Origin of the sequence: Blautia sp. SF-50, from assembly GCF_900101315.1 — a bacterium.
GTDB lineage: Bacteria > Bacillota > Clostridia > Lachnospirales > Lachnospiraceae > Blautia_A > Blautia_A fusiformis.
The window spans coordinates 1-115,343 of record NZ_FMUW01000008.1 but is presented as its reverse complement, the minus strand read 5'-3'; the positions used below and the strand labels follow the sequence as shown (position 1 = coordinate 115,343).

At 43.4% G+C, this 115,343-nt stretch carries 114 protein-coding genes, 1 other RNA gene and 1 pseudogene; 102 read left to right on the top strand and 14 right to left on the bottom strand.

Features of this window, described 5'->3' with window-relative positions:
• The first annotated feature begins 104 nt into the window (after positions 1-104).
• Positions 105-1,286, top strand: coding sequence for an ATP-binding protein (locus BLP57_RS07275; RefSeq protein WP_092070442.1), 1,182 nt, complete (start codon positions 105-107; stop codon positions 1,284-1,286).
• A 20-nt stretch (positions 1,287-1,306) separates the two neighbouring features.
• Here BLP57_RS07275 and BLP57_RS07270 read toward each other — a convergent pair whose 3' ends face one another.
• Entirely contained in the window at positions 1,307-1,675 is a 369-nt protein-coding gene (locus BLP57_RS07270) for a hypothetical protein (protein ID WP_015524421.1), read from the bottom strand.
• A gap of 269 nt (positions 1,676-1,944) precedes the next feature.
• Between BLP57_RS07270 and pap the strand changes: the two genes are divergently transcribed.
• On the top strand, positions 1,945-3,417 hold the full coding sequence (gene pap / locus BLP57_RS07265; RefSeq protein ID WP_092070474.1) for a polyphosphate:AMP phosphotransferase: 1,473 nt from the start codon (positions 1,945-1,947) through the stop codon (positions 3,415-3,417).
• A gap of 64 nt (positions 3,418-3,481) precedes the next feature.
• On the opposite strand, the gene sigG is transcribed toward pap, so the two are convergent.
• A complete protein-coding gene (sigG, locus tag BLP57_RS07260; protein ID WP_015524423.1) occupies positions 3,482-4,261 on the bottom strand; it encodes an RNA polymerase sporulation sigma factor SigG in 780 nt (259 codons plus the stop codon).
• A 113-nt stretch (positions 4,262-4,374) separates the two neighbouring features.
• Entirely contained in the window at positions 4,375-4,629 is a 255-nt protein-coding gene (locus BLP57_RS07255; RefSeq protein ID WP_015524424.1) for a YlmC/YmxH family sporulation protein, read from the bottom strand.
• A 138-nt stretch (positions 4,630-4,767) separates the two neighbouring features.
• Here BLP57_RS07255 and nrdR point away from each other — a divergent pair, with 138 nt between their 5' ends.
• On the top strand, positions 4,768-5,217 hold the full coding sequence (nrdR, locus tag BLP57_RS07250; RefSeq protein WP_021976805.1) for a transcriptional regulator NrdR: 450 nt from the start codon (positions 4,768-4,770) through the stop codon (positions 5,215-5,217).
• A 191-nt stretch (positions 5,218-5,408) separates the two neighbouring features.
• Here the strand turns inward: nrdR and gdhA are convergent, their stop codons facing one another.
• Positions 5,409-6,743 (bottom strand): NADP-specific glutamate dehydrogenase, encoded by a 1,335-nt coding sequence (gene gdhA / locus BLP57_RS07245; RefSeq protein ID WP_021650707.1) that lies wholly within the window; start codon positions 6,741-6,743, stop codon positions 5,409-5,411.
• Positions 6,744-6,963: 220 nt separating this feature from the next.
• Between gdhA and BLP57_RS07240 the strand changes: the two genes are divergently transcribed.
• The 35 genes from BLP57_RS07240 (at position 6,964) to feoB (ending at position 41,535) form a co-directional block, all read left to right on the top strand.
• Entirely contained in the window at positions 6,964-8,181 is a 1,218-nt protein-coding gene (locus BLP57_RS07240) for an aminotransferase class I/II-fold pyridoxal phosphate-dependent enzyme (RefSeq protein WP_015524426.1), read from the top strand.
• 247 nt (positions 8,182-8,428) lie between these two features.
• Positions 8,429-9,790, top strand: a complete 1,362-nt coding sequence (locus tag BLP57_RS07235) for a citrate/2-methylcitrate synthase (protein WP_015524427.1) — start codon at positions 8,429-8,431, stop codon at positions 9,788-9,790.
• 21 nt (positions 9,791-9,811) lie between these two features.
• The gene (locus BLP57_RS07230; RefSeq protein WP_015524428.1) at positions 9,812-10,318 is read left to right on the top strand and encodes a YqeG family HAD IIIA-type phosphatase; all 507 of its coding nucleotides are present in this window, start codon (positions 9,812-9,814) and stop codon (positions 10,316-10,318) included.
• Positions 10,315-10,824: a shikimate kinase gene (locus BLP57_RS07225; protein ID WP_015524429.1), complete on the top strand. Its 510-nt coding sequence runs from the start codon at positions 10,315-10,317 to the stop codon at positions 10,822-10,824. Before BLP57_RS07230 ends, BLP57_RS07225 begins: the two co-directional genes overlap by 4 nt.
• An 86-nt stretch (positions 10,825-10,910) precedes the next feature.
• Positions 10,911-11,468, top strand: coding sequence for an elongation factor P (gene efp, locus BLP57_RS07220; protein WP_015524430.1), 558 nt, complete (start codon positions 10,911-10,913; stop codon positions 11,466-11,468).
• A 260-nt stretch (positions 11,469-11,728) separates the two neighbouring features.
• Positions 11,729-12,074, top strand: a transfer-messenger RNA (tmRNA) gene (ssrA, locus tag BLP57_RS07215).
• Between the two features lie 116 nt (positions 12,075-12,190).
• Entirely contained in the window at positions 12,191-13,351 is a 1,161-nt protein-coding gene (locus tag BLP57_RS07210) for an FtsW/RodA/SpoVE family cell cycle protein (RefSeq protein ID WP_092070471.1), read from the top strand.
• A gap of 141 nt (positions 13,352-13,492) precedes the next feature.
• A complete protein-coding gene (gene acpP, locus BLP57_RS07205) occupies positions 13,493-13,726 on the top strand; it encodes an acyl carrier protein (RefSeq protein ID WP_015524431.1) in 234 nt (77 codons plus the stop codon).
• 173 nt (positions 13,727-13,899) lie between these two features.
• Positions 13,900-15,354 (top strand): glutamate--tRNA ligase, encoded by a 1,455-nt coding sequence (gene gltX, locus BLP57_RS07200; protein WP_015524432.1) that lies wholly within the window; start codon positions 13,900-13,902, stop codon positions 15,352-15,354.
• Between the two features lie 22 nt (positions 15,355-15,376).
• Positions 15,377-17,203 (top strand): ATP-dependent helicase, encoded by a 1,827-nt coding sequence (locus BLP57_RS07195; protein ID WP_044960996.1) that lies wholly within the window; start codon positions 15,377-15,379, stop codon positions 17,201-17,203.
• Positions 17,200-17,748: a 4'-phosphopantetheinyl transferase family protein gene (locus BLP57_RS07190; protein WP_092070440.1), complete on the top strand. Its 549-nt coding sequence runs from the start codon at positions 17,200-17,202 to the stop codon at positions 17,746-17,748. The genes BLP57_RS07195 and BLP57_RS07190 overlap by 4 nt, the downstream gene beginning before the upstream one ends.
• Before the next feature lie 17 nt (positions 17,749-17,765).
• On the top strand, positions 17,766-18,914 hold the full coding sequence (locus BLP57_RS07185) for a YncE family protein (RefSeq protein WP_092070438.1): 1,149 nt from the start codon (positions 17,766-17,768) through the stop codon (positions 18,912-18,914).
• An 84-nt stretch (positions 18,915-18,998) separates the two neighbouring features.
• Positions 18,999-19,931: a stage III sporulation protein AA gene (gene spoIIIAA, locus BLP57_RS07180; protein WP_015524435.1), complete on the top strand. Its 933-nt coding sequence runs from the start codon at positions 18,999-19,001 to the stop codon at positions 19,929-19,931.
• The gene (locus BLP57_RS07175; protein ID WP_021650701.1) at positions 19,916-20,434 is read left to right on the top strand and encodes a stage III sporulation protein AB; all 519 of its coding nucleotides are present in this window, start codon (positions 19,916-19,918) and stop codon (positions 20,432-20,434) included. Before spoIIIAA ends, BLP57_RS07175 begins: the two co-directional genes overlap by 16 nt.
• Positions 20,435-20,492: 58 nt before the next feature.
• Positions 20,493-20,687 carry a stage III sporulation protein AC gene (gene spoIIIAC, locus BLP57_RS07170; RefSeq protein ID WP_021650700.1) on the top strand — a complete coding sequence of 65 codons (195 nt, stop codon included), beginning with the start codon at positions 20,493-20,495 and terminating at the stop codon, positions 20,685-20,687.
• A 15-nt stretch (positions 20,688-20,702) separates the two neighbouring features.
• The gene (locus tag BLP57_RS07165) at positions 20,703-21,089 is read left to right on the top strand and encodes a SpoIIIAC/SpoIIIAD family protein (RefSeq protein ID WP_021650699.1); all 387 of its coding nucleotides are present in this window, start codon (positions 20,703-20,705) and stop codon (positions 21,087-21,089) included.
• Positions 21,086-22,228 carry a stage III sporulation protein AE gene (locus BLP57_RS07160; RefSeq protein ID WP_092070435.1) on the top strand — a complete coding sequence of 381 codons (1,143 nt, stop codon included), beginning with the start codon at positions 21,086-21,088 and terminating at the stop codon, positions 22,226-22,228. The genes BLP57_RS07165 and BLP57_RS07160 overlap by 4 nt, the downstream gene beginning before the upstream one ends.
• The gene (locus tag BLP57_RS07155; RefSeq protein ID WP_175442957.1) at positions 22,225-22,794 is read left to right on the top strand and encodes a stage III sporulation protein AF; all 570 of its coding nucleotides are present in this window, start codon (positions 22,225-22,227) and stop codon (positions 22,792-22,794) included. Before BLP57_RS07160 ends, BLP57_RS07155 begins: the two co-directional genes overlap by 4 nt.
• Positions 22,712-23,077, top strand: a complete 366-nt coding sequence (locus BLP57_RS07150; protein WP_242872566.1) for a hypothetical protein — start codon at positions 22,712-22,714, stop codon at positions 23,075-23,077. Before BLP57_RS07155 ends, BLP57_RS07150 begins: the two co-directional genes overlap by 83 nt.
• An 11-nt stretch (positions 23,078-23,088) precedes the next feature.
• Positions 23,089-23,913, top strand: a complete 825-nt coding sequence (locus BLP57_RS07145) for a SpoIIIAH-like family protein (protein ID WP_092070427.1) — start codon at positions 23,089-23,091, stop codon at positions 23,911-23,913.
• A gap of 87 nt (positions 23,914-24,000) precedes the next feature.
• Positions 24,001-25,590 (top strand): peptide chain release factor 3, encoded by a 1,590-nt coding sequence (locus BLP57_RS07140; RefSeq protein WP_092070424.1) that lies wholly within the window; start codon positions 24,001-24,003, stop codon positions 25,588-25,590.
• An 80-nt stretch (positions 25,591-25,670) separates the two neighbouring features.
• Entirely contained in the window at positions 25,671-26,057 is a 387-nt protein-coding gene (locus BLP57_RS07135) for an Asp23/Gls24 family envelope stress response protein (RefSeq protein ID WP_015524453.1), read from the top strand.
• 32 nt (positions 26,058-26,089) lie between these two features.
• Positions 26,090-26,566 (top strand): transcription antitermination factor NusB, encoded by a 477-nt coding sequence (nusB, locus tag BLP57_RS07130; protein WP_015524454.1) that lies wholly within the window; start codon positions 26,090-26,092, stop codon positions 26,564-26,566.
• Positions 26,563-27,768, top strand: coding sequence for an exodeoxyribonuclease VII large subunit (xseA, locus tag BLP57_RS07125; protein ID WP_092070421.1), 1,206 nt, complete (start codon positions 26,563-26,565; stop codon positions 27,766-27,768). The genes nusB and xseA overlap by 4 nt, the downstream gene beginning before the upstream one ends.
• Complete coding sequence (gene xseB / locus BLP57_RS07120; protein ID WP_092070418.1) at positions 27,768-27,986, top strand: exodeoxyribonuclease VII small subunit; 219 nt, start codon at positions 27,768-27,770, stop codon at positions 27,984-27,986. Before xseA ends, xseB begins: the two co-directional genes overlap by 1 nt.
• A complete protein-coding gene (locus tag BLP57_RS07115; protein ID WP_044960972.1) occupies positions 27,976-28,863 on the top strand; it encodes a polyprenyl synthetase family protein in 888 nt (295 codons plus the stop codon). The genes xseB and BLP57_RS07115 overlap by 11 nt, the downstream gene beginning before the upstream one ends.
• 22 nt (positions 28,864-28,885) lie before the next feature.
• A complete protein-coding gene (gene dxs, locus BLP57_RS07110; protein WP_175442956.1) occupies positions 28,886-30,772 on the top strand; it encodes a 1-deoxy-D-xylulose-5-phosphate synthase in 1,887 nt (628 codons plus the stop codon).
• Positions 30,773-30,856: 84 nt separating this feature from the next.
• On the top strand, positions 30,857-31,666 hold the full coding sequence (locus tag BLP57_RS07105) for a TlyA family RNA methyltransferase (protein WP_021650688.1): 810 nt from the start codon (positions 30,857-30,859) through the stop codon (positions 31,664-31,666).
• A 23-nt stretch (positions 31,667-31,689) separates the two neighbouring features.
• Positions 31,690-32,550 carry an NAD(+)/NADH kinase gene (locus tag BLP57_RS07100; RefSeq protein ID WP_015524460.1) on the top strand — a complete coding sequence of 287 codons (861 nt, stop codon included), beginning with the start codon at positions 31,690-31,692 and terminating at the stop codon, positions 32,548-32,550.
• Between the two features lie 16 nt (positions 32,551-32,566).
• The gene (gene argR / locus BLP57_RS07095; RefSeq protein ID WP_021650687.1) at positions 32,567-33,028 is read left to right on the top strand and encodes an arginine repressor; all 462 of its coding nucleotides are present in this window, start codon (positions 32,567-32,569) and stop codon (positions 33,026-33,028) included.
• Between the two features lie 42 nt (positions 33,029-33,070).
• Positions 33,071-34,756, top strand: coding sequence for a DNA repair protein RecN (gene recN, locus BLP57_RS07090; protein WP_092070415.1), 1,686 nt, complete (start codon positions 33,071-33,073; stop codon positions 34,754-34,756).
• 150 nt (positions 34,757-34,906) lie between these two features.
• The gene (gene spoIVB, locus BLP57_RS07085; RefSeq protein WP_092070412.1) at positions 34,907-36,112 is read left to right on the top strand and encodes a SpoIVB peptidase; all 1,206 of its coding nucleotides are present in this window, start codon (positions 34,907-34,909) and stop codon (positions 36,110-36,112) included.
• 324 nt (positions 36,113-36,436) lie between these two features.
• Positions 36,437-37,243, top strand: a complete 807-nt coding sequence (gene spo0A / locus BLP57_RS07080; protein WP_015524464.1) for a sporulation transcription factor Spo0A — start codon at positions 36,437-36,439, stop codon at positions 37,241-37,243.
• A gap of 58 nt (positions 37,244-37,301) precedes the next feature.
• Complete coding sequence (gene glgA / locus BLP57_RS07075; RefSeq protein ID WP_015524465.1) at positions 37,302-38,747, top strand: glycogen synthase GlgA; 1,446 nt, start codon at positions 37,302-37,304, stop codon at positions 38,745-38,747.
• Between the two features lie 409 nt (positions 38,748-39,156).
• Positions 39,157-41,535 (top strand): ferrous iron transport protein B, encoded by a 2,379-nt coding sequence (gene feoB / locus BLP57_RS07070; RefSeq protein WP_092070408.1) that lies wholly within the window; start codon positions 39,157-39,159, stop codon positions 41,533-41,535.
• A 10-nt stretch (positions 41,536-41,545) separates the two neighbouring features.
• Here feoB and BLP57_RS07065 read toward each other — a convergent pair whose 3' ends face one another.
• Entirely contained in the window at positions 41,546-42,421 is an 876-nt protein-coding gene (locus BLP57_RS07065) for a LysR family transcriptional regulator (protein ID WP_092070405.1), read from the bottom strand.
• Positions 42,422-42,592: 171 nt separating this feature from the next.
• Between BLP57_RS07065 and BLP57_RS07060 the strand changes: the two genes are divergently transcribed.
• The 3 genes from BLP57_RS07060 to BLP57_RS07050 are packed head-to-tail and all read left to right on the top strand — an operon-like array spanning position 42,593 to position 44,990.
• Positions 42,593-44,059, top strand: a complete 1,467-nt coding sequence (locus BLP57_RS07060; protein ID WP_092070402.1) for a UbiD family decarboxylase — start codon at positions 42,593-42,595, stop codon at positions 44,057-44,059.
• On the top strand, positions 44,056-44,625 hold the full coding sequence (locus BLP57_RS07055) for a UbiX family flavin prenyltransferase (protein WP_044960990.1): 570 nt from the start codon (positions 44,056-44,058) through the stop codon (positions 44,623-44,625). The genes BLP57_RS07060 and BLP57_RS07055 overlap by 4 nt, the downstream gene beginning before the upstream one ends.
• Positions 44,610-44,990, top strand: a complete 381-nt coding sequence (locus tag BLP57_RS07050) for a prenylated flavin chaperone LpdD (RefSeq protein WP_021650678.1) — start codon at positions 44,610-44,612, stop codon at positions 44,988-44,990. The genes BLP57_RS07055 and BLP57_RS07050 overlap by 16 nt, the downstream gene beginning before the upstream one ends.
• A gap of 122 nt (positions 44,991-45,112) precedes the next feature.
• On the opposite strand, the gene BLP57_RS07045 is transcribed toward BLP57_RS07050, so the two are convergent.
• Positions 45,113-46,486 (bottom strand): MATE family efflux transporter, encoded by a 1,374-nt coding sequence (locus BLP57_RS07045; protein ID WP_092070399.1) that lies wholly within the window; start codon positions 46,484-46,486, stop codon positions 45,113-45,115.
• Between the two features lie 277 nt (positions 46,487-46,763).
• On the opposite strand from BLP57_RS07045, the gene BLP57_RS07040 reads away from it, so the two are divergent.
• The 3 genes from BLP57_RS07040 (at position 46,764) to BLP57_RS07030 (ending at position 50,115) form a co-directional block, all read left to right on the top strand.
• Positions 46,764-48,254: an AAA family ATPase gene (locus BLP57_RS07040; RefSeq protein WP_015524474.1), complete on the top strand. Its 1,491-nt coding sequence runs from the start codon at positions 46,764-46,766 to the stop codon at positions 48,252-48,254.
• A gap of 225 nt (positions 48,255-48,479) precedes the next feature.
• Entirely contained in the window at positions 48,480-49,511 is a 1,032-nt protein-coding gene (locus BLP57_RS07035; protein ID WP_021650674.1) for a LacI family DNA-binding transcriptional regulator, read from the top strand.
• Positions 49,512-49,611: 100 nt separating this feature from the next.
• Positions 49,612-50,115: a gamma carbonic anhydrase family protein gene (locus BLP57_RS07030; protein ID WP_021650673.1), complete on the top strand. Its 504-nt coding sequence runs from the start codon at positions 49,612-49,614 to the stop codon at positions 50,113-50,115.
• A 107-nt stretch (positions 50,116-50,222) separates the two neighbouring features.
• Here the strand turns inward: BLP57_RS07030 and BLP57_RS07025 are convergent, their stop codons facing one another.
• Together BLP57_RS07025 and BLP57_RS07020 are read right to left on the bottom strand one after the other, a co-directional pair.
• Positions 50,223-51,605 carry an alanine/glycine:cation symporter family protein gene (locus BLP57_RS07025; RefSeq protein WP_092070396.1) on the bottom strand — a complete coding sequence of 461 codons (1,383 nt, stop codon included), beginning with the start codon at positions 51,603-51,605 and terminating at the stop codon, positions 50,223-50,225.
• 215 nt (positions 51,606-51,820) lie between these two features.
• Positions 51,821-52,729, bottom strand: a complete 909-nt coding sequence (locus BLP57_RS07020; RefSeq protein ID WP_092070393.1) for a LysR family transcriptional regulator — start codon at positions 52,727-52,729, stop codon at positions 51,821-51,823.
• A gap of 114 nt (positions 52,730-52,843) precedes the next feature.
• On the opposite strand from BLP57_RS07020, the gene BLP57_RS07015 reads away from it, so the two are divergent.
• The 3 genes from BLP57_RS07015 (at position 52,844) to BLP57_RS07005 (ending at position 57,570) form a co-directional block, all read left to right on the top strand.
• Positions 52,844-54,148 carry an NCS2 family permease gene (locus BLP57_RS07015; protein ID WP_092070391.1) on the top strand — a complete coding sequence of 435 codons (1,305 nt, stop codon included), beginning with the start codon at positions 52,844-52,846 and terminating at the stop codon, positions 54,146-54,148.
• A 15-nt stretch (positions 54,149-54,163) separates the two neighbouring features.
• Positions 54,164-55,900, top strand: coding sequence for an adenine deaminase C-terminal domain-containing protein (locus BLP57_RS07010; protein WP_092070388.1), 1,737 nt, complete (start codon positions 54,164-54,166; stop codon positions 55,898-55,900).
• A 203-nt stretch (positions 55,901-56,103) separates the two neighbouring features.
• Positions 56,104-57,570: a sensor domain-containing diguanylate cyclase gene (locus tag BLP57_RS07005; RefSeq protein WP_015524482.1), complete on the top strand. Its 1,467-nt coding sequence runs from the start codon at positions 56,104-56,106 to the stop codon at positions 57,568-57,570.
• A gap of 90 nt (positions 57,571-57,660) precedes the next feature.
• On the opposite strand, the gene BLP57_RS07000 is transcribed toward BLP57_RS07005, so the two are convergent.
• The gene (locus BLP57_RS07000; protein ID WP_092070385.1) at positions 57,661-59,046 is read right to left on the bottom strand and encodes an MATE family efflux transporter; all 1,386 of its coding nucleotides are present in this window, start codon (positions 59,044-59,046) and stop codon (positions 57,661-57,663) included.
• A 572-nt stretch (positions 59,047-59,618) separates the two neighbouring features.
• Between BLP57_RS07000 and BLP57_RS06995 the strand changes: the two genes are divergently transcribed.
• From BLP57_RS06995 to BLP57_RS06945, 11 genes are all read left to right on the top strand, one after another.
• Positions 59,619-61,085 carry an aminotransferase class I/II-fold pyridoxal phosphate-dependent enzyme gene (locus BLP57_RS06995; protein WP_015524484.1) on the top strand — a complete coding sequence of 489 codons (1,467 nt, stop codon included), beginning with the start codon at positions 59,619-59,621 and terminating at the stop codon, positions 61,083-61,085.
• A 5-nt stretch (positions 61,086-61,090) separates the two neighbouring features.
• Positions 61,091-61,945 (top strand): polyamine aminopropyltransferase, encoded by an 855-nt coding sequence (speE, locus tag BLP57_RS06990; protein WP_015524485.1) that lies wholly within the window; start codon positions 61,091-61,093, stop codon positions 61,943-61,945.
• Between the two features lie 3 nt (positions 61,946-61,948).
• Positions 61,949-62,806: an agmatinase gene (speB, locus tag BLP57_RS06985; protein ID WP_015524486.1), complete on the top strand. Its 858-nt coding sequence runs from the start codon at positions 61,949-61,951 to the stop codon at positions 62,804-62,806.
• 42 nt (positions 62,807-62,848) lie between these two features.
• Entirely contained in the window at positions 62,849-64,108 is a 1,260-nt protein-coding gene (locus BLP57_RS06980; protein WP_022426348.1) for a saccharopine dehydrogenase family protein, read from the top strand.
• Positions 64,108-65,325 carry a carboxynorspermidine decarboxylase gene (locus tag BLP57_RS06975; protein WP_092070382.1) on the top strand — a complete coding sequence of 406 codons (1,218 nt, stop codon included), beginning with the start codon at positions 64,108-64,110 and terminating at the stop codon, positions 65,323-65,325. The genes BLP57_RS06980 and BLP57_RS06975 overlap by 1 nt, the downstream gene beginning before the upstream one ends.
• 61 nt (positions 65,326-65,386) lie before the next feature.
• Entirely contained in the window at positions 65,387-66,907 is a 1,521-nt protein-coding gene (gene yfcC / locus BLP57_RS06970; protein ID WP_021650661.1) for a putative basic amino acid antiporter YfcC, read from the top strand.
• Positions 66,908-66,939: 32 nt separating this feature from the next.
• Positions 66,940-68,088 (top strand): beta-aspartyl-peptidase, encoded by a 1,149-nt coding sequence (gene iadA, locus BLP57_RS06965; RefSeq protein WP_092070379.1) that lies wholly within the window; start codon positions 66,940-66,942, stop codon positions 68,086-68,088.
• An 84-nt stretch (positions 68,089-68,172) separates the two neighbouring features.
• On the top strand, positions 68,173-69,207 hold the full coding sequence (locus BLP57_RS06960; protein WP_044960967.1) for an alcohol dehydrogenase: 1,035 nt from the start codon (positions 68,173-68,175) through the stop codon (positions 69,205-69,207).
• A 27-nt stretch (positions 69,208-69,234) separates the two neighbouring features.
• Complete coding sequence (locus BLP57_RS06955) at positions 69,235-69,597, top strand: hypothetical protein (RefSeq protein ID WP_139148830.1); 363 nt, start codon at positions 69,235-69,237, stop codon at positions 69,595-69,597.
• A gap of 608 nt (positions 69,598-70,205) precedes the next feature.
• Complete coding sequence (locus tag BLP57_RS06950; RefSeq protein WP_092070373.1) at positions 70,206-70,628, top strand: MarR family winged helix-turn-helix transcriptional regulator; 423 nt, start codon at positions 70,206-70,208, stop codon at positions 70,626-70,628.
• 14 nt (positions 70,629-70,642) lie between these two features.
• Positions 70,643-71,926, top strand: coding sequence for a cytidylate kinase family protein (locus BLP57_RS06945; RefSeq protein ID WP_092070369.1), 1,284 nt, complete (start codon positions 70,643-70,645; stop codon positions 71,924-71,926).
• A 151-nt stretch (positions 71,927-72,077) separates the two neighbouring features.
• Here BLP57_RS06945 and BLP57_RS18860 read toward each other — a convergent pair whose 3' ends face one another.
• Positions 72,078-72,308, bottom strand: coding sequence for a helix-turn-helix transcriptional regulator (locus BLP57_RS18860; protein WP_092070366.1), 231 nt, complete (start codon positions 72,306-72,308; stop codon positions 72,078-72,080).
• 27 nt (positions 72,309-72,335) lie between these two features.
• On the opposite strand from BLP57_RS18860, the gene BLP57_RS17590 reads away from it, so the two are divergent.
• On the top strand, positions 72,336-72,512 hold the full coding sequence (locus BLP57_RS17590; protein ID WP_114002895.1) for a sporulation initiation factor Spo0A C-terminal domain-containing protein: 177 nt from the start codon (positions 72,336-72,338) through the stop codon (positions 72,510-72,512).
• Positions 72,513-72,544: 32 nt separating this feature from the next.
• Here the strand turns inward: BLP57_RS17590 and BLP57_RS06935 are convergent, their stop codons facing one another.
• On the bottom strand, positions 72,545-73,000 hold the full coding sequence (locus BLP57_RS06935; protein ID WP_092070363.1) for an Rrf2 family transcriptional regulator: 456 nt from the start codon (positions 72,998-73,000) through the stop codon (positions 72,545-72,547).
• A gap of 391 nt (positions 73,001-73,391) precedes the next feature.
• On the opposite strand from BLP57_RS06935, the gene BLP57_RS06925 reads away from it, so the two are divergent.
• The gene (locus tag BLP57_RS06925; RefSeq protein WP_092070360.1) at positions 73,392-74,018 is read left to right on the top strand and encodes a DUF3786 domain-containing protein; all 627 of its coding nucleotides are present in this window, start codon (positions 73,392-73,394) and stop codon (positions 74,016-74,018) included.
• Here BLP57_RS06925 and BLP57_RS06920 read toward each other — a convergent pair.
• Positions 73,940-74,587 (bottom strand): TetR/AcrR family transcriptional regulator, encoded by a 648-nt coding sequence (locus tag BLP57_RS06920; protein WP_092070357.1) that lies wholly within the window; start codon positions 74,585-74,587, stop codon positions 73,940-73,942. The genes BLP57_RS06925 and BLP57_RS06920 overlap by 79 nt on opposite strands.
• Positions 74,588-74,755: 168 nt before the next feature.
• Here BLP57_RS06920 and BLP57_RS06915 point away from each other — a divergent pair, with 168 nt between their 5' ends.
• The 13 genes from BLP57_RS06915 (at position 74,756) to BLP57_RS06860 (ending at position 89,356) form a co-directional block, all read left to right on the top strand.
• Positions 74,756-75,526 (top strand): ATP-binding protein, encoded by a 771-nt coding sequence (locus BLP57_RS06915; protein ID WP_092070354.1) that lies wholly within the window; start codon positions 74,756-74,758, stop codon positions 75,524-75,526.
• 85 nt (positions 75,527-75,611) lie between these two features.
• Positions 75,612-76,544, top strand: a complete 933-nt coding sequence (locus tag BLP57_RS06910; RefSeq protein ID WP_092070351.1) for an AAA family ATPase — start codon at positions 75,612-75,614, stop codon at positions 76,542-76,544.
• 6 nt (positions 76,545-76,550) lie between these two features.
• A complete protein-coding gene (locus BLP57_RS06905) occupies positions 76,551-78,368 on the top strand; it encodes a cobaltochelatase CobT-related protein (protein ID WP_092070348.1) in 1,818 nt (605 codons plus the stop codon).
• Between the two features lie 16 nt (positions 78,369-78,384).
• Positions 78,385-78,579, top strand: coding sequence for a hypothetical protein (locus tag BLP57_RS06900; protein ID WP_059085501.1), 195 nt, complete (start codon positions 78,385-78,387; stop codon positions 78,577-78,579).
• Positions 78,580-78,601: 22 nt separating this feature from the next.
• Entirely contained in the window at positions 78,602-78,784 is a 183-nt protein-coding gene (locus BLP57_RS18855) for a nucleotide-binding protein (RefSeq protein WP_192926454.1), read from the top strand.
• Position 78,785: 1 nt separating this feature from the next.
• The gene (locus BLP57_RS06895; protein WP_207646693.1) at positions 78,786-79,373 is read left to right on the top strand and encodes an ATP-binding protein; all 588 of its coding nucleotides are present in this window, start codon (positions 78,786-78,788) and stop codon (positions 79,371-79,373) included.
• 96 nt (positions 79,374-79,469) lie between these two features.
• Positions 79,470-80,219 carry an ATP-binding protein gene (locus BLP57_RS06890; RefSeq protein WP_092070345.1) on the top strand — a complete coding sequence of 250 codons (750 nt, stop codon included), beginning with the start codon at positions 79,470-79,472 and terminating at the stop codon, positions 80,217-80,219.
• 203 nt (positions 80,220-80,422) lie between these two features.
• On the top strand, positions 80,423-81,127 hold the full coding sequence (locus BLP57_RS06885; protein ID WP_092070343.1) for a LytR/AlgR family response regulator transcription factor: 705 nt from the start codon (positions 80,423-80,425) through the stop codon (positions 81,125-81,127).
• 113 nt (positions 81,128-81,240) lie between these two features.
• Complete coding sequence (locus BLP57_RS06880; protein ID WP_242872565.1) at positions 81,241-82,458, top strand: ATP-binding protein; 1,218 nt, start codon at positions 81,241-81,243, stop codon at positions 82,456-82,458.
• 141 nt (positions 82,459-82,599) lie between these two features.
• Complete coding sequence (locus BLP57_RS06875; protein ID WP_092070336.1) at positions 82,600-85,461, top strand: glycoside hydrolase family 3 C-terminal domain-containing protein; 2,862 nt, start codon at positions 82,600-82,602, stop codon at positions 85,459-85,461.
• A 26-nt stretch (positions 85,462-85,487) separates the two neighbouring features.
• Positions 85,488-87,926: a glycoside hydrolase family 3 C-terminal domain-containing protein gene (locus BLP57_RS06870; RefSeq protein WP_175442955.1), complete on the top strand. Its 2,439-nt coding sequence runs from the start codon at positions 85,488-85,490 to the stop codon at positions 87,924-87,926.
• Positions 87,923-88,513, top strand: coding sequence for a hypothetical protein (locus tag BLP57_RS06865; RefSeq protein WP_092070329.1), 591 nt, complete (start codon positions 87,923-87,925; stop codon positions 88,511-88,513). The genes BLP57_RS06870 and BLP57_RS06865 overlap by 4 nt, the downstream gene beginning before the upstream one ends.
• Before the next feature lie 87 nt (positions 88,514-88,600).
• Positions 88,601-89,356: a recombinase family protein gene (locus BLP57_RS06860; RefSeq protein ID WP_242872564.1), complete on the top strand. Its 756-nt coding sequence runs from the start codon at positions 88,601-88,603 to the stop codon at positions 89,354-89,356.
• A 134-nt stretch (positions 89,357-89,490) separates the two neighbouring features.
• Here the strand turns inward: BLP57_RS06860 and BLP57_RS06855 are convergent, their stop codons facing one another.
• Positions 89,491-90,639 carry an SLC13 family permease gene (locus tag BLP57_RS06855; protein WP_092070326.1) on the bottom strand — a complete coding sequence of 383 codons (1,149 nt, stop codon included), beginning with the start codon at positions 90,637-90,639 and terminating at the stop codon, positions 89,491-89,493.
• Between the two features lie 228 nt (positions 90,640-90,867).
• Between BLP57_RS06855 and BLP57_RS17805 the strand changes: the two genes are divergently transcribed.
• The 24 genes from BLP57_RS17805 (at position 90,868) to BLP57_RS06725 (ending at position 109,350) form a co-directional block, all read left to right on the top strand.
• Positions 90,868-91,044 carry a hypothetical protein gene (locus BLP57_RS17805; RefSeq protein WP_161215702.1) on the top strand — a complete coding sequence of 59 codons (177 nt, stop codon included), beginning with the start codon at positions 90,868-90,870 and terminating at the stop codon, positions 91,042-91,044.
• Positions 91,045-92,028: 984 nt separating this feature from the next.
• Complete coding sequence (locus BLP57_RS06840; RefSeq protein WP_005426619.1) at positions 92,029-92,487, top strand: DUF6075 family protein; 459 nt, start codon at positions 92,029-92,031, stop codon at positions 92,485-92,487.
• Complete coding sequence (locus tag BLP57_RS17800; RefSeq protein ID WP_005426617.1) at positions 92,487-92,663, top strand: hypothetical protein; 177 nt, start codon at positions 92,487-92,489, stop codon at positions 92,661-92,663. The genes BLP57_RS06840 and BLP57_RS17800 overlap by 1 nt, the downstream gene beginning before the upstream one ends.
• 23 nt (positions 92,664-92,686) lie before the next feature.
• Positions 92,687-93,463 carry a ParA family protein gene (locus tag BLP57_RS06835; protein ID WP_005426615.1) on the top strand — a complete coding sequence of 259 codons (777 nt, stop codon included), beginning with the start codon at positions 92,687-92,689 and terminating at the stop codon, positions 93,461-93,463.
• On the top strand, positions 93,456-94,343 hold the full coding sequence (locus tag BLP57_RS06830) for a ParB/RepB/Spo0J family partition protein (protein WP_059085507.1): 888 nt from the start codon (positions 93,456-93,458) through the stop codon (positions 94,341-94,343). Before BLP57_RS06835 ends, BLP57_RS06830 begins: the two co-directional genes overlap by 8 nt.
• A 22-nt stretch (positions 94,344-94,365) precedes the next feature.
• On the top strand, positions 94,366-95,445 hold the full coding sequence (locus BLP57_RS06825) for a DUF6017 domain-containing protein (protein WP_242872563.1): 1,080 nt from the start codon (positions 94,366-94,368) through the stop codon (positions 95,443-95,445).
• Positions 95,442-95,828, top strand: a complete 387-nt coding sequence (locus tag BLP57_RS06820) for a DUF6050 family protein (RefSeq protein WP_005426609.1) — start codon at positions 95,442-95,444, stop codon at positions 95,826-95,828. Before BLP57_RS06825 ends, BLP57_RS06820 begins: the two co-directional genes overlap by 4 nt.
• On the top strand, positions 95,794-96,081 hold the full coding sequence (locus tag BLP57_RS06815; RefSeq protein WP_015541255.1) for a DUF6809 family protein: 288 nt from the start codon (positions 95,794-95,796) through the stop codon (positions 96,079-96,081). Before BLP57_RS06820 ends, BLP57_RS06815 begins: the two co-directional genes overlap by 35 nt.
• 59 nt (positions 96,082-96,140) lie before the next feature.
• Positions 96,141-96,335: a hypothetical protein gene (locus tag BLP57_RS17795; RefSeq protein WP_005426607.1), complete on the top strand. Its 195-nt coding sequence runs from the start codon at positions 96,141-96,143 to the stop codon at positions 96,333-96,335.
• Positions 96,322-96,618 (top strand): helix-turn-helix domain-containing protein, encoded by a 297-nt coding sequence (locus BLP57_RS06810; protein ID WP_242650178.1) that lies wholly within the window; start codon positions 96,322-96,324, stop codon positions 96,616-96,618. The genes BLP57_RS17795 and BLP57_RS06810 overlap by 14 nt, the downstream gene beginning before the upstream one ends.
• Entirely contained in the window at positions 96,573-97,421 is an 849-nt protein-coding gene (locus tag BLP57_RS06805; protein WP_242872562.1) for a hypothetical protein, read from the top strand. The genes BLP57_RS06810 and BLP57_RS06805 overlap by 46 nt, the downstream gene beginning before the upstream one ends.
• Positions 97,422-97,545: 124 nt before the next feature.
• Entirely contained in the window at positions 97,546-98,028 is a 483-nt protein-coding gene (locus BLP57_RS06800; protein WP_059085509.1) for a PcfB family protein, read from the top strand.
• 119 nt (positions 98,029-98,147) lie between these two features.
• On the top strand, positions 98,148-100,007 hold the full coding sequence (locus tag BLP57_RS06795; RefSeq protein ID WP_242872568.1) for a VirD4-like conjugal transfer protein, CD1115 family: 1,860 nt from the start codon (positions 98,148-98,150) through the stop codon (positions 100,005-100,007).
• Positions 100,008-100,248: 241 nt separating this feature from the next.
• The gene (locus BLP57_RS06790; RefSeq protein WP_092070311.1) at positions 100,249-100,389 is read left to right on the top strand and encodes a Maff2 family mobile element protein; all 141 of its coding nucleotides are present in this window, start codon (positions 100,249-100,251) and stop codon (positions 100,387-100,389) included.
• A gap of 640 nt (positions 100,390-101,029) precedes the next feature.
• Positions 101,030-102,949: a tetracycline resistance ribosomal protection protein Tet(W) gene (gene tet(W), locus BLP57_RS06780; RefSeq protein WP_002586627.1), complete on the top strand. Its 1,920-nt coding sequence runs from the start codon at positions 101,030-101,032 to the stop codon at positions 102,947-102,949.
• A 50-nt stretch (positions 102,950-102,999) separates the two neighbouring features.
• Positions 103,000-103,767 carry a class I SAM-dependent methyltransferase gene (locus tag BLP57_RS06775; protein WP_002586626.1) on the top strand — a complete coding sequence of 256 codons (768 nt, stop codon included), beginning with the start codon at positions 103,000-103,002 and terminating at the stop codon, positions 103,765-103,767.
• Positions 103,768-103,938: 171 nt separating this feature from the next.
• The gene (locus BLP57_RS06765) at positions 103,939-104,361 is read left to right on the top strand and encodes a sigma-70 family RNA polymerase sigma factor (protein WP_002586616.1); all 423 of its coding nucleotides are present in this window, start codon (positions 103,939-103,941) and stop codon (positions 104,359-104,361) included.
• Positions 104,354-104,566, top strand: a complete 213-nt coding sequence (locus tag BLP57_RS06760) for a helix-turn-helix domain-containing protein (RefSeq protein ID WP_002586615.1) — start codon at positions 104,354-104,356, stop codon at positions 104,564-104,566. Before BLP57_RS06765 ends, BLP57_RS06760 begins: the two co-directional genes overlap by 8 nt.
• A gap of 497 nt (positions 104,567-105,063) precedes the next feature.
• Positions 105,064-105,462 carry a plasmid mobilization protein gene (locus BLP57_RS06750; protein WP_002596229.1) on the top strand — a complete coding sequence of 133 codons (399 nt, stop codon included), beginning with the start codon at positions 105,064-105,066 and terminating at the stop codon, positions 105,460-105,462.
• Entirely contained in the window at positions 105,434-107,059 is a 1,626-nt protein-coding gene (locus BLP57_RS06745) for a relaxase/mobilization nuclease domain-containing protein (protein WP_002596230.1), read from the top strand. Before BLP57_RS06750 ends, BLP57_RS06745 begins: the two co-directional genes overlap by 29 nt.
• Complete coding sequence (locus BLP57_RS06740) at positions 107,049-107,435, top strand: cysteine-rich VLP domain-containing protein (RefSeq protein WP_002596231.1); 387 nt, start codon at positions 107,049-107,051, stop codon at positions 107,433-107,435. The genes BLP57_RS06745 and BLP57_RS06740 overlap by 11 nt, the downstream gene beginning before the upstream one ends.
• Positions 107,436-107,567: 132 nt before the next feature.
• Entirely contained in the window at positions 107,568-108,302 is a 735-nt protein-coding gene (locus BLP57_RS06735; RefSeq protein ID WP_087325174.1) for a replication initiator protein A, read from the top strand.
• Complete coding sequence (locus tag BLP57_RS06730) at positions 108,299-109,141, top strand: ATP-binding protein (RefSeq protein ID WP_002596233.1); 843 nt, start codon at positions 108,299-108,301, stop codon at positions 109,139-109,141. Before BLP57_RS06735 ends, BLP57_RS06730 begins: the two co-directional genes overlap by 4 nt.
• A gap of 14 nt (positions 109,142-109,155) precedes the next feature.
• A complete protein-coding gene (locus BLP57_RS06725; protein ID WP_002596234.1) occupies positions 109,156-109,350 on the top strand; it encodes a transposon-encoded TnpW family protein in 195 nt (64 codons plus the stop codon).
• A 64-nt stretch (positions 109,351-109,414) separates the two neighbouring features.
• Here the strand turns inward: BLP57_RS06725 and BLP57_RS06720 are convergent, their stop codons facing one another.
• A complete protein-coding gene (locus tag BLP57_RS06720) occupies positions 109,415-109,615 on the bottom strand; it encodes a hypothetical protein (protein ID WP_002596235.1) in 201 nt (66 codons plus the stop codon).
• 225 nt (positions 109,616-109,840) lie between these two features.
• On the opposite strand from BLP57_RS06720, the gene BLP57_RS06715 reads away from it, so the two are divergent.
• The 5 genes and pseudogenes from BLP57_RS06715 (at position 109,841) to BLP57_RS06695 (ending at position 115,055) form a co-directional block, all read left to right on the top strand.
• A complete protein-coding gene (locus BLP57_RS06715; RefSeq protein ID WP_002596236.1) occupies positions 109,841-111,457 on the top strand; it encodes a recombinase family protein in 1,617 nt (538 codons plus the stop codon).
• Between the two features lie 87 nt (positions 111,458-111,544).
• Positions 111,545-111,640 (top strand): annotated as a pseudogene (locus BLP57_RS18540) (Maff2 family mobile element protein); the annotation flags it as partial.
• Positions 111,641-111,644: 4 nt separating this feature from the next.
• Positions 111,645-112,517, top strand: coding sequence for a VirB6/TrbL-like conjugal transfer protein, CD1112 family (locus tag BLP57_RS06705; RefSeq protein ID WP_015541262.1), 873 nt, complete (start codon positions 111,645-111,647; stop codon positions 112,515-112,517).
• Positions 112,518-112,531: 14 nt separating this feature from the next.
• Positions 112,532-112,960, top strand: coding sequence for a PrgI family protein (locus BLP57_RS06700; RefSeq protein ID WP_005426563.1), 429 nt, complete (start codon positions 112,532-112,534; stop codon positions 112,958-112,960).
• Between the two features lie 55 nt (positions 112,961-113,015).
• Complete coding sequence (locus BLP57_RS06695; RefSeq protein WP_442855616.1) at positions 113,016-115,055, top strand: VirB4-like conjugal transfer ATPase, CD1110 family; 2,040 nt, start codon at positions 113,016-113,018, stop codon at positions 115,053-115,055.
• The last annotated feature ends 288 nt before the right edge of the window (positions 115,056-115,343 follow it).

The window sequence follows — 115,343 nt, the reverse complement described above, 5'->3', positions numbered from 1 at the left end:
AATAACGCAGGAACCTTCAGGAAAATCTTCTTGAGGTTTTTGACGGGAAGGCTTACAATATGAACCAGAAACTTTGAAAATGTAAGGAAAGGAATAATAGCAGTATGAATGAAGAAACACTGGAGATTTCTTTTGACCAGATAGAGAAAGAACGGGGGAAATATCTTCTGATAGATACCCGTGATAAAGTAACTGTAGAATATGGAATGATCCCTGGAGCAATCTCTGTTCCGGAACAGGAACTGGAAGAGCGGGCAGAAGAACTGAGGGGGGATAAGATACCGGTCCTTTACTGTACAAGAGGGCTTTTCAGCCAGGAGGGTGCAGAGATGCTCCGGGAAAAAGGAATTCCCGCACTGAGCCTGAAAGGTGGATATACAGGATGGCTTTTTCAGCAGATGCAGAAAGAATCCGGTAAAGAGAACAGTGAAGAAGAGGAAAATGATGCAATGGAACAGCGGCGGAAGGATATCGAGCTGAGTATCCGCAAAAAGTTCCATAAGCAGCTGTTTTCCAGATTTGCCAGGGGAATCAACGATTATGAGCTGGTGAAGCCGGGAGATAAGATAGCAGTCTGTATTTCCGGTGGTAAGGATTCTATGCTGATGGCCAAACTGTTCCAGGAACTGAAGCGTCATAATAAGTTTCCCTTTGAACTGGTGTTTCTTGTGATGGATCCGGGATATAATGAGGCAAACCGTGCGGTGATCGAGCACAATGCCAGGCTTCTCGGGATTCCGATCACAGTGTTTGAGACTGAGATCTTCGATGCGGTTTATAATATAGAAAAATCCCCATGCTATCTCTGTGCCCGTATGAGAAGGGGCTATCTTTACAGCAAGGCAAAGGAGCTTGGCTGCAACAAGATCGCTCTTGGACATCACTATGATGATGTGATCGAGACGATCCTGATGGGAATGCTTTACGGAGCGCAGGTACAGACTATGATGCCGAAGCTCCATAGTACAAATTTTGAGGGAATGCAGCTGATCCGTCCTATGTATCTGATCCGGGAGGCAGATATCAAACACTGGAGAGATTATAATGACCTTCATTTTATCCAGTGTGCATGTAAATTTACCGATACCTGTACTACCTGCCGTACAGATGGTACCAGTGTTTCCAAGAGAATGGAGATCAAGAATCTGATTGCAGAACTTAAGAAGGTAAATCCACATGTAGAAAGTAATATTTTCCGAAGTGTGGAAAATGTTAATCTTCATACAGTTATCGCATACAAAAAAGATGGAGTGAAACATTCTTTTCTGGAAGGGTATGAGGACTGACAGATATAAATAAAAGCTGCTCAGGCGTTAGCCCGGGCAGCTTTTACTTTTTCCCGCTGTTTGGTAAGATCATAATATTCATCAGAGATGATCCCGCGACTGGAAAGTGCTTCGTAGGTTTTCTGCTGTGCGGGGGTCATCTTCATTCCGATCGTGGAATTGACATCGGTCAGTACGCAGCTTGTTTTTTCTACCAGCCAGAAAAGTGCGGAATCATCATCGGGGATCATTTTCCAGATTTCGTTTTCTGTATATGGAAGAAGGGACATGAGAGTTTTTAAGTGTCCATCCTGGATCAGACGGTAATCCCCGTCCGGCATGATGATGCCATCGCCATAGAGTTCTTTTTTCTGTTCCATTTTCTGCAGAAGTTTTTCTGTGAGTTTCATGATCGGCTCCTTGATCTTTATTATTTCAACAGTTTTCAGGCACTGCTTTTTTATGAAGTTAAAAAAATAACAATCAGCGTCTATTGTATGAAGCGGCGACAAAAATGTCAAGAGGTTAAAAAGATTTTCGATGCTTATGAATGAATTTTGTTGTGCAATTTGTTTGCTTTTGTGAGGCTAAAGGTTAAAATTATGTAAAAATTATCGTAAAATAAGATCTTCTGTGGTATAATATGAATATTCAAAAAATTCAAGGAAGGACGATGCAGATGTTGAAAAACTGGAGCCCGGAACAAATTCCGGAAAAAGAGGATATCAAAGTGCGTTTAAGCGCTGCAAGAACCAGATTATATGAATTGCAGATGGCTCTGAAAGAGCATAAGATTCCGGTGATCGTGCTGTTTGAAGGCTGGGGAGCTTCCGGAAAAGGAAGTACCATAAGTAAGGTGATCAAGAATATCGATCCTCGTTTCTTCAAAGTTGCGACTATGTCAGCACCTACAGAGGAAGACCTTCGGAAACCATTTCTTTACCGATATTTCAGGGAAATCCCGGAAGCGGGCAAGTTTACATTCCTGGATTCAGGATGGATGGATCAGACCTGTCGTGAACGTATGGATAAAAAGCTGAAGGGTGACAATTATTCAAAACGGATTGACAGTATCCGGAGATTTGAACGTCAGCTGACGGATAATGGATATGTACTCCTGAAATTTTTTATGCAGATCGACCGGAAAGAACAGGAAAAACGTATGGGCATCCTTCTGGAAAGCAAGGATACCAGATGGAGAGTCAATGAATATGATCTCTGGCAGAATGATCATTATAAGAAGTGCAGAAAGATTTTCGACCAGTATATGCAGGATACCAATACATCTGCGGCTCCATGGTATATTGTCGATGCCGGTGACCGGAAGTGGGCAGAACTGCAGGTACTGGAAACCATGATCAGCAATATAGAGGTTGCCATGGAAAACAGCAAACATGCAGTGCCGATCCTGCAGAATGTTTTTCCTCTGGTGGAGATGCCCAGATTAAGCGAGATTCCTCTGGATGGAAAAGAAGTGGGGGATGAAGAGTACAAGGCTGAGCTTAAGGAACTGCAGGCAAAGCTTGGAAGCCTGCATAACCGTCTTTACCGAAAAAGAGTGCCTGTGATCATCACCTATGAAGGCTGGGATGCTGCCGGAAAGGGAGGAAATATCAAGAGGATCACGGAGGCTCTTGATCCCCGTGGATTTGAGGTACATCCTATCGCAAGTCCGGAGCCTCATGAAAAAGCCCGTCATTATCTGTGGCGTTTCTGGACAAGGCTTCCCAAGGATGGTCACATTGCCATCTTTGACCGGACGTGGTACGGAAGAGTGATGGTAGAACGTCTGGAGGGCTTCTGCAGCGAGAATGACTGGAGACGTGCCTACAATGAGATCAATGAATTTGAGAAGGAGCTTTCTGACTGGGGCGCTGTGATCGTGAAATTCTGGGTCCACATTGATAAGGACACCCAGCTTGCCAGGTTCAACGACCGCCAGAGCAATCCGGAAAAACAGTGGAAGATCACGGATGAGGACTGGAGAAACCGTGAAAAATGGGATCAGTATGAAACAGCAGTAGATGAGATGCTTCAGAAAACCAGCACTGCTTATGCACCATGGCACATTCTGGAATCCGTAGATAAGAAATATGCAAGGCTGAAGGCGCTTCGGATCGTGATCGAAGAAATTGAGAAAGCGCTGAAATAAGAGATAAAAGCTGCGGCAGGATAACAGATATTCTGCTGCAGCTTTTTGTCTGAAGAGAGATGAATCAATTCCGGAGATAGTTTCGCATACTGCGAAGAGCATGTTTTTCCAGTCGGCTGACCTGAGCCTGGGAGATACCAATCTCATCAGCTACCTCCATTTGGGTTTTTCCCTCGTAGAAGCGGAGATCGATAATGTGACGTTCACGCTCTCCAAGCCGGTTCATGGCATCTCGAAGAGAAATATCCTCCACCCAGTTTTCTTCCAGGTTCTTTTTATCACTGATCTGATCCATAACATATAGGGTATCTCCGCCTTCGGAATACACGGGCTCAAAAAGGCTTACCGGGCTCTGGATCGCATCCATGGCATAGACGATCATTTCCTTGTCGATACCGATCTCATCAGCGATTTCTGCAATGGTAGGCTCTTTGAGATGCTGCCGCATATAGTTTTCCCGGGTATAGATGGTTTTGTAAGCGATATCCCGCAGAGAACGGCTGACCCGTATGCTGTTGTTATCACGGAGATATCTTCGGATCTCTCCGATGATCATGGGAACTGCATAGGTGGAAAATTTTACCTGAAGAGTGGTGTCGAAATTATCGATCGCTTTGATCAGGCCGATGCAGCCGATCTGAAAAAGGTCATCCGGATTTTCACTGCTGTTCTGAAAACGCCGGATCACGCTTAAAACAAGCCGCAGATTGCCTTTGATGTACAATTCCCTGGCTTCTTCATCGCCAGCTTTGATTCTTTTAAAGAGCTCCGCCTTTTCTTCCTGATCGAGAACGGGAAGGGTTGAGGTATTTACTCCGCAGATTTCAACTTTATTCAGTGCCATCTTAGAATCCTCCTTGTCTTGTCAGTACATTAAGATGATTCTCAGAGGGCGGTTGAAATATACTTTTTCAGGGAAAATATAAAAAATAAAGGGCCTTGACAATAAGGAGGTATTTATTCTCCGGACAGCAGTTTTTCATTACGGAAATCAACAAGGATGATATCTTCGCCGATCTGGCGGATGCAGTCCCATGGAATGGAATATTCATTTTCTTTGGAAAAACACCAGCAAAATTTTCCCGGTTCCGGCATGATCAGGGCTTTCAGACGTGCGGTTTCACAGCAGAATTCCACATCAAGAGGGCAGCCAAGACTGCGGCAGGTATGGATATTGATCACTTCTTTTTGTTTCAGCTCACAGATGCGCATAAATTCATCACCTGGTATGATTTTATGGAAAATCTGTAAAATTTATGCAAGTCCGATTATTGACACATTATGTGCATTTATTTTATAATAAAAACAAATTTAGTAATGATTTACTGATCCGGAAAGGGGGAGAGTTCTGTGAGATGTCCGTTCTGTAACCAGGATAATACAAGAGTTGTAGATTCCAGACCTGTAGAGGATACCAATTCCATCCGCCGCCGCCGTCTCTGTGATGCCTGCGGAAAGCGTTTTACAACTTATGAGAAGGTGGAAACGATTCCGCTGACTGTGATCAAGAAGGATCAGAACCGGGAAAGCTATAAACGTTCCAAGATCCAGGATGGTGTTCTTCGTGCTTGCTATAAGCGCCCCATTCCCATTGAGAGAGTGGAAGAGATGATCGATTCCATAGAAGGAGATATTTTCCGGTCAGAAGACCGTGAGATCAGCAGTACCAAGATCGGAGAGATCGTTATGGAGCATCTGAAGGATCTGGATGCGGTGGCGTATGTACGATTTGCGTCTGTATACAGAGAGTTTAAAGATGTCAGTACCTTTATGGATGAGCTGAAGAAGCTGATCAATTAAGAGATTAAATGAATAGACTGCAAATGCAGGAGATTTCAGGCCGATTGTCAAAAGACAACCGGCCTTTTTTGAAACATGAATGTTCGATTTTTCAGAGATCGTAAAAGTGGATACAAAAAAACAGGAACCGCCTGGGAAAAATCCTCTGCGGTCCCTGCTATAAATATATATTAATGATTCAGGAAACTTAATTAAACAATACCCTGAGCTTTCATAGCGTCAACAACTTTTTCGAAGCCGGCGATGTTTGCACCTACAACATAGTTGTCTTCCATACCGTAACGTTTAGCAGCGTCATCAGCTTTGTGGAAGATATCGATCATGATGTGGTGGAGTTTCTCATCAACCTCTTCTCTTGTCCAGGAAAGTCTCATGGAGTTCTGGCTCATCTCAAGTGCAGATGTGGCAACACCGCCAGCGTTTGCGGCTTTACCAGGCATGAAGAGAACACCGTTCTCCTGAAGGTATGTTGTTGCATCAAGAGTAGTAGGCATGTTTGCACCTTCAACGACGTATTTGCAGCCATTTGCAACCAGTGTTTTAGCTCCGTCAAGACCAAGCTCGTTCTGAGTAGCACATGGAAGGTAGATATCACATTTGATATTCCAGATGCCAAGTCCCTCAGTGTAGGTAGCACCCTCAACACGGTCTGCATATTCTTTGATACGTCCACGTTTTACTTCTTTGATATCCTTTACGACGTCAAGGTTGATTCCGTTCGGATCGTAGACATATCCGTTGGAGTCGTTCATTGCAACAACCTTGGCACCAAGCTGAGTAGCTTTCTCAACAGCGTAAATAGCTACATTACCGGAACCTGTTACAACGATTGTTTTTCCTTCTACGGAATCATTGTGAGCTTTGGCGATCTCGTTGAGCATGTATACAACACCGTAACCGGTAGCCTCTGTACGGATCAGGGAACCTCCGAAGGAAAGACCCTTTCCTGTAAGGACACCCTCATAAAGGCCACGGATTCTCTTATACTGTCCGAAGAGATAACCGATCTCACGTCCGCCGACACCGATGTCACCAGCCGGAACATCTGTATCTGCGCCGATATATTTGCAAAGCTCTGTCATAAAGCTCTGGCAGAATGCCATAACCTCTCTGTCAGATTTACCCTTAGGATCGAAGTTGGAGCCACCTTTTCCACCGCCGATCGGAAGACCTGTAAGAGAGTTTTTAAAGGTCTGCTCAAAACCAAGGAATTTCAGGATACCCTGATTTACAGAAGGATGGAATCTTAAGCCGCCTTTGTATGGTCCGATGGCGCTGTTGAACTGAACACGATATCCCTTGTTAACCTGTACAGTTCCGTTATCATCGATCCACGGTACTTTGAAGGAGATGATCCTCTCTGGCTCTACAAGACGCTCAAGGATGGAAAGTTTACGATACTCTTCCTCATTTTTGTCAATTACGACTTTAAGGGAATCGAGAACTTCCTTAACTGCCTGATGGAATTCTGGCTCGCCAGGATTCTGTGCTACAACTCTTTCATAAACTTCTTCTGTGTAAGACATTGTTGTTTCCTCCTCATCACATATTAAATTGCGTTGAAAACTAAATTCGAGTGCTATTATACATTAACATGCTAAAAAAGGGAAGTGCTAAATTTGATTTTTTTAAATTTTTATTTCTTGCGTTGAAAGCCTAAATGTGAGATGATATAGAATAAATATTTTTTGACTATGAAATTAAAATGGTTAAATAATAGTGAAAATTAGAAGAGGAGTGGTTTTTATGAGAACATTCGGGAAATCATCAAAGCTTGACAACGTGCTGTACGATGTGCGCGGACCGGTTGTGGATGAGGCTGCCAGAATGGAAGAAGATGGAATGGAGATTCTGAAGCTGAATATTGGTAATCCGTATCCATTTGGGTTTTCAGCACCTCAGGAAGTGATCTTGGATATGCTGAGTAATGTTCGTACTTCCCAGGGATATTCCGATTCCAAGGGCATTTTTTCTGCAAGAAAAGCGATCATGCAGTATGCACAGCTTCGCGGGATCCCGGGAGTTACCATTAATGATATTTATACGGGAAATGGTGTCAGTGAACTGATCAACCTCTGTATGCAGGCGCTGCTTGATAACGGGGATGAGATCCTGATCCCGGCTCCGGATTATCCGCTGTGGACAGCTACTGCAACACTGGCAGGCGGAAATGTAGTTCATTATATCTGTGACGAACAGTCTGACTGGTATCCGGATATTGAGGATATCAAGAGCAAGATCACACCAAGGACCAAGGCGATCGTTATCATCAATCCCAATAACCCTACAGGTGCAGTATATCCGAAGGAGATCCTGGAACAGATTGCAGACATTGCAAGAGAAAATGAGCTGATCATCTTTTCTGATGAGATCTATGACCGTCTTGTTATGGATGGATATAAACATACATCGATTGCATCCCTTGCACCCGATGTGTTCTGTGTAACATTTTCAGGATTGTCCAAGTCTCATATGATCGCAGGTTTCCGCATCGGATGGATGATTTTAAGTGGTGCAAAAAGTAAGGCGAAGGGTTATATAGAGGGAATCAATATGCTCTCTTCCATGCGTCTCTGTTCAAATGTTCCGGCACAGTCCATTGTACAGACTGCACTTGGCGGATATCAGAGTGTCAATGAATATACGCAGCCGGGCGGACGTGTTTATGAGCAGAGAGACTTTATTTACAAGGCACTGAATGATATTCCGGGAATTTCCGTTGTAAAACCACATGCGGCATTTTATATATTCCCGAAGATCGATACTGAGAAATTCAATATTTTCAATGATGAACAGTTTGCTTTGGATTTTCTTCATGAGAAACAGGTGCTTGTTGTTCCGGGCAAGGGATTCAACTGGAACCAGCCGGATCACTTCCGTATTGTTTATCTGCCGGATATCCGCCAGCTTGACAAGGCAATGAAGAAGATGAAAGAGTTCTTTGCTACATATAAGCAGGGCTGATCGCAGATAGACAAGAAGAGATTTGCGATCCGCATTCGCTGCCTGCTCATAACCGATAAACTGTAAAGCAGGTATTCGGTTATATTTTCGGCATAGACCGGAACCGAAAAAAATGTTATAATATATCTGAAATATCCCGGCCAGCTACGCCGGGATATACAAATAAGACCAGAATTGCTTGAGAGGGGAATGAGGAGGGACCGTTATCGAACAGCAATAAAACAGAAATCGAAAGGGGAAATAACTGATGAGCAAATTCAACATGAAAGTGACACCTGAGATTGAGAAACTTACCCAGATCTGTCGTGAGAATGACAAACTGGATCTGTCTTTATATGGTAAATACGATGTCAAGCGAGGCTTGCGTGACCTGAATGGAAAGGGTGTCCTTGCAGGACTGACCCAGATCTCCAATGTCCAGGCAACGAAGATCGTGGACGGAAAAGAGGTTCCCTGCGCAGGTAAGCTTTCTTATCGCGGGTATGACATTAAGGATCTGACAAATGGTTTTATCAATGACCGGCGCTTCGGCTTTGAGGAAGTAACCTATCTGCTTCTTTTCGGAAAGCTTCCGGATCAGGAAGAACTGAATGGATTTTCCGGGATTCTTGCGAACCAGCGTATGCTTCCGCGGAATTTTGTAAGGGATGTCATTATGAAGGCACCATCCAGAGATATTATGAACGCTCTGTCAAGAAGCGTGCTGACACTTTATTCCTACGACAAAGACCCGGATAATATTGAACTGGAGAATGTGCTCCGTCAGTGTATCAACCTGATCAGTGTTTTCCCGCTGTTATCTGTTTATGCATATCAGGCCTATAACCACTATGAGAGAGGCGAGAGTCTTTATATCCATCAGCCTAAAAAGGAGCTTTCCACAGCTGAGAATATCCTGCGTCTGTTAAGACCGGATAAGAAGTATACGGCACTGGAGGCAGAGATCCTTGATATTGCTCTGATCCTTCATATGGAGCATGGCGGTGGTAATAACTCTACTTTTACTACACATGTGGTTTCCTCTTCCGGGACAGATACGTATTCTGCGATCGCGGCAGCACTAGGTTCTCTGAAAGGCCCGAAACACGGCGGTGCCAACATCAAAGTCGTAAAAATGTTTAACGATATGCGTAAACACGTACATGACTACAGTGATGAAGAGGAGATCAGTGCATACCTTAAGAAGCTTCTTCATAAAGAGGCCTTTGATAAACGTGGACTGATCTATGGTATGGGACATGCGATCTATTCTGTTTCAGATCCACGTGCAGAAGTCTTTAAAGGCTATGTGGAACAGCTTGCAAGAGAAAAGGGCAGAATGAAGGATTATCAGCTGTATGCTGCAGTAGAGCGTCTTGCACCAAAGGTTATCGCAGAGGAGCGTAAGATCTATAAGGGTGTCAGTGCCAATGTGGATTTTTACAGCGGATTTGTTTACAGCATGCTGGATCTGCCGCTGGAGCTTTACACACCGATGTTTGCTATTGCACGTATCGTAGGCTGGAGCGCACATCGTATGGAAGAGCTTATCAATGTGGATAAGATCATCCGTCCCGCATATAAGAATGTCCTTCCGGAAGCAGAGTATATTCCTCTTTGCGAGCGATAGGAAAGGACTGAGGTGGAATAGATGTTCAGATGCTTTTTTCCGGATGAATATCTGGATTCTGCGTATGGGATCGATTATGAGAAGCTTTACAGAGAAGGATACAGAGGGCTGCTCTTTGATATCGATAATACCATTGTTCCCCACGGGGCACCGGCAGATGACCGGGCAAAGAAACTGTTTGAAAAGCTGAGGACTCTCGGGTTTCGATACTGTTTTGTATCCAATAACCAGAAACCTCGTGTGGAGCCCTTTGCCAAAGCAGTAGAGGGGGATTTTATAGAAAATGCCCATAAACCGGCTGTGAAAAATTATAAAAAAGCCTGCCAGGTGATCGGAATCGATCTTGACAGGACGATCTTTATAGGAGATCAGTTGTTTACGGATATTTATGGAGCAAAGAGAGCAGGGATCCGGACGATCCTTGTGAAACCGATTCATCCAAAAGAGGAGATCCAGATCGTACTGAAGCGATATCTGGAAAAAATAGTATTACATTTTTACCAAAAAGAGGAGGGAAAGAATTCATGAACCATATTGTAATCATCGGCTTTATGGGTTCAGGAAAGACACGAGTTGGAAAGAGACTGGCGAAGGACCTGGGGCTTCCGTTTATTGACGTGGACAGACTGATCGTGAAAAAAATGAACATGTCAGTAAAGGAGGTATTTGAACGCTTTGGAGAAGCATTTTACCGTGCGCTGGAGACTATGGCAGTCAAGGAACTGTCCACAGACAGCGAACGGAAGGTAATCTCTGTAAGTGCGGGATTGCCTCTTCAGGAGCAGAACCAGAAATATCTCCAGAGTATGGGAACGATCATCTATCTGAAGGGATCTGCTGCAACGTTGATCAAACGTCTGGAAGGAAGTAACAATCCCACATTGGAAGGAACTGAGAATAAAGAAGAGAAGATCAAGAAACTTCTGAAACAGAGAGATCCGGTTTATGAGAAGTTTGCGGACATTAAAGTTGTCACAGGAGTGAAGCCTTTTGATGAGCTGATCGCAGAAATTGAAGAAAAATTGAAGGCTTAAACAAAAAAACAGTTGAAAAATGGCAAAAGGTATTATAGAATAATCCATAGCGAAAAAGAACCGCATATATTAAGGAGGAAATATTTATGATTTCAGCAGGTGATTTCAAAAATGGTATCACACTTGAAATTGATGGAAACGTATGTCAGATCGTTGAATTCCAGCATGTAAAACCAGGAAAAGGCGCAGCCTTTGTAAGAACAAAATACAAGAACATTATCACAGGCTCTGTAGTAGAGAAATCCTTCCGTCCTACAGAGAAATTCCCGGCAGCACGTATTGAGCGTGTAGATATGCAGTATCTGTATCAGGATGGTGGTTTATACTACTTCATGAATACAGAGACATATGATCAGGTTGGTCTTACAGAGGAGCAGGTTGGCGATTCTCTAAAATTTGTTAAGGATAATGAGATGGTTAAGGTTTGCTCTCATAACGGAGAGGTATTCGCAATCGAGCCACCTCTTTTTGTAGAGCTTGAGGTTATTGAGACAGAGCCAGGATTCGCAGGAAATACAGCACAGGGTGCTACCAAACCGGCAACTGTTGAGACAGGTGCACAGGTTCAGGTTCCTCTGTTCGTAAACCAGGGCGACAAACTGAAGATCGATACAAGAACAGGTGAGTATCTCTCACGTGTATAATGCAGCAAAAAACCCGCGTAAGCGGGTTTTTTTGTGCCATAAAATTAAAAGATCATTTTGATAGTATTTAAAATACCAAAGTTTGAATGCATATTCCAGACTGTACAGGTAAGAAAAACTGTACAGTCTGGACTTTTTTTGAAATATCCTTGACACGAAAAATCATTCTGGTATAATTAAACCCAGTCAAAAAACTGACTAAGAAGTTCGTCTGTCCACCAGAGATGACCGGAAATGATCCTGTCACAGAAGTCTTTTAAGGGCTTGTACTGGTTTCGACGGGGGCTTTGAAGTTAGGGAAGCCATCCGCAGACTCCTGGACTGCGTACCAACCGGGAACTAAATATAAACGCAGACGAAAAGTTAGCGTTAGCAGCCTAAGCTGCTCGTCAGCCCCGTTGCACTCACACATCGGGAATCTGGCGTCGACCATGTGAGAAACCTTGCCGGGTAAGCTTTGCCCCGGTAGATGTATCATGAAGCTACTGAAGCAGTAAGCCTGTCGGTGGGCGTACTGCTGAGGGAATGTTAAATCAGCGACTGTGATGGGAGATGCCTTAAGGGATAGGCTTTCGGACAGGGGTTCGATTCCCCTCAGGTCCATTTATGGAACGTCCCGGAAAGACAGCATTTATGCGGCTTTCCGGGAATTTTTTTTACTTTCTTTATTACTCGTGGATATCAGGAAATTCTTCGCAGATACAGAAAGCGATGGTGATAGAATGAAAAAAACTCTGCTTAACAGAAAAAAGCAGAATAAGAAATCTGATTATTATGATTATAATCTGGTAGCTGTTATTGTACTGCTGGTGTGCTTTGGACTGGTCATGCTTTACAGCACCAGTTCATATATGGCAGAAGTGAATTATGGCAACGATATGTTTTATTTTAAGAAACAGGCACTGATCAGTGCAGCATGTCTGATCGGAGCGTTATTTATTTCAAAAATACTGGATTATCATATCCTTCTTCCTTTTACAACTGCGTTGTATGTGGCTTCGCTGATCCTTATGGGACTTGTGCGGACTCCGCTGGGACATTCCTCTCATGGTGCTACCAGATGGCTGTATATCGGACCGATCAACTTTCAGCCTGCCGAGCTGGCAAAGATCGCGGTTATTATCATGATGGCTTACATGATCGGAAAAATGGGACGAAAGGTGAAAACTTTAAAGAGCTGTATGATCCTGGGACTTCCGGGGGCAGGACTTGCGCTTGCGGCTTATATACTTACAGATAACCTGAGTACAGCCATGATCATTTTGGGAATAACAGTTGGAATGGTGTTTGTGGCACATCCGGATATGCGTCCGTTTATTGCTGTGGCAGCGGCAGGAGTGATCCTTATTGTGATCGGAGTACTTTTTCTGGTTGCGACGACCAAGAATAGTGACAGCTTCCGTGTTATGCGAGTACTTGTATGGCTTCAGCCTGAGAAATATTCCGATGAAGGCGGTTATCAGACGCTGCAGGCATTGTATGCCATTGGCTCCGGAGGGCTTTTTGGCCGCGGGCTTGGAAATAGTATCCAGAAGCTTGGAAGTGTTCCGGAAGCACAAAATGATATGATCTTTTCCATTATCTGTGAGGAGCTTGGAATTTTCGGAGGGATTTTTGTACTGATCCTGTTCGGATATCTTTTGTACAGGTTGTTTTTTATTGCGCAGAATGCACCGGATCTGTTTGGCTCACTGATCGTTACCGGGATTTTTATACATATTGCGCTGCAGGTGATCCTTAACATTGCTGTTGTATTGAATCTGATGCCCAATACAGGTGTTACCTTGCCCTTTATCAGTTACGGAGGAACGTCCATTGTGTTCCTGATGCTGGAGATGGCAATAGCTCTCAGCGTGGCCCGTCAGATAAAATTTCAAGAGTAAAATAGTTTTAAAATCAAAATATTTTTTGCTCTGGAGCCATTTTTTGGGAAAATCCTCTTGACAACTGTTTTTGCAGACTATATACTTTGCTCAAAAAGAGGAAACAGATTCGATCTGTAATGATTAAAGGAGAAAAAAGACATGTTAGAAAAAATGAAAGAAATGCTTGCAGAGCAGTTAAATTGTGAGGCATCAACAATTACACCGGAGACATCTTTCAAGGATGATCTTGGAGCAGATTCTCTTGACCTGTTTGAGCTGGTTATGGCTCTTGAGGATGAGTACAATGTTGAGATCCCGGCAGAGGAGCTTACAGATCTGAACACAGTTGGAGATGTGATCGATTATCTTAAGAACAAAGGCGTAGAAGCATAAACAGGAATCAAGGATCCTCTGGGACGACGGTGTCTCAGAGGATTTTTCTGTATATGCGAAGATACGGGAGAGGGATGGCAGGGCATTCCGCCGGAAAACCTATGGACATTTTGAAGGATTTGGGTATATAATAGCACCTATAAAGAGAAACAACAAAAACGAGGAGAAAAGAAATGACAAAGATCAGAACAAGATTTGCACCGAGCCCTACAGGAAGAATGCATGTGGGTAATTTAAGAACAGCTCTTTATGCTTATTTGATCACAAAACATGAAGGCGGAGATTTTATCCTCCGTATTGAAGATACAGACCAGGAACGTTATGTGGAGGGAGCTGTAGATATCATCTACCGTACTCTTGAGAAAACAGGACTTCTCCATGATGAGGGACCGGACAAAGATGGTGGATTTGGCCCGTATGTACAGAGTGAGCGTCAGGCAACAGGCATGTATCTGAAATATGCCAAACAGCTTATTGAGCAGGGTGATGCATATTACTGCTTCTGCGGCAAGGAAGAGCTGGAAAGCATGAAACGTACGGTTGCAGGTAAGGAGATCTCTATTTATGACAAGAGATGTCTCCATCTTTCCAAGGAAGAGGTTCAGCGCCGTCTGGATGCAGGCGAGCCGCATGTTATCCGCTTTAATATGCCAACAGAGGGAACCACTACATTTCATGATGTTATTTACGGAGATATCACCGTTAACAATGAGGAGATGGAGGATCTGATCCTGATCAAATCTGACGGTTATCCGACCTACAACTTCGCAAATGTAATTGATGATCACCTTATGGGAATCACACATGTTGTAAGAGGTAACGAATACCTTTCCTCTTCACCGAAGTATAATCGTATTTATGAGGCATTCGGATGGGAAATCCCGACCTATGTTCACTGTCCGCTGATCACAGACGAGACACATCAGAAGCTTTCCAAGAGATGTGGACATTCTTCCTATGAAGATCTGATCGATCAGGGATTTGTGACAGAGGCAGTGATCAACTATGTTGCACTCCTTGGATGGAGCCCGGCAGACAACCGTGAGATCTTTTCTCTTCCGGAGCTTGTGGAGGCATTTGATTATCATCATATCAACAAATCACCGGCAGTTTTTGACATTGCCAAGCTGAAATGGATGAATGGTGAGTATATCAAGAAGATGGATCCGGAGGCATTCTATGAGAGAGCACTTCCGTATCTGAAAGAAGTTCTGAAAAAAGACTTTGATCTTAAGAAGATCGCAGGAATGGTTCAGACCAGAATTGAAGTATTCCCGGATATTCCGGAGCTTGTAGATTTCTTTGAGGCAGTTCCGGAGTATGACAGTGCGATGTACCGCCACAAAAAGATGAAAACAACAGAGGAGACTTCTCTTGCAGTTCTCAAGGAAGTGCTTCCGGTACTGGAAGCACAGGAGGATTATACCAATGATCCGCTGTATGCATCTTTAAGCGCTTTTGTAAAGGAGCACGGATATAAGAATGGTTATGTTATGTGGCCGCTTCGTACAGCAGTATCCGGCAAGCAGATGACACCGGCCGGTGCAACAGAGATCATGGAGATCATTGGCAAGGAAGAGACACTGAAACGTGTACATGCAGCAATCGAAAAGCTTGAAAATAAATAAGAGTGTGATCGATAATCCAGTTATGAAACGAAATCCATCTCAGAAAAGGGCGATCGCCCACCTGTCAGGACCTATGATGGTTCTGGCAGGCCCCGGTTCGGGGAAAACTTCCGTCATAGTAGAAAGAACAGCACATATGATCCAGGAAGGGAAGATACCGGCTTCCTCTGTTCTTGTTGTGACTTTTTCCAGGGCAGCAGCAGTGGAAATGAAAGAACGGTTTCTGAAATTTACCGGTGTTCAGCGAACCGGCGTTACTTTCGGGACTTTTCACGGAGTGTTTTACGGGATCCTCAAACAGGCTTATGGTCTGAATGGAGGAAATATCCTGTCCGAAGAAGAAAAATATGCGATCTTAAGAGAACTGGTGGTAAACTGTGCTGCAGAACAGTCCCAGGAAGGGGATTTTGTGGAAGATATTGCCAAGGAGATCAGTGTTGTAAAGGGTGGAAGAATCGCTCTGGAGCATTATTATTCTTCCTGCTGCCCGGATGAAGTGTTCCGACAGATCTTTCAGGGATATCGAAAAGTCCTGAATGAAAGAAGAAAACTTGACTTTGATGATATGCTGTTGAGCTGTTATGAACTTCTGAAAAAACGAAAAGATATCCTGTCTGCATGGCAGAAAAAGTTTCACTATATTCTGGTGGATGAGTTTCAGGATATCAATCATCTTCAGTATGATATCGTGAAGATGCTGGCAGCACCGGAGAACAATCTGTTTGTGGTGGGAGATGATGATCAGTCTATCTATCATTTCCGTGGCGCTCGCCCGGAGATCATGCTGAATTTCCCGGAAGATTTTAAAAATGCGGAGACGGTGATCCTGAATATCAATTACCGGTGCAGTGGAAATATCCTGGATACAGCCATGAAGGTAATCGATCATAACGAAAACCGTTATGCAAAAAAACTTTCCACACCAAATGAACCGGGAGAGCCGGTGCAGATAAAAGAATTTCGAAATCCCAGAGACGAATATATGGCAGTTGCAAGCCTGCTGCGGAACCGGATGGAAGAAGGGGATAATATTGAAGATACAGCGCTGCTTTTCAGGACTAATCAGGAAACCGAAGGACTGGTCGCTGCGTTGATGGAGTATGGGGTTCCTTTTACTATGAAGGAAAAACTGCCCAACCTGTTTCGACACTGGATTTGCCGGAATATGATCGCTTATTTGAAAATGGCAGAAGGAGACCGGAGCCGCAGTACATTTCTGGAGATCATGAACCGGCCAAACCGATACATAGCCAGAGACGCTCTGACAGAAAAAAAAGTTGATTTTAAAGCATTGGGAGAGTTTTACAAAGACAAAGACTGGATGTGTGACAGGATCACAACGATGGAGACACATCTTCGGATCTTAAAGACTATGGCCCCTTATGCAGCCATTAATTTTATCCGGAATGGCATGGGATACGAAGAATACTTGCAGGAATATGCAAGGTATCGTAAAATAAAACCGGAAGAGCTTATGGAAACCCTGAACCGGATCCATGAAAGTGCCAGAGGAATGAAAACATTGGAAGAATGGATGGCCTATATGGACGAGTATACCAGAAAGCTTGAAGAACAGGCGAAGAAACAGGATGTGAAACGGGAAGGAGTGGTGATATCCACTCTTCATGCGGTCAAAGGTCTGGAATATGACAATGTATATATCATGAATGTAAATGAAGGCAGCATGCCTTATCGGAAGGCAGTCCTGGAGGCACATCTGGAGGAAGAACGGAGGCTTTTCTACGTTGGTATGACACGGGCAAAGAAGAAACTCTGCCTGTATTATGTAAGACAGCAGTATGAGAAGGAACGGGAACCGTCCCGTTTTCTTGAGGAGGCCGGATTATGAATGGGATTATTTATTATACGAAGATCAGAGATGAATATAACGGCAAGAACATGGAGCATATGATCGGGGAAAAGCTTCTGGAAATCGGACTTGAGCGGGAATTTGGACGGAAGCTTGCTTTTGAGCCTCGGTCAAAGGGGGAACATGGGAAACCGTTTTTTACCCTGCTTCCAAGAATTCATTATAATATCACACATTCCGGAAAATATGTGATGTGTCTGTTTGCCGGAGAAGAGGTGGGCATTGATGTGCAGATCCACAAGAAGGTAAATTACGAACGGCTCCTTGAAAGAATGGTGCCGGCAGATATGATACGGGAAATCCTGGATGCAGATGATATGGAGAAAGCCTTTTTTGCCCAGTGGGTTTTGAGAGAGGCATATATCAAATGGACCGGAGAGGGACTGTCCAGGGATCTGCGTACGATTTCCATGGATAAGGGAAATTACATAATGCTGGAGCTGGAACCGGGATACAGTGGTGCAATCTGGGCCAGAGACAGCCTGGAATTACGATTTGAATACGAAGACATCATTTTGAAATAGCAAATAGAGACGATGAAATGAACAAAGAGATGAAACGCAGCTTCAGGATTTTCATTCTGAAGATCCTGGCAGTTGTTTTTGTGCTGTGCATATGTTATTTTTTATATGCATTTGTTTACCGTGCAAAAACGGAGCTGCCCACAAAAGCTGTGGTGACAAACCGAGGTGCTGCAGTGTATACACTGCGGGGACAGAAACAGATGCTTTCCCAGAAAGAGGATTTTTCTTATTTTGCCTTTGATGGGAGAGAAAAAGAGAAGGAATATGGAACATATGTCATTCCCGGGCTGAAGAATACCAGGACGCTGCTCACAAAAAAGGGTGCCACTCCTGCCATGTGTACATCCATGACGCCTCAGGGACTGGCGGTTACAGAGGATTATGTGCTGGTCAGCGCTTACTGCAGCACACAGAAACATAATTCGGTCATTTATGTGATCGATAAGGAAAATCATAATTTTATTAAAGAAGTGATACTGCCTGGACAGCCTCATGTGGGAGGACTTGCCTATGACCCGGAGCATAAGTTATTATGGTGTTCCTCCAATATCAACGGGATCGCACAGGCAGTGAGTATAAAGATGGATACAATAGAAGCCTACGATTATGATGACAGCCATCTGCCGGTGGATACTTTCCAGATAGTCAGTCTTTATGGGATCGTGAGAGATTCTTTTATGACCTTTTATAAGGGATGTCTGTATGTAGGCTGCTTTGAAAAATATAACGAAAGTGTAATTGCACGATACGGAGTTGACGAAGAGGGAAAACTGATCAATACCATGGACGAGAAACTGGGCATGGATTTTGAAATGGCAGTTCCGTTGGATTATTCCACTATATCGGAGCAGGTTCAGGGAATTGCTTTTTATAATGATAAGCTTTTGATCTCTCATTCTTTTGGAATCCTGCCATCCAGGCTGGTGTTTTATGAACAATCCGATAAGCGTTTGTATGTAAACGAGAATTCTGCCAGAACTTATCGTTTTCCGGAACGACTGGAACAGATCGTGGTGGAGGGTGACAGTCTTTATGTGATGTTTGAATCCTGTGCCTATGCATACCGTGCGTCCTCCGTAAATATTGTGGATCGGGTCCTGAAGCTGAATCTTTCGAAGATGGAGACCTATGACGAAGAAGAAAGTCTTTTTTTTCTGTCGGAATAAAGAAAAAACGAGAGAGCATCAAAAAAGACAACAGGTACTAAATCCGGCATGTCCGCAATATATTTAAGTGTAAGAGGTGAAAACATGGACGCAAACCAGATCCAGAACCTGTTTGCCAGTAATGTCCGCCAGCTTCTGGTGGATGCAGACCTTGATTATGATAAATTATATGAGATACGTCTCCGCGTGGGAAGACCTCTGTTCCTCACTTATGATGGGGGAGAATGTTTCCTCCGGCAAAAAGATACAGAACCTTATCTGGTTACGCGGGAAGATCTTAAGGAAACACTGGAGTATGTCAGCGGCTATTCCCTGTATGCTTATGAAGATGAGATTCGCCAGGGGTTTTTGAGTGTACAGGGCGGGCACCGTGTAGGAGTTACCGGAAAGGTGATCCTAGACGGAAACCGTATCCGTGGGATGAAATATATTTCCTGCATCAATGTCCGTCTGGCACATGAGATCCAGGGATGTGCAGAAGAAGTGCTGCCATATATCCAGACAAGAGAGCAGATCATGCATACCTTGATCGTTTCTCCGCCCAGATGTGGGAAGACCACGCTTCTTCGGGATATCATCCGGCAGATGAGTAATGGATGGGGAAATATTTCCGGTGTTACGGTAGGAGTAGTCGATGAGCGCAGTGAGCTGGCCGGATGCTATCAGGGGATCCCTCAGAATGACCTTGGAATGCGTACGGATATCCTGGACGGCTGTCCGAAAGCAGAAGGGATGCAGATGCTGATCCGGTCAATGTCGCCGGTTGTGGTTGCTGTGGATGAACTTGGAAAAGAAGAAGATTTCAAGGCTGTGGAATCAGTTATCCACTGTGGATGTCGTCTGATCGCAACTGCACATGGAGCTTCCATGGAAGAAACATTATCCCAGCCGTTTTTCCGGAAATTGTGGGAAGCGCGGGTTTTCCAGAGATATATTTTTCTGGGAAAGCATGAACGTGCAGGAATCGTGGAAGGAATCTATGATGAAAATGGGAAATGCCTATGTACCGGATTGTAGGATGTATTCTGGTAGTGGCGGCAGGAGCCGGAATGGGATTTTCCGGAAGTATGAGACTTTCGGAGCAGATTCGTATACTGGAAAAACTGCTTCAGATGGTGATCTGCCTGAAAGGCGAGATCCGCTGCGGGAATGCATCACTGCCGGATGCTTTTTATGGAGCAGCAGGAAGAATGAATGGAAAATACAGAGAGTTTCTCATCAGTGCCGCGGACAGGATGAAAGCGGGAACAGGAGAAAAACTTTCACAGATATGCAGGGAATGTGCGGAAAGCGCCCTGAAAAAAAGCTGCCTTACCCATGGGGAAAAGGACGCTTTTTTTTCTTTCGGAGAATATCTGGGCTATATGGATCTGGAAATGCAGATGCGACAGCTTTCCCTGTATGAAAATAATTTGGAAGCAGAGATATTGAAGCGGAAAGCGGAGGTTTCCGGAAAGAAAAAACTGTACCAAGGAATTGGGATTCTTGGAGGCCTGCTGCTTGCGGTTCTCCTGGTATAGTATTGTTTATCAGACAGTAGTAAGAAGGACAGGCTTTCAGAAGAAAAGGAGGGATCATTTGGAGGTCAGTATCATATTTAAGATCGGTGCAGTAGGGATCCTGGTCTCTGTTCTTTCTCAGATCCTGAAACATAGCGGAAGGGAGGAACAGGCTTTTCTGGTGAGTTTTTCAGGACTTCTTTTAGTACTGTTCTGGATCGTGCCGTATATTTATGAGCTTTTTAAAAATATCCAGCAGCTTTTTGTACTGTAGGGGAGGGAAAGAACCGTGGATATTCTGAAGATTTCTGTTCTGGGAGCGGCAGGGGTTCTTCTGGGGATTCTTCTGAAAGACCGCGCACCGGAGTATGTAAGCCTTGTTACGATGGGAATAGGTCTTGTGATACTGGGATTAGCGGTAGGGAAGATCAGCTATCTGTTCCAGTCCCTGGAGAGACTGAAACAGAGTCTCCCGATTGATGGAAGCTATATCACTACTTTGCTGAAGATGATCGGGATCACCTATATCGGACAATTTTCATCCGGCATATGCAGAGATGCAGGATATTCCTCCACTGGTGCACAGATCGAACTGTTCTGCCGGTTATCTGTAATGGTCTTAAGTATGCCGGTTCTTCTGGCACTGTTGGATACCATACAGGGATTTCTTGCATGAAAAGATATTGGTCAGAGATTTGTGCAGCCCTGTTTCTGGCTGTAGTTATAAACTGTTTTGGCGGTGTGATCGTTTATGCTTCTTCGGCGGAACAACAGATCACAGATCAGATGGAGCTTACCGACCTGCAGTCCATGGTAGATGAGATGCTTGGAGAAAAAACATTTTCTGTTACAGAAGCGTTTCACAGACTGTTGTCAGGGGAAGAGGTGCTTTCGGAGGAGAGTGTGCGGGAATTTTTGCACAGTCTCCTTTTTTATGGTATTGAAAGAGAAAAAGAGCTGATCGTGAAGTTGTTGCTTCTGCTGTTATTCGCTGCCGTTTTTTCCGGGTTTGCCGGTGCCTTTGATAACGGGCAGGTGGGAGAGATCAGTTTTTATGTGGTGTATCTTCTTGTTTTTACTCTTCTGATGAACAGTTTTTCCGGTTTGAGTGCATCACTGCTTTCAATGCTTGCGTGGATCACGGAGTTTATGAAGGAACTCTCACCGGTGTATTTTATGGCAGTGGCAGCAGCGTCAGGTGCATCCAGTGCAGCTGCTTTTTATCAGGGAGTACTGCTTCTGGTGTGGCTTTTTCAATGGATCCTGGAACGAGTACTGCTTCCCGGAGTGAGTTTATATATTCTTCTGAAATTTGTAAATCATCTTTCCAGGGAAGAAATGCTGGGAAAAATGGCTGAGCTGATCGAGACTGTGATCTCCTGGGGGCTTCGGACATTACTTGGAGTGGCAGCAGGACTGCAGGTGGTGCGTGGGCTTGTAGCTCCGGTAATGGATTCTCTGAAGCGGAGTGCTGTGGGAAAAACTGCAGGTGCTCTTCCTGGGATCGGGAGCGCGGTAAATGCAGTTACGGAACTGGTCCTTACCACAGCTGTTCTTGTAAGAAACAGTCTGGGCATTGCACTTTTACTGGTAATCCTGGCGGTGGGGGCGGGGCCATTGGTCCGATATGGACTTTTGTCACTGACCTATCGCTTTCTGGCGGCTGCGGCGCAGCCTGTATCAGACAAACGGCTGGTAGAAGCCTTTGGCACCATGGCAGAGGGATGTGCACTTCTGATGAGAATCCTGTTTACTGCGGAAATTTTATGTATGCTTACATTTCTGATCCTGATGGCAGGAGGAGGCTTGGGATGAGAACAGAACTTTATCAGTGGATGAAAAGCCTGGCTTTTTTTCATGTACTTACTACAGCACTTCTGCATATTCTGCCTGATAAGCGTTATGAGCAGTATATACGGCTGTTTATGGGGCTTCTGTTGGTGCTTTTGATCTGTACGCCTATATTTGCCGTAGTGGGAAAAAGTGAAGAACTTCTGTCCGGATTCAGCAATAATTATGGGAGAGAAGAACAGGTACGTATGAAGACAGAAGCAGAAGGAATAAGGGAAACATTTCTTAAAGGAGCATATGAACAGGAGTTGAAGGATCAGGTTCAGGGTATCCTCAGGAAAGAAGGGTTTTTTTCGGCAAAAACAGAAGTAGATATGGAGAAAGAGCTTCAGCTGACCATAACACTTTATGGAACAGTCACAGAAAAACAGAGGGAGGCGGTGAAAAATGAGCTCGAAAGAATCTGCGGACTCAGGAAAGGACAGTATCAGATCCTGGCTTCTGAGGATGGGATGGAAGGAGTGGGGAGTTTTCCTTCTTCTGGGAATCCTTCTTCTGGTGGCAGGACTTCCGGTAACCCGAAAGAATAGTAAAACAGCAGAGGATCAGAATGCGGAGAAAACCCGCCTGGAGAGCCGCCTTGAGGAACTGCTTTCCAATGTGGAAGGAGTCGGAGAAGTGGAAGTGATCATTATGACCGGGGATGAGGGAAATACGGAAAACTTTTCCATAAGCAGCAAAAATGAAGTTACCGGTGTGCTGGTGGCGGCTCAGGGAGCAGGCAGCGCAGTGACAGTCCAGAATATTCAGCAGGCAATTATGGCATTATTTCAGATCGACGCTAATAAAATTAGAATAATGAAAATGAAATGAGGAGAGTAGAAGTGAAAAAGATCATGAAGAAAAATCAGGTAATCATCACCTCGCTGGCCATTCTCATTGCTGTGGCCGGATATCTGAATTTCGCAGATGTGGATCTGGGATTTAAGGATAAGGAGACGAGTACAGACAGCAGCAGTATCCTGGACGATGTGGATTATGATCTGACCGATGAAACAGCCCTTCTGGATGAGAACGGGGCAGATGGCACAACCCAGTCGGAGGTGATGGATACCGCATCCCCGGGCGAGGCCGTACTTACCGGTGCTTCGGATTTTGCAGCACAGGCAAAAGTCAGCAGGGAGCAGGTGCGTTCCCAGAACAAAGCGGACCTGCAGGCGATCATCAGTAATAAAGACATCAGCGATGAGGAAAAACAGAATGCTATTAACACAATGGTTTCCATGACAGATCTTACAGAAAAAGAGGCGGCTGCAGAGCTTCTTCTGGAGGCGAAGGGATTTGAAAATGTAATCGTAAATCTAACGGGTGAAACTGCGGATGTTGTGGTGCCGGATGCAGATCTGGAGGATGCAAAACGTGCACAGATCGAGGATATTGTAAAGAGGAAAACCGGTGTGGCAGCAGAGAGCATTGTGATCACGCCTCTGAGTCAAAGTAAAAATGCATCGGATGTCATAAATACTGCAGATGAAGCTGAAAAAAATACGGGAGGTGCAGAGGATAATGCGGAAAGTACAGGTGATGAGGTGCAGGATACCGCTGCATCTGTGGAAAGCGATCCGGCGGATCAAACATCTGAGAACGCAGAGACGGCTGCAGATATCCAGAACGATCAGACTATTGATACAGAGGGAATTTACGACTGAATTGCCTTGACAGCAAAGCCTTGTCTATACTAGAATAGGAAAGGTTATAGTAAAATAGAGATATCAGAGAATATACAGGAGGCTCACGTGTCGAAGTATACGAAAGAAATAGAAAAAAGAAGAACATTTGCCATCATCTCTCATCCGGATGCTGGTAAAACAACATTAACAGAAAAATTTCTGCTGTATGGAGGGGCCATCAATCTGGCCGGAAGTGTAAAGGGTAAGGCTACGGCCCGCCATGCAGTATCAGACTGGATGGAGATCGAGAAGGAAAGAGGTATTTCCGTTACTTCATCCGTTCTTCAGTTCCATTATGACGGATATTGTATCAACATTCTGGATACACCTGGACATCAGGATTTCTCCGAGGATACCTACCGTACATTGATGGCTGCGGATTCAGCAGTTATGGTCATCGATGGATCCAAGGGTGTTGAGGCACAGACCCGTAAGCTTTTCAAGGTCTGTGTTATGAGACACATTCCGATCTTTACTTTTATCAATAAGATGGATAGAGATGCCAACGATACTTTTGATCTTCTGGATGAAATCGAAAAAGAGCTTGGTATTGCAACCTGTCCGATCAACTGGCCAATCGGTTCCGGTAAGAAATTCCGGGGTGTGTTTGATCGTAATACAAAGAAGATCCTTACCTTTTCCGATACACAGAAGGGCACCAAGGAAGGTGTGATAGAAGAGATTGATATTAATGATCCCCGTGCAGATGAGGTCATGGATCCTGAGCAGAAAGAGCAGCTGATGGAAGAAATCGAGCTTCTGGATGGTGCAAGCGCGGAGTTTTCTCAGGAAGAGGTCAGCAAAGGACAGCTGACACCGGTATTTTTCGGTTCTGCTCTTACCAACTTTGGTGTGGAAACATTTCTGGAGCATTTCCTGAAGATGACCACTTCTCCGCTTCCGAGAACTGCAGACTGCGGACAGGTAGATCCTATGAGTGATGATTTTTCAGCCTTTGTATTTAAGATTCAGGCGAATATGAACAAGGCTCACAGAGACCGTATCGCATTTATGAGGATCTGTTCAGGCAAGTTTGATGCGACCAAAGAGGTTTATCATGTGCAGGGAGACAAGAAGATGCGACTTCTTCAGCCGCAGCAGATGATGGCAGAATCCCGTCATGTTGTGGAGGAGGCTTATGCAGGTGATATCATCGGTGTCTTTGACCCGGGTATTTTTTCTATTGGAGATACCATCTGCGCACCTGGAAAGAAATTTGCCTTTGAGGGGATCCCGACCTTCGCGCCGGAGCATTTCGCACGTGTGCGTCAGATCGATACCATGAAGAGAAAACAGTTTGTAAAAGGTATCAACCAGATCGCTCAGGAAGGTGCGATCCAGATATTCCAGGAGTTTAACACCGGTATGGAAGAGATCATTGTGGGTGTTGTAGGTATCCTGCAGTTTGATGTCCTGAAATACCGTCTGGAGAATGAGTATAATGTAGATATCCGCCTGGAAACACTTCCATATGAGCATATCCGCTGGATTGCCAACAAGGAGACTGTAAAAGTAGACAAGATCGTGGGAACTTCTGATATGAAGAAAGTCACAGACCTTAAGGGAAATCCGTTGCTGCTCTTTGTCAATGCATGGAGTGTTGGCATGGTTGAGGACAGAAACCCTGATCTGGTACTGACAGAATTCAGTAAATAAGCCCTTTTATTTCATAACTTTTTTTGATATAATAGTATAAAATTACGAACAAAAATATTATATTCGTAGGAGGGTTTCCCATGGCAGAAAAAAGAACAACATATAAGATACAGGATTTGGGCGGAATCGGTGAAGTTCACATTGCAGATGAAGTTGTTGCGATCGTTGCAGGACTTGCAGCAACAGATGTGGATGGAGTTGCTTCCATGGCAGGAAATATCACCAATGAGCTGGTAAGTAAACTTGGAAAGAAGAATCTGTCCAAGGGCGTGAGAGTAACCATTCTGGAAGGAGTTGTTACCGTGGATCTGTCACTGAATATCGAGTATGGCAGAAACATTCTTGAGACAAGCAAGAAGGTTCAGGAGAAGGTTAAATCCGCTATTGAGAATATGACAGGACTTGAGGTTGCAGATGTAAATATTCATATTGCCAGCGTGGATATGGAGAACGAAAAAGGAAAGTAAACCTTTCCTTTTTTCCGTCTTAGGAGGAAATTATGAGAAGAAGAGAACAGAGAGAACATGTATTTAAACTTATGTTTATGACAGAGTTTAATTCAGAAGAAGAGATGACAGAACAGCTCTCTCTTTATTTTGAAGGTCTTGGAGAACTTTCAGAACAGGACCAGGAATATATGAAGAAGAAGTACGCACATGTGAAAGAACATCTGGAAGAGATTGATGCACAGCTGAACAGTGCAAGCCGTGGATGGAAGACAAAGCGTATGAGCCGTGTGGATCTTGCGGCACTTCGTCTGGCAGTATATGAGATGGAATATGATGCAGACGTACCGACAGGAGTAGCTATCAACGAAGCGGTAGAACTTGCCAAAAGATTTGGCGGAGATGCTTCCGGCTCCTTTGTAAATGGAGTACTGGGTAAGATCGCATCTGAGAAGGATGAGAAGAAAAACGAGGAGGAGACTGCTGACACAGAAGAGAAGGCAGCAGAAGCCCCGGAAGAGAACGCATGAGAAATGTCTATTCTGTCGGTCAGGTAAACCATTATGTCAAAAATATGTTTACCCAGGATTACTTTCTCCGGAAAGTCTATGTAAAGGGAGAAGTATCCAACTGTAAATACCATACCAGCGGACATATTTATTTTTCCCTGAAGGATGAAACAGGCACATTAAGCTGTGTGATGTTTGCGGGACACCGTAGGGGTCTTGCTTTTCGCATGAAGGACGGGGATAAGGTAGTTGCAGGCGGAATTGTAGACGTATATGAGAGAGACGGGTGTTATCAGCTTTATGCAAAAGAGATCACACTGGAAGGTGCTGGTGCCCTCTATGAACGGTATCTGGCACTGAAACAGGAACTTGAGGATATGGGGATGTTTGCCCAGGAATATAAGCAGCCCATTCCTCATTTTATTCATACCCTTGGCGTGGTGACAGCACCTACTGGTGCAGCAGTACAGGATATCCGCAATATTGCAGGCAGAAGGAATCCATATCTGCAGGTGATCCTTTATCCGGCACTTGTGCAGGGAGAGGGAGCGGCGCAGAGTATCGTAAAGGGAATCCGGATGCTGGATAAAGCAGGGGTGGACGTGATCATCGTCGGCCGTGGAGGTGGCTCTATTGAAGATCTCTGGGCCTTTAACGAGGAGAGCGTTGCCCGTGCTATTTTTGAGTGCAGGACACCGGTGATCTCGGCAGTGGGACATGAGACGGATTTTACCATTGCGGATTTTGTAGCAGACCTGCGGGCACCTACACCATCTGCTGCAGCAGAGCTGGCAGTGGATGATTTTCGCAGTGTTCTGGAGAGCTTTCATATGTACGGAGACCGTCTGCAGCGTGCCATGAACAGTAAGACAGAACTTTTTGCCGCAAAACTTAAGGCTTATGAGAACAGATTCCAGTATCTGAGCCCGGAGTCCATGTTACGTGAAAAACGTCAGTATGCATCGGAGCTAGAGGAATGCCTGCGTTCTTCCATGGAACAAAAGCTTACAGAGAAAAGACATGAACTGGCAATATGGATCCAGCGGTTTGAGGGACTTTCTCCATTAAGAAAGCTAAATGGAGGATATGCATTTGTGTCCGACTCAGACGGACATGCGGTGACAGAGATCAGTCAGATAAAAAAAGGTGACAGGATCTCCATTGCAGTAACCGATGGAGTCATAGAAGCAGTTGCGGATCGCATCAGGAAGGAAGAGCGATAATGGCAGAAGCAAAGAAAGAAGAGAAATCCATAGAAGATACTTTTGGGGAGCTTGATCTGCTTGCCCGGAAGCTGGAGGATAAAGAAACACCTCTTGAGGAGTCTTTCCGCCTCTACAGACAGGGAATGGAGCTCCTAAAGGCTCTGAACGGAAGACTGGATACTGTAGAAAAAAAGATGCTTCAGATGAATGAGGATGGGACATTTCGTGAATTTTAAAGAAGAACTGAAAAGAAGAACAGAAGAAGCAGAACATGTGATCCGGGAATATCTTCCGGAAGAATCCGGTTTTGCAAAAACCATGGCAGAGGCCATGAATTACAGTATGACGGCAGGTGGAAAGAGACTCCGCCCGATCCTGATCAGGGAAACCTACGAGCTGTTTGGAGGAAAGGATAAGCTTTGTGAGCCTTTTATGGCGGCTATGGAGATGATCCATACACATTCGTTGATCCATGATGATCTCCCTGCACTGGATAACGATGATTACCGAAGAGGAAGGCTGACCACACATAAAGTATACGGAGAGGCCATGGGCGTTTTAAGCGGTGTGGCACTCCTTAACAGAGCTTATGAAGTGATGCTTTCCGCCTTTGATCTGACCGAGGATAAAGACCGTGTGATAGCCGCCATGCGGATCATTGCAGATAAGACCGGCATCAACGGTATGCTTGGTGGACAGAGTGTTGATGTGGAGAATGATGGGAAACCTCTGGAACACAAGATGCTGGATTATATTTACAAAAACAAGACCTCCGCATTGATCGAGGCTTCCATGATGACCGGTGCTGTGCTGGCAGGGGCATCTGAGAAAGAACTTAAGGTTGTGGAGCAGGCTGCAGAAAACATCGGGCTGGCTTTTCAGATCCAGGATGATATCCTTGATGTGACCAGTACCCAGGAGGAACTGGGAAAACCGATCCACAGTGATGAAAAAAACAACAAGGTTACCTATGTAAGCCTTGTTGGAGCCCCGGCAGCAGCCAGCAGGGTTAAAGAACTTTCTGACCATGCGGTAGAACTTTTAGACGACCTTGACAGGAAGAACGGATTTCTGGATCTTCTTGTGGAAAGTCTTGTCAGCCGCAGGAAATAGAAAGAACAAAGGAAGGGTACAAATGATTCTGGAAAAAATTAAAAAGCCAAATGATATTCATAAAGTTTCATTGGAGGATTTTCCGCGCCTTGCTGAGGAAATCAGGAGCTTTTTGATCCAGAGTGTAAGTGAGACAGGTGGCCATCTGGCATCCAATCTGGGTGTGGTGGAGCTGACTCTTGCTCTGCATAATGTGCTTGATCTTCCACAGGATAAGCTGATCTGGGATGTGGGACATCAGGCTTATACACATAAAATCCTTACAGGAAGAAAAGACGGCTTTAAGGATCTTCGTAAAGAAGGAGGTTTAAGCGGTTTTCCAAAAAGGAATGAAAGTGACTGTGATTCGTTTGATACCGGACACAGTTCCAATTCCATTTCCGCAGGACTTGGCTATGTCCGTGCCAGAGACCTGATGGGAGAGAAATACCATGTGGTTTCCGTGATCGGAGATGGTGCGCTTACCGGTGGGATGGCTTATGAAGCATTGAACAATGCGGCTGAGCTGAAGACTAATTTTATTATTATCATCAATGATAATAACATGTCTATTTCCAAGAACGTAGGAGGAATGTCCACCTATTTAAGCGCTCTGCGTACAGCTGAGACTTATACAGGAATGAAGATCGGCGTGACAAAAACACTCAAAAAGATTCCCCATGTTGGAACCGCCGTGGTAGATACGGTCCGAAAGACCAAGAGCAGCATCAAGCAACTGATCATTCCCGGAATGCTTTTTGAAAATATGGGGCTGACTTATCTGGGACCGGTAGATGGCCATAATATGCGCCAGATGATGAAGCTTTTTAATGAGGCAAAGAGAGTGGAGGGACCGGTTGTTGTCCATGTCCTTACAGAAAAAGGCAGAGGCTATGGACCGGCATCTTCCCATCCGGAGCGTTTTCACGGAACAGGTCCTTTTGACATCCAGAGTGGCAGACCCCTTGCAGCAAAAACAGCGCCGACATATACGGATCATTTTTCCGGTGCAATATGTTCTCTGGCAGAGAAGAACAAAAAAGTAGTTGCTATTACAGCTGCTATGCCAGATGGAACCGGACTGAACCGATTCCGGAAGAAATTCCCGGAGCGTTTTTTTGATGTGGGTATTGCGGAAGAACATGCAGTAACCTTTGCGGCAGGCATGGCACTTGGGGGAATGATCCCGGTTTTTGCGGTATATTCTTCGTTCCTGCAGAGAGGGATCGATCAGATCCTTCACGATGTATGTATGCAGGATCTTCATGTGATCTTTGCCATTGACAGGGCAGGATTTGTCGGAGCAGATGGTGAAACACATCATGGATGCTTTGATTTATCCTATCTGTCCATGATTCCCAATATGACAGTTATGGCTCCCAAGAATGGAAAAGAGCTTGAGGAGATGTTGAAATTTGCAGTAGAAGAGCTGGATGGTCCCTGTGCGATCCGATATCCGAAAGGATCGGCATGTACCGATATGGAAGAATGTCATGAGCCACTTAAGAAGGGCAGAAGTGAAGTGATCACTCCAGGCAGTGAGATTGCAGTTCTCGGGGTTGGCAGCATGGTTTCTGTCTGTCAGAAGGTCTGTGAAGAGATAAGAAATCACAAAATGGCAGGAGCTACGTTTGTCAATGTCCGTTTTGTAAAGCCTCTGGATACAGAGCTTCTTGATCGGCTTTCGCAGAACCACAGTCTTTTGGTCACTGTGGAGGAGAATGTAAAAAGCGGTGGGTTCGGAGAACATGTATCTGCTTATATGGAAGCCTGTCATCCGGAAGTAAGAGTTCTTCCACTGGCAATACCGGATCATTTTATTGAGCATGGAACGGTGGACCGTCAGCGAATGAAAATAGGTTTAAATGTACAGGGAATCCTGGATGCGGTAGAACAGAGCTGGGAAAATCTTGTGAATAACAGAAAATAAAGGACATAGCCTTTGCAGAAGAATACGAAGCTGTGAGGCATTTTACAGCCCGGCACATAAAGAGCCGGGCTGTTGGAGGATAATATGAAAAAAAGACTGGATATCATGATGGTGGAACAGGGACTTGCACCGTCACGCGAAAAAGCAAAAGCGTATATCATGGCCGGGGAAGTATATGTCAACGGTCAGAAGGAAGACAAGGCTGGCTCCATGTTTGCTGAGACTGTCAAGCTGGAGGTAAGAGGAAAGACTCTTCCTTATGTCAGCAGAGGCGGACTGAAGCTGGAAAAAGCCATGAAAAATTTTGGCGTGACGCTGAAGGATAAGGTGTGCATGGATGTAGGCGCATCCACCGGCGGTTTCACAGATTGTATGCTCCAGAACGGAGCGGTCAAAGTCTATTCCATTGATGTGGGATATGGACAGCTGGACTGGAAACTCAGGAATGATCCAAGAGTTGTATGCATGGAAAAAACAAATATCCGCTATGTGGTACCGGAAGATCTGGAAGGTCCGGCAGCATTTTCTTCGATCGATGTTTCTTTTATCTCCCTTACAAAAGTGCTTCTTCCTGTAAGAAACCTTCTCACAGAGGACGGAGAGATCGTATGTCTCATCAAACCTCAGTTTGAGGCCGGCAGAGAAAAAGTCGGAAAAAAAGGCGTTGTCCGTGATCCGAAGGTCCATGAAGAAGTCATTGAGAAAGTCAGAGATTATGCCATGAGTATTTTTATGGAGCCCTGTCATCTTTCCTTTTCTCCCATCAAGGGACCTGAAGGAAATATTGAATATCTCCTTCATCTGAAAAAACATCCGGAAGGAACAGAAGTACCTGTGAGTCTTGACGTATCCGTAGAGGATGTGGTAAAGGAAGCCCACGGACAGCTGGACTGATGTTTGGAAAGGACTGAAGCAATATGGACAGATTTTATATAATTCCAAACAGTGCCAAGGATCCGGAACTGACATTTTCTAATAGGATCATTGCCTATCTGGAGAAGCATGGTGCCAGGTGTCATGTGCAGAAGATCACCGAAAAAATGGAAGGACCGTATCATTATACGGACCCGGATGGGATTCCGCAGGATACACAGTGCATTATTGTACTGGGTGGAGATGGAACACTTCTGCAGGCTGCAAGGGATGTGGTGCATCTGGATATCCCTCTTCTTGGAATCAATCTGGGAACTCTGGGATTTCTTGCCGAGGTGGATAAAAATTCCGTGTATCCGGCTCTGGATCGGCTTCTGTCAGATGACTATGAGCTAGAAGATCGTATGATGCTGGAAGGAAAGATCTATCGTGGAGAAGAACTTATTGGAAAAGATATCGCATTAAATGACATTGTGATCGGAAGAGAAGGACATCTCCGTGTGATCCGTTTCAAGAATTATGTTAATGATGCATATATGAATTCATACAATGCAGATGGTATCATCATTTCCACTCCGACCGGTTCTACCGGATATAGTCTGTCAGCGGGAGGTCCCGTGGTTTCTCCCAGTGCCAGTATGATGATCATGACCCCCATCGCTCCCCATACTATGAACACCCGAAGTATCATTCTTTCCGGGGAAGAGGCAGTTACAGTAGAGATCGGTGAGGGAAGACATAATACCATTGAGAAAGCGGTGGCCTCTTTCGACGGGGATACCCAGATATCCATGGTCACCGGTGACCGGATCGTGATCCGGAAAGCCACAGTCAGGACAAAAATCCTCAAGCTGAACCATCTGAGCTTTGTGGAGGTTCTGAGACAGAAAATGAGTAACAGCTGATGCAGGAGGTTCAATTTTGAAAGTAGCAAGACATGAAAAAATTATCGAACTGATCCGTCAGTACGAGATCGATACACAGGAAGAACTTGCAGCAAGACTGAATGAGGCCGGTTTTAAGGTTACGCAGGCTACCGTATCCAGAGATATCCGTGCTCTGAAAATGACAAAGGTTGCAGGCAGCAACGGAAAGTCCAGATATGCGATCCTGGAAGAACATACACCGGATGTGTTAAGTGATAAATATTCCAGAGTTTTGAAAGATGCAGTGATCGCTATGAACATCGGACAGAATATCGTAGTGGTAAAAACAATTCCGGGAATGGCCATGGCGGCAGCAGCAGCTCTTGATGCTATGAAATGGCCGGAAATCCTGGGATGTATTGCCGGAGATGATACCATTATGTGTGTGGTGAAAACCTCTGAACAGGCACCGGGTGTAGTTCAGAAGCTTGGCGGGATCTTATCCAGAGGAAAATAAAATGACAGAATATGTAAATGCTTTATACCAGAAAGGAAATCAATGTTAGTACATCTGCATGTAAAAAATCTTGCACTGATAGAGGAATCAGAGGTGGAATTCGGACCAGGCTTAAATATCTTAACTGGTGAGACCGGAGCCGGAAAATCCATTCTGTTAGGATCCATACAGCTTATCTTGGGTGGAAAAACTTCCAGAAGCATGATTCGTGAAAATGCTTCCTATGCCCTGGTAGAGTTGCTGTTTCAGGTTGAAAACACGAAAGCCAGAGAGTCCCTTGCGGCGCTTGACATCTATCCGGAAGACGGACAGGTGCTGATGTCCCGCAAGATCATGGACGGCAGAAGTATCAACAAGATCAACGGAGAGACAAGTACTGTCAGCCAGATGAAAGCAGCAGCAGCCTGTCTTCTGGACATTCACGGACAGCATGAGCATCAGTCACTTCTTTATGGAGACCGCCAGCTGGCTATTTTGGATGTATATGGAAAGGAACAGATCCTTCCTGCCAGGGAGAAGGTCCGGAAAGCTTATCAGGAGTATCGGGACTGTGTGGATCAGCTGAAAGCACTGGATATGGATGAGGAACAGCGCAACCGTGAAAAAGCCTTTCTGGAATTTGAGATCAATGAGATCGAGGAGGCAGCTCTTATTCCGGGAGAGGACGAAACACTGGAGGATCGCTACCGGAAGCTGAGCAATGCCAGAAGAATCATGGAAACAGCACAAATGGTCCGTGGGATGACCGGATATGAACAGGGCGCCGCAGATATGACCGGAAATGCCCTGAAAGAGTTTTCAAGAATTGCAGATTACGATAAGGATCTTGCACCTTTACAGGAAGCTCTTGTGGAAATCGATTCACTTCTCAGTGACTTTTGCCGTGATCTGTCCTCTTATATGGATAGTTTGACTTTTGACGAAGAAACTTTTTTTGAAACAGAAAAAAGACTGGATCTGATCAATAGTTTGAAGGCAAAGTATGGACAGACGATCCATGAAATTTTGTCTTATCAGAAGGAACAGCAGGAAAAATTAGAAAAACTTCAAAGATTCGAAGAAAATTTCCGGTTACTGAAAGAAAAACTTATGCAGGCAGAAAAGATTCTTGAGGAAGCTTCGCATGAACTTTCAGAGATCCGGAAAAAATACAGTAAACAGCTGGATGAAAAGATTATCGAAGGATTGAAGGAACTGAATTTTGAGGATGTGGATTTTTCTATCCGTTTTGACCGCAGAAAAAATTATACAGATAATGGTTATGATGCGGTGGAATATGAGATTTCCACAAATCCAGGTGAAAGCAGAAAACCGCTGGGACAGATCGTATCCGGTGGTGAGCTTTCCAGGATCATGCTTGCCATCAAAGCGATCCTTGCAGATAAAGATCAAATCGATACACTGATCTTTGATGAGATCGATACAGGGATCAGTGGGCGTACTGCACAGAAGGTCTCTGAAAAAATGGCAGTGATCGGACAGCACAGGCAGGTGCTTTGTATCACACATCTTCCACAGATCGCAGCAATGGCAGATACCCATTTTGAGATTGAGAAACATGTAGAAGGAACAGAAACCATCACCCAGATCCATCCTCTGGAAGGAGAGGAATCTGTTCGTGAGCTTGCCAGACTTCTGGGCGGTGCCCAGATCACGCCGGCTGTTCTTGGAAATGCAAGAGAGATGAAGGAATTGGCACAGCAACAAAAAAATACAAGACTGAAATAATTTATACGTTACATACTAAGAGAGGACGACCGAAAGGTCAGTCCTCTTTTTTAACCGAATCAAGTCAGTTTCCTGCTTCAGTTGCGAAAAGCAATAAGCAGTGGGTGGGGATTTGCTTGTATCAGAAAATTACAAAGGATGTGACGTAAGATGAACAGAAAAAGAAAATACCGATGTTGGCTCCTTGTATTTCTTGCGCTGGATCTGATTCTGATGGGATGGCTGGGCTACCGGCTTCTGGACAGAAAGATCCCGGATCAGATCCTGGTGGATCATGAGGACAGCCGGGAAGTAGCCAATCTTCTTAAACGCCCTTTTATCAGCTTTGATGATGCGATCACCGTTTCAGGAAAAGACAGCTATAAGTTGCACTGCAGACTCTTGGGAGTGATCCCTTTTAAGGATGTGAAGGTAAAAAATATAACTGCAAAAGAAGTATATGCAAGCGGAGATGCAGTAGGTATTTATATGCAGACGAAAGGAGTTCTGATCATTGATACAGGCGAGATCCTTTCGGAAAGTGGTGAGATGGAAGAACCGGCCCGGGACATTGTAAAGCCGGGAGATTATATTGTGGCTTTTGATCAGAACCGGATCCAGTGCAAGCAGGATCTTCTGGAGGATCTTGCAGATCTTTGCGGAGAATCTGTAACACTGAAGGTCCGCCGGGGAAAAGAGACGATTCCCCTGTCCCTAACGCCTGTGAAAGATGAAAAAGGAAAATACAAGCTTGGAATCTGGGTGAGGGACGATACACAGGGAATCGGAACCCTGACTTATGTGGACGAAAATGGAGGGTTCGGTGCTCTTGGCCACGGGATCAGCGATGTGGATACCGGCAAACTTTTAAGTATCGCAGATGGAAATCTTTACAACGCCCAGATCCTGGGGATCCGGAAAGGAGAAAAAGGAAATCCCGGAGAACTATCTGGTCTGATCCGATACGAAGCTGACAATATCCTGGGTGAGATTTCCGAAAACAGTAAAAACGGCATTTTTGGAACTGTGGATGCTGATCAGGTGAAAAATCTGGATCTGAAGAAGATTCCTGTAGGTTACAAACAGGATCTGAAAATTGGACCCGCATCTGTTCTCTGCTGCACAGACGGCGAAGTAAAAGAATATGCCGCAGAGATCACCAGGATCGATATGAACCATGAGGATTCTAATAAGAGCTTCGTGATCCAGATCACAGATAAAGAACTCCTGGAAAAAACAGGTGGGATCGTTCAGGGAATGTCTGGAAGTCCTGTGCTTCAGAACGGAAAACTCTTTGGTGCCGTGACTCATGTATTTGTGCAGGATTCTACCGGCGGATATGGGATTTTTATTGAAAATATGACAGGCAATGCATAAATCTGCAGTTGAGGAAAGAGGCACAAAACATGGAAAAAGTCCGGGAAAAGTGCCTCTTTTTTATATGGGGAAAAATGCCGGATACAGATTGAAATACCTGCATTTTAGTGAATTTTGTGATATATAAGAGAAAAAATGTCGAAAAATATCGTACGAAAGTGTGATAAAATAACTACTTTTATCTTGATTTTACTACAGGATTTCCACTATAATAATTTTGTCGCCAGCAAGGGGAAAGCGCAGGCAGCTAACAGTGTCGGTTACTGCCGTGGTGACAGGGGGTATGTCTGGAAACCCAAGGAGATAGAAGTTAGGAGGGTCCTCATGGACAAATTAAATGTTGCAATTGCTGATGATAACGCGAAAATGACAGACATGCTCGGTCAGATGATCGAAGAAGATAAAGACCTTGAACTGGTCGGAAAAGCACACAACGGAGAAGAAATCTGTAACATAATCAAAGATAAGGAGCCGGATGTGGTGATTCTCGACATCATTATGCCGAAGATGGACGGCCTTTCCGTTATGGAGAAATTTTCCCATAACGCAAATGTCAAAAAAGTTCCAGTGTTTATCGTATTATCTGCAATTGGACAGGAAAGGATTACAGAGGATGCATTCAGTCTTGGAGCAGACTATTATGTTTTGAAGCCTTTTGACAACACCACACTTTTAAACCGGATCAAACATATTCGGAAGATTGGGGACAGAAGAGTGCGGGAGATTGCAAGGCCAGGTATCACAGAAACCAAAAAGCCTCAGCCGGAGAGGAATCTGGAAACCGATGTGACGAATATCATTCATGAGATCGGAGTTCCGGCACACATCAAGGGGTATCAGTATTTAAGGGATGCGATCATTTTGTCTGTCAATGACATGGAAATGCTCAATTCCATTACCAAGGTATTATATCCAACCATTGCGAAACGCCATCAGACAACACCGAGCAGAGTGGAGCGGGCGATCCGACATGCGATCGAGGTGGCATGGAGCCGAGGAAAGATGGATACCATTGATGAATTGTTTGGATATACTGTAAGCACCGGAAAAGGGAAACCCACGAATTCTGAATTTATAGCACTGATCGCAGATAAAATCAGACTAGAATATAAAAATCGGTCTTTAAATTAGATGAATTTTGGAGTATAATCATAAATAAAAACGGGTGTACCCAGGGAGGGGAATACAGATGAAAAAAATTCTGTTTGCTACATCAGAAGCAGTACCTTTTATCAAAACAGGAGGACTCGCTGATGTTGCCGGCTCACTGCCTAAGTGCTTTGACAAAAAATATTTTGATATACGCGTGATCTTACCGAAATATGCCTGCATGAAACAGGAATGGAAAGACAAAATGGAGTATGTGACCCATTTTTATATGGATCTGGGATTTAAGAACTGCTATGTAGGCATTATGCAGATGCAGTATGACGGGATCCAGTTTTACTTCATTGACAATGAATATTATTTCAGCGGTCCGAAACCATATGACAGCGCACCATGGGATCTTGAGAAATTTGCTTTCTTTTCCAAAGCTGTGTTATCGGTTCTTCCGGTGATCGGATTCAGACCGGATATCATCCACTGTCATGACTGGCAGACAGGACTTGTTCCGGTTTACCTTCACGATTCTTTCCAGGAGAATGAATTCTTCCGTGGAATCAAGACTGTTATGACAATACATAACCTGAAATTCCAGGGTGTATGGGATGTTAAGACTGTTAAGGATATCACAGGCCTTTCCGATTACTACTTTGCGCCGGATAAACTGGAAGCATACAAGGACGCAAACTTCCTGAAGGGCGGTATGGTATTTGCAGATGCCATTACCACAGTAAGTAATACCTATGCAGAAGAGATCAAGACACCGTTTTATGGTGAGAAGCTGGACGGACTTCTCAATGCGAGAGCCAACAGTCTGCGTGGTATTGTAAATGGTATTGATTACAATGAATTCAATCCGGAGACAGATCCGAATATCACCAAGAACTACAATGCAAAGAACTTCCGCAAGGAGAAGATCAAGAACAAGATCCAGCTTCAGAAAGATCTTGGACTTGAGCAGGATCCGAAAGCTATGATGATCGGTATTGTATCCCGCCTGACAGATCAGAAGGGATTTGATCTGATCGCTTATATCATGGACGAACTGTGTCAGGATGCGGTTCAGATCGTTGCTCTTGGTACCGGTGAGGAACGTTATGAGAATATGTTCCGTCATTTTGACTGGAAGTATCATGGCAAGGTATCTGCACAGATCTACTATGATGAGGCAATGTCTCACAGAATTTATGCAGCATCTGACGCATTTCTGATGCCGTCACTGTTTGAGCCATGTGGCTTAAGCCAGCTGATGAGCCTTCGTTATGGAACTCTTCCGATCGTCAGAGAGACCGGTGGTCTGAAGGATACAGTTGTCCCGTACAATGAATTCGAGGGAACCGGAACAGGATTCTCCTTCGTAAATTACAATGCACATGAAATGCTTGCTACGATTCGTTATGCAGAGAGTGTATATTATGACAAGAAACGTGAATGGAATAAAATGGTAGATCGCGCGATGGCTGCAGATTTTTCCTGGAACAATTCCGCACGTCAGTATGAGGAAATGTACAATTGGTTAATTGGTGAGTAAGGATTCACCGAAGCGGTTCTCGCAATAAAAAGGCGCAGACGACAGATAATATGTCGTTTGCGCTTTTTTATTGCGGGAATATACATGGATGTTATTGTATGTCTGCAAAAAAAATATGAAGATGTTTGTTTATCAAACAGGAATTGTGCTAAAGTGAGAAAAAATATAAATGTTAATGATAAATAACTTTTGAATTGGTATTATTTATACGAAACTTATCAGATTAATCAGTTATTGTCAAATAACTTAAATTGTGTTACATTTATATTAGTACATCGTTTTTGAAATAACTATACCATTCACTTGTCTGTGAATCCGATTGATATAGTTATTTACGAAACGATGTACCAGTGGATAATACAGATATATGTATTGACCATGTAAATTGTACTTATGATGAGGTGACAATATGACACTGGACAAATTAAAGACTGGAGAATGTGGCAGAATCATCAGTGTTCGTGGCGAGGGGGAGCTGAGACATCATCTTCTGGATATGGGGCTTACACCGGGGACAGAAGTGTCTCTTCGTAAAACAGCTCCTATGGGAGATCCGGTACAGCTTGTGCTGCGCGGATATGAGCTGACATTGCGGCTGGCGGAAGCTGCAAAGATTGAGATCGTATCGATCGAATCCATGACGGAAACGAAGAAAGAAAATGAACGGCATCAGCCGATTGCTCATCCTGGTGTGGGAGAACTTGGAAAGGCTCGAGATTATCGCAAGAACCGGATCGGTGATACGATTCCCAAAGGGGAACCGATCACGTTTGCACTGGCAGGTAATCAGAACTGTGGAAAGACAACTCTTTTTAATCAGCTGACAGGCTCCAATCAGCATGTTGGTAACTTTCCGGGTGTAACTGTTGACAAGAAAGAAGGAAGCATCCGGAGGCATCCGGAGGCAACGGTAACGGATCTTCCTGGAATCTATTCACTTTCCCCGTATTCCAGCGAGGAGATCGTAACAAGAGATTTTCTGCTGAATGAGAAGCCGACAGGAATCATTAATATTGTAGATGCTTCCAATATTGAGAGAAATCTTTATCTTACCATGCAGCTGATGGAGCTTGGAATCCCAATGGTGCTGGCCTTAAATATGATGGATGAGGTAAGGGCAAATGGAGGCTCTGTTCGGATCAATGAACTGGAGGAGATTTTAGGAATTCCGGTTGTACCTATTTCAGCAGCGAAGAATGAAGGAATTGATGAGCTGATCGATCATGCAGTCCATGTTGCAAGATACAGAGAAGCACCAGGAAGAATTGATTTCTGTACTGACAATCAGTCACCGAAGGATCCGGTAGGCGCACTTCACAGATGTATCCATGCAGCCGTTCATCTGATCGAACCCTATGCAAAAAAAGCAGGACTTCCTGTACGTTTTGCAGCTACGAAGATCGTAGAGAAAGATTCTCTGATCGAAAAACGTCTGGCTTTGCCTGAAGGTGAAAAAAAGGTTCTTGATGGGCTGGTACATGTTATGGAGAAGGATGGCGGTCTGGACCGTGAGGCAGCTCTTGCGAACATGCGCTTCAATTTTATTGAAAAGCTTTGTGAGAAAACTGTGGTAAAACCGGCAGAAAGCCGTGAGCATAAACGAAGTGTCGCCATAGATCGTATCCTTACCGGAAAATATACAGCAATTCCCTGTTTTGTGGGAATTATGGCAATTGTATTTGTGATGACGTTTAATTATCTGGGAGCCTGGCTTTCAGACGGAATGACTATGGTCGTGAACTGGGTAATTGCACTTATTGGCAGGGGACTGGAGGTGGCAGGTGTCAGCTCAGTACTGCGGTCACTGGTTGTGGATGGAATTTTAAGCGGTATCGGAAGCGTGATCGGATTTCTTCCTACGATCGTTACTTTGTTTTTCTTCCTGTCAATCCTGGAAGATACCGGATATATGGCTCGTGTAGCCTTTGTTATGGACAAGCTCCTTCGAAAGATCGGACTTTCCGGAAGAAGCTTTGTGCCGATGCTGATCGGATTCGGCTGTTCGGTGCCGGCCATTATGGCAACCAGAACATTATCCAGTGAACGTGACCGGAAAATGACGATTCTGATTACTCCGTTTATGAGCTGCAGTGCCAAGCTTCCGATCTACGGACTTCTCACCAGTGCATTTTTCCCGAAGCAGTGGAGAGGAGTTGTGATGATCAGCCTTTATTTTGCAGGAATTCTCTGCGGGATCCTGTATGCGCTGATCCTGAAAAAGACGAAATATAAGGGAGAGCCGGTTCCGTTTGTCATGGAGCTTCCCAATTACCGGCTTCCTTCTGCAAAAAGTGTAGGACAGCTGATCTGGGAAAAGGCGAAGGACTTTATCCAGAAAGCGTTTACAATTATTTTTGCGGCAACGCTGATCGTGTGGTTCCTGCAGAACTTTGATGCAGGTCTTAACCTTGTTACCAGCACAGATCAGAGCCTTCTGGCAAAGATTGGAAGCATCGTGGCACCACTTTTTGCTCCGCTGGGCTTTGGTGACTGGAGAGTATCCACCGCATTGATCACGGGCTTTATGGCAAAAGAGAGTGTTGTGTCTACGCTGACAGTCCTTCTGGGCGGAAATACGGCGTTGCTTCAGACTTTATTTACACCGTTTACTGCTTACGTATTTTTGATCTTTACTTTGCTCTATACACCCTGTGTTGCAGCTATTGCAACTGTGCGTCGGGAGATGGGAACTGTAAGAGCTGCCGCTGGTATTGTAGCAGTACAGTGTGCCACTGCATGGATCGTTGCGTTTGCGGTACATGGTGTGGGAATGATGCTTGGATTATAGAAAAAATACCTTACATATGGCTTTTCACAAACTGCAGAAAACATTCTGCAGAGGTTGTGAGAGCCATATTTTTTTTATGGGCAATTCCAACAGATAGCTTTTTCAGTCCATTAACCGGGACAGCAACAAGCGAAGGCTGACGAAAGAACTGAAAGCTGCTTTCTGTAAGAAGACTGATCCCTTCGCCAATTTCCACTGCGCTGACAATAGATTCTGCGCGGGCAGTACGCAGAAGCTGAGGGTGGATCCCTGCATTATGAAAACTTTGCATACAGAAACGGTAAATGGAGGTGTGCGGAGGCATCAGGATAAAAGATTCTTTTTTCAGTTCGGAAAGAGAGACCGATTTTTTGGACGCGGAGGGATGAGCTTCAGGAAAAACAGCAACCAGACGGTCTGCTGTGAGAGCATGAAAAGTATAGAGCTCCGGGTCTATCATGTGTTTTCGTACAAAGATCAGATTAAAAAAGTCTTTTTCAAGACCGGAAAGAAGTTCTTCGTCTTCTACCTCCTTCAGAGAAAAAGAAAGCTCCGGGTGTGTATCACAAAAACCGTGTATCACAGAAGTAAGATGGTACTGAGAAAGAAAAGGAAGTGTTCCAATATGAAGTGCCTGGAGCTTACTGTCCTTAAAATGGTACACTGCTTCCAGAGAACGATGATACTGTCTGGAAATCTTAAGTGCTTCTTTGTAAAAAAACTCTCCTTCAGGAGTAAGCACAGCAGTACGCTTGCTGCGGTCCCATAAGGTAAGCTCCAGTTCTTTTTCCAGTTTCATGATCTGCTTGGAAAGGGAGGACTGGGAGATATGCATAGCTTCTGCAGCATCAAAAAAAGTCCGGGATTGAGCTGCACAGATAAAATAGTCGATCTGTTCAAGAGTCATGGTAACACCTGCCTTTTAGAAAATAGTGACAAATCATTCCATATTGGAAACAATTATATCATAGAAAGAATTGATTCACCATGTAAAAAAGAGATAAAATAACATAAGAAAATAAAGATGTTACTGAGAACGGAGTGAACAGTAATATAAAGATAACGCAGGAGGTTTTTTATGGCAGAAAAAGTAAGAGATCTGAGAAGTGCTCTGGCATTTCTGGAGCAGATGCCAGATCAGCTGATCGAAACAGAGGTGGAAGTTGATCCGATGGCAGAGCTTGCAGGGGTATATCGTTATGTAGGAGCCGGTGGAACGGTGAAGCGTCCCACAAAGGAAGGACCTGCCATGATCTTTAATCGTATAAAAGGACACCCGGATGCAAAGGTAGCTATCGGTCTTCTGGCAAGCAGAAAAAGAGTTGCTGCTTTACTTGACACTCAGCCGGAAAATCTTGGAAAGATGCTCTGCAAAAGCGTGGAGAATCCAATTCCACCAGTCGATCTTGAAGGCGATGCACCGTGTCAGCAGGTGGTGCATAAGGCAGCAGATCCAGATTTTGACCTCTATAAGCTGGTTCCTGCGCCAACGAACACACCGGATGATGCGGGCCCGTATATCACACTTGGCATGTGCTACGCCACACACCCGGATACTGGAGTTCACGATGTGACCATTCACCGTCTCTGCATTCAGGGAAAAGATGAGCTTTCCATTTTCTTTACACCTGGTGCCAGACATATCGGAGCAATGGCAGAGCGTGCTGAGGAGCTGGGACAAAGGCTGCCGATTTCTATCAGTATCGGAGTTGATCCTGCTATTGAGATCGGTTCCTGTTTTGAACCGCCTACAACACCACTGGGGTATGATGAGCTGTCTGTAGCCGGTGCACTGCGCAAAGAGCCGGTGGAACTCTGTAAATGTTTAACCGTTAACGAGCGTGCCATCGCCAATGCGGAATACGTGATCGAGGGAGAAGTGATCCCGGGTGTGCGTGTAAAGGAAGATCAGAACAGCAATACCGGATACGCCATGCCGGAGTTTCCGGGATATACAGGGCCTGCAAGTGATCAGTGCTGGCTGATCAAGGTTACAGCAGTGACACATCGTGAAAATCCGATCATGCAGACCTGTATCGGGCCAAGTGAGGAGCACGTATCCATGGCGGGAATCCCTACAGAGGCCAGCATCTATGGCATGGTGGAAAAAGCAATGCCTGGAAGACTTCAGAACGTATACTGCAGCAGTGCCGGAGGTGGAAAGTATATGGCTGTCCTTCAGTTTAAAAAGCTTTCTCAAAGTGATGAGGGAAGACAGCGTCAGGCTGCACTTCTTGCATTTTCCGCCTTCAGTGAGCTGAAAAATGTATTTCTGGTAGATGAAGATGTGGACTGCTTTGATATGAATGACGTACTTTGGGCGATGAATACGAGATTCCAGGGGGATGTGGATGTGATCACCATTCCGGGTGTCCGTTGTCATCCTCTTGATCCGTCCAATGATCCTGCATTTTCTCCAAGTATCCGTGATCATGGAATTGCATGCAAGACTATTTTTGACTGTACGGTGCCTTATGATCTGAAGGAAGATTTTCACAGAGCCCGTTTTATGGAACTGGATCCGGAGAAATGGCTGAAAAAATGAAAAAGAGAATTATAGTTGGTGCGACAGGTGCAAGCGGCCTGCCGCTCCTTGTAAAATGTCTGGAGATCATCCGGGAGAATCCGGATTTTGAGTCTTATCTGATCATGAGTTCCAGTGCAGAGCTGACTCTTCGCCAGGAGACGGAGCTGGAACCGGAGGATGTGAAACGATTGGCAGATCATGTATGTGCACCGGGAGAAATTGGGGCAAAACCGGCCAGTGGTTCTTTCAAAACAGAGGGGATGCTGATCGTGCCCTGCAGCATGAAGACGATCGCGGGGATCCACAGTGGCTATGCGGATAATCTTATTCTGCGTGCGGCAGATGTGACGGTCAAGGAACAGAGAACACTGGTGCTGGCAGCCAGAGAAACACCGTTAAGCGGGATTCATCTCCGAAATCTTTATGAGCTTTCCATGCTTCCGGGAGTGCGGATCATTCCGCCGATGCTGACGTTTTATCATAAACCGGAGAGCATTGATGATATGGTGTATCATATTGCGGCAAAGCTTTTGGAACCGTTTGGGATCGAAGCAAAGGAGTATCGCAGATGGAATGGATTGTAAAAGAGTGTGTGGAGACTGCAGGCTGTAAGCTGGAGGTCAGTGCTGCATTTGTTGGAGAGGATGTGCTTATCTGTCTGAAAGGCGGAGAGAGACCTCATCTGGGATGTGTGGTGCAGACGGAACCGAGAGTGTCTCTGACAGGGGATGGTTCTGTGAGTGCGACTTCTTCAGTTTTGAATTTTCCGGGACATAAGGACGAGGTGATCTGCCGGTGGATGGCGGAGCAGGTTTCGAAAGAGCTGGGAAAGAGAGTGGTTTGCACCGGGGGATTTCATAAGGATGGTATTTCGGAGAAAGAGATCCGGGAGGTGCAGGGAAGTGTTGTGCGTCTGACAGAGATGGTGATAGAAGGACTGCAGCGGTAGTTGAGTAACGAACGGCCGGAACCTGCTAAAGTTATTTTCCAAAAGTCCGAAACTTTCTTCGCTCAAACAGCGAATTTTTGAAAAATAACGCAGATTCCAGCCGTCTAAAATGTTTCTGTATTCTATTTATTTTCAAATATATTCTCGCGGGTAATATTCTTAGCCCACTTCCCACTGAGATACCTTTTGATCACCCATGGCCACTTCACAAATTCATCCGTACAGAGCAGAAAATACACCCACATAACCGGCAGCTTCAGTACAAAAGCAGCGAAGAATCCAAGGGGTACTGCATATACCCACATATCAATGGTATCACAGATCAGACCAAACTTTGTATCACCACCTGCCCGGAACACACCAGCGATCAGGGTTGTATTTACGGCAGACCCCATAATATAGTAGCTGTTGATCAGAAGCATATATTTCAGATAATGCATGGCAGTGGGTGTCAGGGACGCAAATCTCATTACGAACGGTGTGATGGCAAGAACGATAAGTCCGCCCAAAAAACCTGCAATAACAGTAAGCTTCAGTGTTTTGGAAGCATAACGCCTGGAACGTTCCAGATCGCCCTGCCCCATAACATTGCCTAGAAGGATACCTCCTGCACTGGCAATACCGAAACAGAAAACAGAGCCGATATTACGGACTACTACAACCAGAGAATTGGCAGCAACCGCATCCGTACCAAGATGTCCCAGGATCACAGAGTACATGGAAAAACCAATACTCCAGGAAATATCATTGCCAAGAGCCGGCAGGGAAAGCCGCACGAAATCACTGAACAGCAGTTTGTTTTTTGTGAACATACATCGGAGATCCAGTCGGACATTTTTGCTGAAAGCAGAAATAATAAAACAGGCGATCAGCTCGATCATTCTGGAAAGTGCAGTAGCAATAGCCACACCGGTAGCACCAAGCTTGGGTGCTCCGAACAATCCGAAGATAAAAGTCGCATTCAAAAGGATATTCAGTCCAAATGCCAGCATATTCATCGCCATGCTGGTAGTTACCCGGCCAATGCTTCGAAGGACAGCCAGATAAACCTCCGTCATACCCCAGCAGATATAGGTGATACCCATAATGCGGATATAGGAAGAACCAATGGCCAGAAGCTCCGGATCGTTGGTGAACAGTCTCATCATCATCTGTGGCATGGTAAATGCAACGAGTGCCACGAGAACAGAGATGATCATGGAAAAACGAAGAGCGATTCCCTCGATGATCTGAATGGCTTTGTAATCTCCCTTTCCATAATACTGGGCACAAAGCAGGGTGGCTCCCGTACCAAGACCGTAATAAACCATAAACAGGACATTGGAATAATTCGCTGCCAGGGATACTGCGGAGATGGATGACTGACCTACAAAGTTCAGCATGATAACATCGGCGGAATTGACCGCTGCACTTAGCAGATTCTGAATGATGATGGGGATGACAAGCTTAACGATCTGTGGATAAAAATCATCCTGCTGTGAAAGTTGATTTCTCATTTCCTCCTCCAAAAAAATACAATTACAATGACGTGAAAAACAGTAAATCACATACATGGTAACTGTGTCAGCTTTCGTAAAAATGAAAGCAGACATGATTGCACGATAACATAGTTTACAGGCAGTGTCAATCGGCAAACTGCAAAATTGTTTAAACAACTTACGGAAAAATGACGAATACAAAAAATGCATAAAAAATTATATCAGCAGTTGTTGAGATTTCCAATCCATGATAAACTGAATGAAGATATTTTTCAGAGAAAGAGGAGTAAAAAATATGCCAGTTTTTGATTTCAGCGCAGCGCCGGCAGATAAAAAAGAGACAAAAAGCCAGTGCACATATACAACATTTCGTTCTAATGAAACAAAAGCCACACCGGAGAAACCGGTGCTGATCCTGGATAACAGCAAAAGAGAGTGGAAACATCATTCCTGCGGATATTTTTCCAATCCTGCGAAGCAGACTGCATTTGAGTTTAAGGAAGAGGACGGTGTTTTTCCGGCAGACATCCTGAAGATCGATTCCCGTTTTACAAGCCTGATCAAATGGCTCGGAGAAAATCATATCAACATCCGTCTTTCAGGACAGAATACAGAAGAAGGATATGCTGTTTACAAAATCCGTGAGATCGCTTTTGGCGGAGGCACCAAACTTTCTGCTGAGGACGGATTTCTTCAGTTTATGATCGAGCGTCTGTTTGCAAGCAGTGCGCCGGCAGAAGAAAATGAGAACGATGAGGAGGAAGAAGACGGTGACGATATGAAGCTTACCAGTATTCAGAGTATCACCGACTTTATGAACTGTGCCGGAAAGACTATGCCGGATAATATCCGTCTCTGGGCAAGAAGAAATCTGGCAGTTGCCCGTTCTCATGAGGTTTCTCAGGAGGAAAGACGCCATGCCCAGAGAGCACTTTCCATCATGATGAATATTCAGTGGAAGCATAATTATTTTGAGTCTATTGATCCGAAGGAAGCACGCCGTATCCTGGATGAGGAGCTTTATGGAATGGAGCGTGTAAAACAGAGGATCATTGAGACGATCATTCAGATCAACCGTACTCATACACTTCCTGCTTACGGACTGCTTCTTGTAGGACCGGCAGGTACCGGTAAATCTCAGATCGCTTATGCAGTTGCAAGAATCCTGAAAATGCCGTGGACAACCCTGGATATGAGTTCGATCAATGATCCGGAACAGCTTACAGGAAGCTCTCGTGTTTATGCAAATGCCAAGCCTGGAATCATCATGGAGGCTTTTTCCATGGCAGGAGAATCCAATCTGGTATTTATCATCAATGAGCTTGACAAGGCTGCATCAGGTAAAGGAAACGGAAATCCGGCAGACGTGCTTCTGACACTGCTGGATAACCTTGGTTTTACAGATAACTATATGGAATGTATGGTTCCGACAGTTGGTGTCTATCCTATTGCCACAGCCAATGATAAGGCACAGATCAGCGCACCTCTGATGTCACGTTTTGCAGTGATCGATATTCCGGATTACACACCGGAGGAAAAGAAGATCATCTTTTCCAGATTTGCGCTTCCCAAGGTTCTGAAACGTATGAGCCTGAAACAGGAAGAATGTATCGTAACGGATGAGGCGCTGGACGCAGTAATTAAGAAATTTGAAGATACCACAGGAATCCGTGATCTGGAGCAGGCTGCGGAGCATATTGCGGCCAATGCCCTGTATCAGATCGAGGTGGATCATGTGAAGGCTGTAACCTTTACCCCCGAGATGGTACAGGAGCTTCTGGACTGACAAGGGAACCAGTTTTGCAATGATAAAAATGCTTCCGGAGATTTTTTCGGAAGCATTTTTGGCTGAGGGAATGCACCTGTTTATGCCGGGCCTGTCTGATCGTAAAGGAAAATTATAAAAATAATGAAATCAGGGATTGCCTGAGAAAGTGTAAATGTGTATAATGAGACAAAAGAGCGTGCGCGTGAACACAAAGCACACAGGAGATGTTTTGGAGGGTAAAATATGGCAGTAACATTACAACAGATTGCGGAAGCAGCAGGAGTTTCAAGAGGCACTGTGGACAGGGCACTGAACAACAGAGGCCGTATCCGCCCGGAAGTAGAGGAAAGGATCAAAAGGATCGCCCGGGAGATGGGATATCAGCCCAGCCGTGCCGGTCGTGCCCTTGCCATGGCAAAGAGGAAAATCCGTATCGGTGTGATCCTTCAGTATATGGAGACTCCTTTTATGCAGCAGGTTTTAAAGGGAGTCCTGGAAGCAAAAGAAGAAGTGGAGAGCTTTGGCGGAACAGTAAAGATCTATGAGATCGAAGGCGTAGAACCGGAAAAAGTAATGGCTGCAATGGAAGAACTCCGGGAAAAGGGGTTTAATGGAATCGCGCTGACTCCATCAGAGGATCAGCTTTTGAGAGCGAGGATCGATCAGTATCAGGAAGAGTATGGAATTCCGATAGTTACCTTTAATGCAGATCTGGAAGATACAAAAAGGTTATGTTTTGTGGGACAGGATACCTTTCAGGCCGGTCGTACGGCAGCAGGCCTGATGTGGGAGATGACAGGCGGAAACGGGCAGGTTGCCATAATTTCCGGACAGGTTGCCAATCCTGGTCTGATCAGCAGGCAGAAAGGATTTACGACAGAGATTAAAGAAAGCTTTCCGGGAATCGAGATCGTGGATATAAGGTATTCTTATGATGACGAATGGGTGGCATCCAAGATCGTGGAAGAATTTCTGGAGCTTTATCCGGAGCTGACCGGGATCTATATTACGGGTCATGGTGTAAAGGGTGTCTGCCAGACCTTGCAGAAGCTTGGAAAGGATAAAACCATGCATGTGATCGCCAATGATTTCCTGGAAGAAAATCTGAAATGGCTGAAAGAGGGGACGATCAATTTCCTTATCGGTCAGGATGCGGCTGTACAGGGACATTCTCCGGTGATTATTTTGTTCCAGCTTCTCTTTGACAGCAAGGCACCGGAAAAGGAATACCAGTATACAGATATTGTGATCCGGACGAAATATAATATGGGTTAAAAAGTCAGTATAAACATTAAAATTGCTGTTGTGCACGGAGTCTATAGTTAGATTATATACCAGGGTTCTGTGCAGAAAAAAAGCAGATTCAGGAGGAAAAATGAATTATAAAAATGTAAAGATCGCAGAAGGTGCCAGGATCGCAAAGCAGTCTGTGATCCTTGGAAATGTAACGATCGGCCGTGACAGCTGTGTATTATATTATGCGGTGATCCGCGGAGATGATGCGCCGGTAGTGATCGGAGAAGAAACCAATATCCAGGAAAACTGTACCATTCATGTGAGCCACAACATGCCGGTCCATATCGGAAACAACGTTACTGTGGGACATAATGCGGTGATCCATGGATGTACCATCGGAGACCGGACATTGATCGGAATGGGAGCCGTGATCCTGGATGGTGCAAAGATCGGAAATGACTGTATCATAGGAGCCGGAAGCCTTGTGACTAAAAATACGGTGATCCCGGATGGCTCCCTGGTAATGGGAAGTCCGGCCAGGATCAAACGAAACCTTACCTGGGAAGAGAAGCTTGGTATCGTGGAAAACAGCAAAGAATATCTTGCTGTGTCCGAAGAGATGAAAGCGCAGGATGTATTATAAAAAAGTGAAGAAGACATTTGTAAACGGACAGCTCCGACTGCTTTGTAATATGAGAAGTAGTCGGAGCTGTAACTTTGTTATATAAAATGCTTATATTTATCGTTTTTTTATTTATCGATCACTTCCACCGGTGTGTCATCCCGTGCATCCAGATCGTTGATATATTTTTTGGTCTCTTTTACGATCACATTGGAAAGCAGTAGTACTGCGATCAGGTTTGGAATAGCCATCAGTGCATTCAGGATATCCGCTACGGTCCATACCAGGTTCAGAGAGATAACAGGGGAGATGGCAGCTACCGCAATGTACAGCACACGATAGGGAATGAGTCCCTTTTTGCCGGAGAAATACTCCACGCACCGCTCGCCATAATATGCCCATCCAAGGACTGTAGAATATGCGAAGGAAATAATACCCACTACAAGGATCACAGGACCAAGAACCGGGATCTGCTGAAAAGCCAGTGTAGTAAGAACACCGCCATCAGTGATATTTCCCATGTCGATCGAAGGATTTTTCATAATACTGGTTACCAGAACAAGACCGGTCATCAGACATACCACAACGGTATCCCAGAATGTACCGGTGCTGGAAACGAGAGCCTGACGAACCGGATTTCTTGTCTGTGCGGCAGCAGCGGCGATGGGGGCAGAACCCATACCGGATTCATTGGAAAAAAGTCCTCTTGCGATTCCATACTGCATGGCCATCATGATACCACGTCCTACAAGACCTCCTGCAGCAGCACCAGGGGTAAAAGCAAATTTGCAGATGGTTTTTACTGCGGGAATGATAAAATCGAAATTGATCCCCAGGATGATGATACATCCGATCACATAGAAAAATGCCATAAACGGAACAAGACGTTCACATACATTGGCGATGGATTTGATCCCGCCGAAAATAACAAGGGCAGTAAGAACTGCCACAGCAATGCCGATCGCTGCCGGCGGAATATGAAGGTTCTCATTACATACCGTTGCAATGGCATTGACCTGGGTAGCACATCCGATTCCAAAGGAAGCAAAGCCACCGAAAAAGGCAAAAATCAGACCAAGCCAGCGCATATTTAATCCGCGCTCCAGGGCATACATAGCACCACCCTGCATACGGCCGTCTTTGGTCTTAACGCGGTATTTTACAGCGATGAGAGACTCACTGTATTTGGTGGCGATTCCGAAGACACCGGTAAGCCAGCACCAGAGGACTGCACCGGGACCGCCAAGAGCAATGGCAGTACCGACACCGATGATATTTCCGGTTCCAATAGTGGAAGCAAGGGCTGTTGTCAGGGCGCCAAACTGGCTGACTTCACCTTCCGCATTGGTATCTTTGGTGACAGACAGGCGAATGGCGGTACCAATCTTACGCTGGATCACACCGGTACGGATGGTCATGAAAATATGGGTGCCCAGAAGTAAAATGATCATCCACCAGCCCCACACCAGACTGTCGATCTGGTTTATCACACTTCCGATTGCATTCATCATAGAAATCTCCTCCCTTTCTCAAAGCGAAATATCGCAGGACTGCAGAAATAACACAAAGGCGTACAGACATAGGAAATATGTGCTGTACGCCCTTGTACGTTACGCTCTTAAGTTTTGATTATTGTGTTAATTATACAGGAATATTCAGAATAATGCAACAAAAACATTCCCTCTGAACAGAAGATTTTTTGCTTCAATATATGTTGATCAAAACACTACAGGACCGTCCTCGCAGTACATATAAAATCCCGGGCGTACTGTGGGAGATAGGTACCTCTTCGGTATGCAATTGTTAGTGTGCTGAAAACACCATCTTCACCAATGGAAAAACAGGCTGGTTTTACAGGGAGGTCCATATTTTGGACATAGGTTTCCGGGGTGAAACACATACCAAGTCCTTGCATGCAGAGTTTGACACAGGTTTCTGTGTTGCGGCTCTGTATTGGCACATAAGGCTTGATATGGGCAGCTTTCAATGCTTCCAGCGAAAGCTGTCCGGTAGTCTGTTCCGGAAAATGCAGGATAAAAGGCTCTTCTGCCAGAAGTGAGAGATCAAGCTTCGGGTATATGCCGTGAGTGGATACACTGCCGGCAGCAGCCAATGGGTGCTCCGGAGGCATGATCAGAAGGATTTCTTCTTTTTTCAGCAGTTCGTATTCCAGCTTGGGGTGTTTATGTACTTCATTGAAAATGCCAAAATCAAGCTGATCATTGAGCAGAAGTTTTTCCTGGATAGAATATGCCTCTTCCAGGATATTGACCTTTACTTTAGGATATTTTTGAAAAAAAGAGGTCATGATCTGAGGAACCATACAGGTACTCCTCATCAGTGGGAAAGCAACGTTCAGTTCTCCTTCATTATTTTCTGTAAGATCTTTCAGCTCTTTTTCCCAGTCCTGTTGTATCTGCAGGATCTTTCGGGTATACTCCATATATTTGCGGCCCGCAAAGGTAGGTGTATAGCTGTTTCCGCTGCGGCTGAACAGCTTGGTCCCCATTTCTCGTTCCAGTTTCTGGAGATGCTTGGTCAGGGTTGGCTGGGAAATATAAAGCTCCTGTGCGGCTTTTGTAAGATTCTGATATTTGGCAATGCAGAGAATGTACTTCAGTTCATGATAGTTCATGTTTTCCTCCAATTATTCCATTTTGGTATAATTTTTATGTATAATATGAATTTGACTTCCTGATATGCATATTTTACAATACATCCTATCATCATATCAAGGGGGAAAAAATAAATGAAAAACTGGCTGGAAAAACAGTTCAGACTGTCTGAGTTCAATACAAATATAAAAACAGAACTTCTGGCAGGACTGACAACTTTTGTAACTATGGCATATGTGCTTGCCACGATCCCAAATATTCTGGCAGGCGCCGGTTATGATAAACACACGACTCTGACAGCTATGATCATTCTGATCATTGTGACCAGCTGTGCAATGGCATTGGTTACCAATCGACCGTTTGCTCTGGCTCCGGGACTTGGAAGCGTTGGAATTATTGCGTCTATGATTACCAATGAAGGCGTAAGTATGCCGATCGCAGCAGGTGTGATATTCTGGAGTGGTGTTCTTTTTATCATAATTTCATTCTTTGGTCTGAGAGAAGCCGTGGTACGTGTGATCCCGATAAGCCTGAAACAAGCGGTTAGTGCCGGTATTGGTCTGTTTATCGCACTTCTTGGTGCAAAAAACTGTGGATTGATCGTGGCAAATGATGCAAAAAACTGTCTTTCCTTTGGAGATCTTGCATCTCCATCTGTGATCGTAGCAGTGATCGGATTTCTGATCCTTCTGGTGATCAAGGTACGAAATATACCGGGTGGTATGATTCTTGCGATCCTGCTGACCACTCTGGCAGGAATTCCTTTCGGTGTTACACATGCTCCGGAATCCATTTTTGCATTTCCGGCAGGTATCGGCCATCAGTTCCTGAAAGTTGATTTTATGGGAGCGCTGAATTTTGCTTATATTCCATTTCTGATCGCTCTGTTTGTACCGGATTTCTTTTCTACATTCGGAACAGTTCTGGGAGTGGGAGCAAAGGCAGGCTATCTGGATAAGGATGGAAATCTTCCGGGTATTGATAAATGCTTTAAGGTAGATGCGATTGCAACAAGCTTTGGAGCATTGTTTGGAATGCCGAGTCTTACTACTTATCTGGAGTCATCTGCAGGCGTAGAAGCAGGAGGAAAAACGGGACTTACGGTTATTTTTACAAGCATTTTCTTCGGACTTTCGCTGTTTCTGGCACCACTGGCTCTTGTGATCCCATCTGCGGCAACCGGTCCGGTGCTGATCTATATCGGCATCAATATGCTTGGTGCTATGAGAAATATTGATTATTCGGATATTACAGAGTATATTCCGGCATTTTTATGTGTAACCTTTACGATTTTTGCAAATAATATCGCAAATGGTATCTGTGTGGCGCTTCCGGCTTATCTCGTTATGAAGATCGCAGCAGGAAAGATCAAAAAGGTTGAACCGGTCATGTATGTACTGGTAGCAGTCTGTCTGTTGTATTTTTATTCAATTATCTAAGGATGGTGAAATGGTATGGAGCAGGTTCATCTGCTGATCAAAAACGCAAAGGTATTTAATTCCTATCTTAAGAAATTCATATCTGCCAATGTTGCGGTGAAAGATGGAAAATTTTATTACATAGACAGAAAACAGGATACGGATCTTCAGACTGACAATGTGATCGATGCAAAGGGATCATACATGATTCCAGGACTGACAGATATTCACATGCATATTGAGAGTTCTATGGCCACACCGGCTTTTTTTGGAAAATGTGCAGGAGAAAATGGTGTGACGACGGTGGTTTCAGAGCCTCACGAAATGGCCAATGTCAAAGGGATCCGAGGGATTCTGGAAATGATCTCTGCGGCAAAGAATGCACCTATCGATATTTTTTACGGGATTCCAAGCAGCGTTCCGTCAACCAGTGAAAAGCTGGAAACAACAGGCGGGATCATTGACTGCAGTGCAATGAAGCATCTGCTGGAAGAAAAAGATGTGGTATGTGTAGGCGAAATCATGAATTACCGGCAGATCATCCGGGAAAATGATCTGGAGATCAGCCGGTTTCTGGAATATCTGAAAAAAGACCATCCGGGATATGTGATCGAGGGACACTGTCCGTCATTACTGGATCTGGATCTTGCAAAGTTTCTTTATCTGGGTATTAATGGTGATCATACAGAACATACTCTTGAGGAAGTAAAGCAGCGGATCGAAAACGGAATGTTTTTTGAGATCCAGGATAAAATGCTGAAACCGGAAATCCTGGAATATATCTGCCAGAACCAGCTCTACGAGTATTGTTCCTTTGTAACAGATGATACTATGGCAGATGTTTTGTATGAGCAGGGACCGTTGAATGCAGTGGTACAGAAAGCGATCGATATGGGATTTCCGATGGAACAGGCAATCTACTGTGCCACATATACACCATGTCAGCGGATGCATTTTTATGACAGAGGAGCTATCGCACCGGGAAAACTTGCGGACTTTATGCTGCTTAAAGATCCGTCCGTTCTTAAACCGGAAGCTGTATTCAAAAATGGTGTTCCGATTTATGCAAAGGATGAACCGCAGTTGCCGCTGTCTGCTTCCACATATGAATTTCCGGCAGATTTTTACCGGAGTGTACAGCTTCCGGAGATTTTTCTGAAAGATTTTCAGGTGAATGCTCCTTTTCAGGAAGGATATGCAACAGTTCGTGTGATAGAGATCAATCCGGATCGTACCCATACTACTGAAAAATTGGTGGAAATGCCGGTGAAAGCTGGAAAGATCTGCTGGGAAAACAGCGGATGTCTTCTGGCTATGGTGGTGGAACGTCATGGGAAGAACGGAAATATCGGCTATGGATTTCTTACAGGCTCCTGCTTGAAAAAGGGAACTGTGGCAACAACATATTTTCATGATCATCATAATCTCTTTGTGGCAGGAAGCTCTCCGGATGATATGTTATTTGCTGTAAACAGGATCCGGGAACTGCAGGGGGGATTTCTGACAGTAAAAGATGGAAGGATCCTTTCTGAACTTGCACTTCCGGTATGTGGGCTTTTATCCGAAAAATCAATCAGGGAGAATGGCCTTGCATTGAAGGCGGTAAGAAAAAGCCTTACAGATCTGGGATATGTGCATAATAATCCGATCATGTCAGTGGCAACACTTGGATTACCGGTAAGCCCGGCACTGAAGCTGACTGATAAGGGACTGGTGGATGTAAAAAAAGGAGAAATTGTTCCGCTGATCGTAAACACAAAGAAAAATAAATAACGTTGTTCTTATTGCAGCAATATAAGCCGGACGTGAGTCGCGGAAGGCGGCATAATAAGGCATAATAATCAGATATCGTTGTAAAAAATCTGCATTTTTCAATCTTATGATTGGAATCTGCAGATTTTTTGTTATAGAGAAAAAACAAAAATCATGGTAAAATAAAAATGCAGGACAAAAAAGGTTAGATCAGGAGAAAACGTATGAAAAAGAATCACTTTGAATTAAAAAATTATGTTATGGCAACCGGCGTTTTTATCTTGGCGGTTATAGCAGGGATTCTTATTTTTTTCGAGTGTGTGCAGAGGGCTGTACAGGTGAATTCTCAGAATACATTGAAGATAAATGTGCAGAGACAAAGTGAACATTTGCGGACGATACTGGATATTAATTATCAATATCTGAATGAGATTGCCTCTGCAATGGGAAAATCAGAAGAACTTTTTTCAGAAGAAAATAAAGAACAACTGATATCTATTTATGAAAAGACAGACCTGGAGAGGGCTGCTCTTATTGATAAGAATGGAGATGCATACTACGACAATGGAGTAACCAAGAATGTTTCTCATCGCAGATATTTTCAGGAGGCTATCAGTGGAGAGCAGACCATCAGCGATCCCCTGGAAAGCAGTGTGGACCATAAGGTGCGGGTGGTTTTAGGTGTGCCGGTATACAAAGACCATAAAGTGATCGGTGTGTTGGGCGGATCCTGTAATGTTACAGCGCTGAGCCATATGCTTTTTAATGATCTTTTTGATGGAGCGGGAAACAGTCTTCTGGCCACAAGTGATGGAGAGATCATTGCCTTTGACAGTGGTTCGGCGTCTGGTACGGAGATCACATATGGAATCAATCTTTTTAAATATTACGGAGAAAAAAATCTCAAAGGAAAGCATGCTCTTCAGGATATTCAGGAAGATTTTAAAGTTGGCGAAAGTGGTCTGGTGAAGTTTAGTCTCAAAGAGAGAAAAGAAGAGGACCGGTATCTGGCATATATGCCTCTTGGATACAATGACTGGATGATCTGTTATGCAATTCCTGTAAAAAGTGCACAGCAGGCTTATGAATTCATTTCTGGTTATGAAATCCTATTTATGGGAAGCTTCTGTATTCTGGTGCTGCTCCTGCTCCTGTATATTGTTGTAAGAAATAATCAGGAGAAAGCGGAATTGGTACGTTCTGCCCAGAAGGATGCGCTTACAGGCGTTTATAACAGAGAGAATACGCAGAAGGTGATCGATGCTATTCTGAGAGAAAAAGCTCCGGAAGGCTTTCATGGCTTCCTGATCCTGGATATGGATCATTTTAAAGAAGTGAATGATGTTTACGGACATGTCATGGGAGATAATGTATTAAAAATGCTGGGAGGTTTTCTTAAAGAGCAGTTCCGGGAACAGGATGTGATCGGGCGTATCGGCGGGGATGAGTTTGTGATCCTGCTCTGTAATATCGGTTCACGGGAAAATATGGAGAGCAGAATAAAAAAACTTCATGAAAAGCTCAGGGAGATCCGTATGGAAGGCATGGGAGAGCATACATTTACTTTTAGTGCAGGAATTGCTTTTGCACCACAGGATGGAGATACCTTTATGGAACTGTATCAAAAAGCAGATTTTGCCCTTTATCAGGTAAAACGCTCCGGAAGGGATGGCTACCGGATCTATAAATAACAATAAAAAAGACAGAAGATATCCTGAAGAGAAAAAAGGAAATCTTCTGTCTTCTTTTTGTATAAATTGGAATGGGAAGCTTTGATGTCCTTAGGCTTCCGGAATTTTTTGAATGATCGTTCTATTTATGACAACCAGGAAAGCTACGGACACGATCAGAGAAATGATCTCCGCAATGGGGAAAGACCACCATACTGCGTGAAGTCCGCCGATGGAAGCAAGGATATAAGCAGCAGGTACCAGGACAAACAGCTGACGCATGATAGATACGATCATACTGAATACAGCTTTTCCGAGTGCCTGGAATACAGTTCCCGCAATGATACAGAACCATGCGATCAGATAGTGGATTCCTATGATACGAAGTGCAGGGATTCCGATGGTAAGCATATCTTCGGAAGCACTGAACAGCCCCAGCAGTGTTTTCGGAATAAATTCAAAGGCAAGAAAACCAATGAATGTAAAACAGAATGCGATGAACATGCTGACTTTGACAGTTTTAAGCATACGCTTTCTGTGGCGTGCACCATAATTATAGGCAATGATCGGTGTAATGCCGTTGTTAAGTCCAAATACAGGCATGAAGAAAAAACTCTGCAATTTGAAGTAAACACCAAATACTGCAGTTGCAGTGACTGTGAACTGTACCAGGATCAGATTCATGCAGTAGGTCATGATAGAACTGATGGACTGCATGATGATCGATGGAATACCTACTGCATAAATATGGCCGATGATCTTAAGGTCAGGACGGAAGCCCCTGAAGCTGAGCCGGACTTCATGATTAAATTTATGGTTGCAGATTCCGGCAACGATGCAGGCTACACACTGTCCGATCACAGTAGCTACAGCAGCTCCGGTAACACCCATTTTCGGAGCACCGAACAGACCAAAGATCAGGATCGGGTCAAGGATGATGTTGGTGATGGCACCGCACAGCTGAGAAGTCATGCTGAATATGGTTTTTCCTGTGGATGTGAGCAGACGTTCAAAGAAAAACTGTCCAAGCAGACCAAAGGAGAATATCATAACTGTGCTCAGATATTCAATCCCAAATTTAAGGATCTCAGGGTCTGCGTTATGTACCTGGCTGGCATAAAATGGTTTTACTACTGTAAATCCAAGGATCAGGAAAACCAGATAGCTTAAGCCATACAGGAAAGCAGCATTGCTGGCTGTCCGATCAGCTTTTTCAAAATTCTTTTCTCCAAGGGATTTGGAAAGCAGTGCGTTCATACCCACACCGGTACCTGCACCTACTGCGATCAGAAGTGTCTGCAGTGGAAAAGCCATGGAAACTGCCGTCAGAGCATTTTCGGAAAGCATGGCAACGAAAACACTGTCTACAATATTGTACAATGCCTGCACCAGCATGGAGATCATCATTGGCAGAGACATGTTTAGTACAAGCCTTCCTACGGGCATGGTCCCCATTTTGTTTTCTGCTATGGGAGCAGATGTACTTTTTTGATTCATATTTCCTCCATTTTGTATTTTGTAGTTTTTGACCTAATTATATATATTAGCATGAAAATATAAGGGATTCAAGAAAAGAATATCCTTCTGACATTATTATAAATGGTCCATACTATAAGTATTTAAACGATTTTGATAGTTGACATGAATTTTCAGATATGCTATGCTTATGTAGATTTTGAAGGACAAGAAAGAGTCTTTTCAAAGCAATTATTTTGGACCACTCCATTTTGGGGTCAAGGCCATACGGACAGCCGGGTCCACTGCCGCTGATGGTAACTTTGGTTGCCTTATTGATTGAGTTAGAAGCTCAAATTTTATAAGTTGGTTCCTTTGATAACCGTCATGCGCCTGTTGCGCAGACTTGTGAAACGGTCAATAAGAGTAGTAAAAGTATGATTGCTATATAGACTCTGACATATATCATCCGGATTCTGATCTCATGTAAATATGGGGATTCTCATATTTATATGCGATGAAAATAAAATCAGGAAGAATGATCTAAGCAGGTTTACGGTTTTGTATCGGCCTGCTTTTTTTGTGCGGATAAAGGAACTGGAAATGGAGAAGCAATGAACAGAAGTCGTTTTAAACTGGACCAGAATCATGCTCCAATTCATGAAGCTCTGGAAAAATTCCTGCGTATGAGAGTAGTACCTTTCGATGTGCCGGGACATAAAAGAGGAAGAGGAAATCCGGAGCTTACTGAATTTCTGGGACAAAAATGTGTAGGTGTGGATGTAAACAGCATGAAGCCGCTTGATAATCTCTGTCATCCCGTATCTGTGATCCGGGAGGCGGAAGAGCTGGCAGCAGATGCCTTTGGAGCAGCGCATGCATTTCTTATGGTTGGAGGAACTACAAGCTCAGTGCAGACTATGGTGCTAACTGCCTGTAAGAGGGGAGATGAGATCATTCTTCCCCGAAATGTCCACAGAAGTGTGCTGAATGCGCTGGTTCTGTGCGGAGCAATCCCGGTCTATGTGAATCCGGAGGTGGATCAGAGACTTGGGATTTCTCTTGGAATGCGACGTGAACAGGTGGCAAAGGCAATTAAGGAGCACCCAAATGCGGTGGCTGTGCTGGTGAACAATCCCACCTATTATGGAATCTGCAGTGATCTTCGCGCAATTGTACGCATGGCTCATGAAGCAGGAATGCTGTGTCTGGCAGATGAGGCACATGGAACTCATTTTTATTTTGGCGGAGGTCTGCCGGTTTCGGCAATGGCAGCTGGTGCAGATATGGCGTCTGTATCCATGCATAAAAGCGGCGGAAGCCTGACCCAGTCCAGCCTTCTTCTTACAGGACCAGGTGTTCATGCCGGTTATGTCCGTCAGATCATCAATCTGACTCAGACTACTTCAGGCAGCTATCTTCTGATGTCAAGTCTTGACATTTCGCGCCGGAATCTTGCACAGCGAGGACGCCAGATTTTTCATCAGGTAGCAGATATGGCAGAGTATGCAAGGGAAGAGATCAATGCTATTGGCGGCTATTATGCATTTGGAAAAGAGCTGGTGAATGGAGATTCGGTTTTTGATTTTGACATTACGAAATTAAGTGTACATACCCTGGATATCGGACTTGCAGGGATCGAGGTTTACGATATACTGAGAGATGAATATGATATTCAGATCGAATTTGGTGATATTGGAAATATTCTGGCTTATCTGTCGATCGGAGATCGTGCCCAGGAAATAGAGCGGCTGGTAAGTGCTCTTGCGGAGATCCGCAGGCGATTCCAGAAGGATAAATCAGGATTGCTGGATCAGGAATATATCGATCCTCAGGTAGTGACAAGTCCTCAGGAAGCTTTTTATGCAGAAAAATGCAGCCTTCCTCTCAGAGAAACCGAAGGCAAAGTATGCAGCGAGTTTGTAATGTGTTATCCTCCGGGAATCCCGATTTTGGCTCCGGGGGAACGAATCACTCCGGAAATCCTGGATTATATTGAATATGCCAAGGCAAAAGGATGCAATATGACAGGCCCTGAAGATCCGGATATATTGCGTTTAAACGTACTGGCAGGGAGGTAAAGAAAATGGAAATGTGGTTTTCGGAATTTCATACACCGGATGTGAAGCATAGTATCCGGGTAAACCGTCAGCTTTATTCAAAGCAGAGTGACTATCAGAGAATTGATATTTTTGAGACACCGGAATTTGGCAGGGTGCTCACACTGGACGGTAATGTAATGCTCACAGAGCGTGACGAATTTATTTATGACGAAATGATCACTCATGTACCTATGGCTATTCACAAAGAAGCCAAAGATATTCTTGTGATCGGAGCAGGAGACGGCGGAGTTGTACGTGAACTGACCAGGTATGACCGTGTCAGCCATATTGATCTGGTAGAGATGGATCCTATGGTAGTAGAAGCCTGTCGCGCATATCTTCCGGGAAATGCCTGCAGGCTGGATGACAGGAGAGTGCACCTTCATTATGAAAATGCGTTGAAATATATACGCCGCTGCGAAAATAAATATGATCTTATTATTGTAGATTCCTCGGATCCCTTTGGCCCATCGGAGGGATTATTTACCCGTGAATTTTACGGAAACTGCTATAATGCGCTGAAGGCGGATGGAATCATGGTTAATCAGCAGGGAAGTCCTTTTTATTCCGAGGATGCGCATGCCATGCAGCGCAGTCACAAAAGAATTGCCAGTACTTTCCAGATCAGCCGTGTTTACCAGGCTCATATTCCTACCTTTGCTGCCGGCTACTGGCTGTTTGGCTTTGCAAGTAAAAAATATCATCCTGTGGATGACCTGGATTCGAAGGCATGGAATTCACTGAATCTTCGCACCCGTTACTATACTACAAGGCTTCACAAAGGTGCATTTTATCTTCCGGCTTTTCTGGAGGAAATGCTTCAGGAGGTGGAGGACTGATTTATGATCTTACCAAATATTGAAAATTTTATCGGTTGTGACAGCAGCTTTGAGGAAGCAGAAATTGTTCTTTACGGAGCTCCCTTTGATTCGACCACAAGCTTTCGTCCGGGAGCCAGGTTCGGTCCTTCTGCCATTCGTCATGAAAGCTTTGGACTGGAAACCTACAGCCCTTATCAGGATCGTGACCTTATGGATATCCGGGTATTTGACAGTGGAGATCTGGAACTTTGCTTCGGTAGCAGTGAAAAGGCGCTTGCTGATATACAGGATCGTGCAGAGGAAATCCTGAAAGAGGGAAAAATGCCGTTGCTTCTGGGGGGAGAGCATCTGGTGACACTGGCTGCTGTGAGAGCTGTCGCCGGGAGATATCCGGGACTTCATATTATTCATTTTGATGCGCACGCAGATTTAAGAGACGATTATCTTGGTGCCCATTTAAGTCATGCGTGTGTTATCCGCAGATGCTATGATATTCTGGGAGATGGGCGGATACATCAGTTTTGTATCCGAAGCGGGGAAAGAGAAGAATTCCGGTTTGCAAAAGAGCATACAGATTTTCATCCCTTTACCTTTGAAGGCCTGGAAGAAACCGTACAGGAATTGGCCAGGAAGCAGGTTCCGGTATATTTTACCATTGATCTGGACTGTCTGGATCCATCTGTATTTCCGGGAACCGGTACACCGGAGGCAGGAGGCGTAAGCTTCCTTGAATTGCTCGCTGCTATCCGGAAGGTATCAGAATTAAATATTGTGGGAGCAGATGTTAATGAGCTGGCACCTATGCTGGATCCAAGCGGTGTTTCCACAGCTACAGCATGTAAGGTGGTCAGGGAACTGCTGCTGGCGGTGGCAAAATAAAAACAGTTACGAAAATTGAGTATAAAAAAGGAGACAAAAAACATGAGCAGAGTACTTGTAATCGGCTGCGGCGGAGTAGCCAGTGTAGCAATTCAGAAGTGTTGTCAGGCAGATACTGTATTTACAGAACTGTGTATAGCAAGCAGGACAAAAGAAAAATGCGATGCACTTGCCCGGAAACTGGAAGGAAAAACAAAAACAGTTATTACCACCGCAAAGGTGGATGCGGATGATGTAAACCAGCTGATCCAGCTGATCAATAGTTACAAACCGGATCTGGTAATGAACATTGCGCTTCCGTACCAGGATCTGACCATCATGGATGCATGTCTGGCATGTGGTGTAAACTATATGGATACGGCAAACTATGAGCCGGAGGATACGGATGATCCCAAATGGCGTGCTATTTACGAAAAACGCTGCAAGGAAGCGGGATTTTCCGCATATTTTGATTATTCCTGGCAGTGGGCATACCGGAAGAAATTTGAAGAGGCAGGACTTACAGCACTTCTTGGCTGCGGCTTTGACCCGGGTGTTACCCAGGCATATTGTGCATATGCATTAAAGCATGAGTTTGACCAGATCGATACCATTGATATTCTGGACTGCAATGGAGGAGACCACGGATATGCATTTGCAACCAACTTTAATCCGGAAATCAATCTTCGTGAGGTAAGTGCGCCCGGAAGCTACTGGGAGAATGGACACTGGGTGGAAATTCCTCCGATGGCGATCAAGCGGGAATATGATTTTGATCAGGTCGGCGATAAAGATATGTATCTTCTGCATCACGAGGAGATCGAGTCCCTTGCCCAGACAATTCCGGGTGTAAAGAGAATTCGTTTCTTTATGACCTTCGGACAGAGCTATCTGGATCACATGCGCTGTCTGGAGGATGTGGGAATGCTTTCTACTACTCCGATCAACTATAATGGACAGGAAATCGTTCCTATCCAGTTTTTGAAGGCTCTTCTCCCGGATCCGGCCAGCCTGGGTCCACGTACTAAGGGAAAAACTAATATTGGCTGCATTTTCACCGGGGTAAAGGATGGAAAAGAGAAAACCTATTATATTTATAATGTTTGTGACCACCAGGAATGTTATAAAGAGGTTGGAAGTCAGGCAATCAGCTATACGACAGGCGTTCCGGCTATGTGCGGAGCATTAATGATGCTTACCGGAAAATGGATCCGCCCGGGAGTGTACACAGTAGAAGAATTTGACCCGGATCCGTTCCTGGAAGCACTTGACAAATATGGACTTCCACGCAGCGAAAATCATGATCCGGAGCTGGTGGATTAATGGAAAGAACAGATACAAGACCACCCTTTGCAGCGTCCGGCGGAATTATTCCGCCGGAGCTGCGGAAGATCAAAACACCTTGTTATGTTCTCGACGAAGCGGCGCTTATAAAAAATGCAGAATTAATGGGGAATATTGCCAAAAGAACAGGCTGCAAAATGCTCCTGGCACAGAAGGCTTTCAGTAATTATGACTGCTATCATCTTTTGGAACCTTATCTGACGGGAACAGAAGCAAGCGGACTGTACGAAGCCAGGCTTGGTGCCCAGGAGATGCCTGGAAAAGAGGTACATGTATTTTGCGCCGGATATCGTGAGGATGAATTTGAGGAGCTGCTTAGCTTTGCAGATCATATAGTGTTTAACTCTCCTTCTCAGCTTCTTCGCTTTGGAAAAAGAGTGAAGGAGGCCGGGAAAAGTGCAGGGCTTCGGATCAATCCGGAATGCTCTACCCAGGAGGGACATGCTATTTATGATCCCTGTGCCCCAGGCAGCCGCATGGGTACCACAAGAGCACAATGGGAGACTGCTGTGAGAAAGCATCCGGAGCTGATCGGATTATTGGATGGTATTCATTTTCACACCCTTTGTGAGCAGGACTCTTCTGATCTGGAAACTACTCTTACAGCAGTAAAGACGAAATTCGGAGATCTGATTTCTCAGATGAAATGGCTGAACCTGGGAGGAGGACATCATATTACAAGACCAGGCTATGATATTGCACGGCTTGAGAAGTGCATTAGAGCAGCAAAGGAAGAATGGAAGGTAGATGTTTATCTGGAGCCCGGAGAGGCATGGGCCTTAAATGCAGGATTCTTTTTGACAACTGTTCTGGATGTGCTGCAAAATGGTGATACCCGGCTTGCAATTTTGGATGGAAGTGCTGCCTGTCATATGCCGGATGTTCTGGAAATGCCTTATCGTCCTCCTCTTCTTGGAGCAGATGAACCGGGAGAAAATGCAGTCACAATCCGACTCGGAGGACCAACCTGCCTGTCAGGAGATATCATAGGAGATTACAGCTTTTCAGAGCCGTTGAAGTACGGAGATATCCTCATGTTTGGTGATATGGCCATTTATACAACCTGCAAGAACAATACCTTTAATGGAATGCCTTTGCCTGATATATGGCTGAGACATGGCGATAAAACCATGGAACGTCTTACTGATTTTGGGTATGAAGATTTTAAAGGCAGACTTGGACGCTGCAGGAAATAAGAGCAGTTTTTCGAAAAATAATATTGACAGGTTTAAAGAAAAATGGGAGGGAGATTCAAAAATGAGCAAAAACGAAGGAAAAGGGTTAAAGTCTTTTAACAAGGGATTCCAAGTGCCTGATACCTACATTATCATCTTTTTTGTAGTTGTTTTCGCAGCACTTATGACATTTCTTGTACCAAAGGGATTTTACGAAACACAGGATATTTCATATATGATCAATGGTGTTGAGAAAACCCGTACAGTAATCAAAGACGGAAGTTTCCAGTATCTGACAGATGATACAGGAAATGTAGTAACAGAAGGAGTAGCACTCTTTAGTGGAGATGGTGGAACAGGATTTTTTAACTATATGTATAACGGAATCGTAAATAGTTCTGCAATCGAGATTATCGCATTTCTTATGGTAGTAGGTGGTGCATTCGGTATCATGATCCGTACAGGTGCGATTGAATCCGGATTGATCGGATTGATCCGTAAGGCAGAGGGAGCAGAAAAACTACTGATTCCGATACTTTTCGTACTGTTTTCTCTTGGTGGAGCAGTTTTCGGGATGGGAGAAGAAGCGCTTCCGTTTACTATGATTCTTTGTCCGTTGTTTGTAGCAGTTGGATATGATTCAGTTATCGCAGTTCTTGTTACTTATGTTGCAACACAGATTGGTTTTGGTTCATCTTGGATGAATCCATTCTCTGTAGGTATTGCACAGGGTATTGCAGGTATTGACGTATTCTCCGGAGCAGGATTCCGTATGGTAATGTGGGTAGTATTTACAGCACTCGGCTGTGGAATGACTATGTTCTATGCATCAAAGATCAAAAAGACTCCGACAATCTCAATCGCATATAAGACTGATTCATATTTCCGTGAGCAGAATGAAAAAACAGGAATTGACGAAGGACATTCATTTGGTCTTGGACACATTTTAGTTCTTCTGACACTGGCTGCTACAGTAGTATGGGTAGTTTGGGGAGTTATGACTCAGGGATACTACATGCCGGAGATTGCTACACAGTTCTTTATTATGGGAATTGTTTCCGGTGTAATCGGAGTTATCTTTAAACTGAACGATATGAAACTGAATGATATTGCAATATCATTCAAAGATGGAGCAAAAGATCTGATTGGTGCTGCACTTGTTGTTGCTATGGCACAGGGTATCATGCAGGTTCTTGGTGGATCTGATCCGACCACACCTACAGTTATCAATACAATTATGTATAATATTTCAAATGCATTGTCTGGAGTTTCCGGAGCGGTTGCAGCAGTACTTATGTATCTGTTCCAGTCCGTATTCAACTTCTTTGTTGTATCTGGAACAGGACAGGCTGCGATCACAATGCCGATCATGGCTCCACTGTCAGACCTGTTAGGCGTTTCACGACAGACAGCTGTAGTTGCATTCCAGCTTGGTGATGCATTTACAAATCTGATTGTTCCTACATCCGGATGTCTGATCGGATCTCTTGCAATTGCAAAGATTGAGTGGTCTAACTGGATTAAATTCATGTGGAAATTCCTTGGTGTCTTAATGATTGGTGCAATCATTACAGTTCTTATTGCAGTTGGAATTGGATTCTAAAACATGCATTGGATAATTGGGAGTGATTTATGATGAAATTAATTCAGAATATTGATGTTTATGCTCCACAGCATCTGGGGAAAAAAGATGTACTTATAATCAATGATAAGATTGTTAAGATTAAAGATGCAGGTTCTATATCCGCAGACGGATTTCTTTCTGAGGCAGAAATGATCAATGGAGAGGGGTTACTTTTAACTCCGGGATTCATTGATAGTCATGTTCATGTACTCGGAGGCGGTGGCGAAGGTGGATTCGCCAATCGTACTCCGGAAGCAACTATGGAAGGACTTACGAAGTTTGGAGTAACAACAGTTGTTGGCTGCCTTGGAACAGATGGAATCGGTCGTGATATATGTGCACTGGTTGCAAAGACAAAAGGATTGAATGAGCAGGGAATGTCTGCATACTGTTATACAGGCAGTTATCAGATTCCGGTTCGTACGTTGACTGACAGTATTGTGAAAGATATTATGATGATTCAGGAAATCATTGGAACTGGAGAAATCGCGATCTCTGATCATCGGTCTTCACAGCCGACTTTTGAGGAATTTGTACGTGTCGTTGCGGATACAAGACTTGGTGGTGTTCTTTCCGGGAAAGCTGGTATTGTAAATGTTCATCTTGGTGACAGTCCGAGATGCTTAGATCTTATTGAACGGGTGGTAGATGAGACAGAGATACCGACTTCTCAAATATTGCCAACACATATCAATCGAAATGAGCTGCTTTTCTGCAAGTCAATGGAATATGCGCTGAAAGGCGGAGCAGTAGATTTTACCGGAAATGAAGATATTGACTATTGGGAAACTATCTGTGATGAGGTACGAGTATGTAATGGTATCAAACGGATGTTAGATGCAGGAGTAAATCCTAACCGCATGACAATTTCTTCTGATGGACAGGGAAGCCTTCCGATGTACAGTAGTGATGGCGAATTCCTTGGAATGGGCGTTGGACAGTCCAGCTGCCTTCTGAAGGAAGTTAAAGAGTGTGTGTTTAAAGCGGATATCCCGTTGGAAATTGCACTTTCAACAATAACATCCAATCCGGCAGAAATTCTTCGCCTTAATGGAAAAGGAAAGATTGAAGAGGGCTATGATGCGGATCTTTGTATCCTGGATCAGGACCTGCAGCTTGTTGAGGTAATAGCAAGAGGTAAAACAGTGTATACAAAATAGAATCAGAAATATCCGGTATAAGAACAGATGTGTTCCGTACCGGATATTTTACTAGCATACATTCTAATAGATGGGGGCAAAATAATGCTGACTTATACATATGTTTCAAAGGGAAAATTTGAACTAATGGAAAAACCGAAACCAGTGCTCATGCATGAACGAGATGCCATTGTAAAGGTGACACTGGCCAGCATCTGTTCCAGTGACCTGCATATTAAACACGGAAGTGTTCCGCGTGCAGTCCCGGGAATTACAGTTGGCCATGAGATGGTAGGTATTGTTGAGGCAGTCGGTTCTAAGGTGACGCATGTAAAACCGGGAGACCGGGTGACTGTAAATGTAGAAACCTTTTGCGGAGAGTGTTTTTTCTGTAAGAAAGGATATGTAAACAATTGTACCGACAAGAATGGTGGCTGGGCACTTGGCTGTCGTATCGATGGGGGACAGGCAGAATATGTCCGGGTTCCTTTTGCAGATCAGGGATTGAATAAAATCCCGGAAGGTGTTACGGACAGACAGGCTTTACTGGTAGGAGATGTTCTTGCTACTGGTTATTGGGCAGCACGTATTTCTGAAATCACTGAGGAAGATACTGTACTGATCATTGGAGCCGGTCCAACAGGAATATGTACTTTACTTAGTGTTATGCTGAAAAATCCAGCGAAGATCATTATATGTGAAAAGGACGAGACACGTATTCGCTTTATTAATGAGCATTATCCGGAGACTCTTACTGTTTCACCGGAAGACTGTAAAGAGTTTGTTAAGACTAATAGTGAGCATGGTGGAGCTGATGCAGTCCTTGAAGTTGCCGGAGCAGAATCGACATTTAAACTGGCGTGGGAATGTGCCCGACCAAATGCAATCGTAACAGTGGTTGCGCTTTACGATAAAGCGCAGATGTTACCACTCCCAGATATGTATGGTAAAAATCTCACTTTTAAAACAGGTGGAGTGGATGGCTGCGATTGCGAAGAAATTCTGAAGCTGATATCAGAAGGTAAGATCAACACGGAACCGCTGATTACGCATACATATCCGTTAAATAGGATTGAAGAGGCATATGAATTGTTCGAAAATAAGAGAGATGGTGTGATTAAAGTAGCTGTGGAATGCTGAGAAACAGGTACGGGAGGCTGAACAATAGTGAGTTTATTACAAGTAATTTTACCCGTGATCATAATGCTTATTATTGGGATAATCTGCAGAGAGAAAAAACTGATCCACCCAGAGGGAATTGAAGGACTTCAGGCATTGGTTATGAATTTTACACTTCCAATCTCATTGTTTTATATTTTTTATCGGGCAAGTATTAAAGCAAATACTGTGATATTTCCGGTTATCTTCTTCGTAGTGACCGCAGGTGGGATTTTTGCAGGAAGGCTGCTTTGTAAACTTGTAAAAGAAAAAGATGTCTATTTTCCCTTTACACTGATAGGATATGAGGCTGGAATGCTGGGATATGCTCTGTTTGGTATTCTGCTTGGAAATGATAAGATCACGCAATAACTTGCTTAATCTTGCCCCATTTTGCCAAGATGGCAGCTAAAACACACATTTCACAAATCCCCGAAATCCATTGCAAAACAGGGCATTTCCGGGCAAATCAAGGAGAAATAAAACAATGATAAAAATATTTTTCATCTGCCACGGCACTCTTTGAAAGATTCTTCAAAAAGCCGGTAAAATCAAGGTCTGGAAGGCATAGGCGGTTAGAAAATAACCCGAAAATAACCCATGGGATTTTGTGCAGATATTACATGTAAATATAGATGATGTTTGGGATGCAACATGATAGAAGAGCTGTAAGATTTTGAAAAGAAAATCTTATGGCTCTTTTTGCAAACAAATAGAAGAGGAAAATAGAGCTAAAATGTAAAAAAATATTTTACAATAATAAAAAAGAAAAATGCTGATGAGGTATCAATTACGATTTAATTTGAGCTAATATCATGGTATTACCCTGAAACAAAGACACTATATTCTCAAGAGGGTAATACATTGTACAAGATTCCAATATACTAAAAAAGTTATTGACATACACCACAAATATAGTTATAATTCTAAAAGTTTGAATTATAACTATTTATATAATAAAAGAAGGAGCTAAATAATAAATGGATGATTCATTTCACTACCTGTCTATGATAAACCATATGACTGTCCAGAAAAAACTAATGGAACAGCTGGCAAACACAGGCCTTACCTTGGGACAGCCCAAAGTATTGGATTACCTGAAAGATCACGATGGTGCCAGTCAGAAAGAGATTGCGGCAGGATGCCTCATCGAGGCAGGATCTTTAACGTCCATTTTGAACCGTATGGAAGAAAAAGGTCTGATCGAAAGAAAAATGCTCAATGGAAACCGTCGTACTTTTCATATTTTTATGACAGAATCCGGAAAGAAAAATCAGAAGCTTGTGGAGGAGGCTTTTAAGAAAATAGAAAAAACTGCATTAAATGGTATTTCCGAAGAAGAGCAGAAGTTGTTTATGGATATTTTTTGCCGGATCTATCGAAATCTTGCAGATATGAAATGAGGAGGAAATAAAAAATGGAGAAACTAAAACGATATTTAATATTTCTGGTGGGATTGTTTGTAAACTCCCTGGGAGTCAGTCTGATCACAAAGGCAAACCTAGGAACATCCCCGATTTCATCAATTCCTTACGTATTAAGTCTTAATTTTCCATTTACACTTGGAAATTTTACCATCTTTTTCAGTATCTTTCTGATCGTACTGCAGTTGATCATCCTGAGAAAGAACTTTAAATTGGAGCACATCCTTCAGATTCCGGTATCCATCATATTTGGATATTTTATTGATCTTACCATGATTCTTTTTTCCTGGGTCAATCCGGAAGCGTACATCATGAAGATTGTATATCTTCTCATCGGATGTCTGATTCTTGGCGTAGGTGTATATATGGAGGTCTTGGCAGACGTTGTCATGCTTCCGGGAGAATCTTTTGTCCGTGCTATTGTTCTTACATGGAAAACAAATTTCGGAATAACCAAGATCTGTTTTGATGTATCCATGTCAGTGATCGCTGCTGTACTTTCTTTCATATTTGCAGGAAGACTGGCTGGTGTAAGAGAAGGTACCGTTATTGCTGCCCTTCTGGTAGGCTTTATCGCCAGACTCATCGGTAAGAAACTTGTATTCCTGAAAGATATGATTTTCCCGGAAAGCGTATCTGCAGAAAACGAGAACGAAGCAAAAGAACAGACAGCAGGAACCTATGGAAAAAATGTTATCGCCATTGGAAGACAGTTTGGAAGTGGCGGTCACGATATTGGCAAGATTCTTGCAGAAAAGTTGGGATATGATTTTTATGATGCGGAGATTATCCAGATGACAGCAGGAACCACCGGATACACACCGGAATTCATCAAGAAAAACGAAGAGATCATGACAAACAGTCTCATCTATGATCTGGTTAATCAGATGTATCTGAATGCGGATATGCAGGATGAAGCGCCGAAGGATAAAATTTTCGAGGCAGAATGTCAGGTTGTACGTAATCTTGCGAAAAAAGGCAACTGCGTGATAGTAGGCCGTTGTGCAGATTACGTTCTCAGAAATTCCGGAAACTGTCTGAAAGTATTTTTTTCAGCGCCTCTTATGAGCAGAATTAGAAGAGTGGCACAGAGACAGAATATCTCCGAGGGAGAAGCCAAAGCTACGGTTCAGAAAAATGAAAAACTCCGTGCAGATAACTACCGTTATTACACCCGCCGTATGTGGGGTGCAGCCGGAAACTTTGATCTCAGCCTGAATACAGATTTGGGAGAAGAATATATTGAGAACTGCATCCGCAGTGCTATGAAACTGTAAAAATATATAAAGCCTTATAATATTTGTCGTAAATGATATAGCCCCTTAAGGAACAGTCAATCTAAAAATCATATTTGAGGGACATATCATTTGCAGTAATATTATAAGGCTTTTTCTTTTCTACTGTATACAGATAAGACACATACAGGACTTATAAAGTATTTCGGTATTCCGCTGGTGTCATATGGAACTTTTTCTCAAAAATTTTATAAAAATGCGTAATGTTGGAATAACCGATCTCTTCCATGACAGTAGTAACAGAACAATCAGGCTGCTTTAATATTTCCGCCGCTCTGGACAGACGGATATTCTGGATAAGAGAAGAAAAAGTCTGTCCCGTATAATTTTTTAGGATAAAAAGCAGGAATCCTCGGCAATTCAATTACCGAGATGAAAGCGTAAACTGTGCATGTCTACACTCATAATAAATGAAAAGATTGCAGAAAAGTACAACACAACACCAGAAGAGGTACGCAGAGAAATGCAGATAGCCATAGATGCAGGATTTGATAATCCTGATCCGGCTGTGCAGGAAGTATTTATGGGAAACCTGAATCCGGTCATAAAGAAGGTGAACCGGATGTAGTAGGAACATTTTCCGTAAATCGGGATGAAAATTTAACCGTGATGGCTAACCGGGGAGATATTGAGGATTGATGTTCGCTGATAATAGGTATCTATGATATCCTGTAAAGTAATTATATTCATTTTTTCTTCAGCAGTTTTTTGGATTTCATTATAGAATTCCTGTAAAGACAACTGAATATTAATGCCAACGCCGCAATCAGGGTTGGTATGAGTATCTAAATGAAGCAACGGCTTCTCACCTTCAACTGCTTTATAAATATCCAGCAATGTAATCTGATCTGCTGGTTTTGAAAGAGAAGGACGGGCATGTCCGGCTACACTGGTCATAAGTCCGGCTTTTTTTAGTTTTAACATAAGCTGGCGTACAAAGCCGGGATTTGTATGGACACTTTCTGCAATTGAGGCACTGGAGAGAGATTTTTCCTGGTTGATAGCAATCAGAACCATCACATGAACTGTATCGCTTAATTTTGTTGAATATTTCATGATAAGAAACTCCTTATAGTATGATATGATGATTTTTTTTCACATTTTTGAGACAAAAATATTTCTGGTTTGTCTAAAACATTTCAAGTTCTCAACAGTTCTTTTCAATGTGTTGAGAAACTGTGCATATTTATTATTTTGATGATTGTAAATAATATAATTACAACTATAATGAAATTTAAAGGAAAAGTCAACACAGTAATGAAACTTACGGAGGAGTGTATAATATGCTGATCGTAGACAAATCTATGAAACTATGACTGAGGTAATGAGTTTTGTCCAGGAATGGATAAAAGAGAATCCGGACAAAGTTAGATTTATGAGAACACTAAAATCTTTGTATAAACATTGATTATTACATGATACTATAAATGTTCATAAAGGAGAGCTTATGGAATACAAAAATCAAACAGAAAATCGTGCATTTCAGGAAATGTTGCAGGCAGCAGTAAAACGGCTGCAAAATCGTTCCGGAGAGGATCTTGCTGCAAAAAGTGGGGCTGTTTTTCATAGCAGTCGAAATGTGCTTGAAGTACTGAGTTTTTATGAAACGATTGAAATTCAACTCCCTGAGTTTCGTATTAACTCAAACATGGGCGAATGGCATTATCTGACGTTGTTGCATTATCTGGATATGGCCGATGGCACAGAAGGCTCACAGAAGCTCATTACTTTTGGTAACCTGAAAGATGGATTGATACGTGGAACCAAGTTTGACCGGACAGCAGAGCAGAAACTGGAAAAACTCTTACAGGGCAAAGATCCTGAAAAAATTAAAAAAGCATGTAAAAGCCTGGGTGCAGAATTCACAGAGACAACGGCGGATCTGTGTGCTGTTTTTCCAGTTCTGCCAAGATATCCGGTAACTTTAAAGATATGGTTTGCGGATGAAGAATTTCCTGCATCGGGAAAACTATTTCTTCAAGATCATGCCGATCATTATCTGAGTGTAGAAGATGCGGTAACAGTTGGAGAAATTTTGCTGCAAAAATTATCGGAAGCATTTTCTTCCCTCTGATCATGGATCAGAAAACTTTCCAGTCCGGCTTTGATAAATTTGTCAATTGTTGTCTGAATCTGTTTCCAGTCATTACAGTGATTGCGTAGCATCAGTCTGTTGATGGAAAGGCAGCCATTCATTTGAAAATAAAAAATCGATTCTGCCTGCTCAAAGGTCAGGAGGCTGTGTGACATAAGCCAGGTCACATAGCCTTCTTTTGTATTTTCTGCTAATTTTTCCAGAAGAATGGGGGCAATTGCATCATCCAGAAATAGTGCCCTGTATTGTGATTCCATCTGTATTTTCTGACAGAACGGATAGGAACAGCTTTTTTGATTTAGACAGAATAAATGATCTACAGTTGTTAACATATCCTGAGTCATATCATTAAAAATATCTGATAATACATCATGGATATCGTAGTAATGAAGATAAAAAGTGCCACGGTTGATTTCAGCATTTTTGCAGATCTCTGTAACTGTAATTTTCGTAAAACTCTTCTGCTTTAACAATTCTAAGAACGTATCTTTTATGGTTTGCCTGGTATAGCGGGTACGGCGATCTTGTTTTCTCGTTTTTTCTGACATTATATACTCCTGTATGAATTGATATCATATGATTCCTCAACAATTTTTCTGATGTGTTGAGTAGCCATACAAATCTCACAGATTGATTATTGTAATTTATATAGTAACAACTATAATGAGATTTAAAGAAAAAGTCAACAGATTGTTCAGAATTTTAGGAGGAAAAACATGGGACATGTAATTGCTGTATCAGGAAAAGGCGGTGTAGGGAAAACAACCCTTTGTGGATTGTTGATTCAATATTTATGTGAAAATGGAAAACATCCGGTTTTAGCTGTAGATGCAGATGCAAATGCGAATTTGAATGAAGTGCTCGGCGTTGAACCGGAGATTACACTCGGAGAACTGAGAGAAGAGATTGAACGTGCAGGAGTTGATCCACGATATCAGATTCCGACAGGAATAACAAAACAGGCTTATCTGGAAATGCGTCTCTCCGATGCAATTGCAGAAGAAGATGATTATGATTTGATGGTAATGGGGCGAACCCAGGGACAGGGCTGCTATTGTTTTGTAAATGGTCTTGTGCAGACCCAGGTTCAGAAACTGCAAAGCCATTATCCATATATTGTGGTTGACAACGAAGCAGGTATGGAACATATCAGCAGAGGAATCCTGCCAATGATGGAAGTTGCGATTCTTGTAAGTGACTGTTCCAGAAGAGGCGTTCAGGCGGCCGGACGTATTGCAAAGCTGATGAAGGAGTTAAACTTTAAACCACAGAAAACCGGATTAATCGTGAATCGTGTTCCAGATGGAAAACTGGATGCCGGAACTCTGGAAGAAATCCGAAATCAAGGACTGGAACTGTTAGGGGTTGTACCACATGATGACCAGGTATATCAGTATGACTGTGCTGGAAAGCCGATCATACGGCTTCCGAAAGATTCTCCTGTAAGAAGTGCACTGGGAGAAATTGTAAAGAAGTTAGGATTGTGAGCTGGAGGATTGAAAGTATGAAGATTGAGTAAACAGAAATATTATCTGATTTGGTATAACCAATTGCAAAGAAAGGAAAATCCTCATGAGAAATCATTGGACAGAAATAGAAAAATATTTAGAAGACCAGAAGATAGCGCAGGAACTGATTGGAGAACTGAGAGATTTTCACATGCGTTATGAGGTAAAGGATCAGGTAAAGGAACGAGTAGAAAAACCGGATATCCTATTTTATGGGAAAAAGATTCTGGAAACGTCAATAGCAGCGCTTCTTCAGGGAGATAACCTGTTACTTTCCGGTGCGAAAGCTACAGGAAAAAATGTACTATGCGAGACACTGGCATGGATATTCGGAAGACCGGAATACGACATTTCTTTTCATGTAAATACAGACAGTGCCGATCTGATCGGAACGGATACCTTTATAAATAATGAGGTTCGCCTTCGGAAAGGCCCCATCTACCAATGCGCGGAATTTGGAGGATTTGGAATCCTGGACGAAATCAATATGGCAAAAAATGATGCGGTTTCTGTATTGCATGCCACACTGGATCATCGGCGCAGAATTGATATTCCAGGATATAACAGGATTTTACTTCATCCGGCAACACGATTTATCGGCACGATGAATTATGGTTACGCAGGTACCAGAGAGCTAAATGAAGCATTGGTTTCAAGGTTTATGGTAATTGATATGCCTGAAATGGATGAGGATAGTGTCCTTTTTGTATTAAGACAACATTTTCCAGATGGGAAAAAAAGTGCACTGAAAGCCTTTGCAGGACTGTTTCTGGATTTGCAGATCAAAGCTTATCATGGAGAAATCTCAACAAAATCTCTTGACCTGAGAGGATTGGTTTCTGCTGTAAAAGCAACAAGAAGCGGACTTTCTCCAATTGATGCAATCCAGATGGGAATCATAAATAAAAGTTTTGATGTATTTGAAAAAGAGATCGTAGAAGATGTGGTTTCTACCAGAATCCCATCTTCCTGGACCGGAAAAGATATATGGGGGTAAGCTTGTATGGAGGATGTCAGATGGCCGGCGGAACAACTGGAAGAACATCGTCTGGAGATCAGCAATCGTATCAGAAATCTTTTTTGGACAGTCAGTGGTGATTATGATATGGAATTTGAACCGGATACAGAAAAATATGTTTATTCAAAACAAACGGTTCTGTATGAGGCAGTGAAGCAGGGTGCCTTTGCACGATATTTTGATCAGAAGAAACTTGGCATGTATTTGATGAAAAAATTACATTTTTCTGCTGGAGAAGATATGCTTTTGCCTCTTGCCGGATTATGCATGGATGCTGCAGTGAATCGTTTTATCATGCGAGAACGTTTGGGAACAAAGGAAATCAGAGAACAGGCGTTCAGAGAATTGGAAAAGGCCGAGGAAGAGCAGGTATCAGACAAAGCTGGAACAGACCTGATTCACAGGATTAGGTTTCTGTATATAAGGCATGTTCTGGAGAACACAGACGATGAGGGAATGGATCCACAGGCAGAGATTGCATTGTACAAGATTCTTTCTCTGAAGGATGCGGAAAATACGGAAGAGGTCATAAACGTGATAGATGAGATTTATAATCATGTTCTGGATCCCTCTTTTGAAAAAAGGAATGGAAATCTGGAGAAGATTTTGAATTTACCGGATATGGCATTGGCCAATGACGCGTGGCAGGAATGCATGACGGATGAACAGATGGAAGACATCATTCAAAAATATCTTTCTAATCTCAAAAAAAAGATGATGAGTCTGGATATCAGAAACAAAAAGAAAAAAAGATTTTATTTCTCTCCGGAAAATGAAGAAGTCCCGGAAAGCTCGGAGAATATAAATCCACAGGCAGTGCGACGGATACGGGAATATGTGGAACTGAATTACGGAAAATCGTATCTAAGTGAATCGGAGCAGGCCAGAGTCAACCGGAAATTTTGTACAGGAATTCACAAAAACTGTATCCTGTATCTTACAGATGGAATTTTACAGAACCCTGTGATAAAAAATAATCAATACCGTTTTTCTCAGCTGCAGTTTGAAAAAAATAAAGCCTATTATGGAAATAATCACTGGATCATCAAAAGAAATATTTCTGAGTTGGCAGAGTCACTGAAACGGGCATTTATAATCCGAAAGGATGATTTTGTCAGCAGATCTGATGCAGGGCAGCTTGTTCCTGAGAGGTTATGGAAAATTGGAAGAACAGACGATGACAAGTTATTTAATAGAAAAAAGAGATCAGAAGATTCTGAGTTTGTAATAGATGTCCTGATTGATTCCAGTGGTTCCCAAGCTGGCAGACAGGCTCAGGTAGCGGCGCAGGGATATATTATCAGTGAAGCATTAAGCCAGGCAGGAATTCCTCATCGGGTGACAGGATACTGTGCTTTCTGGGGATATACAGTACTTCAGAGATTTCGGGATTATGAAGATCCAAGGGAAACAAATGAAAGAATCTTTCAATTTCGGGCATATGCCAATAACAGAGATGGGCTTGCACTGAAAACCGTCTGTTCCTCTCTCATGGAGCGACCGGAAAAAAATAAGATTTTAATCGTATTAAGTGATGGAAAACCCTGTGATATGAGCATACAACGACCAGGAACCCGCCAGCCCAAGATCTATGACGGAGAAGGAGCTGTGAAAGATACTGCATATGAGGTGCGTCGGGCTAGAAATCAGGGAATTTTCGTAATTGGTATTTTTGTAGGGAATGAAGAAGAACTCTCCGTGGAAAAGAGAATCTATGGAAAAGACTTTGCCTATATTCGTAATATCAGCAATTTTTCCCGTGTGGTAGGAACTTTTTTGCGAAGACAAATTGATATGGAATGAAAATGGAGGAATCACTATGGGTAAAATTGGATTTGCCAATTGCCAGGATGTAAGAAATCAGAAAAAGATACGGGAATTAGATTGTCCACGCTGTCATGAACCGGGAGGCATTGAAGCCTTTGTGAAAGACGGGATACTTGCAGAGGATGGAGTATGTGATAACTGCGGATATATTCTTCCAGAAGGAACAGAACTGGAGGAAGTGGAGTAAGAAGCATTTAAGGAGATAACAGATGAAAATTGCTGTAACTGGAAAAGGCGGAGTAGGGAAAACCACGATATCTGCAGTATTAGCACGGCTGTATGCAGAAGAAGGGAAAAAAGTATTTGCTGTAGATGTGGATCCAGATGCAAATCTTGGACTTGCACTGGGCTTTTTCAGAGGAAGAACTGGAGAGTATTACGCCTATCAGTAAAATGAGAAGGTTGATCGAGGAGAGAACAGGTGCAGATAAAAGTAATACTTTTTATAAAGTCAATCCAAAAGTGGATGATATTCCTGAAATTTACGGAAAAGAAAATAATGGTGTTCGACTTCTGGTTCTGGGAACTGTGGAAACTGCGGGAGGCGGATGTGTATGCCCTGAAAATGTAATGTTGAAACGAATTATTAATAATTTGGTTTTACATAGAGATGATATAGTAATCTTGGACATGGAAGCAGGACTTGAGCATTTAGGACGGGGAACAACGGAAGGGATGGATCAATTTATCGTCGTGATAGAGCCGGGGGCCAGAAGTGTTCAGACTTATAAAAATGTAAAACGTTTGGCAGAAGAATTGGGTGTAAATGAAGTAAAGGTCATAGCAAATAAAATCAGAAATGATGAAGATGAAAAGTTTGTAAGGTCTAGAATCCCGAAGCAAGATTTTTTGGGATGTGTTCATTATAATGCAGAAGTTATAGAAGCAGACAGAGAAGGAAGATCCCCTTATGGATGCAGCAAGACAGCTACGGATGAAATTCGAAAAATTAAGGAGATATTTGATGTAATGGCAAAATAGACATTATATTAATTTAATTATTTTTCGAAAACAGTTTGAAGTATGGTCATATGTAATGCTTATTATTTAGAAAAAAGAAAAGGAGTAAATGTAGAGATGAAAATAGCAGTTTGCGGAAAAGGTGGATGTGGAAAAAGTACAGTAACCAGTCTTTTGGCTAAGGCTTTAGCCAGACGAGGAAAAGAAATTTTGGTAATTGATTCCGATGAATCTAATTATGGTCTGCACCGACAGCTGGGTATGAAGCTTCCCAGAGATTTTACAGACTATTTCGGTGGTAAGCAAAATGTTTTAAATGATATGATGTTATCAAAATTTACTCATCAGTTTTTTGAGGAAACTTGGACTATAGATGATATACCGGAAGATTATTATAGCCTGAAGGACGGTGTAAAACTGATGACCAGTGGAAAAATTCATCAGGCAAATGAAGGGTGTTCTTGTGCTATGGGAACTGTTATGACTCAATTCATCCAAAATCTCAGGCTTACAGAAGACCAATTTGCACTAATGGATATGGAGGCTGGTATTGAACACTTTGGACGTGGAATTGATAACGGTGTAGATCTGATATTGATAATCATAGATCCATCCTATGAATCCCTACAGCTTTCCAAAAAAATCGGGGAATTATCGGAAAGTATTCGAAAACCATTTTATTACGTTCTCAATAAAGTAACAAAAGAGAATCAGGAAATGATGTATGAAGCTGTATGGAATTCAAGTCGAGTCGCTGTATCTCTTAGTGCGGATCCTGGTATTATGGGAGAGGGACTGATGGGGAAAGAACTATTAGAAAAACCAGATGCTATTGAAAACTTAACAGAATTTCTACTTTCTATTTAAAGAATGAGGAGATTTACTGTGGATATATGATAAAAGAACACCAGATCATACAGCTATAATTTGTAATATTACATCCACTTGACGCAAGAAATAAGCAGTGATATACTGAACCAAAAGTTATTTATAAAATAACAATAAAAACCTGGGACTATATTGTGTGATTGAACAGTTACAAAGAATGTAATTCTTGTGGAGGGTATAGGATGATACAGATTGCAATTGTGGAAGATGAAGAAATTTATGTAAAACAATTAACAGAGTATATCCGAAAATATCAAACGGAAAGGGGAAGATCAATAAAGGTTACGGTATTTGGTGATGGAGAAGATATCATTGAGAATTACAGTGGCGGTTTTGACATTATTTTGATGGATATTCAGATGCGGTTTATGGACGGTATGACAACAGCAGAAAAAATCCGTCAGATGGATCAGAAAGTAATTATTATGTTTATTACAAATATGATTCAATATGCAGTACGTGGATATGAAGTTGATGCAATGGATTATGTAGTAAAACCAGTTGAATACTTTTCTTTTTCGCAGAAACTGGATAAAGCAGTTGGACGTATGCGCTCTGAGGTTAAAGAATTTCTTACGATTCCGATCGGGGAAGGAGTTGTAAAGATAGATATAGCAGATATCTATTATATTGAGGGGCAGAGACATAATGTAATTTATTATACTTCGAGAGGAGATTACTGTTCAAGAATTACGATGAGAGAACTCGAAGAAAAACTTGCGGTACATAATTTTTTTCGATGTGCAAAGGGATATCTGGTAAATATGAATCATGTAGAGGGATTTGTTGGTTCTGATTGTGTGATCCATAATGTACATATACCTGTCAGCAGAACCAGAAAAAAAGAATTCATGAATCTGCTTTTGCAAAACCTCAATATGGAATGATTTCATGCGAAATGGAGGATACTATGTTATATCAGGATATTCCAAGAATTTATACGGCAATAGCAGAGTGGGGATCATGTTTGGTTTATCTTTATATCCTAAAAAAAGAAAACATGAAATCTGTACATTTTCTTATAGGCAGTCTTTTCATGCTGGCAATGCAGAGTATCTTTTTGACTTTGACAGGCAGCGTAACTGAAATTTTGTGGATTCCCTGTATGATGATCGCTGCAGGTATGATGTATGGATTTCTTATGGTCGGAGGAAATATGAAGCCTCTGGGAGCGGCTTATTGCTGTGCCCGTGCATTTGTTCTTGCTGAGTTTGCAGCTTCGCTGCAGTGGCAGATGATATCTAGTGTACAGACATGGGGGAATCAGAGCATCTGGGTTGAAATTCTGATCACGATGATTATTTTTGGAGGCTGCTTTACTATAGATATTTATTTAGAAAAAGATCTTCTGAAGCAGAATTATCTTGAACAGATGACAGTAAAGGAAGTAGCAGCGGCGGCAATCATGGCTGTTGCAACCTTTGCTTTTAGTAATCTGAGCTTTTTAAATGAAAATGTACCATTTGCGAGTAGAGAACGTGCAGATATTTTTTCTATCAGAACATTGATCGATTTTGGAGGAATTGCAATCCTGCATGCTTATCAGAGCAGGATCAGTGAGTATGTTGCCGAGAAAGAACTTTCAGTAATAAACGTGATGCTGAAAAGCCAGTATGATCAATACCGAAATTATCAGGACAGCCTGGATCTCATACAAATGAAATACCATGATCTGAAACACCAGATAACGGGACTTCGTGCGGAATCAGATGAAGAGAAACGAAAAAAATGGATTGATTCCATGGAAAAGGAAATCGCTGCTTTTGAAAATATAAGCAGAACGGGGAATCAGGTACTTGATACGATTTTGGCAGCTAAGATTTTTCATTGTCGAAAAAATCATATACAGATTACCTGTGTGGCAGATGGAAAATTATTGGATCATATGCATGTAACAGATATATGTTCTATATTTGGAAATGCTTTGGATAATGCGATTGAACATGTAATTTTGATTCCAGATCCGGAAAAAAGACTGATCCATCTGACAGTATCCGCTCAAAAAGGATTTGTGTTCATTAAGATAGAGAATTATTGTGAAGCAGAAATTTCCAAAAATGAAGAAGATCTGATTACAACAACAAAAAAGGATAGTAAAAACCATGGTTTTGGATTGAAGAGTATTCGTAAAGCTGTAGAAAAATATGATGGTTCTGTAGTGTTTGGAGTACAGCAGAACTGGTTTGAATTAAAGATCCTTTTACCCAGAGTATTGTAATGCTCTGGGTATTTTTGTATTTTGTGCCAGATTTGCTGCATCTTGTGCCAAAAACGGCACGAAATAATAACCATGTTATAGTAATGCCAACAGGAAATGATACCTGAAAAAGACGAGAGAGTCAAAGGAGGAAAAAAGAGAATGATCAGTGTTGAAATGGAAGATGTTCTGGCGGTATTACAATTATGCAAACCGTATATTATCGGTATTATTGCTGCACTTGTAATTGGAATCGTAATTATGATCGCTTGCCGCAGGATGTCCAGGGGCAAAAGATTTCTGATAAGAGGAGAAGCTGCGCTCGCAATGGTTCTTGCAGTTGTTGTCTGCGTGAATATGATCTGTTTTGGACCAATGGCTACGTTGATTGGACTGGCAACGGGAAATGGAACTTTAAGCGATGAAACAAATGAAGAAGCTGCAGAAGCAGCAGAAGAAATTATGGAAGATGGAATTGTTCTTCTGAAGAATGAAAGCCTGCTTCCTTTAAATGAAACAAAAAAACTGAATATTTTTGGCTGGGAATCTATTAATCCGGCTTACGGAGGAGCTGGTTCCGGTGGAATTAATGATCTGTATGATATTGTCAGTCTGAATCAGGGACTTGAAAATGCCGGATTTTCTATTAACCAGGAACTGGTTGATTTTTATAACAATTATGGTGCAGATAATCCGGAAATGTCTATCCAGAAACAGAGCTGGACATTACCGGAGCCACCTGTAGATACTTACAGTGATGAGATTATTAAAAGCGCGAAAGAGTATTCTGATGTGGCAGTTGTGGTTCTTTCCAGAAAAGCAGGTGAAGGTCATAATGATATTCCTATGGATGTAAGAAAAGCAGCATATGATAATAATTCAGATGAATATGATGATTTTCCTGAGGGAGAGCATTATTTACAGCTTTCACAAACTGAGAGAGATATGGTGGATATGGTTTGCTCAAACTTTGATAATGTGATTGTGATTTATAATGGAGCAAATCAGTTTGAACTTGGTTTCGTAGATGAATATCCTCAGATTAAATCTGTTGTATGGTGTCCCGGAACGGGAAATGTGGGATTTAATGCACTTGGTAAAGTATTTTCAGGTGAAGTCAATCCTTCCGGAAAAACACCGGATACATTTGTTTATGATATGACGACTGCTCCGTGGTGGAATAATGCAGAAAAAACGGAGTATACAAATCTAGCAGATATGGCCGTTGAAGGAATGAACGCAGGAACTGCGCAAGTGTATGCTCCGGCATTTACCAATTATGTGGAAGGCATTTATGTAGGATACAAGTACTATGAAACAGCTGCACAGGAAGGTGCGATTGATTACGATAAGACTGTACAGTATCCATTTGGATATGGTCTAAGTTACACGGAATTTGAACAGAAAATGGGTGAACTGAAAGAAAAAGACGGACAGATTTCTGTAGATGTAGAAGTAACCAATACCGGAGATGTTGCCGGAAAAGATGTAGTAGAAGTGTATTATAAACCGCCATATACAAATGGCGGAATTGAGAAATCTTCTGCAAATCTGATCGAGTTTGCAAAAACAGATCTGCTTCAGCCGGGAGAATCTCAGACTGTTACAGTTACATTCAGTATAGAAGATATGGCCTCTTATGATGAGAATAATGCAAAAGCATATGTTCTTGAAAAAGGTGACTATGTAATCTCTATTAATAGCGATTCACATACTGTGCTGGATCAGAAAACTTATACTGCAGATAAAGATGTAGTATATAAGGGAGAAAATAAAAGAGCATCAGATGATACTGCAGCAACAAATGTATTTGAAGATGCAAAAGGCGATGTGACATATTTATCACGAGCAGATCATTTTGAAAATTATGAAGAGGCTACAGCAGCACCGGCTTCTGCAGAGCTGGGTGAGCCATATGTTTCTGAATACCATCTGAACAGCAACTTTGATAAGACTACATACCTCAATGATGAGGATGTAATGCCGACAACGGGAGTAGATAATGGACTTACATTAGCTGATATGCGAGATGCTGATTATGACGATCCTCGTTGGGAAAAACTTCTGGATCAGCTTACTGTTGATGAAATGGCAAATATGATTGCAATGGCTGGTTATCAGACAGCAGCCATGGATTCTGTGGGAAAAGTGGCTACACTTGATTTCGATGGACCAGCAGCAATTAATAACAACTTTACAGGAGTTGGTTCTATTGGATTTCCAATTGAAGTTGTGGTTGCTTCCACATGGAATAAGGAACTTGCACAGGCCTGGGGTGAATGCATGGGCAAGATCAGTCAGGAAATGGGTGCAGAGGGCTGGTATGCACCAGGTATGAATACTCATAGAACCGCATTTGGAGCAAGAAACTATGAATACTTTTCAGAAGATGGAGTTCTTGCAGGAAATATGGGAGCAAAAGCAGTAGAAGGAGCAAGAAAATATGGAGTTTATTCTTATATCAAACATTTTGCTCTATATGAGGGAAATGCAAAGATGGTAAGTGTCTGGTCAAATGAGCAGGCAATCCGGGAAATCTATCTGAAACCATTTGAAATTTCTGTAAAACAGGGTGGCGCAAATGCGGTTATGGTTTCCTGGAGTTTTCTTGGAGATAAATGGACTGGAGAAAGCAGTAACCTTATGAATACAGTTCTCAGAGATGAATGGGGATTCAGGGGAATGGCGCTTACAGACTTCTTCCGAAACAATGGTCATGGATTTATGAATGCAGATGCAGCTTTGGCGAATGGAGTAGATGTAATGTTGTCCACATTCAACGGAGAAGAGAACAATGTAGCAAATCCGGAGCATCCAACATCTGTACTTCAGATGAGGAATGCCTGCAAAAATGTCATGTATACAGTTGTAAGCAGCTGGGCTTATGATGGAGAACACGAAAAAACAGGTATGGAAAACTGGAAAAAAGCAGGAATTGGTATCGACATTGTAATAGCACTTTTCATGGCAGGAATGGAAGTACTGGTAATCAGAGGATATAAGAAAAGAAAGAATGCTGAATAAGGATGAAAGTGGGATGGAAAACAGTTATGAAACAGCAAAAATTGGTTGAAAAGATGACAATAGAAGAAAAGGCAGCGATACTCAGTGGAAAAACTGTCTGGCAGACCAGAGAAATTGACAGGCTTTCCATCCCGTCCATCTTTCTTTCGGATGGACCGCATGGAATCAGAAAACAGGCAGGAGCAGGAGACCATTTGGGACTGAATGCATCCCTGAACGCAACTTGTTTTCCCACAGCGGCGACGATTGCAAACAGCTGGAATCAGGATCTGGGGGAAGAGATTGGACAGGCCCTTGGAGAGGAAGCAGCAAGTATGGATGTAAATATCCTGCTTGGTCCGGGATTAAATATTAAAAGAAGCCCGTTATGTGGAAGAAATTTTGAATATTTTTCAGAAGATCCATATCTTTCCGGGAAGATGGCAGCGTCATATATTCGTGGAATACAGAGTAAAGGCGTTTATGCCTGCCCGAAGCATCTGGCGGTTAACAGTCAGGAACTTCGGAGAATGGCAATGGACGCAGTTGTTGACGAACGGACATTAAGAGAAATTTATCTGACCGGTTTTGAGATAGCTGTTAAAGAAGGACACGCAAAAGCAATCATGAGCAGCTACAACCAGATTAATGGGATTTATGCTAATGAGGACAAACATCTCTTGACAGATATCTTGCGCAAAGAATGGGGATTTGATGGAATTGTAGTAACAGACTGGGGCGGAAGCAATGACCATGTGAAAGGTGTTGCTGCCGGCTCAAATCTGGAGATGCCGTCCTGTGGGTACGATTCTGCAAGAGAAGTGATTGCTGCTGCCCGAAATGGAAAGCTGAAGGAAGCAGATTTGGATGAAAGAGTTGGAGAACTGATGGATGCAGTGATGGAACTGACATCAGGGAAGAAGCTTTCAGATAAAAACTTTGACAGAAATGCACATCATCAACTGGCAAGGAAAGCAGCAGCAGAAAGCATGATTCTTCTGAAAAATGAAAAACAGATTCTTCCGCTGGATACAAAAAAATCCATCGCTGTTATTGGAGATTTTGCTTTTTCACCCAGATATCAGGGGGCAGGGTCTTCTATGGTCAATCCAACAAAAGTAGAAGATATGTCATCGATTTTGCAACAATATGATCTGAATATTCTGGGGATGACAAGAGGCTATCAGAGAAATGGAGAAGTAGATGAGAATGACAGAAAGTTTGCGTTAAATTTGTCTATGAACGCGGATATTGTAATTTTCTGCTTTGGTCTTGATGAGATCAGCGAATCAGAAGGACTGGACAGAACACATATGCGTATTCCGCAGGATCAGATAGATCTTCTGCAGGATATCAGTAAAGTGAATGAAAATATTATTGGAATACTGAGTGCAGGATCTGCGGTAGAAATGCCATGGCACACCTGCTGCAAAGCGATTTTGCATGGCTATCTGAATGGACAGGCAGGTGCTTCTGCAACATTGGATATTCTGACCGGAAAAGTGAATCCATCAGGAAGACTGGCAGAAACATATCCCATAACTTATGAACAGACACCGGCATTCCGATATTATCCAAGTAATGAGAAAACATCGGAATACCGCGAGAGTGTTTATGTAGGATATCGCTATTATGATACTTCAAAAGTCCGGGTGCAATATCCATTTGGCTTTGGGCTTTCCTATACGGAATTTACATATTCTGATCTTATCATAGAAGAGGATGGAATCAAAGTTTCGGTTACAAATACAGGTGACAGAGACGGAGCTGAGGTTGTTCAGATGTATGTAGGACTTCCTAATGCAATCGTGTTCCGACCGGAAAAAGAACTGAAAGGTTTTGCAAAAGTTTATCTAAAGGCAGGAGAAAGCAGACAGCTCAGGATTCCGTTTGATGATAAGACATTCCGTTATTGGAATATAAAAACGGGACAGTGGGAAATAGAAACAGGAACTTATCAGATTATGGTAGGAGCCAGTGTTGCAGATATTCGTTTAACAGGTATGACTGAGAGAACAGGAAATAGTAAAGGGTATCCGTATAATCCGGCAAAAATGCCTTACTATTATACAGGAATCGTGCAGAAAATATCAGATGAGGAATTTCGTGAACTTCTTGGCCATGAGATACCGAACAGAAGATGGAGTGGAAATCTGGAAATCAATGATGCAATTTGTCAGATGTATTATGCAAAAAGCCGACTTGCAAGACTGATATACAGATGTCTCACAAAAATGAAAAAGAAGAGTGAGGCACAGGGAAAGCCGGATCTGAATATTCTTTTTATTTATAATATGCCGTTTCGGGGGATTGCCAAGATGACCGGCGGGGCAGTCAGTATGGAAATGGTATATGGAATTGTCGATGCTGTAAATGGCCACTTTATGCTTGGAGTAAAAAAAGTAGTTGGCGGATATTTCAGAAACAGAAGAAATAATAAGAAATATGAAAAATTATTAAAAGGAGCCGGAGGAAAGTGCAGATGAATCATATAAAAAATATATGGAAATGTTTTGAAGAGAAACATTCTGCTATTGCAAAATGGCTTTATCAGATATTCTATTTTGTTATATTCAGTATGGGCGTGACAGTATTCCAGTATCTTGTATTTACATTTTTACCAGGGATTTTGGGAATTGGACTGGCTGGTACAGAGTTTATGTGGCCAAAGGTTTCCATGAATCTGTTTGGAGTAAAATTTACATGGAGTTTGCTGGGGTACAATGTATTGCGTGATGCAACGGGGAATATACTGATCGGTGGTGGACTTGGCTATTTTATCAGTTATGAATTGGGGTCATTTCTTGCACAGTGTATCAATTTTCCACTTCAGAGGAATATTACTTTTAAAAGCCATGGAAACCCTGTATATCAGGCAATCTGGTATTTTGTTGCATGGGTGATAATTTCACTGATTTGTAATGGATTTAATAATCTGTGGATGCCAGTTGCATCTGCATATGTGGCACCGGCAGTCTATAACATGCTTGTGACAATTATCACAGGTGGAGTTTCCATGGTGATTTTTTTCTTTGTGTTTAAAATTATTTTTCCAGAGGGGAAGGCTGAATAGAAGAAAATACTTCATATATTGGTATATGATTTAAGCCTTGCTATCCTATTATGATTTCGGGTATTCCTGTTAAGTGATCAGCTGGGGGTGGCTGATGAGGATATCCTGGAATATGTGGATGACGGTGTCAGCGGTACTCATTTTAAAAGGCAGGGATTTCAACAGCTGCAGGATGACATGAAAAGTGGAGAAATCGGCTGTGTAGTTATAAAAGACTTTTCCAGATTCGGAAGAGACTATCTGGAAGTTGGATTTTATATTGAATATATTTTCCCACTTCTACAGATTCGATTTATTTCGATTAATGACAGCTATGACAGTGCAGCAAGCAGCGGAATGACTAGTGGAATGAAAGTAGCATTGCAGAATCTGGTATACAATATGTATAGCCTGGATTTGTCCAAGAAAATTTCATCAGCATTGCAGACAAGAACGAGAAATGGTACACGCCTTCTGGTAAATGCCAGATATGGCTATAAAAAAGAAAAAGATGGAAGGCTGGAAGTAGATTCGGAGGCTGCAAAAGTCGTGAAAATGATTTTTCAGAGGGCAGCGGAAGGAACAAGTTTTGCAGATATTACAAGGGAATTGAACAGACAGGCGATTGCCACTTGTGATGAGCAGAAATTATCAAGAGGGGATCAGGTGCAGTTCCAGAGGTTTGAGACGATCAAAGAGAAACACTGGAGTGCTACGACAGTAGCGGCAATTGTCCGGGATGAGATTTATATTGGAATCAGAATCTGGGGCAAGACACGTTGCAGTATGCATACTGGCCATAAAGCAGTTCTGAATGATGAAACAGAATGGGTTCGCCTGGAAAAAAGTTGTAAAGTGGTGTAAAGATTAATGATCTTTGTATTGGTACCGAAAATATATTTATTTCTCCGCGGCTTTTCTTCCAGGATGTGAGAGTGCCGCGGAGAATTTTTTGCGAAGAAAGAATTGCTATAGCTTTTGTAATTCCGGGAAAACCTTTATCTAAGAAAAAAATACAATATTAACATGAATATCATGAATATAATATTGGAGGCTGTAAATATTCCCAAATACTTCCCTCTCAGATTCCTGTTTTCTTTTGCAATATATTTGAAACTTATCAGGCTTGCCATGGATGCAATCAGAGTGCCGAGACCTCCAATATTGGTTCCGACAATTAAAGCCCGGTAATTATCTGTAAAGCCGGATAAAAGAAGCGCGGCGGGAACATTGCTCATAATCTGACTGGCAAGAACAGCAGTAAGTGTTTCCCTTCCTGCCATGATTCTTTCCAGAAAACTGCTGAATTGCGGAATCCTTCCAAGGTTGCCGATAAAAATAAATAATGCGATAAAGGTGGCAAGCAGGGAGTAATCCACCCTGCTTATATTTTCACTGTTTCTTAGCAGCATATATATAAGAACCAATACAAGAGGAATCTGGTATGGAATGATACGTGCAACAGTGAGCAGGCAGATTGTAAATAAGATCAGGTAAGTGGCCAGGTATTCCATGTTAAGTTCTTTTCTGCCAGAGAATCCCAAAAGAGTTTTATCTTTTTCGGAACCGCATACGTGAGGTGCTTTGGCAGCGGCTACCTGTATCCATATCAGAAGAAGGATAAGTGCTGTGGCGGAATAGGGAAGCATCAGGGTTATTAATTCTGCCGCGGACATCCCTGCTCTGGCATATAGATAAAGGTTCTGCGGATTTCCGATTGGTGTGAGCATGCTTCCGAGATTAGCAGCGATTGTCTGCATGGCTACTATTTTAAGAAGCCAGTAATTGCCCAGTTCCTTTGGCAGTTTATGCACAATGATCAGTGCAAGAGGAACAAAAGTAATCAATGCCACATCATTGGTGATCACCATTGACAGGAAGAAACATAAGAGTACCAACAGCCTGATCACACCCACAGTTCCCGATGTTCCCATAAGCAATTTTTTGGCAAGTATATCAAAAACACCAACAGCCTTCAAACCAGCTACAATTGCCATCAAACAGAAGAGGAGCCCGAGAGTCCTGAAATCGATATAAGTAAAATAAGCCTTATCCGGTCTGACCCAGAACATAGAAAGAAGCGCCAGGATCACTGCAATTGACAAAACGGTTTCTTTCCTGAAAAAAACATATAATTTTTGTAACATAATATTTCCTTTCCGGTCTGATACGATCGCGTATAAGTATATCACAGAAACATCCAGAAAAAAAGAATATCATTTTGTATTGTGGATTGTGTTTGCGATTACCGCCTCATTCCTGTATAATAAAAATGTTATCAATGGCGACATCATTTCAAAAGTTCAGAATATGAAAGGAAAACGTTTTGGAAGAACTATACAGAAAATATCAGGGAAAAATAATAAAAGATGACTATGGGAAAAAATTCCAAGGAATTTATAGATTTTGCAAATGACATGAAAAAGAGCATGAAAATTAATGCCGCAAAATATGGATTAAGGCTTATTACCTTTGAGACGGGGCATTACGATATGTGCGGATATTTTAAGGACAACGAAACAAAAAAAGTATGCATATTTTTCATTCCATGAATGCAGGAACCACCCCATAGATTTCGACATGATGAACTCTAAGGGATTTCTCGTCCGTTCTGCAAAAGGATTGAACGATTGCACTGGAGGATATAACAACTTTACGGACTTGAGGGGATTTTTCCAATTTTCTCTATTTTTTTCATAATGATCACCACTTTACAACTTTTTCATAAAAAAATATCGTACAGGACTTTCTGATGTATAATGAATTTGACCCAAAACATTACAAAGGAAAGTGACCTTGTACGACAAAACCATTATACAACGAAAAAACACTGATTGGTAGACTTCATCAATATTTTTTGATTTATTTTGAAACTTTTTCTGTTCCAACAGCAGATACCTTATTTCTGCTGATATTATCCATACTGACCTTAGAATCTGCACATTCCATCCGGTTTCTGTATCAGCATTTTTTATCCGAAATAACGGAGAAATCACTGAATGTATTTTATTATGCATGTTCCTATAATATTGGATATGGATGTTCATGTAATGCAGTTAAATGATTAAAGTGAAGAAAGATTTTAGCACTGCATTTTAAAGATATTAGAAGATTAATTAAGTTGGGAAATTTGTTTGAGCAGTAGTCTGCACCCCCTAAACTGACTACGATTTAACTACTACAGATGGAAATGATTTGCTTCATTTTGCACTTTTTTGCAAAAAATGTAGTAAATGAGAAGAAAACTACGATACCTTGAAATGCTGATAAAACCTTGCAAAATACGGCATTTCAAGGCAATTTGAGAGGAGAAAAAACAATGATTCGAGTACTTTTCGTATGCCACGGCACTACCTTAGCAAAATTCTGAAAAACCTTGATTTTACAGTATATTTTTGAACCAGTAGGGATGTTTTACTAAGTTTTTACTAAAGAGAGGAATCCCTAGCACGAATTTAGAAAAGTAACATATAGTATGACCTTATTAATTGGTAGAACAATTGGTAAGGTCCTTTTTTATTTCAAGGAGGTTCAAAATGAAAAGTACAGCGTTAGGAGCAGAAAACATTATTTTTATCAGTGATGCACATGAAAAATTCTACTATGAAAAATTACAAGAAGTACGGTATCAGGATGTGTACCATAAGGCATTGTGTTATTGTCTGGGTATTAATGGAGATACCAGAAAAAATGCTGACAGAATTTATAATTTTAAAACGGGGTCTGTTAAAACGAAATGTTTACATGAAGGATGGCAGACAAGCGGTAGCTTAAAAGTGGTAAGGATGGCATTTAATCTGTACTGTAACAGCACGCCAAGCGTTTGGGATTATGAAGATGCAGAGGAACAGGTAAACGAGTGCAGACAGTATACAGTAGAGGATATCTTCTGCTGTGTATATGCACCATATTTTTGGCAGGCAATACAGATCCGTTATCCGGAATATGTAGTGTACAATCAAAAGTTACATGCCATGCTTGGAGGAATAGATTAATGCTGAAAGTGAGACTGATGGGAACAAAAAATGATATTGCATGGTTTCAGAAAATCCTGCAGCGTCATCCTAAAATTGAAGTTATGGAATTATCGGAACTTTATTCCAATAAAGGGACGAGCAAATATTATAGAGCTTATGCTGAAATTGAAAAAAGTAATGTAAATAAAAAATAGTAGAAAAACAGGAGAATTATATCATGTGCAAAATAATCGCAATCGCAAATCAAAAAGGTGGAGTAGCAAAGACTACAACCACTATTAATCTTGGAGTAGGACTGTCTAAGGTTGGAAAACGTGTAATGCTGATAGATGCTGATCCACAGGGACATTTGACAATGGGACTTGGTTTTCCAAAGAACTTAAGGGTAACATTGAAAACAATGATGGAAAATATCATTATGGGATTAGAATTTGATCCCAGGGAAGCAATTTTACACCATGAGGAAGGAATAGATGTAATTCCATCTAATAAACTTCTTTCGGGAATGGACATGTCATTATTTACGGTAGAGGACAGAGAAAAAGTCTTAAAAGAATATCTGGAACTTTTGGAAAATGATTATGACTATATCCTGATTGATTGTATGCCCTCGTTGGGAATGATGACAATTAATGCGTTAAGTGCAGCTGATAGCGTTTTGATTCCGGTGCAGCCTCAATACTATGCGGCAGATGGCCTCATGGAATTACTGAAAGTTGTGAAAGGCATTCATCAGAGATTTAATCCTGATTTACAGATTGAAGGGATTCTGTTTACAATGGACAGCAGTCATTATAATAATTCAAAGAGAAATAAGCAGGCAGTACGAGATGCTTATGGAGCAGAGATTATAATTTTTGATCAGACAATTCCAAGAACAGAAGCTCTTGCCGAAACTGCATCAGAAGGTGTCAGTATTTTTTCTTACGATGCAAAAGGAAAAGGTGCGTACAGTTATCAAGCACTTGTCCAGGAGGTGCTGAATCATGCGTAAACCTAAGAAAGAAATTCAGCTTACTTCTTATGATGAATTGCTTGGAATCAATGAAGCTGAACAGAATACTCTTAATCAGATTGTTGAAGTGCCATTAAATGAGTTACATCCTTTTAGAAATCATCCATTTCATGTAAATGATGATGAAAAAATGGCTGAAACAGTAGAAAGTATCAAGAATTATGGCATCTTAAATCCTGCATTGGTACGTCCTCGCGCAGAGGGAGGATATGAACTGATTGCTGGTCACAGGAGAAAACGTGGTTGCGAACTGGCTGGAAAAAGTAAAATGCCAGTACTCATACGGAACTATACCGATGATGAAGCCGTAATCGTTATGGTGGATTCTAATATACAGAGAGAAAATTTGCTTCCAAGCGAAAAGGCATATGCTTATAAGATGAAGATGGATGCAGTAAAACATCAGGGCATAAAAGACGAAAACGCAGCTTCTGTTGACAGTGCAGATCTGGTTGGACAGGCTGCCGGTGACAGTGGAAGAACCGTTCAGCGTTACATACGCTTGACCTGTCTTATTCCGGAATTGCTGAAATTGTTGGATGAAGGAAAGATTAATTTTACAGTAGGTGTTTCATTAACCTATTTATCAGAAACGGAGCAGATTTGGGTGAAAGACTGCATAGTGTCTGGAGCAAGCTCTGTTACAGGTTCAATGGCGACAAAACTGAAGCAATACAGCGATGAAGGTAATCTGACAGAATTAGCGGTACAGCTTATTCTGAATGAAAAGAAAACAGAGACAGGAAAAGTTACTTTAACTGAAAAGAAAATACGAAAGTATTTTCCAAAGGAATATAACAGAGAACAGATTGAACAGGTTATCTATGAACTGCTTGATAACTGGAAGAAAAGCCAATAACGAGGGAAGGAGGGAAAGCAAAATGGCAAAATCCGAAAGCACAAAAATAGAGTTTGGTTATTTTCACGATTATGAATCGGAACAGTTTGCTTTTTACCGTATTCCCAAAGTATTATTCACAGATGAATATTTCCGTAATCTGTCCAGCGATGCAAAGGTTCTTTATGGGCTGATGCTGGACAGAATGGCTTTATCTATCAGACATCAATGGTTTGATGAAGAGGGTAAGGTTTATATTATTTTTACTGTTGAACAGGTTATTCAGTATATGAATTGTGGAAGAGATAAAGCAATGAAAACGCTTGCAGAACTGGATACCAAAAAGGGAATCGGATTAATTGAAAGAGTCAAACAAGGATTTGGTAAACCGGATATTATTTATGTAAAGAACTTTATTTTAAAGACATCAAAAGATGTTAAAAACAATGATGAATCCGAAGAGAGTATTCAACAAAATCGAGAGGTCGAAGAAGTCGACTTATCGGAGTCGGAAAAATCGACTTATCGTGGTCGGAAAAATCGACTTCAAGGGGTCGGAAAAACCGACTTCAAGAGGTCGGAAAATACGACTTATCGTGGTCGAAAAATCAGAACTACAGAGGTCGGAAAAATCGACCCAATTAATACTAAATATAATTATACTGATATTAGTAATACGGACAGGAATAATACTGATCTTATCAATCTTTCAGATTCTTCCGAACAGCAGTCAATGGATTTGATGGAAGAGATGGAGTTATTCCAGATGAATACTGCACTTGTAAAAAGAAATATTGAATATGACTGTCTTGTACAACGATGCAGACTAGGGGAACAGCAACAGTTGGATGAAATTGTGGCACTAATTGTGGAAACAATCAGCATAGAACGGGAGAATATTACGATCAGTGGAGTGAAATACCCATATCAGTTCGTAAAAAGCAGATTATTGTTGCTGGAAGAAAGCCACATAGAGTATGTACTTGATTGTCTGCATGAGAATACCAGGGAAGTAAAGAACATAAAAGCGTACTTGCTTACCTGTCTTATGAATTCAATAACGACAATAGGCAATTATTACCAGGCAAAAGTAAATCATGATATGTACGGAGGTGGCATATGAGAGGAAAAGAAATTATAACAAAATTGATAATTCCTGGTGCAATAGCTATGATTATCTGCTTAATTGTTCACCCTATGTGCATGAATGGTGAAATATTAGACTGGAGAAAATTATTGCTTTTTGTGGGAATACCTTTCGGAATCCAGAAAATGTTTTTGCTGGTCGTTCCAAGAAATGTGGGGACAGGGGAAATGCTTGGTTTGGTGGTACTTAAACTGATGGTAGGAAGTTTGATTGGAATAGGGGTTCTTGCCTGGAGATTATTAGCTGTAGCAGGCATTTTGCTAAAAAACGGCATTTCTGGAATTATATGGATCATAAAAAGACTGAAAGAAATGGTGATCAAAAATGAGCGAAAAGCAACTGGAAAAATTGTATTATAGCATTTATCCAATGAATCAATGTGAGACACAAAGTAAAAGTTATGAAGAGACAAAGGAACTGTGTGAAACATTAGAAAAGGAAATGATAAGTCTAATGAGTCCGGATCTGCAGGCAATGTTTGAGGATTACAAGGAATATACTTTAAATCTTAAACAAACAGAACAGAGAGACGCTTACATAGATGGATTAGCGTTTGGGATTCGCACAATTTCGGAAGCCTTTTTACATGAGAACAAAAATAGAATATGGTGATTGAAAAAGCAGTCTGTCAAGGCTGCTTTTTCTGTACCGCTTACATAGGAGGATGAGATGTGATTGATTTGATAATTATTATTATGGCAGGAATAGTGCTTTTGTTTTTGCTGTCTTGTTGCTTTATGGTTGCAAGGCTATTGGATGAGGAAATATCTATGTATGGATATGAAGGAAAAGAAAACTGGGAAAGGGAACAACTTCCCGACAAATTGTCGAGAAGTTCAACAGATGAAAGACATGGAGATAAATGAAAAGATTCGTTATTTTCGGAAACAGAGAGGGCTATCGCAGGAGCTGCTTGCAGAACGAACAGGAATTAATGTGAATACAATTCGGAAGTATGAAATAGGCATACGAAAGCCGAAAGTAGAACAATTAAAGAAAATTGCGGATGGACTTGAAATTAGTGTAATAGAATTTTTGGATATTGAAATAGAAAATGAAGCGGACTTGATTGCTATGCTGAAAAAAATCAGTCCGTTTTTTAAATGGGACGGATTGCTTCATGTATTGGTGGGGGAAAAGTTTTTATGATTGGTGTTGGAAGTGCATTGGTATCACTGTTGCTGATCTTTGTTTGTTATTCACTGACACTGACAGCGAAAAGAGCAGATGAAAATTTATTGATGATTTGTGAAAAGAATCAGAAAAATGAAGAAGAGAGAGGAAACCGAGAAATGGAATCACAGAGAGACATTTTAAGAGTAATTGAAAAAGAAATCAAAAAAGGAAGTGCGCCAGTTGCATTTGCAGGTTTGGGGTTTTCCGAGGAATGTTATCATTTGGTAGATAGTCAGGCTAAGATGAACCAACTTTTAGATTATTTTTTTCGCAATGAAGAATACGCAGCTTTGGCAGAGCGGCAGGTGAAAAGTAATATCTATGCAGAAATGGGCAAAAGGCTGAATTTCCGTAGTGCCAGATCTGATCGAGACAGAAAGAATATGGAGGTAGCGGCAAAACGATGGATTAAGAAAAAGCATCCAACATTTGATGGTGATGTATATGTCGAAAATATCCGGTGTTTTCTGGACATTTTCCAAGAAGAGTTAGAAAAACGTAAATGTACAGTCAATGAACAGGATACGACAGCACTTATTTTCAGCCAGAAACATCTTGAAGCATTATACTTGCAATGTCTTATGCACAGACGAAATGCGATGCAAGAGATTCCGGAATTAAAAGGTTTGTCAGAAACGTGCAACAGGATTTATAAATTGCAGGATGTAGATGTATTATTCCAATGCCTGCTGATGGATCAGATGGATTGGGAAGAAGAAAAGTTATATGTGCAGTTCAGCACAATTTATTTATTGAAGCAGACAGTGAAAAATTAAAACCCATGACTTCTCGACAATTTGTCGGGAAGTGGAAAGGAGTCAAATTCCAATGAAAATATATCTCCCCCATCTGTTAGTACCACCGTAATTTGCGGATCAGAGTCGAAAGGAGGCGTGCAAATTGCAGGAAGAAGTTACTCAGAAAACAATCGCATTGTCGGTTAAAACTGCAAGAGTGACTGCCGACGTGTTAAAAAATATGCTGCGGAAGTATCTGTCAGGACAGAAGCAAAAGGGAAAGAATTCTTATAAGGTTGGAAAACAGTCATACAAAGAATTGAAAAGCCAGGGTTCTGGTTTATCTAATATTGAGATCACAGATGGAAATATCAAGTCTTTTGAACGTGTGGCGAAAAAATACCGCTTAGATTTTGCCTTGAAAAAAGACAGTTCGACCAAGCCACCGACCTACTATGTGTTCTTTAAAGGACAGGATACAGAAATGATGAATCTGGCATTTAAGAAATATTTGGGTGTACAGATGAACAAAAAGGATAAACCATCTATTATGAAAAAACTTATGCACTTTAAGGATGCTGTGTCTAAAGGAAAGAACAGAGAACGAGCAAGAGAACAGCAGAAAGACAGAGGGCAGAGTTTATGACGGAGAAAAAACAGCAGCATAAGAAGAAAAGAGGAAAAGTTCAGCATATCAGAGGTTCTCCGAAAAAGAGAAAAATATTTGGAAAAGCTGTTTTTTCTTCAGAGAGTATCCCAGGAAAAATGCTTGCGGATGTGAAAAATCTGATCACGGATAAGGCAAGTGAATTGAAGAGGACAGATCAGAAAAAGCTGTTTTTAGCTAATTTCCCCTATCTGATGTTTGCTTATTTTTTCAATAAGATTGCCTGGCTGTATCGGGTAAACACCGGAGCAACTTCCTGGGATAAATTTATGAACACTATTACTTATTTTGAACTGGCGTTTCGGAATCTCTGGCCAAGTTTGAATTATATGGATCTGTTTTGGGGAATCGCAGGAGGCGTGGTTGTAAAATTTGTTATTATTTACCGCACGAAAAATGCCAGGAAATATCGGCTGGGTGTGGAGTACGGTTCTGCCAGATGGGGAACAGAAAAAGATATACGACCATATGCGGATCCTGAATTTGAAAATAATATTATTCTCACAGAAACAGAGAGTCTTACTATGTCAAGCAGACCAAAGAATCCGAAATACGCCAGGAATAAAAACATTCTGGTAATTGGCGGTTCTGGTTCTGGAAAAACCAGATTTTTTGTAAAGCCTAACATTATGCAGATGCACAGCTCCTATGTGATTACTGATCCAAAGGGAACTGTGCTTCTGGAGGTTGGCAGTATGCTGGCAAAAGGCAGTCCGATGACGGATGAGAATGGAAAAATCGTGCGGAACAAAGAGGGAAAAGTTATATACGAACCGTATAAAATCAAAGTTTTGAATACAATTAACTTCAAAAAATCCATGCACTATAATCCATTTGTATATATCCGCAGTGAAAAAGATATTTTAAAACTGGTAACAACCATTATTGCTAATACCAAAGGTGAAGGGCAGCAATCAGGTGAGGATTTTTGGGTAAAGGCGGAAAAACTCTATTATTGTGCCCTGATTGGTTATATCTGGTATGAAGGCAGGGAAGAAGAAAAGAATTTTAATACTCTGTTGGAAATGATCAATGTGTCAGAAGCCAGGGAAGATGATGAGAATTTCAAGAATCCAGTAGATCTGATGTTTGATGAACTGGAGCAGAAAGACCCGAACCATTTTGCAGTAAGGCAGTACAAAAAATACAAACTGGCTGCCGGTAAGACAGCAAAATCTATTCTGATCAGTTGTGGTGCAAGACTCGCACCCTTTGATATTGCGGAACTGCGGGAGCTTATGAGTTATGACGAGCTGGAATTGGATCTGGTTGGTGACAGGAAAACTGCATTGTTTGTTATTATTTCAGATACCGATGATACCTTTAATTTTATTGTTTCTATTATGTACACACAGCTTTTTAATCTGCTCTGTGACAGAGCTGATGATGTATATGGAGGTAGACTTCCAATTCATGTGAGGTGTCTCCTGGACGAGTTTGCGAACATCGGACAAATTCCAAAATTCGAAAAATTGATTGCTACGATTAGAAGCCGGGAAATCTCAGCTTCTATTATTTTGCAGTCAAAGTCTCAGCTTAAGGCAATTTATAAGGATAATGCCGATACCATCGAAGGGAATTGTGATACGACCTTATTCCTGGGTGGAAAGGAAAAAACGACATTAAAGGAAATAGCGGAGATCCTGGGAAAAGAAACCATAGATCTTTATAACACATCGGATACGAGAGGCAGTCAGCGGTCTTATGGAATGAATTACCAGAAAACAGGAAAGGAGTTGATGAGCCAGGATGAAATAGCAGTTATGGACGGAGGAAAATGTATTCTGCAGGTGAGAGGTGTCAGACCATTTTTCTCAAATAAATACGATATTTGCAAACATAAAAACTACAAATATCTGTCCGATTATGACAAAAAGAATACCTTTGATATTGAAAAATATCTGAGTACTAATCTGATACTGAAACCAGAGGATGAAGTGGAACTGTATCAGATGTAACTTCTCGACAAATTGTCGGGAAGTGGATCATGGGAGGAAATCATGAATAATTTGGAAAAAAGGAACAGTCGGTATCCATCGACGAAAATGAATATACCGACTGTACGTGTGAGGAATTTTCCAAGTAGAAAATCCTATGCTTAGTGTAGCACAAAAGGCAGGGTTTATATAGTGTTTTCTTCCCTTTCTGGAAAAAATCTAAGAAAGGACTGGAAAATGTAAGTTTTCCAAAGGTACACTTATGGCATTTTTTACAACGGCAATTACGACCTTAAAAACATTGGTTTGTGCAATCGGAGCCGGACTTGCAGCCTGGGGAGTGATCAATCTGCTGGAAGGATATGGAACGGACAATCCGGGTGCAAATGCTCATGTACGGTAAGGAAGCAAGCAACCGAAAACAAGAGATAGACCGCCAGCACTACACTATTCCGAACCAAAGACCAAAAGATAAGCATTGTGGGAAAATCTAAACTTTTGGATTTTCCTACAATGCCAACTACGGCGGAATCCCTCCCACTCCTTATATCTTTCTGTATACATTGAATTTGTATTTAGTAAAATGCAGACAACACCACGGATCGGCTTTTGGTTGGACAATTCCAACCAAACACCACAGCAGACAGCAGAAAACATTCTGAACGCTAGGAAGCCGGTATGATTGTTACATATAAGGGGAAGAAAAATTTCTTTTAGGTACTTGCTTTCCTAAAACTGATGTGATACAATGATTTAATCCAGAAAAGGAGTAAAAAATATGCGGCAAGGTATTCTTAAATAAAACTATAATCAAATAGTGGGAACAAAGGATTATGATAGCTCCTTTTGTAGGGGCTTAGTTTTTTGTACCCAATTTAAGAATACTTTTGCCTTATCAATTTTGACATATCCCCAAAAACAGCAATCACAAACAGGTGTATGCTGTATATGTGTATGTCCGCAACTTATAATCCCCAGTGGTAAAAGTATTTTACTGCTGGGGATTTTTATGCCCTTTGGGGCTGTAAAGGGAGGACAATCACATGAAAATAATCAATATTGGAATTCTTGCCCATGTAGACGCTGGAAAGACGACCTTGACGGAGAGCCTGCTATATGCCAGCGGAGCCATTTCAGAACCGGGGAGCGTCGAAAAAGGGACAACGAGGACGGACACCATGTTTTTGGAGCGGCAGCGTGGGATTACCATTCAAGCGGCAGTCACTTCCTTCCAGTGGCACAGATGTAAAGTTAACATTGTGGATACGCCCGGCCACATGGATTTTTTGGCGGAGGTGTACCGCTCTTTGGCTGTTTTAGATGGGGCCATCTTGGTGATCTCCGCTAAAGATGGCGTGCAGGCCCAGACCCGTATTCTGTTCCATGCCCTGCGGAAAATGAACATTCCCACCGTTATCTTTATCAACAAGATCGACCAGGCTGGCGTTGATTTGCAGAGCGTGGTTCAGTCTGTTCGGGATAAGCTCTCCGCCGATATTATCATCAAGCAGACGGTGTCGCTGTCCCCGGAAATAGTCCTGGAGGAAAATACCGACATAGAAGCATGGGATGCGGTCATCGAAAATAACGATGAATTATTGGAAAAGTATATCGCAGGAGAACCAATCAGCCGGGAAAAACTTGCGCGGGAGGAACAGCAGCGGGTTCAAGACGCCTCCCTGTTCCCAGTCTATCATGGCAGCGCCAAAAATGGCCTTGGCATTCAACCGTTGATGGATGCGGTGACAGGGCTGTTCCAACCGATTGGGGAACAGGGGGGCGCCGCCCTATGCGGCAGCGTTTTCAAGGTTGAGTACACCGATTGCGGCCAGCGGCGTGTCTATCTACGGTTATACAGCGGAACGCTGCGCCTGCGGGATACGGTGGCCCTGGCCGGGAGAGAAAAGCTGAAAATCACAGAGATGCGTATTCCATCCAAAGGGGAAATTGTTCGGACAGACACCGCTTATCAGGGTGAAATTGTTATCCTTCCCAGCGACAGCGTGAGGTTAAACGATGTATTAGGGGACCAAACCCGGCTCCCTCGTAAAAGGTGGCGCGAGGACCCCCTCCCCATGCTGCGGACGACGATTGCGCCGAAAACGGCAGCGCAAAGAGAACGGCTGCTGGACGCTCTTACGCAACTTGCGGATACTGACCCGCTTTTGCGTTGCGAAGTGGATTCCATCACCCATGAGATCATTCTTTCTTTTTTGGGCCGGGTGCAGTTGGAGGTTGTTTCCGCTTTGCTGTCGGAAAAATACAAGCTTGAAACAGTGGTAAAGGAACCCTCCGTCATTTATATGGAGCGGCCGCTCAAAGCAGCCAGCCACACCATCCATATCGAGGTGCCGCCCAACCCGTTTTGGGCATCCATAGGACTGTCTGTTACACCACTCTCGCTTGGCTCCGGTGTACAATACGAGAGCCGGGTTTCGCTGGGATACTTGAACCAGAGTTTTCAAAACGCTGTCAGGGATGGTATCCGTTACGGGCTGGAGCAGGGCTTGTTCGGCTGGAACGTAACGGACTGTAAGATTTGCTTTGAATACGGGCTTTATTACAGTCCGGTCAGCACGCCGGCGGACTTCCGCTCATTGGCCCCGATTGTATTGGAACAGGCATTGAAGGAATCGGGGACGCAGCTGCTGGAACCTTATCTCTCCTTCATCCTCTATGCGCCCCAGGAATACCTTTCCAGGGCTTATCATGATGCACCGAAATACTGTGCCACCATCGAAACGGCCCAGGTAAAAAAGGATGAAGTTGTCTTTACTGGCGAGATTCCCGCCCGCTGTATACAGGCATACCGTACTGATCTGGCCTTTTACACCAACGGGCGGAGCGTATGCCTTACAGAGCTGAAAGGATATCAGGCCGCTGTCGGTCAGCCGGTCATCCAGCCCCGCCGTCCAAACAGCCGCCTGGACAAGGTGCGCCATATGTTTCAGAAGGTAATGTAAAGATACATAATCGTCAAGACGGCAACAATCAGAAGTTATGGAGGGTAACAATGGAATATAGTAAGGAAGATTTAATGGAAGCAAAAAAGCAAATTTGGGGAGTGGGAGAGAACATGGGAACAGAGGAAAGTAAAAAAATCTGGGAGGAGAACGCACAATTTTGGGATAATGCAATGGGTGACGAATCTAATGAATTTCACAGAGAGGTAGTGCGTCCCAAAGTAACGGAACTTCTATCTCCTAATCCTGCGGATTACATTTTGGATATTGCGTGTGGCAATGGAAATTATTCTTCGTATCTTGCACAAAGAGGCGCTTCGGTTGTCGCTTTTGATTACAGCAAAAAAATGATAGAATTGGCTAAAAGACGGCAATCACAATATGCAAAACAAATTGAATTTTGTGTGGCGGATGCGACCGATAGAAAAAGTATATTAGAATTAAAAAGAAATCGAGCCTTTACGAAAGCAGTTTCTAATATGGCAATTATGGATATTACGGATATTGAACCACTTCTTATGGCTGTTTATGAACTGTTGCAGGAAAGCGGAATTTTTGTCTTTGCAACGCAACACCCTTGTTTTGTCACGTTGACTGAAAAATATATGACACCGCACAGTTACTATGATATAGCGATTGAAGGGCAACCGAAAGAGCAGATTTATTATCATCGTTCCATACAAGATATTTTTAACCTTTGTTTTAGAGCTGGATTTGTCATTGATGGATTTTATGAAGAATGTTTTAAAACCAACAAAGAAATTCCTATGGTAATGATAGTAAGGCTTAAGAAGGTAAAACGTGATAGCTTAAAATAAATTCAAGTTTGTCGGGTAAATAGCAAACCCAGCCGAGCCAGTCAACGGTCAAGATGAACGGCGCATATGCGCAGCCGTTGACAGCCCCGCCCGCCTTTGCTGGTAGGCAATCAAGGGGCGACAGCAAGAAGTGCCACCGCCCCGCACTATTATTCAGAAAGGGGAATTTCCATGACCGACCAGATAGCCTATCAAGAATATATCCAGCGCAGGTACAACGCCTTTTGCAAGACTGTTATCCGCTGTGCCGCCTTGGACAAGATTTTGAAGCTTAAACGGCAATGGGAACGGCAAGTTTCCCTTGACTATCTGATGAACGAGAAGTTTGTCCAGTTTGCCGCGTCGGAGCCGGACGAGGAATACCCATTTACCGTCTGCGGTCAGACCGTCCTGCTCTGCAACGCCGCCCTTGCCGACGCGATCTCTGTTTTGCCGGAGCAGACGCGGGAAGAAATCCTGCGCTATTACTTTCTGCGCCAGCCGCAGCGCGTGATCGGCGCGTGTATTGGCCGGTCACGCAGCACAGCGGGGCGGCATATCCAGCTTGCCTTGCAGCGGCTACGCGAAGAAATGGGGGTGAGCCGGTATGAGTAGACTTCTCCCCTATGAAACAATCCTCAAAGCCCGTGAGGGCGACCCAGAAGCCGTGAACGCTGTCCTGCTCCACTACGCCGGATATATCCGCTATTTCTCAAAAGTGAACGGGCAGGTCAACGCCGAGGTGGAGGACTATGTAAAGCAGCGGTTAATTGACTGTCAATTCAAGTTCCGGCTTGACGAACCACCGGACAAGTCATAAAAACTGAATACCAGCCGCCACCGACGCGGCCAGCGAAAGCAGTAAGTCTTGAAAAAGATTTACTGCTTTTTTTGTTGTCCGGCTCCGCTCCCGGCCATTTTGCCCCCTGCCGGTTGTAGTAGTAAGCGAGGAGGGAATTTTTCTGCCCTGGTGTTTGGCATTTGGAGCATTTACCCGTAGTAGAGGGCAAAGAGAAAGGATTTCTCCAACACCGGGTAGAAACCACTGCGTCCGGTGTCATTTTAGCGAAAGCGGGCAGGAATGCCCTTTACAGGATTAGTAGTAGCAGAAAAAGAGAAACAAACTTTTGTGGTTGCAGTTTTCCAAAAAAGTGGCGGACGGAAGTGAGAGAAAGTTTGCAGTCACGGAGAGCAAGTTTCTACCACGGTGCCAAAATCCGCAATTCTGCAGTTTTGCCCCTCGCGGGAAACTTGTTGGGGAGTGCCTTCCCCAAACCCTGCTCATGCGCCCTTACGGGCGAGAAAGGAGGTCACACCATGCGAAAGAAATACAACACGCCCCACCGCAGCCGCGTTGTGAAAACCCGGCTGTCCGAAGATGAGTATGCCGACTTCACAGCGCGGCTTGCGCCCTATGGTATCAGCCAGTCCGAATTTCTCCGGCAGGCGATACGGCGGGCGACCATACGCCCGGTTGTCCATGTGTCGTCGGTCAATGACGAGTTGCTTTCCGCTGTCGGGAAGCTGACAGCCGAGTACGGCAGGATCGGCGGCAACCTCAATCAGATTGCCCGGTATCTGAACGAATACGGCGTACCCTACAACACCCTTTCCGGCGAGGTACGCGCCGCCATATCCGACCTTGCCGTCCTCAAGTATGAAGTCCTCAAGAAAGTAGGTGACGCGGTTGGCAACACTCAAGCATATCAACTCTAAAAACGCCGACTACGGAGCCGCCGAGCAATATCTTCTCTTTGAGCATGACGAGTTTACCATGAAGCCCGTCCTTGATGAAACCGGCAGGCTTATCCCCCGCGAGGACTACCGGCTGTCCACGCTGAACTGCGACGGGGAGGATTTTGCCGTTGCGTGTATGCGGGCCAATCTCCGCTATCAGAAAAACCAGCGGCGGGAAGATGTGAAAAGCCACCACTACATCATCAGCTTTGACCCGCGGGACGGGCCGGACAACGGCCTGACCGTAGACCGGGCGCAGGCGTTGGGGGAACAATTCTGTAAAGAGCATTTTCCCGGCCACCAGGCCCTTGTCTGCACCCACCCGGACGGGCATAACCACAGCGGCAACATTCATGTGCATATCGTCATAAACAGCCTGCGGATTGAGGAAGTGCCGTTCCTGCCCTACATGGACAGGCCGGCCGATACGAAAGTCGGCTGCAAGCACCGATGTACCGACGCTGCCCTGCGCTACTTCAAATCCGAAGTCATGGAGATGTGCCACCGGGAGGGGCTTTATCAAATCGACCTCTTGAACGGCAGCAAGAACCGCGTCACCGACCGGGAGTATTGGGCGCAGAAAAAGGGACAGGCCGCGCTGGACAAGCAGAACGCCCCCATGATTGCCGATAGTATCACGCCCCGGCAGACCAAGTTTGAAACGAACAAGGAGAAGCTGCGGCAGACCCTACGGAAAGCCCTTGCCACCGCCGCCAGCTTTGACGAGTTTTCCTCTCTGTTGCTGCAGGAGGGTGTGACCGTCAAGGAGAGCCGGGGGCGGCTTTCCTACCTCACGCCGGACAGGACAAAGCCAATTACCGCCCGGAAGCTGGGCGACGATTTTGACCGCGCCGCTGTCTTTGCCGTTTTAGAGCAAAACGCCGCCAGAGCAGCCGAAGCGCCAGCCAGATCCCCCGATCCCCCACGCACCATAAAAGACCGCTTGCAGGTTGCCAGAGCCGAGATAGCCGCCCCGAAACAGGACGGAGTGCAGCGGCTTGTGGACATTGAGCAGAAAATGGCCGAGGGCAAAGGCCGGGGCTATGAACGCTGGGCGAAGATACACAATCTGAAGCAGGCCGCCAAAACGCTGTCCGTCTACCAGCAATACGGCTTTACTTCCCCGGAGCAGTTAGAAGCCGCCGTTGACACCGCCTATCAGAAAATGCGCCAGACCAGCGGCGAACTGAAAGCACTGGAAACGAAGCTGCAAGGGAAAAAGAAGTTGCAGCGGCAGGTGTTGGCCTACGCCCAGACCAAGGCCGCCCGCGACGGGCTGCGGGCACAGAAATCCGAGAAAGCCCGCGCCGCATACCGGCAGGCCCATGAGAGCGATTTTATCATAGCCGACGCAGCAGCCCGGTATTTCAAGGCGCATGGCATTACCAAGCTGCCCGCCCGGAAAGCGTTGCAGGCCGAGATCGAGCAGCTTATCTCCGAGAAAGACGGCCTGTATAACACCTATCACGAACAGAAACAGCGGTTCAAGGAGTTGCAGACCGTCAAGCGGAACATCGACCAGATTTTGCGCCGGGACGAGCCGCACCGCAGAAAGGAGCAGAGCCATGAGCGATAACCTGCCCCACATGGACTACCGCCAGCACCGGCGGGCGCGGCGGCTGGTACATGAGTGCTGTAACTACGATGAGGGGAACTGCCTGCTATTGGACGACGGGGAGCCTTGCGTGTGCGTCCAGAGCATTTCCTTTTCCCTCATGTGCCACTGGTTCCGTGTGGCTGTCCTGCCCCTTGACGGGGAGCTGGCCGCAGCCCTCTTGTGCCGGGGAAGCCGGAAACGGTGTGCCGTCTGCGGGGCGGCCTTTGTCCCCAAATCCAACCGGGGAAAATACTGCCCCGACTGCGCCGGGCGCATGAAGAAAATCAAAGCCGCCGAGAGAAAGCGGAAACAAAGGCAGAGATGTCACGCTTTAGAGCCTTTCAAACCCGCATAAATCAAGGCTTTTTTCGTGGGTGTCAAAGGGTACGCGATACATTTATCCTTTTCCCCCGGAAACGGCGTTTTAATGCGTGACAATACGCCAAAATCAACCCGAACACAGGGAGGTGATCCTATCGCTGATTATATCAGGGCAGACACGCGGCTGCCCGCCTATCTGCCGTATCCCCGTTTCCTGCTGAAAATGGAGATTTCACAGACCGCCAAGCTGCTGTATTCGCTGCTGTTAGACCGTTCCACCCTCTCCCAGAAAAACAAGTGGCTGGACGACGAGGGCAGGATTTATATTATCTATCCCATCGCGGAGATAGCAGAAATACTGGATAAAGGCAGCACCACCATCAAGGGGGCGCTTAATGAACTGGACACGGCGGGGCTGTTGGAACGGGAACGGGGCGGCTTCTCCGCACCGAACCGGCTTTATGTCAAAGTACCGCCAGTGCCACAGGTACAGTTTTCAGACCAACTGATGGCCGGAAGTCCGCCCCTCATAGAGCCGGAAAACCGTCCTACTGATGGTCAGAAAACCGACCTTATGATGGTCGGAAAACCGTCCCCTAACCAAACTACTATAAACAACCTTACAGAGAGCCAAACAAAGGGAGTGAGTGGGGGGCCGTCCGCGCCCTATGGCCGATATGGAAATATTTTTCTGTCACAGACCGAATACGACGAGTTGCAGGCAGAGTACCCTGACAGGCTGGAACGGTTCATCGAGGAAATGAGCCGCTACCTTGCCGCCAACGGGAAAAGCTACCAGAACTATGCCGCCGCCCTGCGGATATGGGCGGGGAACGACAAAAAGGAAGCCCCTAAAAAGGGCATACCAGACTACTCATGCAAGGAGGGCGAGAGTTTATGAAGAATGAAATCAACGCGGTTTTGGAGAATATGACGACCACCATCCCGGAGCCGGAGGACTACACCGGCGAGGACGGTTTACTGTACTGCGGCAAGTGCCGCAAGCCGAAAGAAGCCTATTTTGCGCCGGATAAGGCCGCTATCTTCGGGCGCGACCGCCACCCGGCAGAGTGCGACTGCCAGAGAACCGCCCGCGAGGAACGGGAAGCCGCCGAAAAGCGGCGCAGACACCTTGACACCGTGGAAGAACTGAAACGCCGGGGCTTTACCGACCCCACCATGCGGGACTGGACTTTCGAGAACGACAACGGCAGGAACCCGCAGACCGGGCTTGCCCGCCGGTATGTGGAGCATTGGGAAGATATGCGGACAGACAATATCGGCTGCCTGTTCTGGGGCGGCGTAGGCACCGGCAAAAGCTACCTTGCAGGCTGTATCGCAAACGCCCTCATGGAGAAAGAAATCCCCGTCCGCATGACGAACTTTGCTCTTATCCTCAATGACCTTGCCGCCAGCTTTGAGGGGCGCAACGAGTACATTTCCCGCCTTTGTCGTTATCCGCTGCTGATCCTTGACGACTTCGGCATGGAACGCGGGACGGAATACGGGCTGGAACAGGTGTTCAATGTGATTGACAGCCGTTACCGCAGCGGCAAGCCGCTGATCGTCACGACCAACCTTACGCTGGACGACCTGCACAACCCGGAGGACACCGCCCATTCCCGGATTTATGACCGCCTGCTTTCCATGTGCGTCCCGGTACGCTTTACCGGCGACAACTTCCGGCAGGAAACCGCCAAGCGGAAAATGGAGAGCATGAAGAAACTGATTACCGACTGAAAGGAGTATTGCCTATGGCAGATAACAAGCAGCACGACACCCGCACCACCCGCCGCCCTGACTGTGTGACGGAAATCCGCATGGGCAATTCCGTCCTTGTCGTGTCCGGCTATTTCAAGAAAGACACCACAACCACAGCCGCCGACAAAATGGCGCGGGTACTGGAAGCGGAAGCCGCTGCTACACAGGAGCCGACTTATCCGGCGTGAACCGGGGCATGGAAAAGCGGCCATGCCAGGGAGCATGACCGCTGGAACGAAAATCGGAAGTGCTTTAGCAATTCTTAATCTCATTCTCTATAAAATAATTTGCAATTTCAAAGGCTTTTATTCTTCTCTTTGCCAATGTGATTTGTGATTTATAACGCTCGGAATTATCCTTTGATTCAAATGTTTTTACTGTTTCTCTTAGCTTGTGCAGAGTTGAATCAATTTGCCTTTTGGCCGCGGTTAATTCATCTATTGTATACTTCATGTTTTCTCCTTTAACTTCTGATTTTTTTGTTAAATCAGAGTATACCACGGAGTTATGAACTTTTCTACTGCAAATATGGGACGACAACCCATACCATAAAAATCGGAAAATTGAAAAGCTGTAAAGAAGCAAATTTAACGCTTTTGCCGCTGTACAGCCCCCGCCGTTCCGTGGTACAATGAAACCACGGAATAGTGGGGCTGGCTGTCGGAAACGGAGGATTTTATGTTAAGACAAGCCACCCAAAACCTCATTACCGCCCTTTATCCGAGATTGTCCCACGAGGATGAATTGCAAGGCGAGAGTAATTCCATATCGAACCAAAAAAGGATACTCGAAACCTACGCAAAACAGAACGGCTTTACCAATCTGCGCTGGTACACCGACGACGGTTTTTCCGGCGCGAACTTCCAGCGGCCCGGATTTCAAGCCATGCTTGCGGACATTGAAGCCGGGAAAGTGGGTACGGTCATCGTCAAGGACATGAGCCGGTTAGGGCGAAACTACTTGCAGGTAGGGTTTTACACGGAAATGCTGTTCCCTCAAAAGGGTGTGCGTTTTATCGCTGTCAACGATAATGTGGACAGTGCCAGCGAGGGCATGGACAACGATTTTACCCCGCTGCGAAATCTGTTCAATGAATGGCTGGTGAGAGATACGAGCAAGAAAATCAAGGCAGTGAAAAAGTCAAAAGGCATGAGCGGCAAGCCTGTTACCAGCAAGCCGGTTTACGGCTATGTGATGGACGAGGACGAGAATTTTATTATAGACGAGGAAGCCGCCCCGGTGGTGCAGCAGATTTACCAGCTTTGCCTTGCCGGGAACGGCCCGACCAAGATTGCCCGTATGCTGACGGAGCAGCAAATCCCCACGCCGGGGACGCTGGAATATCAGCGGACAGGCAGCACCCGCCGTTATCACCCAGGCTATGAGTGCAAATGGGCGACCAACACCGTCGTTCATATCCTCGAAAACCGAGAGTACACCGGATGTCTGGTGAACTTCAAAACGGAAAAGCCTTCTTATAAGGTCAAGCACAGCATAGAGAACCCCGTCGAGAAGCAGGCCATTTTCGAGAACCACCATGAGCCGATCATCGACAAGGAAACATGGGAACGGGTGCAGGAGTTACGCAAACAGCGCAAACGCCCGAACCGCTACGATGAAGTGGGGCTGTTCTCCGGGATTTTGTTCTGCGCCGACTGCGGCCATGTGCTGTATCAGCAGCGGTATCAGAACAAAGACCGCAAACAGGACTGCTACATCTGCGGCAGCTACAAGAAGCGCACCCGCAACTGTACGGCGCACTTTATCCGCACCGATCTGTTGACCGCTGGTGTCCTGGCAAATCTCCGGCAAGTGACCGAATACGCAGCCAAGCATGAGAGCCGGTTTGTGAAACTACTTGTCCAGCAGAACGAGATCGGCGGCAAGCGAAAGACCGCCGCAGCCATCAAGCAGCTTGAACAGGCGCAGGAACGCATTTCTGAAATCAGCCGCATTATCAAGCGGCTGTATGAGGACAATGTAAACGGCAAAATCAGCGATGAGCGTTTCATGGAACTGTCGGCTGACTACGAAGCCGAGCAAGCGGAGCTGAAAAAGAGAGCCGCCGCCCTGCAAGCCGAACTGGACAAGTCACAGGCAGCTACCGTCAACGCCGAGAAATTTATGGGCATTGTCCGCAAGCACCTTGCCTTTGAAGAACTGACCCCCACTCTCTTGCGGGAAATGATCGAGAAAATTGTGGTGCATGAGTGCAGCTATGATGAGAACGGCACCCGCAGGCAGGACATTGAGATTTATTACAGCTTTGTCGGCAAGATTGACTTGCCCGAATAACCGCCCGACCTATCCGACACAATGGCCAAGTGTCGGATAGGAACGGCAAAATTTTTTGCACTTCTATTGCTTCTTTATCACACATAAGCAAAGTCACAAGGAATAAAACAGTTGATGGCGGGCGGTGGCATCGTACTGATTGGAATAAACCTGATTCCACAGCTTGCAACTTTGTTTGGATAAATAAATGGGTGGAATAACCGAAAAAATAACAGAGTTCATAAAGGATCTGCTAACAGGTTGGATCACATCAAACCTGGATACCATGTTCACCGATGTAAATACCAAAGTAGAAACGATTGCTGCGGAGGTTGGGAAAACACCCCAAAATTGGAACAGTGGCATTTTTTCCATGATAAAAAATTTGTCGGATAATGTCATTGTCCCCATTGCGGGGATGATTATTACATTTGTACTGTGTTATGAGCTGATTTCCATGATTATGGAAAAAAACAATATGCACGATACAGATACGTTTATGTTTTTCAAATACATTTTTAAGATGTGGGTAGCGGTATATCTGGTTACTCATACTTTTGATATTGCGATGGCAATTTTTGATGTAGCGAATCATGTGGTATCCAATGCTGGCGGTATGATAACCGGTTCCGCATCTATTGATGTTACAGAAGCATTGAAAACGCTTCTTGAAACGCAGATTGAAGATATGGGAATCGGAGAATTACTGGGGCTTGGTCTGGAAACGATGCTGGTCAGTTTATGTCTAAAAATCATATCAGTCCTGATTACCGTCATTTTATATGGACGAATGATAGAAATATATCTTTATGTCTCTGTGGCACCTATTCCGTTTTCAACATTTACGAACAGGGAATGGGGAAGTATTGGAAATAATTACGTGAAGGCATTATTAGCGTTGGGATTCCAGGGATTTTTTATGATGGTATGTGTTGCGATTTATGCAGTTCTGGTAAATGCTATTACAGTTGCGGATAATCTTCATACAGCTATCTGGTCAGTTGCAGCATATACAGTTATTTTATGTTTCAGCCTGTTTAAGACCAGTTCCCTGGCAAAATCAATCTTCAATGCACATTAGGAGGAAACAAGAATATGGCATATGTTCCAGTGCCGAAAGATTTTTCAAAAATAAAGACAAAATTAGCACTGAATTTAACTAAAAGACAAATTATATGTTTTTCTCTGGCAGGAATTTGTGGTGTTCCGGTCTATTTGCTGACAAAAGCAGGACTGGGAACAGATGTGGCAGCAACGCTTATGATCATAGTGATGCTGCCATTTTTCTTTTTTGCAATGTATGAAAAGGATGGATTTCCAGCAGAGAAAATATTGCTTCACATTATCCGGCAGAAATTTTTAAGACCTGGAATCAGGGTCTATCGTTCCCAAAACTTATATGACCGGATTATAGAGTACGATAAATTAGAGAAAGAGGGTGCATGGCTTGAGAAAAAGGCAAAAGAAGCCAGGGAAGCGAGAAATCCGTTCCATTTCCTTAAAAAAGCAGACCGAAAAAAATAAGAAACAGAAAACCGGACTTACGAAAGAAGAAAAAAAGCGTCTGAAAGAACTTCGGATGATAAAAGCGGAGAATCAGAAGAAGAGGAAGCCTTTTACAGCGCAGGATACGATTCCATATAAGGAAATATATAAGGATGGTATCTGCAGGACGGATGATAACTATTATTCAAAAATGGTGCAGTTTTACGATATAAATTACCAGTTAGCGCAGAATGATGATAAAGCGGCTATTTTTGAGAACTATTGTGAGTTCCTGAATTCATTTGACAGCTCTGTTGAGGTACAAATTACATTTCTTAATCAACAGGTGAATTTTGATGAGTATGCAAAAAATATTGATATTCCAGAGCAGGATGACTGTTTCAATGATATCCGGAAAGAATATTCGGATATGTTGAAAATGCAGCTTTCCAAAGGAAATAACGGGCTTGTAAAAACAAAATATATCACATTTTCCATTAAAGCGGATAATCTGCGAAATGCAAAATCCAGGCTGGAGAGAATTGAAGCCAGTGTGTTGAATAATTTTAAGGTGATGGGAGCCATGGCAGAGCCTTTAAATGGGGTAGAACGTCTGAAAATTCTGCATGATGTGATGAATATGGACACAAAAGAATCTTTCCATTTCCATTATGGGATGGTTGCAAAAACAGGTCTGCAGACAAAAGACTTTATTGCACCTACCGGATTTGATTTTCGTAATGACAGCTATTTTAGGATGGGACAGACTTTTGGATGCGTGTCATATTTACAGATTACATCACCAGAACTTACGGATAAACTGCTGGCAGATCTGCTGGATCTGGAAGAGAATCTTATCATCAATATGCACCTGCGTCCAATTGATCCCAAGGCAGCTATTAAAAGCCTGAAAAGTACGCTGTCAAATATTCAGAAAATGAAAATTGAAGAACAGAAGAAAGCGGTCAGAAGCGGATATGATATGGATATTATTCCAACGGACATTTCTACATACGGAGAGGATGTGGAGGGATTGCTCAATGAAATCCAGTCCAGGAATGAGAAACTTTTTGAACTTACTTTTTTGCTGATGAATACAGCGGACAATAAGAGAAAACTGGACAATATTGTGTATCAGACTGCAGGAATCGCCCAGAAATATAATTGCAATATACGGAGACTTCAATATCAGCAGGAACAGGGACTTGTGGCATCACTGCCACTGGGAATGAACCAGACTGGAATACAGAGAATTATGACTACGACTTCTACAGCAATCTTTGTTCCGTTTACCACACAGGAACTTTTCCAAGGCGGTGAAGCTCTTTACTATGGCTTAAATGCACTGTCAAACAATCTCATTATGGTGGATCGGAAACGATTGAAAACACCTAACGGCCTGATTTTGGGTACTCCTGGTTCCGGTAAGAGTTTTGCAACGAAAAGAGAAATTCTCAATGTTTTCTTGATTACAGACGATGACATTATTATCTGTGACCCGGAGGGAGAATATTTTCCGCTGGTAAATGCCTTAAATGGTGAAGTTATTAAAATCAGTGCAAAAAGTAATGATTACATCAATCCTATGGAAGTGAACCTGGATGTTATTTATCATCCGGAGAAATACAGGATTAATGGCGATGTGGAGGATATTGATACCATTATTGCTGATAAAGCAGAGTTTATCACATCTTTCTGCGAGGTCATTATGAAGAAACCTCAAAATGCAGAATTAAATGGTGATGAGGTTTCCATGATTGACCTGTGTGTAAAAGACATTTATAAAAAATATCTTTACAATGATCCAAAACCGGAAAATATGCCGACTTTGCAGGATTTCTATGAACGTCTGAACTTTTATGCACCAGATAAACCAGCAGCACAGAACATTGCCAACAGTCTGCAGTTGTATGTAACAGGATCGCAGAATGTATTTAACCATCGAAGTAATGTCGATACGCAGAACAGAGTGGTATGCTTTGATATCCGGGAACTTGGAACCACACTACGAAAAGCAGGGATGTTGATTGTCCAGCATATGGTTTGGACAAGAGTATCACAGAACCGCAGCCGCAGGAAATCAACCCGTTATTATGTGGATGAATTTCACCGGACGAGACGTTCCGCTTGTTGAATAGACAGCGGGGTCAGTAGCCGTCCGTAAAAAGAAAAGCTACTGATACAACTGATATGGTGTTGTTCAAATGAAGGGGTAACGCCCGGAAGGGACACACACAAACTCCCTACAGCGTGATAGTTGTGCAAGAACTGTCGGGTTGTCAAAAGTTAGGGTGAAGAGCAAAAAGCAGGTCCTAACAGGTAAGGCTGAGGAAAGATTCACAGAGGTGTGGGTTGCCTGTGATTATGTAGTGAAGCTGTATATGGTGAGTATCCACGGAAGTGGGGACGAACTGACGATTTA

What these genes read in the sequence shown, in the direction of transcription:
- BLP57_RS07040 (WP_015524474.1), top strand. Translation starts at nt 46,764, where the DNA reads ATGCCAGTTTTTGATTTCAGCGCAGCGCCGGCAGATAAAAAAGAGACA.
- BLP57_RS06805 (WP_242872562.1), top strand. Translation starts at nt 96,573, where the DNA reads ATGGGACGGATTGCTTCATGTATTGGTGGGGGAAAAGTTTTTATGATT.
- BLP57_RS06730 (WP_002596233.1), top strand. Translation starts at nt 108,299, where the DNA reads ATGAAGAATGAAATCAACGCGGTTTTGGAGAATATGACGACCACCATC.
- BLP57_RS07255 (WP_015524424.1), bottom strand. Translation starts at nt 4,629, where the DNA reads ATGCGCATCTGTGAGCTGAAACAAAAAGAAGTGATCAATATCCATACC.
- BLP57_RS06855 (WP_092070326.1), bottom strand. Translation starts at nt 90,639, where the DNA reads ATGTTACAAAAATTATATGTTTTTTTCAGGAAAGAAACCGTTTTGTCA.
- BLP57_RS07005 (WP_015524482.1), top strand. Translation starts at nt 56,104, where the DNA reads ATGAAAAAGAATCACTTTGAATTAAAAAATTATGTTATGGCAACCGGC.
- BLP57_RS06890 (WP_092070345.1), top strand. Translation starts at nt 79,470, where the DNA reads ATGAAAATAGCAGTTTGCGGAAAAGGTGGATGTGGAAAAAGTACAGTA.
- acpP (WP_015524431.1), top strand. Translation starts at nt 13,493, where the DNA reads ATGTTAGAAAAAATGAAAGAAATGCTTGCAGAGCAGTTAAATTGTGAG.
- pap (WP_092070474.1), top strand. Translation starts at nt 1,945, where the DNA reads ATGTTGAAAAACTGGAGCCCGGAACAAATTCCGGAAAAAGAGGATATC.
- BLP57_RS07275 (WP_092070442.1), top strand. Translation starts at nt 105, where the DNA reads ATGAATGAAGAAACACTGGAGATTTCTTTTGACCAGATAGAGAAAGAA.
- BLP57_RS07225 (WP_015524429.1), top strand. Translation starts at nt 10,315, where the DNA reads ATGAACCATATTGTAATCATCGGCTTTATGGGTTCAGGAAAGACACGA.
- speB (WP_015524486.1), top strand. Translation starts at nt 61,949, where the DNA reads ATGATCTTACCAAATATTGAAAATTTTATCGGTTGTGACAGCAGCTTT.
- BLP57_RS06830 (WP_059085507.1), top strand. Translation starts at nt 93,456, where the DNA reads ATGCGTAAACCTAAGAAAGAAATTCAGCTTACTTCTTATGATGAATTG.
- spoIIIAA (WP_015524435.1), top strand. Translation starts at nt 18,999, where the DNA reads ATGGACGCAAACCAGATCCAGAACCTGTTTGCCAGTAATGTCCGCCAG.
- BLP57_RS06900 (WP_059085501.1), top strand. Translation starts at nt 78,385, where the DNA reads ATGGGTAAAATTGGATTTGCCAATTGCCAGGATGTAAGAAATCAGAAA.
- BLP57_RS07175 (WP_021650701.1), top strand. Translation starts at nt 19,916, where the DNA reads ATGTACCGGATTGTAGGATGTATTCTGGTAGTGGCGGCAGGAGCCGGA.
- BLP57_RS06720 (WP_002596235.1), bottom strand. Translation starts at nt 109,615, where the DNA reads ATGAAGTATACAATAGATGAATTAACCGCGGCCAAAAGGCAAATTGAT.
- BLP57_RS18855 (WP_192926454.1), top strand. Translation starts at nt 78,602, where the DNA reads ATGAAAATTGCTGTAACTGGAAAAGGCGGAGTAGGGAAAACCACGATA.
- BLP57_RS06700 (WP_005426563.1), top strand. Translation starts at nt 112,532, where the DNA reads ATGGCATATGTTCCAGTGCCGAAAGATTTTTCAAAAATAAAGACAAAA.
- BLP57_RS07160 (WP_092070435.1), top strand. Translation starts at nt 21,086, where the DNA reads ATGAAAAGATATTGGTCAGAGATTTGTGCAGCCCTGTTTCTGGCTGTA.
- BLP57_RS06775 (WP_002586626.1), top strand. Translation starts at nt 103,000, where the DNA reads ATGGAATATAGTAAGGAAGATTTAATGGAAGCAAAAAAGCAAATTTGG.
- BLP57_RS07210 (WP_092070471.1), top strand. Translation starts at nt 12,191, where the DNA reads ATGAAAAAAACTCTGCTTAACAGAAAAAAGCAGAATAAGAAATCTGAT.
- BLP57_RS07025 (WP_092070396.1), bottom strand. Translation starts at nt 51,605, where the DNA reads ATGATGAATGCAATCGGAAGTGTGATAAACCAGATCGACAGTCTGGTG.
- BLP57_RS07020 (WP_092070393.1), bottom strand. Translation starts at nt 52,729, where the DNA reads ATGAACTATCATGAACTGAAGTACATTCTCTGCATTGCCAAATATCAG.
- BLP57_RS07100 (WP_015524460.1), top strand. Translation starts at nt 31,690, where the DNA reads ATGGACAGATTTTATATAATTCCAAACAGTGCCAAGGATCCGGAACTG.
- gdhA (WP_021650707.1), bottom strand. Translation starts at nt 6,743, where the DNA reads ATGTCTTACACAGAAGAAGTTTATGAAAGAGTTGTAGCACAGAATCCT.
- iadA (WP_092070379.1), top strand. Translation starts at nt 66,940, where the DNA reads ATGAAATTAATTCAGAATATTGATGTTTATGCTCCACAGCATCTGGGG.
- BLP57_RS06695 (WP_442855616.1), top strand. Translation starts at nt 113,016, where the DNA reads ATGATAAAAGCGGAGAATCAGAAGAAGAGGAAGCCTTTTACAGCGCAG.
- BLP57_RS06980 (WP_022426348.1), top strand. Translation starts at nt 62,849, where the DNA reads ATGAGCAGAGTACTTGTAATCGGCTGCGGCGGAGTAGCCAGTGTAGCA.
- BLP57_RS07155 (WP_175442957.1), top strand. Translation starts at nt 22,225, where the DNA reads ATGAGAACAGAACTTTATCAGTGGATGAAAAGCCTGGCTTTTTTTCAT.
- BLP57_RS06960 (WP_044960967.1), top strand. Translation starts at nt 68,173, where the DNA reads ATGCTGACTTATACATATGTTTCAAAGGGAAAATTTGAACTAATGGAA.
- BLP57_RS17800 (WP_005426617.1), top strand. Translation starts at nt 92,487, where the DNA reads ATGCTGAAAGTGAGACTGATGGGAACAAAAAATGATATTGCATGGTTT.
- BLP57_RS06905 (WP_092070348.1), top strand. Translation starts at nt 76,551, where the DNA reads ATGGAGGATGTCAGATGGCCGGCGGAACAACTGGAAGAACATCGTCTG.
- BLP57_RS06945 (WP_092070369.1), top strand. Translation starts at nt 70,643, where the DNA reads ATGGAGAAACTAAAACGATATTTAATATTTCTGGTGGGATTGTTTGTA.
- BLP57_RS06765 (WP_002586616.1), top strand. Translation starts at nt 103,939, where the DNA reads ATGACCGACCAGATAGCCTATCAAGAATATATCCAGCGCAGGTACAAC.
- BLP57_RS06995 (WP_015524484.1), top strand. Translation starts at nt 59,619, where the DNA reads ATGAACAGAAGTCGTTTTAAACTGGACCAGAATCATGCTCCAATTCAT.
- BLP57_RS06865 (WP_092070329.1), top strand. Translation starts at nt 87,923, where the DNA reads ATGAATCATATAAAAAATATATGGAAATGTTTTGAAGAGAAACATTCT.
- BLP57_RS06715 (WP_002596236.1), top strand. Translation starts at nt 109,841, where the DNA reads ATGTTAAGACAAGCCACCCAAAACCTCATTACCGCCCTTTATCCGAGA.
- BLP57_RS06950 (WP_092070373.1), top strand. Translation starts at nt 70,206, where the DNA reads ATGGATGATTCATTTCACTACCTGTCTATGATAAACCATATGACTGTC.
- BLP57_RS06975 (WP_092070382.1), top strand. Translation starts at nt 64,108, where the DNA reads ATGGAAAGAACAGATACAAGACCACCCTTTGCAGCGTCCGGCGGAATT.
- spoIVB (WP_092070412.1), top strand. Translation starts at nt 34,907, where the DNA reads ATGAACAGAAAAAGAAAATACCGATGTTGGCTCCTTGTATTTCTTGCG.
- efp (WP_015524430.1), top strand. Translation starts at nt 10,911, where the DNA reads ATGATTTCAGCAGGTGATTTCAAAAATGGTATCACACTTGAAATTGAT.
- BLP57_RS07055 (WP_044960990.1), top strand. Translation starts at nt 44,056, where the DNA reads ATGAAAAAGAGAATTATAGTTGGTGCGACAGGTGCAAGCGGCCTGCCG.
- BLP57_RS07235 (WP_015524427.1), top strand. Translation starts at nt 8,429, where the DNA reads ATGAGCAAATTCAACATGAAAGTGACACCTGAGATTGAGAAACTTACC.
- nusB (WP_015524454.1), top strand. Translation starts at nt 26,090, where the DNA reads ATGAGAAGAAGAGAACAGAGAGAACATGTATTTAAACTTATGTTTATG.
- BLP57_RS07135 (WP_015524453.1), top strand. Translation starts at nt 25,671, where the DNA reads ATGGCAGAAAAAAGAACAACATATAAGATACAGGATTTGGGCGGAATC.
- BLP57_RS06885 (WP_092070343.1), top strand. Translation starts at nt 80,423, where the DNA reads ATGATACAGATTGCAATTGTGGAAGATGAAGAAATTTATGTAAAACAA.
- BLP57_RS06725 (WP_002596234.1), top strand. Translation starts at nt 109,156, where the DNA reads ATGGCAGATAACAAGCAGCACGACACCCGCACCACCCGCCGCCCTGAC.
- BLP57_RS06910 (WP_092070351.1), top strand. Translation starts at nt 75,612, where the DNA reads ATGAGAAATCATTGGACAGAAATAGAAAAATATTTAGAAGACCAGAAG.
- BLP57_RS06790 (WP_092070311.1), top strand. Translation starts at nt 100,249, where the DNA reads ATGGCATTTTTTACAACGGCAATTACGACCTTAAAAACATTGGTTTGT.
- BLP57_RS07230 (WP_015524428.1), top strand. Translation starts at nt 9,812, where the DNA reads ATGTTCAGATGCTTTTTTCCGGATGAATATCTGGATTCTGCGTATGGG.
- BLP57_RS17590 (WP_114002895.1), top strand. Translation starts at nt 72,336, where the DNA reads ATGTCTACACTCATAATAAATGAAAAGATTGCAGAAAAGTACAACACA.
- dxs (WP_175442956.1), top strand. Translation starts at nt 28,886, where the DNA reads ATGATTCTGGAAAAAATTAAAAAGCCAAATGATATTCATAAAGTTTCA.
- BLP57_RS06760 (WP_002586615.1), top strand. Translation starts at nt 104,354, where the DNA reads ATGAGTAGACTTCTCCCCTATGAAACAATCCTCAAAGCCCGTGAGGGC.
- BLP57_RS06750 (WP_002596229.1), top strand. Translation starts at nt 105,064, where the DNA reads ATGCGAAAGAAATACAACACGCCCCACCGCAGCCGCGTTGTGAAAACC.
- sigG (WP_015524423.1), bottom strand. Translation starts at nt 4,261, where the DNA reads ATGGCACTGAATAAAGTTGAAATCTGCGGAGTAAATACCTCAACCCTT.
- BLP57_RS07060 (WP_092070402.1), top strand. Translation starts at nt 42,593, where the DNA reads ATGGCAGAAAAAGTAAGAGATCTGAGAAGTGCTCTGGCATTTCTGGAG.
- BLP57_RS07045 (WP_092070399.1), bottom strand. Translation starts at nt 46,486, where the DNA reads ATGAGAAATCAACTTTCACAGCAGGATGATTTTTATCCACAGATCGTT.
- BLP57_RS06870 (WP_175442955.1), top strand. Translation starts at nt 85,488, where the DNA reads ATGAAACAGCAAAAATTGGTTGAAAAGATGACAATAGAAGAAAAGGCA.
- xseA (WP_092070421.1), top strand. Translation starts at nt 26,563, where the DNA reads ATGAGAAATGTCTATTCTGTCGGTCAGGTAAACCATTATGTCAAAAAT.
- BLP57_RS06915 (WP_092070354.1), top strand. Translation starts at nt 74,756, where the DNA reads ATGGGACATGTAATTGCTGTATCAGGAAAAGGCGGTGTAGGGAAAACA.
- BLP57_RS06835 (WP_005426615.1), top strand. Translation starts at nt 92,687, where the DNA reads ATGTGCAAAATAATCGCAATCGCAAATCAAAAAGGTGGAGTAGCAAAG.
- xseB (WP_092070418.1), top strand. Translation starts at nt 27,768, where the DNA reads ATGGCAGAAGCAAAGAAAGAAGAGAAATCCATAGAAGATACTTTTGGG.
- yfcC (WP_021650661.1), top strand. Translation starts at nt 65,387, where the DNA reads ATGAGCAAAAACGAAGGAAAAGGGTTAAAGTCTTTTAACAAGGGATTC.
- BLP57_RS06810 (WP_242650178.1), top strand. Translation starts at nt 96,322, where the DNA reads ATGGAGATAAATGAAAAGATTCGTTATTTTCGGAAACAGAGAGGGCTA.
- BLP57_RS07105 (WP_021650688.1), top strand. Translation starts at nt 30,857, where the DNA reads ATGAAAAAAAGACTGGATATCATGATGGTGGAACAGGGACTTGCACCG.
- BLP57_RS06740 (WP_002596231.1), top strand. Translation starts at nt 107,049, where the DNA reads ATGAGCGATAACCTGCCCCACATGGACTACCGCCAGCACCGGCGGGCG.
- BLP57_RS07065 (WP_092070405.1), bottom strand. Translation starts at nt 42,421, where the DNA reads ATGACTCTTGAACAGATCGACTATTTTATCTGTGCAGCTCAATCCCGG.
- BLP57_RS07270 (WP_015524421.1), bottom strand. Translation starts at nt 1,675, where the DNA reads ATGAAACTCACAGAAAAACTTCTGCAGAAAATGGAACAGAAAAAAGAA.
- BLP57_RS07195 (WP_044960996.1), top strand. Translation starts at nt 15,377, where the DNA reads ATGAAACGAAATCCATCTCAGAAAAGGGCGATCGCCCACCTGTCAGGA.
- BLP57_RS06815 (WP_015541255.1), top strand. Translation starts at nt 95,794, where the DNA reads ATGAGCGAAAAGCAACTGGAAAAATTGTATTATAGCATTTATCCAATG.
- BLP57_RS07050 (WP_021650678.1), top strand. Translation starts at nt 44,610, where the DNA reads ATGGAATGGATTGTAAAAGAGTGTGTGGAGACTGCAGGCTGTAAGCTG.
- BLP57_RS07150 (WP_242872566.1), top strand. Translation starts at nt 22,712, where the DNA reads ATGGGATGGAAGGAGTGGGGAGTTTTCCTTCTTCTGGGAATCCTTCTT.
- BLP57_RS06795 (WP_242872568.1), top strand. Translation starts at nt 98,148, where the DNA reads ATGCTTGCGGATGTGAAAAATCTGATCACGGATAAGGCAAGTGAATTG.
- feoB (WP_092070408.1), top strand. Translation starts at nt 39,157, where the DNA reads ATGACACTGGACAAATTAAAGACTGGAGAATGTGGCAGAATCATCAGT.
- BLP57_RS06820 (WP_005426609.1), top strand. Translation starts at nt 95,442, where the DNA reads ATGAGAGGAAAAGAAATTATAACAAAATTGATAATTCCTGGTGCAATA.
- BLP57_RS06925 (WP_092070360.1), top strand. Translation starts at nt 73,392, where the DNA reads ATGGAATACAAAAATCAAACAGAAAATCGTGCATTTCAGGAAATGTTG.
- BLP57_RS06935 (WP_092070363.1), bottom strand. Translation starts at nt 73,000, where the DNA reads ATGAAATATTCAACAAAATTAAGCGATACAGTTCATGTGATGGTTCTG.
- BLP57_RS17805 (WP_161215702.1), top strand. Translation starts at nt 90,868, where the DNA reads ATGGGAAAAAATTCCAAGGAATTTATAGATTTTGCAAATGACATGAAA.
- gltX (WP_015524432.1), top strand. Translation starts at nt 13,900, where the DNA reads ATGACAAAGATCAGAACAAGATTTGCACCGAGCCCTACAGGAAGAATG.
- BLP57_RS06920 (WP_092070357.1), bottom strand. Translation starts at nt 74,587, where the DNA reads ATGTCAGAAAAAACGAGAAAACAAGATCGCCGTACCCGCTATACCAGG.
- BLP57_RS06840 (WP_005426619.1), top strand. Translation starts at nt 92,029, where the DNA reads ATGAAAAGTACAGCGTTAGGAGCAGAAAACATTATTTTTATCAGTGAT.
- BLP57_RS07185 (WP_092070438.1), top strand. Translation starts at nt 17,766, where the DNA reads ATGAACAAAGAGATGAAACGCAGCTTCAGGATTTTCATTCTGAAGATC.
- BLP57_RS06705 (WP_015541262.1), top strand. Translation starts at nt 111,645, where the DNA reads ATGGGTGGAATAACCGAAAAAATAACAGAGTTCATAAAGGATCTGCTA.
- recN (WP_092070415.1), top strand. Translation starts at nt 33,071, where the DNA reads ATGTTAGTACATCTGCATGTAAAAAATCTTGCACTGATAGAGGAATCA.
- glgA (WP_015524465.1), top strand. Translation starts at nt 37,302, where the DNA reads ATGAAAAAAATTCTGTTTGCTACATCAGAAGCAGTACCTTTTATCAAA.
- BLP57_RS07015 (WP_092070391.1), top strand. Translation starts at nt 52,844, where the DNA reads ATGAAAAACTGGCTGGAAAAACAGTTCAGACTGTCTGAGTTCAATACA.
- BLP57_RS07190 (WP_092070440.1), top strand. Translation starts at nt 17,200, where the DNA reads ATGAATGGGATTATTTATTATACGAAGATCAGAGATGAATATAACGGC.
- speE (WP_015524485.1), top strand. Translation starts at nt 61,091, where the DNA reads ATGGAAATGTGGTTTTCGGAATTTCATACACCGGATGTGAAGCATAGT.
- BLP57_RS06825 (WP_242872563.1), top strand. Translation starts at nt 94,366, where the DNA reads ATGGCAAAATCCGAAAGCACAAAAATAGAGTTTGGTTATTTTCACGAT.
- BLP57_RS06875 (WP_092070336.1), top strand. Translation starts at nt 82,600, where the DNA reads ATGATCAGTGTTGAAATGGAAGATGTTCTGGCGGTATTACAATTATGC.
- BLP57_RS07035 (WP_021650674.1), top strand. Translation starts at nt 48,480, where the DNA reads ATGGCAGTAACATTACAACAGATTGCGGAAGCAGCAGGAGTTTCAAGA.
- BLP57_RS06895 (WP_207646693.1), top strand. Translation starts at nt 78,786, where the DNA reads ATGAGAAGGTTGATCGAGGAGAGAACAGGTGCAGATAAAAGTAATACT.
- spo0A (WP_015524464.1), top strand. Translation starts at nt 36,437, where the DNA reads ATGGACAAATTAAATGTTGCAATTGCTGATGATAACGCGAAAATGACA.
- BLP57_RS07030 (WP_021650673.1), top strand. Translation starts at nt 49,612, where the DNA reads ATGAATTATAAAAATGTAAAGATCGCAGAAGGTGCCAGGATCGCAAAG.
- BLP57_RS07000 (WP_092070385.1), bottom strand. Translation starts at nt 59,046, where the DNA reads ATGAATCAAAAAAGTACATCTGCTCCCATAGCAGAAAACAAAATGGGG.
- BLP57_RS07240 (WP_015524426.1), top strand. Translation starts at nt 6,964, where the DNA reads ATGAGAACATTCGGGAAATCATCAAAGCTTGACAACGTGCTGTACGAT.
- BLP57_RS07010 (WP_092070388.1), top strand. Translation starts at nt 54,164, where the DNA reads ATGGAGCAGGTTCATCTGCTGATCAAAAACGCAAAGGTATTTAATTCC.
- BLP57_RS06880 (WP_242872565.1), top strand. Translation starts at nt 81,241, where the DNA reads ATGAAATCTGTACATTTTCTTATAGGCAGTCTTTTCATGCTGGCAATG.